Origin of the sequence: Janthinobacterium sp. GMG1 (genome assembly GCF_034427795.1) — a bacterium.
Taxonomy (GTDB): domain Bacteria; phylum Pseudomonadota; class Gammaproteobacteria; order Burkholderiales; family Burkholderiaceae_D; genus Janthinobacterium.
In genome coordinates, this window is record NZ_JAXQNT010000013.1 from 1 (window position 1) to 113856 (window position 113856).

Below are 113856 nucleotides of genomic sequence, written 5' to 3' on the forward strand. Positions count from 1 at the left end.
GCCCCCGTAGAAGCAAGGCTTTTCCGGGGTATTTGCGGCCAACTGCTACAATTTCGCCCCCTCAGCGCAAATCCGCGTCCATACATAGAAGATTCACCATGAAACAACAAGCTCAAGGATCAGGCCTGACCCTGAAACGGGCTGGCTTTACCACTGGCTTCGGCGTGCTCGCCGCCACCCTCGGTTCCGCAGTCGGTCTCGGCAACATCTGGAAGTTCCCCTACCTGACGGGCGCGAATGGCGGCGCCGGCTTCCTGCTCATCTATCTGCTCGCTACCTTATTAGTGGGACTGCCCGTGATGATCGCGGAAATCACCTTGGGGCGCCGGGCCAAGGTCAACCCCATTTCCACCATGAAACAGCTGGCACCGAAGGGCAAGCCCTGGTGGCTGGTCGGCGTGATCGGCATGGTGGCCGCCTTCCTGATCGTCGCGTTCTACTCGGAAGTGGTCGGCTGGGTGTTTGCGTATATCGCCAAGGCCATCGATGGCTCCATCCTCAGCAGCGACAAGCGCGTGACGGAAGCGGCCTTCGCTTCGCTGATCAGCAATCCCCTGCAATCGCTATTCTGGCAATGGGGTGTGCTGCTGTTTATCGGCGGCATCTTGATGCTGGGCGTGACCAAGGGCATCGAGGCGATCGCCAAGAAACTCATGCCGCTGCTGTTCCTGCTGCTGCTCCTGCTGTGCGCGGTCAGCCTGTCGCTCGACAAAGCGGGCGAAGGACTGGCTTTTCTGTTCCGTCCTGATTTTTCCAAGCTGACAGCCTCCGTCGTGCTGACGGCCATGGGCCTGGCCTTCTTTAAATTGTCCGTTGGCATGGGCACGATGATGACCTACGGCAGCTATTTCCGCGACGACCAGAATATCCCCGTGACAACCCTGCGCGTGATGGCGGCCGACCTCGGCGTCTCCATGCTGGCCGGCATCGCCATCTTCCCCGCCGTGTTCACGTTTGGTTTCGCCCCCAGCGCGGGACCGTCGCTGGTGTTCATCACGATTCCCGCCGTGTTCTCGCAAATTCCCATGGGACAAGCGCTGATGGTGGTGTTCTTCATCCTGGCCGCCGTCGCCGCTACCGGGGCGATGCTGTCCCTGATGGAAGTGCCCGTAGTGATTTTCCATGAACGCTTTGGCTGGACCCGCACCAGGGCTACCGTCGTGACCATGCTGCTGCTGGCAGTGCTCGGTTCCGTCTGCGCGCTGAGTAACAGCACCCTGGCAGACTTCAAGCTGTTTAATTTGAATATGTTTGATCTGTTCGACTTCGTCTCGTCGAATATCTTCCTTCCGGTTGGCGGGATCGCGATTGCCTTGTTTACCGGCTGGGCCTGGGGCAAGCAGCATTTCATCGATGCGATCAGCAATCACGGCCAGCTGCAGAACAGAAAACTGGCGCATGTGCTGCTGTTCCTGCTGCGCTTTGTCTCGCCCGTATTGATCCTGATCGTGATGCTGAAAGGCCTGAAGGCCTTCTAATCAGAGTACCCGGGTGTAGGTCTGGCGCACCAGCACCCGGTCGCCGCAATCAAAATGCCACCATTCGCTGTTGATGCCGAAAAAGCCCGCCTGGAACATGGCGTCGCGCAACAATCGGCGATGTTCCACGTGCTGCTGCGTAATTTCTCCCTTTTCCAGCAAAATCAGCTCCAGCGCCGGGTGCGAGCGCTCACTCAAGTCGTCAAACCCCGTGCCCATGTCCAGTTCCTGCCCGTCCGGGCCGACGATGGTGATGTCGAGCGCCATGCCGAACGAATGGATCGAGCCGCGCGACGGCTCGGCGATGTAGCCGAGCAACTCCGTTCCCTGCAGCGCGTCCCACAGTTGCTGCTGCACCCGCTGCGGACGCAGGGCATCGAGCACCAATAGATGATGATCGGGCCGCCGCGCGGCCAGCCAGGCCACGGCCTGTTCCAGTGCTGCGGCCGCGTCGCGGTGCAACCAGGCGCAATCGATGGGGCTGTATAAGTCGCGGCCGACGAAATTGTCGGGCGTGGCATAGCGCAAGTCAACGGCGATGCCGGCGATGCTGCTCAGGTGGCGAAATTGCGGATCGCTGCTCACCGCTTCCAATTGCAAACTTGCAACAGACATCAGACTCCTCTTTCCAGGCAATTACGCGCCGCCACGCCGATGCTGTCGGCCAGGCGCCGCGCGCCATGCGACAGCGGCGAGTGGCTCGCCGTCAATAAATACAGTTGGATGGGGATCGTGGGCGCCCAAGGACGGCGCTGCAGCCGCTCGGGCGAGCCGGACGCGGCCGTAAACGGGTCGACCACGGCCATGCCGGCGCCCGCTTCCACCAGGGAACGCGCGATTTGATAAGTCTGCACCACGGTGGAAAACACGGGGTGGATATCCTGCGCTTCGCAGGCGGCAACGACCAGTTCGCCCAGTGGATCGTTGTCAGCATGGCCGATCAGCTCGCCATTCAGGCCATGCGCCGTCAACGGGGTGCCGCAATCGGCCGCGCGCCAGGTGCCGGCCGGGGCGATCACCGTCATGACGCCCTGCGCGATCGGTTCGGCCACGATGCCCGGATGGCGCGGGTCTTGCAGCGACACGGCCAGGTCCGCTTCACCGAGGCGCAAGGTATTGACGATCTCGCCCGTATGGTGGGTAGCCAACTGGCAACGCGTGTGGGGAAAGTCGCGCCGCCACTCCGTCATGGCAAACGGCAAGACGCTGATGGCAATCGTCGGCGTGGAAACCAAACGGATGGTTTCCACCGCGTGGCCCTTCAGGCTGGCCGCCAGGCGGCGGATACCCAATAAGTCGCGGTTGAGCTTTTCCGTCTCGACAAACAAGCGGTGCGCCTCGGGCTTCGGGTACAACTTGCCCCGTACGCGCTCGAACAGCGGCATGCCGAGTTGCAACTCGCAATGCTGCAAGACCTTGGTTACGGCCGGTTGCGAGATATGCAGCACCTGGGCGGCGCCGCTGATGGTGCCAACTTGCATGATGGCGTGAAACACTTCGATATGACGCAGCCGCATGAGCTATTCCTTTACCTTGCCGTGGCCGCCTGGGCCGTCAACGTTCAGCATATAAGAAAAAGTCATGGGCTGGAACGGCCATGCTACTTTGCAACAACAGCTGGGGCCGCTGGGGCTGGCGTCGTCAGCACTTCCAGCAGGGCCGCCGTTTCGCCATCAGGCGTGCCGTCGAACAAGGTGTTGCGGTATTTCATCTGGAAGGCGATCAGCACATTGCGCGTCGCTTCATCAAACACACCCGTATTCGGCGTCGCATAGCCGTGCTGGGCCAGCTTTTTCTGGAACCAGACGGCATCCGGCACTTGCTGCTCAAAAATGATTCGCTGCGCGGCCACGCGGTTCGTATCGGGCCAGACGATCAGGCCCGCATCGGCCAGCTGGCGCCATGGGAACAGCGGACCCGGATCCTGCTTGCGCTGCGGGGCGATTTCGTTATGACCGAGGATATTTTCCGGTGCGATGTTGTAACGGGCCTGTATATCTTTCAGCAGCGGAATCAGCTCATCGATCTGCGCCTGCGGGAAGGGATACCAGAGGCGGCCTTCCGGCGTGTCCTTGTAGCCGGGATTGACGATCTCGATGCCGATCGAGCTGACATTCAACTGTGTATAAGTCTTCCAGTTACTCACACCCGCGTGATTGGCCTGACGCGATTCGTCGACCAGCACGTAAAACTTCGGCTTGTCCGTGTCCGTCAGCAAATAATGGCTGCTGACCACTTGTTCCGTCAGGATCTTGATCGAGCGGGGCAGGTCGCTGACAGTGTAATGGATGACGATGAATTTCACGCGCGGGCTCTGGCTGCGCGCCGTCAGGCTATGGTCGAGGTGCGGCGCGGGCGTGGTACAGGCGGAGAGCAGGGCCACCAGCAGGGCGAGGGCGATTTTTTTCATGAAAGATCCATGTTCGGGTTAATAAAATAGTCAGTTCTTGCCAGTACGCTGGCTGGCTGCCCGGGCTGCCAGCTTGGCCGCAGCCTCATGCGCACGAGCAACTTTTTGCTCCATCATCAACGATACCGGCAAAGCAGCGCGCATGGCAACCGCAATGGCCGGGTGCAACTGCGCCGCGCGGCCCGCCAGCACCACGGGACGGGGACCGTAGCGCGTCGTCAGGGCCAGCGCCAGACGCGCCAGTTCCTGTCCCGCGCGCTGCAAGATGTCCAGCGCCAGCGGGTCGGTATCCGCACTGGCGGCCACGGCCAGCGCCAGCCGGCCGATGGCGCCCCGGTCCTGACCATACATGAAGGCGCGCGACAATGACCAGTCGCTGCCGCCCAGTTGCGCAAATACGGCCCCGGCCATGGGAGACCCTTGCCAGCTGCCGGGCGCCTCGTCTTCGCGGCGCCAGATGTGGCGCAAGGCTTCGCGCGCGATCCAGTAACCGCCGCCGCCATCGTCGAGCAACACGCCGCGCCCGCCTGCGCGGTGAAACACGCCATCCGCATCGATCCAGGCGGCAATCGAACCCGTGCCAGCGTAGACCAGATAACCTTCGCCTGGTTCAAAACTGTCGCGATAGGCAATGTCGATATCGTTGCCCAAGCGGACATCAACGGCTTCCAGCGCCAGCAACTCCGCCAGCATGTACGCCAGCACCACATCATCGCCGCCAAAGCCAGTCAAGCCCGCCACCACGGCACGCGGTTGGCCGATGGCCAGCACAGCCTGAGACAGTTTCGCAAACGTGGCGTGCACGGCTGCGCGGCCCGCATCGCTGCTCATTTGCAAGGCAGACAAGCCTTCCACGGCCCCCTCGGCCACGATGGCGCCATCGGCGGTGGCCAGCGCCCAGCGCGTCTGCGTGCCGCCCGCGTCGATGCCCAGCCCGAGCACGGCAGTGTCAGTATTAATTGCAGGGAAGGAAATCATGGCATGAGTGTAAAGCCAAGCGGAGCTTGCAGGCATGAAAGCTTGCGCATGTTTCATGCCTGCAGGTTATGGATTGCCGGTGAGCCGGCAAAGTTACTTGGCGGGGGCCGTAAACGGTTCGCGCACGGTGACGCGGGGGCTTTCATTGCCGAGACGGTCCACGGCGCTGACCACCACCGCGTTGACTTTACCGGTGGCATCGTCGACCAGGGTCAGTTCGCCCTGCACGCCCGTGACGACCGTGAAGCGCCAGTCTTCGCCATAGCGGGCCCAGACGGCGTATTGCGCCACGGGTTTGCCCCCGCCCGACGTCAACTTGACATTCAGGCTGGTGGAATCGCGGCGCAGAGCCAGCACAGGCGTGCCCGGTGCTTCCTTGCCCAGCCACGGTGTGGCGGGAATCAGGGCAGGGCTTTGATACACGGTCGCCTTGAGTTGCTCGCTGACACCCTTGCGGTTCTGCATCAGGGGCACCATGCTGAAATGCACTTGTCCATTCGCGCCGGGCCGCGTGCGCGTCACTTCGATCTGCTTGATGATCTCTTGCGGCGTGAAGGATTTGGCGGAATTGTCGATGCGGCTCGTGTACAGGCCTGGCCACACGTGGCGGCCATACGGATTCTGCGCCAGCCAGTAATCGAGCAGCACGCCAAACGCTTGCGGCGCCTGCGCCACGGGCCAGTACAACTGCGGCGACAGGTAATCGAGCCAGCCCTTGGCCAGCCACAATTCCGCATCCGCATACAATTTATCGTACTGGCTGAAGCCGACGATGCCGGCAGGGCGGCGGTCCGGACGACCGATGCCGAAGGGGCTGATGCCAAAACGCACCCAGCTCTTTTCGCGGTGGATGCCTGTATACAAGGCTTCGATCAGCTGGTTGACGTTCTGGCGGCGCCAGGAAGGGCGATCCAGCTGGCCGCCAGCCAGCAGATATTGCTGCCAGGACGGTTCATCGGGGAAAGGCAATTCGCGCTTGGCGCCGCCATTGCCCGCGTCCAGTGCGGCTGTTTCCGCACCGGCACCGGCGCCGGGCGCGTCGATCGGGTATGGATAAAAGTAATCGTCGATGTGTACGCCATCAATGTCGTAGCGGCGCACCACGTCGAGCACCACGTCTGTCGTATGTTTCGAGGCGGCGGCGTCGCCCGGATCCATCCACAGGTAGCGGCCGTACTGCTTGACGGATGCCGGGTTGGTGGACGCGAAACTGTCGCGCGCCAGCGGCGACTTGGCCGTCGCGTGACGGGCACGGTAGGGATTGAACCAGGCATGCAATTCCAGGCCGCGCGCATGCGCCTGCGCTACCCAGAAGGCCAGCGGGTCATACATCGGTAATGGCGGCTGGCCTTGCTTGCCGGTCAGGTATTCCGACCACGGTTCCAGTTGCGACGGATAAATCGTGTCGGCGCTAGGGCGCACTTGCAGCACAATCGCGTTCAGATTCAAGGACTTGGCGCGGTCGAGAATGGCGATCGCCTCAGCTTGCTGCTTAGCGACAGGCAAATTGCTGCGGCTGGGCCAGTCGATATTGGCGACCGTCGACACCCAGGCGGCGCGGAACTCGCGCGGCGCCGGCGGCGGCACTTCGCCCGTGATGTGCTGCACGGGCGGCACGGCCGGCAAACCCGCTTCGCCCGGCGTCACTGCGGACGGCAGCTTGGTGCTGGTACAGCTGCTGAGCAAAGTGGCGGTGGCCAGCGCGGCCAATACGCCGGCGCTGGCGCCCAGGCGTTTTTTGAAAGTAGACAACAAAACAATTCCTTGCAGTGGTGAAGCGCAGGTCTATCGGTGCGGGCATTTTACTGTGCGCCCGCCATCCATGCGGGCGCACGGTTCAAAAGAATCAGGCCTCGGCCTTCTTGCCGAATTCCGGATCGATCTTGACCAGCGCGGCCATGATGAAAGCAGGAATGGTGGCGATGCAAACCCAGATGAAGAAATGCTGGTAGCCGAGCATTTGCTGTATCCAGCCGCTGGCCATGCCCGGCAACATCATGCCCAGGGCCATGAAGCCCGTGCAAATGGCGTAATGGGCCGTTTTATGCGCGCCATCGGAGACCATGATCATGTACAACATGTACGAAGCGAAACCGAAACCATAGCCAAATTGCTCCAGCGCAATACCCCCGGCGATCACATAGATGCTGCTGGGCAAGGCGCTGGCCAGGTAAACAAAGACCAGGTCGGGCAAGTGGACGGACAGCACCATGATCCATAAACAGCGTTTCAAGCCGAAGCGGGAAATGATGAATCCGCCCAGCAAGCCGCCCAGCGTCAGGGCGATCACGCCGATAGTGCCGTAAACGAGGCCCACCTGTTCCGTGCTCAGGCCCAGGCCGCCCTTGGCGACAGGGTCTAGCAGGAAGGGTGCCGCCAGCTTCAACAGTTGCGCTTCGCCGAGGCGGAACAGCAGCAAAAAGCCCAGGATGACGAAAATATCCTTCTTCTTGAAGAAGGAAGCAAAGGTGGCGACGAATTCCTGCAACGGAGAAACACCGGCGCCCTGGATGCTGGGGCGGTCATCCTTCGGCTTGGGCAAGACAAAATAGTGGTACAGGAAGAGGGCGATGAACAGTCCTGCCAGAATGGCGAACACGACGGACCAGGCCAGTTGCACATTGCCCGTCGCATGCGTCAGATAGCCGGCCAGATACACGAGGCCGCCCTGGCCCGCGATCATCGCCAGGCGATAGAAAGTGCTGCGTACGCCGACAAAGGCCGCCTGCTGGTGCTCTTCCAGTCCCAGCATGTAAAAGCCGTCGGCGGCGATGTCATGCGTGGCGGAACTGAAGGCCATCAGCCAGAAGATGGCCAGGCTGATCTGGAAAAAGTGGGGCAAGGACGTCGTCAGGGCCACCAGCGCCAGCGCGGCGCCGATCACCAGCTGCAAGCCGACGATCCAGAAGCGCTTGGTGCGGTACATGTCGATAAAGGGCGACCACAGGGGCTTGATGACCCAGGGCAAGTACAACCAGCTGGTATACAGCGCGATATCCGTATTGCTGAAACCATAATTCTTGTACATGATCACGGACAAGGTCATGACCACTACATAGGGAATGCCCTGGCCGAAATACAGGGAAGGGATCCACAGCCACGGCTTGTTCGTGCGCACCGGGGCGGTTTGTTTCACTAGCTCCATACATCCTTCTTTGTCTCCCAGACAGAAGAATGCCGCGCCATCGGATCACGCCGCCAGTGCCGCCCGCACACTGCCGTCCGCGCCGGCCAACAATGCCTGTGCCTGGTTTGTGTTGATTTTTTTGATCAAGGCAACAATCGCCACCTTGACGTGAAATTGGCATTGCTCCAGCACGGTCCTGGCCTGCACTTCGCTGGCACCGGTGGCATGCATGGTCAGACGCACCGCCCGCCAGATCAGCTTGGCGTTGGTCGGCTTCAAGTCTACCATCAAGTTTCCGTAAGTTTTATGCAAACCCACCATCAGCGCGCTGGAAATCGTATTCAGGGTGATTTTTTGCGCCGTGCCCGCCTTCAGACGGGTGCTGCCAGAAATGACTTCCATACCCGTGTCGAGCACGATACCGCATTGCGCCTCGTGTGCCACGGGGGCATCCACATTGTTGGCGATGCCTATCGTCAAGGCGCCCGCCTTGCGCGCGGCCAGCAAGGCGCCCAGCACATACGGCGTGGCACCGGAGGCGGCCAGCAGGATCACCACATCATTGACCTGCGGCTGCAGGGCCAGCAAATCCTTCTCACCTTGCGATAAATCATCTTCGGCCCCTTCGACTGCCGTAAACATCGCGCCCGCGCCGCCGGCCAGGATGGCGACGGCCCGCTCGGGCGGCCAGGAAAACGTAGGATTCAATTCAACGCTGTCGAGCACGCCCAAGCGGCCGGACGTGCCCGCGCCCACGTACAGCAGGCGTCCGCCGGCCGCGATGCGGGGCAGGGCGGCCGTGATGGCGGCAGCGATGTCGGGCGACGCCAGCCGCACGGCTTCGACGGCCCAGAACTGGTCATCGACCAGCGCCGCCACCAGTTGCTCCACCGGATACAAGTCCAGGTCCGGATGCCGCCGGCTCGGGGTTTCAGTTTTCAACATGATTTCAGAACATGGTTGAACGTGAAACCAGTTTAATACCAACGGGCGAGATCAACCATGAAAGGATGGCGCACGGGCATAACGGGCGTTTATGGCTGGCGCAGGAGCGTGGCGTACTACTTGTACTTCGATACGCCCCCGTTTGTGTCTATACTTCCGTTCGACGCCAACATCCACGACAAGCCCCATGATCGCTCGCCAATTGCTGTTCCTGTTTAGCGCCCTGGGCGCCATCAACGGCATTTTCCTGGCCGTCTATTTTTTCAGCCGTCGGCCTCGCTGCCTGGCCGACTGCATGCTCGGTGCATTGCTGCTTGCCGTCGGGGTGCGCACCGCCAAATCCGCCTTCCTCTACTTCAACCCGGCGATCGCCATCGAATTCCGCCAGCTGGGCCTGTCGGCTTGCCTGCTGATCGGTCCCCTGACCTATCTCTATGTGCACTCTTTCATCGCCGGGCGCGCGCAACTGCCTGCCAGCCAGCAATGGCGCTGGCATCTCGGCCTGTCCCTCCTGATCATTGGCATAGGCGTTGCCTTTCCGTATTCCGCATATCGTTCCGTGTGGGACCTGTCGAGTCATGCCATTCATGTGTTCTGGCTAGGCTACCTGCTGGCGGCCGCCAGCTTGCTCTGGCAAAGCCGCCATGCATGGCTGAACGACGGACAGCGGATGGCGACCAGCAGCGTGCTCCTGCTGAGCGTCTTTGCCGGCAGCGGTGTCATGCTGGCGGCGTACGCGAGCACGCCGTTCACGTCCTATATTGTCGGCGCCTTGTCGTTCACCTTCTCGCTGCATGTGGCGGTCATGGTCTTTCTGCTGAGAAAAGAAACCTCGACGCCTGCCGATCTGAGGCAGAAATACCAGCATAGCCGCCTGACGCACGAAGATGGGCTTGCCGTGCTCGCTGCGCTGGAACAACAGATGAGCGGGCAACAATCCTATCTGAATCCGAACCTGACCCTGGCCCAACTGGCCAAGCGGGCGGGATGCACGCAGGCGCAGGTATCGCAGGTGCTCAATGACAAGCTGAGCAAGAGCTTCACTACCTACGTCAACGAATACCGTATCGCCGAAGCGAAACAGGTATTGACGGACGAACCGCAACTGAACATGGATATCGTTGCCGAGCGCTGCGGGTTCAATTCCAGTTCCACCTTCTACTCGACCTTCAAGAAAGTTGCTGGGCAAACACCCGCCAGCTTCCGCGCCCAATCGAGCCAGGCGACCAGGGCCATTTCCGCGTAAAACCACTCCGGAATCGCCATTCCGGAGTCTGAAATCCTGTTTGGCGACATCAATTCCCCTGCATTTCGATAACTTATCGACCAACAACGATCTGCAATAGTCGTTGCTCCGATAAACGCAGTTCTTCATTCAGGGTAAAGTCATGATTCAGTTTTTATTGCGAACGGTACTCGCCTGTTGCTTGCTAAGCATCACCGCCGTCGGCACCGCCGCAACCGCAGACCAGGACGAAAATGCCATCCGGGAAACCGTGGGCTTGTATCTGCATGGCACCAGCTTCAACGTACAGGACGAAATCAACCAGGCCTTCCTCGCGAATTCCCGCCTTTACCTCGACGGCAAAAACGATACGGAATGGGAGTTGAGCGGTCCGGAATACGCCAAACTCTTTACCGAGGAGAAAAAAGGGCAATTCAATGGGCGCCACGGACGGCTGATCAAAGTGGATGTCAGCGGCAAGGTGGCCACGGCCAAGGCCGAGATCCACATTCCCCAGCAAGGGGTCCGTTACGTGGATGTCTTTCTTTTGAAAAAGATCGCCGGCAACTGGAAGATCATCAGCAAGTCGGCCCATCGCGAGCCAGCAGCTCCGCGCCACGCACGCAAGGTGCTGCTGGTGGTGTCGAATGTGCATCAATATCCGGGCACAAAAATTAATGCAGGCAATAATTTCCCCGAACTGGCCTATACCTATGATGCCTTTCGCAAAGCAGGGTACGCGGTCGACTTCGTCAGTCCCGAGGGGGGCGCCATTCCCCTGGAAATGATCGTCACGTCGGACGCGCTGCTCAAGAAGTACCTGTACGACAGTGATTTCATGTGGGCACTGGCCCATACCAGGCCCGTCGCCGAGGTCAAGGCAGACGAGTACGCGGGCATGGCTTTCGTCGGCGGCGGCGCGGCCATCGTCGGCATCCCGGAAAACAAGCCGCTGCAGGACATCGCCTTGCGTATCTACGAACAACAAGGCGGAGTGATCGCGGCCATCTGCCATGGCACCGAGGGCATCAAGAACCTGAAGCTCAGTGACGGTACTTTCCTGATCCAGGGCAAGACGCTCACCTCGTTCCCCGATGCGTATCTCAACAAGGAATCGCCGGTCTACAAGGCCTATCCCTTTTCGGCGGAAGCCAGCATCAAGCGCCATGGCGGCATTTTTAGGCACGGTGCCAACGGCAAGAGTCACGTCGAAGTCGATGGCCGGCTGGTGACCGGCATGAGCTGGGAGTCGTCCGTCGGCGTGGCGGAATCCATGATCCGCCTGCTCGAACAGTAGATTTATGGAGCGCGGCGCATTTCCGCCACAAAATCGTAATGATCGCTGCGGCAATACGAATGCGTCAGTTCCACCGCTTCGCCCGACTCCAGGTAGGCGATGCGCGTGATGAACAGCACGGCCTGGCCATCGGGGATGCCCAGTTGCTTGGCCAGCACATCCGTCGCATTCATGGCGCGGATGTGCTGCAAGGCGCGCACGGGGGACTTCTTGATGCTGCTCAAGTATTCATACAGCGAGTCACCCATGGCGGCCGGGTCCGGCACCACGCTGAAGGGCAGCACGCTCACTTCATACGCCATCACGACGTCGTCAGCCAGGCGCAGGCGCTCGAGGCGCGCCACTTTCGTGTTCTGCGCCAAGCCCAGGCTCAGCTGCTCATCGCTGCTGGCGATGACGACTTCGCGCTTGAGCCAGCGCGAGCCGGGGCGGTAGCCGCGCTGCTGCAGCTGCTCGGAAAAGCTCGACAGGTTCGACAGCGGCTGCTCGATGCGCGGGGCAATATAGTTGCCCGAACCGCGGCGGCGCACGACGAGACCTTGCTCTACGAGCTGGTCGATGGCCTTGCGGGCAGTCACGCGCGATACGTCAAGCAGTTCGGACAGGGTACGTTCAGATGGCAGGGCCTGGTCTACCTGGTAGCGGCCGTTGCGTACGTCATCGCTCAGCTTGCGGGCGATCTGCATATATAAAGGCGAATTGTCATTTAAATCGACCTTGAGTTCTACGCTGGTCTGGCTCATACAGTTCTCCTTGTCCTCCTAGTGTAATAGCGATGGCGCTTGCGCGTAGCCCGTCCACCCATGAATAAATGGAAAATGGCCATAAATAACGGTTATACACTTAAAAAAACAATGTTTTACCGTACGTATAGCTTTGCATTATAGATAAATAAGCAATTTTCATTAGCGTAGTCAACCATCCCGCCCTATGCTGGTGGCGCCTCCACCACATCGCAAAACAGGGAAACATGCACAATAAAATGACGGGCTTACTGGGCTTGCTGCTGCTGGGCACGACCTGGAGCGCGCTGGCCGCCCCGCCCGGCGGCGGCAAGGACCATCAGCGCGCGCTCGATGCCACGCTGGCCGCCATCGTCGATGATGCGGCCCACCCGCTGGCCAGCCTGTCCGTGCTGGCCATCCGCCAGGGCAAGGTGTCGTATCAGCAACAATTTGGCTACCGGCATATCGGCGCCACGCCGGCGGACAGCTTGCCCGTGACGCCGGCCACCCTGTTCCGCATCGCTTCCGTATCAAAGATGATGACCACCGTGGGCCTGATGCGGCTGGTCGAGCAGGGCAAGCTGAGCCTGGACCAGGACGTGGGCATCTATCTGGGCTTTTCCCTGCGCAACCCGCACTTTCCCCAGCAAGCCGTCACCCTGCGCAGCCTGCTCAGCCACACTTCCTCGCTGCGCGATGCGGGCGGCTATGCCTGGGGACCGGAACGCAGCTTGCGCGACGTGTTTACGGCCGGCGGCGATACGATGTGGGATACGGCCGCGGCGCCGGGCCGCTACTTTATGTATTCCAACCTGAACTGGGGCGTGATCGGCACGGTGATGGAAAAAGTCACGGGCGAGCGCTTCGACTTGCTGATGCGGCGTCTGCTGCTCGATCCCCTCGATGTGCGCGGCGGCTACAACCCGGCGGCCTTTCCGGCGGAAGAGGTCGCCAATACGGCCACCCTGTACCGCAAGCGCACGCTGGAGACGGAAGTGTGGCAGCCGCAAGGGCCGTGGATCGCCCAGGCCGACGATTTTTACACACATCCACCGGCCAACATGGCCAGCTATGTGATCGGCAGCAACGCCACCGTCTTCAGTCCCACGGGCGGCTTGCGCATTTCCGCCGCGGGAGTGGGCAAGGTCATGCAAATGCTGCTCGACGGCGGCCGCTACCAGAATCAACAACTGTTGCAACCGGCCAGCATCGCGCTGATGTTTGGCCGCCAATGGCAACTGGCACCCAATGCCCACAATGGCGACAGCGAGCGGGGCCTGTACCGCGCCTGGGGCCTGGGCAACCAGCAGTTCGATGCAGTGGCGGGGCAGGGCAACGGCCTGGTCGAGGGCGCCAGTTTCGCGGCCGTGGGACACCTGGGCGACGCGTATGGCCTCGTGTCCGCCTTCGTGCTCGATTTCAAGAACAGGAACGGCATGGTGATGCTGGTGGGCGGCACGGGCAGCGATCCCGAACACTATCCTGGCGCCTATTCCGCCATGGGACGCAGCGAGGAATTGATACTCACCGCGCTCTACCGTGGTGCGATAGATAACAATCAGTCCTTGCATTGAAATGGTGCATTCCTGAAAGTTATGGCTGCACCATGATGTTTCATTGGCTGCCTTGGCGGCCAGCCTCTAAGCTCTTCCCGAATGCTTCCGCACCATGGGAGCGCAACGCAGCGAGGCAACATGCAGCAACAAGTCATCATCATCGGCGGCGGCGTCGTCGGTCTGACATCGGCCTGGTGGCTGGCCGAGGCCGGCTACAAGGTCACGGTACTGGAACGTAATGAACAGGTGGCGATCGCCGCCAGCTACCGCAATGGCGGCCAGCTCAGCTATCGTTATGTGGCGCCCCTGGCGGACGCGGGCGTACCCTTCAAGGCCCTGCAATGGCTGCTGCAGAAAGATGGTCCGCTGCGCTTCCGTCCCGAGGCCGACTGGCGCCAATGGCGCTGGATGGCCAGTTTCCTGCGCAATTGCAATGCCGCCAGCAACGCCCGCACGACGGCCAAGCTGCTGGAATTAGGCGAACTGAGCCGCGCCGGCATGGCGCAGCTGGAACTGACCGTGCCGCCCGAAGCGTATGCCTGGCGCGATGCAGGCAAACTCATCGTCTACCGTTCGCCCGCCATCTTTCAACGGGCCGTGGCGCGGCCCGAATCGGAAGAAGCGCGCCTCGTCCTGTCGCCGACGGAGGCGGTACAGCGCGAACCGGCGCTGGCCGCCCTGCAGAATTCATTGGCAGGCGGCATCTTTACGCAAGGCGAGGCGGTGGCCGATTGCCACGCCTTTTGCCTGGCCCTGGAAGCGCGCCTGCTGCAGCACCCGAATTGTTCGCTCATATTAAAAGGCGAGGCGCGCCGCCTCGTCACGCACAAGGGCAGGGTCACGGGCGTCGACACCAGCCTGGGCCTATTGCAGGCAGATCACTATGTGCTGGCGGCCGGCATCCAGAGCCGCGACCTGGCCGCCACGGCAGGCATCTACCTGCCCCTGTACCCGCTGAAAGGCTACAGTCTGACGGCGCCCATCCGCGCGCAAGACCGGGCGCCCGAGATCAGCATCACGGATTTTGAGCGCAAGGTGCTGTATGCGCGCATTGGTGGCGATCTGCGCGTGGCCGCCATGGTCGACATGGTGGGCGCCGACAACAGCATCGACTGGAACCGCATCGCCGGCCTGACGCGGCTGGCGCGCGAAGCCATGCCGCACGGCGCCGATTACGACCAGGCCACGGCCTGGGCCGGTTTGCGTCCCGCCACGCCGAACAGCGCGCCTCTGGTGGGTGCCAGCAAATATGCGAACTTGTGGCTCAACGTGGGCCACGGCCCGCTGGGCTTCACCTTTGCCGCCGGCACGGCGCGCATCCTGGCCGACCTCATGGCCGGCAAGGCGCCGCCGTTCGCGCTGGACTTCCTCAGTCCGAAAAAATAGCTGGCCAAGGCGGCGCGCACGCGCCGCTGCCGATATGGCGGATAATTGCGGAACTTTCCTGTTCCCCTATCCGTCAGCGCATGCCCACACCCTCGACATCTGCCGCCTGCCCCTGTGGCGGCGCCTCCTACGCCAGTTGCTGCGGCCCGTATATCGCGGGCGACGCCTTGCCACCCACGGCCGAAGCCCTGATGCGTTCGCGCTACACGGCGTTCACCTTGCGCGACGAGCCGTATCTGCTTGCCACCTGGCATGCCAGCACCCGTCCCGCTGACGCTTTATTTGCCGAAGAAGAAAAAGTCCACTGGCTGGGACTTGAGGTAAAATCTGCTTTACGTTTACGTCAACGTAAAGCAGTATCAGCAGATCAAGCCGAAGAGATACACCGCGATAGCGTGGAATTCGTAGCCCGCTACAAGGTCAACGGCCGCGCGCACCGCCTGCATGAAGTGAGTCGCTTCGTGCGCGAAGCCGGTGACCGTGGCATGCGCTGGTTTTATCTCGACGGCAGTTTTCCCGAATAGCGCGACCCGAGAGACCGGGCGATCATAAAAAGGAACCGCAATGCCGCACATCGAAAGCAAACTCAATCCGCGCAGTGAAGATTTCAAGGCCAATGCCGCGGCCATGCAAGCCATCGTCGACGATTTGCGCGACAAAGTGGAAAAGATCGCGGCCGGCGGCGGCGAGGCGGCGGCCGCCAAGCACCTGGCGCGCGGAAAACTGCTGCCGCGCGACCGCGTGCAGATGCTGCTCGATCCCGGCACGCCCTTCCTCGAGTTTTCCCAGATGGCGGCCTACGCCATGTACCAGGACGCCAAAGGGGTCGATGCGGCGCCCGCCGCCGGCATCATCACCGGCATCGGCAGGGTCTCGGGCCAGGAATGCGTCATCGTGTGTAACGACGCTACCGTCAAGGGTGGCACGTATTACCCGATGACGGTCAAAAAGCACTTGCGCGCCCAGGAAATCGCCGACCAGAACAACCTGCCGTGCATCTACCTGGTCGACTCGGGCGGCGCCAACCTGCCGAATCAGGACGACGTCTTCCCCGACCGCGACCATTTCGGCCGCATCTTCTACAACCAGGCGAATCTGTCGGCCAAGGGCATCCCGCAAATCGCCGTCGTGATGGGTTCTTGCACGGCCGGCGGCGCCTACGTGCCGGCCATGAGCGATGAATCGATCATCGTCAAGGAGCAGGGCACGATTTTCCTCGGCGGCCCGCCGCTGGTGAAAGCGGCGACAGGTGAAGTGGTGACGGCGGAAGACCTGGGCGGCGGCGACGTGCATACGCGCTTGTCCGGCGTGGTCGACCACCTGGCGCAAAACGATCTGCATGCGCTGTCGCTGGCGCGCACCATCGTCTCGAACCTGAACCGTAAAAAACCGCAGCAGATGGACTTGCGCGCATCCGTTGAGCCGAAATACCCGACGCAGGAACTGTACGGCGTCATCCCCGTCGATACGCGCAAGCCGTTCGACGTACGTGAAGTGATCGCGCGCATCGTCGACGGCAGCGATTTCGACGAATTCAAGGCCCGCTACGGCACCACCCTGATCTGCGGCTTTGCGCACATCTATGGCGTAAAAGTCGGCATCATCGCCAATAACGGCATCTTGTTCTCCGAATCGGCCCTGAAAGGCACGCATTTCATCGAATTGTGCTGCCAGCGCAAGATCCCGCTCGTCTTCCTGCAAAATATCACGGGCTTCATGGTGGGCCGCAAGTACGAAAACGAAGGCATTGCCCGCAATGGCGCCAAGATGGTGACCGCCGTGGCCACGGCCGCCGTGCCGAAATTCACCGTCATCATCGGCGGCAGCTTCGGCGCCGGCAACTACGGCATGTGCGGCCGCGCGTTTTCACCGCGGTTCATGTGGATGTGGCCGAATGCGCGCATTTCCGTCATGGGCGGCGACCAGGCCGCTTCCGTGCTGGCCACCGTCAAGCGCGACGGCATCGAAGGCAAGGGTGGCGCATGGAGCGCGGACGAGGAAGCCGCCTTCAAGCAGCCGATCAAGGACCAATACGAACACCAGGGCCACCCGTATTACGCCACCGCGCGCCTGTGGGATGATGGCGTGATCGACCCGGCCGACACCCGCATGGTGCTGGGCCTGGGCCTGTCCGCCGCCTTGAACGCGGAAATCCCGGACACGAAGTTCGGCGTATTCCGCATGTAAGGGGGAGAAGACCATGGAATTTGAAACCTTAAAGCTGGTCATCGAGGGCAATGTCGCCACCGTGACCCTGAACCGTCCCGACGTGCGCAATGCCTTCAACGAGACGACGATCGCCGAACTGGCGCGCGCCTTCGAGGGTCTTGGGCGCAGCGACATGGTGCGCGCCATCGTGCTGGCGGCAAATGGCGCGGCCTTTTGCGCCGGTGCGGACCTGAACTGGATGAAGAAGATGGCAGGTTACACGCATGCCGAAAACCAGGCCGACGCGCTGCAGCTGGCGCAGATGCTGCGCACGATTTACCTGTGTCCGAAACCCGTGGTGGCGAAGGTCCAGGGCGACTGCTATGCGGGCGGCATGGGCCTCGTCGCCGCATGCGATATCATTCTGGTTGCGGAAGACGTGCATTTCTGCCTGAGCGAAGTGCGGCTGGGACTGATCCCGGCCACTATTTCACCGTATGTCATCAAGGCCATGGGCGAAAACGCGGCACGCCGCTATTTCCTGACCGCGGAGCGATTCTCCGCCCAGGAAGCGCTGCGCGTCGGCTTTGCCCACGAGGTAGTCGAGGCAAGCGCGCTGGACGCGAAAACGGCGGAGGTGCTGAAAGCGCTGACGGGCAACAGCCCGCACGCCGTGGCGCAAGCGAAAATGCTGGTGCGCGAGATCGTCGGCCAGCCGGTCAACGATGCGCTGCTGGCGGACACCGCCGAGCGCATCGCGCAGATCCGCGCCTCGGAGCAGGGCCGCGAAGGCGTGCAATCGTTCCTCGACAAGCGCAAGCCGAGCTGGCTTATGGGTTAGCGCATGGATTAAGAATATCATTGGAGCAGTTTTGAAAGCAGAAAAACAATCGGGCTGGGTCGAACGCAGTCTGCGCAGCGTGTGGCATCCGTGCACGCAAATGCAGCACCACGAGACTGTACCGCTCATCCCCGTCAGCCATGGCCGCGGCGCCTGGCTGTACGACCACGAAGGCCGACGCTACCTGGACGCCATCAGCTCCTGGTGGGTGAACCTGTTCGGCCATGCAAATCCGCGCATCAATGCGGAACTCAAGGACCAGCTGGACCGCCTGGAACACGCGATGCTGGCCGGCTTCACGCATGAACCGGTGATCGAACTGTCGGAAAAGCTCTCTGCGCTCACCGGCGGCGTGCTTGGCCACAGCTTTTACGCATCCGACGGGGCGTCGGCCGTGGAAATCGCCCTGAAAATGAGTTTTCACGCCTGGCGCAACAGCGGCAAGAGTGAAAAGCAGGAATTCGTCTGCCTGAAGGGCAGCTACCACGGCGAAACCATCGGCGCCCTGGCCGTCACCGACGTCGCGCTGTTCAAGGATGCCTATGGCCCCCTGCTGCGTGCCACGCAAACGGTGATGTCGCCCGACTTCCGCCAGACGCAGGAAGGCGAAACCGCTGAAGATGTGGCGCGCCGCGCCGCCTTTGAAGTGGAACAGCTGTTCCAGGAAAAAGCGGACAAAATCGCCGCCATCATCATCGAGCCGCTGGTGCAGTGCGCCACCGGCATGGCCATGCACGACCCGCTGTACCTGTCGTTGGTGCGCGCCCTGTGCGACCGTTATCAAGTCCATTTGATCCTCGATGAAATCGCCGTCGGCTGCGGCCGCACGGGCACCTTCTTCGCGTGCGAACAGGCCGGCATCTGGCCCGATTTCGTCTGCCTGTCGAAAGGCATCAGCGGCGGTTATTTGCCGTTATCGCTGGTGATGACGCGCGAAGATATCTATCAAGCCTTCTACAGCACCGACGTGCGCCGCGGCTTTTTGCATTCGCACTCGTACACGGGCAATCCGCTGGCCTGCCGCGCGGCGCTGGCCACCCTGTCGATCTTCGAGGAAGACGATGTGCTGGCGGCCAACCGGGGGCGCGCCGAGAAAATCACGCGCGCCCTGGCGCCGCTGGCGCAGCACGAGCGCGTAAAACACTTCCGCCAGCAGGGCATGATCTGGGCCTTCGATGCGGTGGACGCGACACCCGATTTTTCGCGCCGTTTCTTCAGCACGGCGCTGGAACATGAACTGCTGATGCGCCCCATCGGCTCCACCGTCTACCTGATGCCGCCGTACATCCTCGACGACGCCGAAATCGCGGGCCTGGGCCAGCAGACGCTGGCCGTCTTCAACAAAGTGATCGGAGCCTGAGATGGAACTGATCGCGCGCTTGAAGCAGCAGTTGCAGGGGCTGGAAGAGCGCAGCCTGATCCGCCGCCGCCGCACCGTCGACACGCCGTGCGCACCGCGCCTGACGGTCGATGGCCGCGCCATGCTGGCCTTTTGCAGCAATGACTACCTGGGCCTGGCGTCGCATCCGCGCATCGTCGCCGCGCTGAAAGAGGGCGCCGACCTGTATGGCGCAGGCAGCGGCGCTTCGCACCTGATCAGCGGCCATAGCCGCGCCCACGCGCAGCTGGAAGAGCGCCTGGCAGATTTCGTGGGCGCCAACCTGGAACAGGCGCGCGCCCTGTATTTTTGCACCGGTTACATGGCCAACCTGGCCGTGCTGACCGCCCTGTCGGCGGGCGATGCGGACACCGAGATTTTTTCGGAAGCGCTGAATCACGCTTCGCTGATCGATGGCACGCGCCTGGCGCGCGTGAAAACGCGCGTGTATCCGCATGCCGACCTCGATGCCCTGGCGGCCCTGCTGGCGGCCAGCACGGCGAAAACCAAGATCGTCGTCACCGACAGCGTCTTCAGCATGGATGGCGACCTGGCACCGCTGCCCGCGCTGCTGGCCCTGTGCGAACAATACGGCGCCTGGCTGGTGGTTGACGACGCGCACGGCTTCGGCGCGCTGGGAACCAATGGCCGCGGCGCGCTGGAACACTTCGACCTGCATTCACCCTACCTCGTATACGTGGGCACCCTGGGCAAGTCGGCCGGCGTGGGCGGCGCCTTTGTTTGCGCGCACGAAGCCGTGATCGACACCCTGATCCAGAAGGCGCGCCCCTACATCTTCACGACGGCCGCCGCGCCCGCGCTCGCGCATGCGCTCCTGGCCAGCCTGGAAATCATCGCCGGGGACGAAGGAAAACAACGTCGCATGCACCTGGCCGCGCTGGTGGCGCAATGGAACGAGGGCTTGCTGCTGCAGCACTGGCAAGCCTTGCCGTCCGTGACCGCCATCCAGCCCGTCATCATTGGCGAGAATGCCGACATGCTGGACATCGCCGCCCACCTTTACCAGCAGGGCCTGTGGGTCGGCGCTATCCGCCCGCCCACCGTGCCAGCCGGGTCGGCGCGCCTGCGCGTGACTCTGTCAGCCGGCCACACGGCGCAGGAGGTGGCCCAATTGATCAACGCAGTCAACACCCTGGAAAGGAATCGCCATGAGCCTTGATGACCCTATCGTGGCGGAAGTGCTGGCGGACCTGGCGCCGGCCGTGCAGCCGGCGCCGGTCACTGCCGGCCTGCCCTCGCGCTTTGCCTGTTTCGTCACCGGCACCGACACGGAAATCGGCAAGACCTTGACGTCGTCGGCCCTGCTGCACGCGCTCGTTGCGCGCGGCGTGCGTGCCTGCGGCATGAAGCCGGTCGCCGCCGGCGCCGAGATGCGCGACGGTGAACTGCATAATGAAGACGCCGACAGCCTGATCGCCGCCGGCAACGTCACCATGCTGCGCAGCCTGACGACACCCTACATGCTGAAGGAGCCGGCGGCGCCGCATATCGCCGCCGCGCTCGAAGGCGTGAGCATCGAATCGGTGCCGATCCTGGCCGCCTACCTGGAAATCGCCGCCGCCTCGGACGCCGTGGTGGTCGAAGGCGTGGGCGGTTTCCGCGTGCCGCTGTCGCCCGGCTTTGATTCGGCCGACCTGGCGCAGCAGCTCGATTTGCCCGTGATCCTCGTGGTCGGCATGCGCCTGGGCTGCATCAGCCAGGCCTTGCTGACGCTGGAAGCCATCGAAGCGCGCGGCTTGACGGTGATCGGCTGGGTGGCCAACACCCTGGAAGTGGAAATGCGCTTCCTCGACGAAAATATCGATGCGCTGATCGAGCGCATCCCGGCGCCACTGCTGGGCAAGGTACCGCGCCTGGCGCAACCGGGCGCGCAAGCGGCAGCGGCGTATCTCGATTTCACCGGCTTGCCGAACTGGCCGGCGCAGCATCCCAACACTTAATGTAGCTAAAAAATAGAAACGAAGGAATCACCATGTCTTTAGTCCAAGAAGCAGCAAAAACCGTCGAACTGCACCGTCCTGCGGCGCGCATCACCCTGCCGGAAGCGGCCACCTGGCCCATCGCCGATGTGCTGGCCCTGTTTGACCTGCCTTTCAATGACCTGATGTTCAAGGCCCAGCAAACCCACCGCATCAACTTCCCCGATGGCGATGTGGAACTGGCGACCCTGCTATCGATCAAGACGGGCGGCTGCGAGGAAGACTGCGGCTACTGCCCGCAAGCGGCCCGCTACGACACGGGTGTGGAAGCGAAAAAAATCCTCGACATCGACACGGTGCTCGACGCGGCCCGCCAGGCAAAAGCCAACGGCGCCACGCGCTTCTGCATGGGCGCCGCCTGGCGCGGCCCGAAGGACCGCGACATGGAAAAAGTCGAAGAGATGGTGAGCAAGGTCAAGGCGCTGGGCCTGGAAACATGCGCTACTTTGGGCATGCTGGAAGAAGGACAAGCAGACCGCCTGAAAAACGCGGGCCTGGACTTCTACAACCATAACCTCGATACGGCTCCCGAGTTCTACGACAACGTCATCTCGACGCGCGAATACCAGGACCGCCTCGATACTTTGGGCCGCGTGCGCGAAGCGGGCTTGAAAGTGTGCTGCGGCGGCATCGTCGGCATGGGTGAAACGCGCTTGCAACGCGCGGGCCTGATCGCCCAGCTGGCCAATTTGAATCCGTATCCGGAATCGGTGCCCGTGAACCACCTGGTGCAGGTGGAAGGCACGCCTTTGTTTGGACTGGAAGCGCTGGATCCATTCGAATTCGTGCGCACGATTGCCGTCGCACGCATCACCATGCCGAAAGCGCGCGTGCGTTTGTCGGCGGGCCGCCGCCAGATGGGCGAAGCCGTGCAAGCCATGTGCTTCCTGGCTGGCGCCAACTCCATCTTCTACGGCGACAAGCTGCTCACCACCGACAACCCGGAAGCGGAAGACGACCGCATCTTGCTCGGTAAGCTGGGCTTGCAGACGCGCGGCGCCATGCTCGAATCGGTACAGAAAGAGAAGTGCGGCTGCTGATCCAGCCCATCGGAATGCGCTCCACCAGGGCGCATTCCTCCCAGCGACACCTCAGATAAAAAACTTCCAGCCACGAGCTGCAAAGAGAGAGACCATGTTCACTAAAATCCTGATCGCCAACCGCGGCGAAATCGCTTGCCGTGTCGCCGCTACCGCGCGCCGCATGGGCATCCAGACCGTCGCCGTGTATTCAGAAGCGGATGCCAACGCCAAGCACGTCGCCGTGTGCGACGAAGCGGTGCTGATCGGCCCCGCGCCGGCCAAGGAAAGCTATCTGTGCGGCGACAAGATCATCGCCGTGGCGCTGGCCACTGGTGCCCAGGCGATCCACCCCGGCTATGGCTTCCTCTCCGAGAACGCCGACTTCGCCGACGCCTGCGCCACTGCGGGCCTGGTCTTCATCGGCCCGCCGGCGTCCGCCATGCGCGCCATGGGCTCCAAGTCGGCCGCCAAGTCGCTGATGGAAAAAGCAAATGTGCCGCTGGTGCCCGGCTACCACGGCGAAGAACAGGATGCGGATTTCCTGCACGGCCAAGCCGACAAGATCGGCTACCCCGTGCTGCTGAAGGCGTCGGCCGGCGGCGGCGGCAAGGGCATGCGCGTCATCGAGCATTCCGATGATTTCAAGGCCGCGCTGGCCTCGTGCAAGCGCGAAGCGATCAGCTCTTTCGGCGACGACAAGGTGCTGGCCGAAAAATACCTGTCGCGTCCGCGGCATATCGAAATCCAGGTGTTCGCCGACACCCTGGGCAACTGCATCTACCTGTTCGAGCGCGACTGCTCGGTGCAGCGCCGCCATCAAAAGGTGCTGGAAGAAGCGCCGGCACCGGGTATGCCGCTTGACCGCCGCGCGGCCATGGGCGAAGCGGCCGTCGCCGCTGCCAAGGCAGTCGGCTATGTCGGTGCGGGCACGGTCGAATTCATCGCCAACCAGGATGGTTCGTTCTACTTCATGGAAATGAACACGCGCCTGCAGGTCGAGCATCCGGTGACGGAAATGATCACTGGCACCGACCTGGTGGAATGGCAGTTGCGCGTCGCCTTTGGCGAGCCGCTGCCGAAAAAACAGAGCGAACTGGCGATCCACGGCCACGCCATCGAGGCGCGCATCTATGCGGAAAATCCGGAGAAGGGCTTCCTGCCGTCGATCGGCACCCTGCGCCACATGCAGTCGCCATCGGCCGTCACGTTCGAACTGGGTGGCACGCTGGTTCCGGCCACCGTGCGCATCGATTCGGGCGTGCGCGAGGGCGATGCGATTTCACCCTTCTACGACCCGATGATCGCCAAGCTGATCGTCTGGGGCGCGGACCGCCGCGAAGCGCTGGCACGCATGGCGCAGGCGCTGGCCGACTACCAGATCGTGGGACTGGCCAGCAATATCGCCTTCTTGAAACGCCTGGTCGAAGGCCAGGCGTTTGCCAGCGCAGACCTCGATACGGGTTTGATCGAGCGCAATCACGACACGCTGTTCCCCGCCCTGCAGGCGGCGCCCGACACAGCCCTGGCGCTGGCGTCCGTCGCCCTGCTGCTGGAAGAAAAAGCGGCCGCCGAAGCGCAATCGCTGCAGCGCGCCGACCCGTGGGGCAATGCCCTGGGCTGGCGTCTGAACAGCACCCTGGGACGCAGCCTGTCGTTCGCCGATGAATTCACCTCGGCCGGCGAGGGCAAGGCCTATGCGGCGCGCGTTGCCTACAAGACGGATGGCTGGCTGTTCAACGGCCAGCCCTTGAGCCTGACGGCGCACCAAGGCAACGAGCTGCACATCAAGCTCGGTGAGCGTGCCGTGCACGGCACGGTGCTGCGCGACGGCGAACAGTTCCACGTGTTTACCGGCGGCTTGCACCATACCCTGCATTACAGCGACCCGATGGCGCATGCAGGCGAAGTGGAAGCAGAAGGCGGCCGCCTGACGGCGCCGATGCCGGGCAAGGTCGTCGCCGTGCTGGTGAACAAAGGCCAGGACGTCAAGAAGGGCGAGCCTCTGGTCATCATGGAAGCGATGAAGATGGAGCACACGATCGCCGCGCCGCACGACGGCCTGGTGGAAGACGTGCTGTATGCGGTCGGCGACCAGGTGGCCGACGGCGCGCCGCTGCTGGCCTTCAAGGCTGCCGCATAAGGCAGCCACGATGCGCATCCTGTTACAACGTTCGGACGGCAAGGAAGCAGCGTGGATCAGCGACTTCCGCGACTTGCTGCCCGAGGCCGACATTATCTTCTGGCGCGACGGCGAAGCGCTCGCGCCATGCGACTACGCCGTCGTATGGCAGCCGCCGGCGGCCATGCTGCCCGCATTGCGCGAAGTCAAGGCCATCTTCAACACGGGCGCCGGCGTCGACGCGCTGTTGAAATTTGGCGAGGCGCTGCCGGCCCAGGTGCCGCTGGTGCGTCTGGACGACGCGGGCATGGGCGTGCAGATGGCCGAATATGTGAGCCACGCCGTGCTGCGCCACTTCCGCCGCTTCGACGACTACGAGGCGCAGGGCCGCGCCGGCACCTGGCAGCCGCTGCCTGCCTTCGACAAGGCGGATTTCCCCGTCGGTGTGCTGGGCATCGGGGTGCTGGGCACCCGCGTGCTGCAAGCGCTGGCGCAGTTCGAATTCCCGCTGCGCGGCTGGAGCCGCAGCCACAAGCACGTCGATGGCGTCGAATGCTTTGCAGGCGAGGAGGGGCTGGAAGCATTCTTGCGCGGCACGCGCGTGCTGGTGTGCATGCTGCCGCTCACGCCGGACACGCATAACCTGCTCGACCGCGCGCGCCTGTCGATGCTGCTGCCGGGTGCCTACGTCATCAACGTGGCGCGCGGCGCGCATCTGGCCGAACCGGATTTATTGACCCTGATCCGTTCCGGGCATATCGCCGGGGCGACACTCGACGTGTTCCGCAACGAGCCGCTGCCGCAGCAGCACCCGTTCTGGCAAGAACCCCGCATCACCATCACGCCGCATATTTCGGCCGCCACCCTGCGTCGCGAAAGCGTGGCGCAGATCGCCGCCAAGATGCGCCGCCTGCAAGCCGGAGACTCTGTCGCCGGCATCGTCAACCGTTTGCAAGGATATTGAAATGAATGCTCAAGCCAGTTTGCCCAAGCAGGTCAAGATCGTCGAAGTGGGTCCGCGCGACGGCCTGCAAAACGAGAAGGAAACCATCAGCGCCGCCGTCAAGATCGAGCTGGTCGACCGCCTGACCCTGGCCGGCTTCGCCAACATCGAGGCGGCGTCGTTCGTGTCGCCGAAATGGGTGCCGCAGATGGCCACCAGCGCGGAAGTGATGGACAAAATCGCGCGCCGCGCTGGCACGATTTATTCGGCACTGACGCCGAACATGCAGGGTTTCGATGCCGCGCTGGCGGCGAAGGCCGATGAAGTGGTGATCTTCGGCTCCGCGTCGGAGGCATTCTCGCAAAAGAACATCAACTGCTCGATCGCCGAATCGATCGCCCGCTTCGAAGGCGTGGCCAAGGCGGCCAAGGAACACGGCCTGCGCCTGCGCGGCAGCATCAGTTGCGCCTTCGGCTGCCCCTACCAGGGCGACGTGCCGCTCGATGCCGTGGCCGACGTGGTGGGCCGCATGCGCGACCTCGGTTGCGACGAAATCGACATCGCCGACACCATCGGCGTGGCTACGCCGCGCAAGACGCAAGCGGTGATGCAGCGCGCCATCGCGGCTTTCCACGTGGGCGGCCTGTCCGGCCACTTCCACGACACCTACGGCCAGGCGCTGGCGAATATCTACGCCAGCCTGGAAACGGGCATCGCAATCTATCACTCGTCCGTCTCGGGCCTGGGCGGCTGCCCGTACGCCAAGGGCGCCACCGGCAACGTGGCCACCGAAGACGTGCTGTACATGATGCAAGGGCTGGGGATTGCCACCGGCATCGACCTGGACCTGGTGGTGGACGCGGGGCAGTTCATCTCGCAGCAGCTGGGACGCAAGGGATCTAGCCGCGCCGGCAATGCCATTGCGGCGAAGCGCCTGGGATAAATGAAAAGGGGCTGCGGCCCCTTTTTGCTGCCGGCCTCGCGCCGCAGGCGCTACAGACGAAAAAAAACCCAAGAGCCTGAACTCTTGGGTTTTTTTCTGCAAATTTGGTCGGAGTACAAGGATTCGAACCTTGGACCCCCTGGTCCCAAACCAGGTGCGCTACCGGGCTGCGCCACACTCCGAAGACCAAGATAATACAGGCCGTATCGACTTCGGTCAAGGGTCAGGTGAAACTCTATGTAAATTATTTACGGGCGGCACTGGAACCCATGTATTTTTCAAAACGATTGAAGTGTGCGACACTGGCTTGGCAAGTTTTCCCGATCAGACATGAAGGCGACGACGGCAATGGAGTTCAGGATAGAAAGAAACGACGGCGGCCGGCCCATGCCGAGCCGCCGCGGCATCGTGCTGGGCATCGCCGTGTCCTTGCTGCTGCATGGCGCCTTGATCACTCTGTGGCGCCATGTGCAGCCGGCCGTGCGGATGGACACGGCCCCGCGCGTGGAATCGATCGCCGTGTGGATACGTCCGCTGGCCGCCAAACCTCCCCCGCCGCCCGTCGAAGTCGTCAAACCGAAACGCGAACCCAAGCCCATCAGCAAGCCAAAACTCGCCACTGCCCGGGAAACGCCGGCGGCGACCACACCGCCAGCATCCAGCCCGCAAGCCATCGCGGTCGTCCCGGCATCACCGGCCACGCCGGTGGCCAGTGCCGATACATTCAGGCAAGAAACCCCGGAAACACCGAAATTCGACATGGACGCGGCCAGGAAGACGGCGCGCAAGATGGCGGGCGAGCGCGATCCCGCCAAGGCGGGCACGGCCGTGGGGCAAATCCCCGACAAGCCGCTGCAAACGGAAACCCAGCTGGCGCGCGACATCGCACAAGGCAAGCGCGGCGATTGCCGCACCGCCTATTCAGGCGCGGGCTTGCTGGCGCCCGTGCTGATGTTGCTCGACAAGAAGGATAGCGGCTGCAAATGGTGACAATTTAACAACCGACCTATTTGGGACAGGCCGCAATCAAATTATTCCTGCCCCTTCAACTGCAACGCCCGCTCATACAGGGCGTTTTTCTTGCGCCCCGTGATTTGCGCCGTCAAGTTCGCCGCCTGCTTGACGCTGCATTCGGCCAGCAAGATGTTCAGGATGCGTTCCGCTTCCACGTCTTCCGCGTCCTGCGCTTCCGTCGCGCCTTCCAGCAGGACGACAAATTCGCCCTTTTCGCGGTGTGCATCGGCGCGTATCCACGCCTCCGCCTCGGACAGGGGACAGCGGTGGATTTCTTCGAACAGTTTCGTCAGTTCGCGCGCGAACACCACCTGGCGCGTCGGTTCGAACGCTTCCACCAGGGCCGTGGCGCAATCGAGGATGCGGTGCGGCGCTTCATAGAACACCATCGTCGCCGTCACGCCGCGCAAGCTGTGCAGCATGTTTTCGCGCTGCTTGGCCTTGGCTGGCAGGAAACCGACAAAGTAAAACTGGTCATTCAACAAGCCGCTGGCGGAAATGGCGGTGATCGCCGCCGACGGGCCAGGCAGGGGCAGCACACGCAAGCCGGCCGCGCGCACGGCGTCAACGATGCGCGCGCCGGGGTCGGACACGGCAGGCGTGCCGGCGTCGGAAACAAGCGCGATGCGCTCGCCGGCGTGCAGGCGGGCGATCAGGGTCTGCGCCACTTCGCGTTCATTATGTTGATGCGCCGCAATCAAAGGCTTGTTCAAGCCAAAGCGCGTCAGCAGGTGCGCCGTGTTGCGCGTATCTTCACAGGCGACGGCATCGGCAAGGCTCAGCAGATGCAGCGCGCGCAGGCTGATATCGGTCACATTGCCGATCGGCGTGGCCACTATATACAATGTTGCGATAGGATAGACCTGGTGCGCCGCCTCTGTCATGATGGGCAGGCTGGCGATGGAACTGATTTCTTGTACGGTCATTTTGGAGGTTAAATGCTTGCTAATAGTGTGAAGTTACTGCTTGTTTGTGCCGCGACCGGCATGCTGAGCGCTTGCAGCACGCCTTGCGACGCGCCCGGGCAATTGTGCGCGCCTATTGAATCTAACACAAGGGCGCTGCCGCCTCCGAAGCCGCTGCCACCGCCCGTGCCGCCCAAGCCGCCCGCGCCCGAACCGGTGACGTTTGCCGTGGCCGTGCCCGATATTACCGCGTACGACGGCAGCGGCGCGCCGCTGGCGCCCATCACAAGCAAGCCAGCGACGGGCACGCCGCAGGACATGCCGGCCGCTACGGCGCCGGCGCCGTCCGACGGCAATGTCCACCACATCGGCCTGCTGCTGCCGCTGCGCTCGGCTTCCCTGGGACCGGCCGCCGAACTGCTGCGCGCCGGCTTCATGGCCGCGTACGAGCGCGACCGCAGCGGCTTTGAAGTGACGGTGATCGATACGGGCGACGGCAGCAGCGACGTCCTGAACAAGTTTGCGCAAGCGCAAGAAGAACAGGACATCGTCGTGGGACCTTTGTCGCGCTCGGCCGTGACGGCCGTGGCGAACAGCGATCTGGTGCGTAAACCCACGATCGCCCTGAACCACCCGGACAACCGCGGCGAGGCGCGCCTGCCGGCCAAGCTGCTGGTGATGGGCCTGTCGATCGAGGCGGAAGCGCGCCAGGTCGCCGCCTGGGCCGCCAGCGAACAGCCTGGCGCCAGTGCGCTGGTCCTGTCGGCCGGTTCGCCCTCGCAGCGCCGCATCAGCGCCGCCTTCAAGCAGGAATGGCTGCGCCAGGGCGGCAAGATCGAAACGATGGACTTGACGGCAACGAATGGCTACCTGAGCGATGCCGAGCTGGTGCAGCTGCGCGCGCGCCTGGCCGCCACGCCGCCGGGCCTGCTGTTTGCCGCGCTCGACGCCGACCAGGCGCGCCAGCTGCGCGTGGCCATCGGCAGCGATTTGCCCCTGTATGGCACCTCATCCTTGAATCCCGGCACGGGACGCGGCGCCAGCGGCCCCGAGCTCGACGGTGCGCGCCTGCTGGACTTGCCATGGCAAGTCCAGCGCGACCATCCGCAAGTGATGGTGTATCCACAGCCCGAGCAGCCAGCCGAACGCCGGCTGACGGCCGACATGGAACGCCTGTACGCGCTGGGCATCGATGCCTTCCGCGTGGCGCGCGAAGTGGCGCTGCGGCCGAACGCGCCATTTACCCTCGATGGCGTGACGGGCCGCCTGGCCGTGCGCTTTGAGGAGAATCAAAGCGTGTTCGAACGCACGGAACAGGCCGCCACCTACCAGCAGGGCGTGCTGGGCACCTGGCCGCCGGCCGCGCGCACGCCTGTCTCTGTGCCGCCGGCCCAATAAGGACATGCCATGCCACCCCTGCCTTTCCAGAATAAACAGGCACGGGGACGGCAAGGGGAAGACGATGCGCTCGCGTATCTGCTGCTGCAAGGCTTGGTACTGCTGCAACGCAACTATTTGTGCAAGGGTGGGGAACTCGACCTGATCATGCGCGATGGCGCCTCGGTCGTCTTCGTGGAAGTGCGGCTACGCAGCAGTGCCACCTTCGGCGGCGCCCTGGCCAGCATCACGCCAGCCAAGCAGCGGCGCATGGTGGTGGCCGCGCAAACCTGGCTGCTGGGGCAGAAAACGCTGCCGCCATGCCGCTTCGACGCGCTGGCCATCGATGGCGGACGCATCAGCTGGCTGAAGAACATCCTCGATATGTAAGCATTTTTAACAGTGCTTGTCCGCCATGCCGCGCGCCTGCACTATAATCGGCAGACTATGAATAATCAACGCATCCTCTCGCACTTCCACGAAAGTGCCGAACTCAAGATCCAGGCCGCCACCGTACTGGCGCAACCGATTGCGCAGGCGATCGACCTGATGTTTTATGCATTGTCCAACGGCAACAAGATCCTCGCCTGCGGCAACGGCGGTTCCGCCGCCGACTGCCAGCATTTCGCAGCCGAGCTGGTCGGGCGCTTCGAACGCGAGCGCTTTCCGCTGCCGGCCCTGGCGCTGACGACGGATACGTCGATCCTGACGGCCGTGGCGAACGACTACAGCTACCGCGAGATTTTCTCGAAGCAGGTGCAGGCCTTCGGCCAGGCCGGCGACATCCTGCTGGCCATCTCCACGTCGGGCAATTCGGCCAACGTGATGGCAGCCGTGGAAGCGGCGCTCGAGCGCGAAATGCGCGTCGTGGCGCTGACGGGCAAGGACGGCGGCGCCATCGGCAAGATGCTGACGGACGCCGACGTGCATATCTGCGTACCGGCCGAGCGCACGGCGCGCATCCAGGAAGTCCACCTGACCACCATACATTGCATCTGCGACGGCATCGATGTCGCTCTATTCGGAGGAGACGTGAATGACTAAATTCGGTACTGGCCCAGGCTGGAAACGCGTACAACGCCCGCTGGCCACCGCACTGCTGTGCGGCGCCATGCTCACCTCGCTCACCGGCTGCATCGAACTGATGGTCGGCGGCGCGGTGATGGGCGGCGTTGCCGCAGCGGACCGCCGCACCCTGGGCGCCCAGACCGAAGACAAGTCGATCGCCCTGAAAGGCGAGTCGCGCATCCCCTCCATCACCGGCGACGTGGGCCACGTCAACGTCACCAGCTTCAACCGCCGCGTCCTGCTGACGGGCGAAGTGCGCGACGAAGCGATGAAAAATGCCGTCGAGCGCGAAGTGCGCAATATCGAGGGCGTGGAATCGGTGGCCAATGAATTGATCATCGCCGGTCCGGCCAGCTACACTTCGCGCTCGAACGACGCGCTGATCACCACCAAGGTCAAGGCCAGCCTGGTCGACATGAAAACCATCTCGGCGGCTTCGTTCAAGGTCGTCACGGAAAACGCCACCGTCTTCCTGATGGGCAGAGTCACCCAGCGCGAAGGCACGGTCGCGGCCGACGTGGCGCGCGGCGTGGGCGGCGTGCAGAAAGTGGTCAAGCTGTTCGACTACATTTCGGAAGCGGAACTGAAGCAATTGCAGCCCGACCCGCCGCAGCAGCGCACGACGAACACCGTCAGCGACACGGTGCAGCAGTAAGCGCCTCCTCCGTTTGACCTACGGCTTTGATGCGGCGATACGGATATAATGGCCGCATCGTCGCGCTTTTCAAATGAAAACCATGTCAACTACGCCATCCGCAAGCAAGTCCTGGGTCAAGCCAGCCCTGATCGCCGTCTTCGTGGCGGGCGTGGCGGCAGCCGGCTATCTGTCGCTGAATGACAAGCAAAGCGCGCCGGACGTGACCTTCCACGGCATCCATGGCGAGAAAATCACCTCAAACAGCTTGCGCGGCAAGGTCGTGATGGTCAATTTCTGGGCCACCTCGTGCACCACCTGCGTGGCGGAAATGCCGGAGATGGTCGATACCTACAACAAGTACAAGGGGCAGGGACTGGAATTCGTGGCCGTAGCCATGAAGTACGATCCGGCCAACTACGTGCTGAACTTCGCCGAAACGCGCCAGCTGCCGTTCAAGGTGGCGCTCGACGTGACGGGCGAAGCGGCCAAGGCCTACGGCGACGTGGCCCTCACGCCCACCACCTTCGTGCTCGACAAGCAGGGCAAGATCCTCAAGCGCTACGTGGGCAAGCCGGAATTCGCCGAACTGCACAAGCTGCTGGAATCGGCCATCGCAGGATAGCACGGTACAAAACCCTGTTGCCAAGCGTTGTCAATCTGTTATAACCTTCCCAGGCGTGATCCCATTCACCTTGTGAAGGCCAGCCGTGTCCCTAGCCGCTCAATCGCTCGACCCGCAGCAACTCAAAACCTGGCTGCTCGCCGCCGGCAATAAGGACGCCACCGCGTTCCGTCAGCTATATCACTCCACCTCATCGAAACTGTTTGGCTTCGCGCTGCGTATATTGCATAAGCAAGAGCTCGCTGAAGAAGCCTTGCAAGAGGGGTTCGTCGCCATCTGGAACAACGCCGCCACTTACCAGAGCCATCTGGCGGCGCCGATGACCTGGATGGCCACCATCGTGCGCAACAAGGCGTTCGATGTGCTGCGGCGCAGCGACGATACCGTGGAAATCGATGCCGAACAGTTTGATAGCGAAGTCATGAATGCACTCCGAGACCCCCAGGCCACGCCGATCGAGTCACTGCAACTGAGCGGTGACGCCAAGGCGCTGGCGTTTTGCATGTCGGCCCTGGAAGGGCTGCACCGGCAGGTGGTCGCCCTGGCCTTCTATCATGACCTGTCGCACAGCGAAGTGGCGCAGCAGATGTCGCTGCCGATCGGCACCGTGAAGACGTGGATACGCCGCAGCCTGGAACGGCTGCGCACGTGCCTGGCGAAACGGGAGGCATCATGAATATCCGCGGCAATGACGTGCTGCGCCAGAAACTGGCGTCCGAATACGTGCTGGGCACGCTGAAAGGGGGCGCGCGGCGCCGTTTCGAAGGCTGGCTGCACAATGACGCCGATTTGCGCAATATCACGGCCGAATGGCGCCAGCGCCTGGAACCGATGGCCGAATTCGCCACACCCGTGGCCCCGCCCAAGCGCGTGTGGCAGCAGATCGAGCAGCGCCTGCACCTGAAGCCGCAGGGCGGCTGGTCTGTGTTCCGCGATTCGCTGTCGTTCTGGCGTGGTCTGGGCATGGCGTCGAGCGCCATCGCCGCGCTGCTGGTGATCGTCGTGGCCACGCGCGTGATGGACGCGCCGCAGATCAGCTATGTGGCCAGCCTGACGGACGAGAAGGCGCAAACGGCCCTGCTGCTGACGGCCGACAGCCGCCACGGCGCGCTCGAGGTGCGCATGGTGGGCAACGCGCCCGTGCCTGCTAACCGCGACCTGGAATTGTGGGCCGTGCCGAAGAGCGGCAACCCGCGCTCCCTCGGCTTGCTCGCCGACAAAGGCAATGTGAAACTGGCCCTGTCCCAGCGCGCCATCGGCAGCGACGTGGCCTTGCTGGCCGTTACCCTGGAGCCGAAAGGCGGTTCGCCGGATCCGAACGGACCGACGGGACCGATTCTCTACAAGGGTAACTGGGTGAAGATTTAAGCTTGTTTGGGATATAAAATCATCTGCGTGCAGCGGAACAGGGCAATCGTCTTGCCCGTTTCCTTGCTTTTCACCACGGCATCCCACACTTGCGTGTTGCGGCCCTTGTGCTCGACCTTGGCCGTGCAGGTAAGCGTGCCTTCGCGGGCCGTGCCCAGGTGGTTCGATTTCAATTCGATGGTCGTAAAATTGCTGGCGCCTTCGGGCAGGTTGACGATGCAGCCATAGCCGGACGCCGTGTCGGCCAGGGTCACCACGCTGCCCGCGTGCAGGTAGCCATTCGGCGCCAGCAAGTGCGGCAGCACGGGCAATTCCGCCGTCAGCTGGCCATCGCCCACTTCCGTGATGACGATGCCCAGGTGGCCGGGCAGGCGGCCGGTGCCGCGTTCATTCAACATTGCTACGGTGATGTCGGGATTGCTCATGCTGGTCCTTGTGCGGGTGAATCCGTGATACGCCGGAAAATACTATGATGATAGCAACTTTCCCCGCATCGGTTTGGCGGCCGCTTATTTCCGGCGACGCCGCCGTTTCCACCACACCAAACTGCCCGTCAGCAGGAACAGCAAGGGCATCAAACCGAAGACGGTAATGAAGGCGCGCCCGGCCACGCCAAACGCCTGGCCCGAATGCAGGGGAAATTGCCAGCCCAGGAATACATCGCCGGCCGGCGCCCGCAAGGGATCGCGTATGCGCAAGGGCAAGCCGCTGCGCGCGTCCAGGGTGATGCGCGTGGCGCCGTCGCCGTGGGCGATCTCGCCAGGCTGGCGCACGCGCACGTCATACGGCTGATCCGTTTTCGCCGGCAGCACGATGCGCGACACGCGCGCCTGCGGATACAGCAGCTGCGCGGCTGCCATGGCCTGGCCCGCATCAAGCACGGCGCCATCCTGGCCCACATTTTTCAATTTTGCCGTATCCGGCACCGTCGACACGAGTTCCACCAGCGGCACGATCAATTGCGGCAAATTGAAATAGATGCCGGAAAAGGCAAGCACGGCCAGCACCGGCGCGGCAAAGAAGCCGGCCGCCTTGTGAAACGTGTAATGAAAACGGGGCCAGGAACCGCAATGCGACACCGTCAGGGCGCGCTTGATCGCCATCCACTGCAGGCGCGGCCACCACAGATAGATGCCGCTCAAGGCCATCAGCAGCAGCATCACGCCCGAGATACCGGTAATGGTCTTGCCCACTTCGCCGGACAAACCATAGCGGTGCAAATGAAACATGCCCGACATCAACAGCGGGCGCGTGAGGCCGAAACGCCCCCAGTCGCGCTCGCCTTTGACTTGCAAGGTGTAGGGGTCGACCATCACCTGGCGCACGATGGCCTGGCTGAAGGCCGACGGTTTGCCAGCCTGGCGGTACGAGGCCACGTACACGTCGCGCGCATCGGCGGGCGGATTGAGCTGCGAGGGCTTGCCGTAGGCGGGATCGGCCGCGAGAGCGTCCACCACCGCTTGCACCGTGCGCGGCGTCACCTCAAATACCTGGCCGGGCGCAGGCGTGCTCGCCTGCAACAAGGTCGGATTCAGATACGCGTCGAGCTCCGGCATCCAGGCGATGGCGGACCCCGTCAAGCCCAGCAAAACAAACAGAGCGCCAAACCACAGGCCCGCATACAGGTGCAACTTGGTGAACAACCATGGGATCGGGCGTGGGGACATGGACACTTTGGGAAATTTGGGCTGCGAAACGATAGCATGAAAGCCCGGCAGTGAAAATCATGCGTGGTCAGAAAGCGGGAAACCAAGCAACACGCTCATGGCAGCGTTGGAATGAGGTAAAAACGAGCGTTTCGGCACCATCAGCGAGCACATCGGCATCGCGGGTAAATGTTGCACGGCATACACTTTCCCCTATACTGATCGAAAGGAAAACCATGACCACTTCCCGCCTCCTCGCCGCCACCTTGGGTCTCGCTCTGCACCTGGGCGCCCAGGCCGCCGATTTCACGGTATCGAGCAGCGATATCGCTCCTGGCCAGACCCTGGCGCCCGCGCAAGTGTTCCAGGGCTTCGGCTGCACGGGCGGCAACCTGTCGCCGCAATTGTCGTGGAGCAATGCCCCGGCCGGCACCAACAGCTACGCCGTCACCCTGTACGACCCGGACGCGCCCACGGGCAGCGGCTGGTGGCACTGGAGCGTGTTCAATGTGCCGACCAGCACCACGTCCTTGCCTGCGGGAACGACAACGTCCACCTTGCCGGCCGGCGCCGTGCAAGGGCGCAACGATTACGGCGACAGCGCCTACGGCGGCGCCTGCCCGCCACCGGGCGACAAGGCCCACCGCTACCAGATCACGGTCTGGGCCTTGAGCGTGGACAAGCTGCCACTGGACCAGCACGCCAGCGGCGCCATGCTCGGCTACATGCTCAACGCCAACGCGCTGGGCAAGGCACAGCTGACGGGACTGTATGGCCGATGAGATGGACGCGGTGGCCCTGAGCGAGCTGCGCATCGCCCACGGCACCATCGAGGCGCGCCGCGCGCAAACCCTGCGCCGCGTGCCCGTCTTCCAGAGCGCGCTGTGCCGCGTGCGGCAGGGCACCAAGCTGTTGGAATGGGGCGCTCGCCAGGCGCGCGCCGGCGCGCACGACGTGGTGCTGATGCCGGCGGGACAGGAATTGGGCGTGGCCAACCTGCCCGGCGCGCAAGGCTACCGGGCTGAAGTGCTGAGTTTTTCACCGGCCCTGATCGCCCGTTTCCGCGCGCGCCATGGCAGCCTCGTCGATGCCCAGCTGCGCCAGGCGACCACGGCCAGCCTGTGCGTGCCGCTCGACATGCACGCGGCGCTGGCCTGGGAGCAACTGATGGCCAGCCTGGCGAGTAGCGCGCCGCCCGCGCTGCTGGCGCACCAGGCCGAAGGCTTGCTGCTGGCCCTGGCCCTGGGCGGCCATTGCGGCCCCTTGCTGCTGGACCGCCGCGATCCACTGGCCGCGCGCGTGCAGCAAGTGCTGTTGCTGGACCCTGCCGCCGACTGGAGCGTGGCCAAGGTGGCTGCCCAGCTGCATGTGGGCGCGTCCACCCTGCGCCGCCAGCTGGCCCTGGAACAGCGCCATTTCCGCACCATCCTGGAAGACGTGCGCCTGGGACTGGCCTTGCAGGAATTGCAATCCGGCATCTTACCCATCGGCGACATCGCGGCCGCCTGCGGCTACGCCTCGCCCTCGCGCTTCGCGGCCCGTTTCCGCCAGCACTACGGCTTGTCGCCGCGCGAACTGCGCGCCACCCTGTAAGCTCGCTCTAGCGCAAATGAATTGCAACAAGCGCTGACAGCGGAGCGATTTTCTTGCTACTATGCGCCCATGTCTTCCCGCCAGCCCACCCGCAAGCTTGCTCATCACGGTGCCGCCGCCCTCGCGCGCACGCAGTGGCGGCTGTGCGTGGCACTGTTCACTGCGCTGGCCCTCGTGTTCCTGCTGTCGACGGCCGCCTCGCACCTGCACAAGACGACCCTCGACGCGGAAGAGTGCGCGCTGTGCGCCACCGTCATCGACAAGGTGGCCGATCTCGCCGTGCCGCCGGCCATCGTCGAGCCGCCCGCCCAGTTATTGCCATACCGCCTGCTGGCCCTGGCGCCCGCACCCCTGGCGCCCGTTGCCGCCCTCATCCTGCCGCCCGTGCGCGGCCCGCCTGCCGCCTCCCTGTAGTTCCCACGCTGTTTTTATCCTTTTCAGGCTGCCCCTTGCCGCATATTGATGCGCGCCGGGCCGCCTGGCGTTGACACTTTGAGGTTTATCATGCAACACACACCACGCCTGAGCGCGCTGTCGCTCGCCCTTGCCAGCCTGTTCAGTTTTTCCGCCCACGCCGCCGGGCCTGCCGAAGCCAGTACTGATGCCGCCCCGCAAGACATGCAAAAGGTCGAAGTCACGTCCGCCCATTTGAAAAGCGCACGCATCGAGCTGTCGCCGAAAGTCGGCACCACCATCTACAGCATCGACAGCCACATGGTCGACATGCTGGGCCAAGGCGACAACACGCCGTTCAATGAAGTGCTGCTGCGCCTGCCGGGCGTGTCGCAGGATTCGAAGGGTTCCGGCGCCCTGCACGTGCGCGACGACCATGCCAATGTGCAATACCGCATCAATGGCGTGCAATTGCCAGAAAGCATCACCGGCTTCGGCCAGTCGATCGACACGCGCTTGATCGACAAGACGGATTTCATGACGGGCGCCTTGCCGGCCCAGTTCGGCCTGCGCACGGCGGGCATCGTCGATATTGAAACGAAAGAGGGCGGCATGACGCCTGGCGGGCGCATCGGCATCATGGTCGGCAGCCACGACCACGTGGAGCCGAGTGCCGAATTTTTCGGCAGCGTCGGCAAATTCAATTACTACCTGTCCGGCAGCTACCTGGGCAATTCGCTGGGTGTGGAAAACCCGCAAGACACGCGCAGCGCCCTGCACGACAAGACGCGCCAGAACAAATCGTTCGGCAGCCTGTCGTATTTCCTTGATGACAACACCCGCCTGGGCGCCATGTTCGGCACGTATAACGGCCGCTTCCAGATCCCGAACAATCCGGACCAGGCGCCCGCTTTCAGCCTGAATGGCCACAGCGATGCGCAGACGGGCACGTCCACGTTACCGTCGTCGCTGCTGAATGAAAACCAGCGCGAAGTGAATCGCTTCCTCGTGCTGTCGCTGCAAAAAAGCCTGGGCGACGTCAATTACCAGGTGTCGGCCTTCCACCAGTACTCGGAACTGCATTTCACGCCCGACGCCATCGGCGACCTGATCTACAACGGCGTCGCCTCGGACTCGCGCCGCGCCAACAGCGCTTCCGGCGCCCAGTTCGATATCAGCTACAAGCTGCACCCGGACCACACCGTGCGCGCGGGCCTGGCCTACACGCGCCAGAAGACGACGAGCGACAACACGGTGGCCGTCTTCCCGAGTATTGATGGGGCGCAAACCTCCACCACGCCGATCACGGTGCTGGACAACAGCGGCAAGACGGGCACCCTGGCCAGTGTTTACCTGCAGGATGAATGGCATATCAGCAAACCCTTGACCCTGAACTATGGCGCCCGCTTCGACAAGGTCTCGGCCTACACGAGCGAGCAACAATGGAGCCCGCGCGTCAACCTGGCGTACCAGCTGGCGCCGGGCACGGCCCTCCACGCCGGCTATTCGCGCTACTTCACGCCGCCGCCGCAGGAACTGGCGGCGCAAGGCAGCATCGACCTGTACGCGAACACGACAAACGCGCCGGAAATCGGCCAGTCCGACAACGTCAAGGCCGAGCGCACGCACTACTATGACGTCGGCATCAGCCATCAGGTGAATGCGAAACTGACCGTGACGGCCGATGTGTACTATAAAAAGATCAACAACTTGCTGGATGAAGGCCAGTTCGGCCAGGCGCTGATCTTGACGCCGTTCAACTATGCGGATGGCTACGCCAAGGGCCTGGAATTGTCCGCCATCTACAGCGAGAAAAACTGGGGCCTGTTCCTCAACGCCAGCACGCAAAAGGCGCAGGGCCGCAACATCAATTCGGGGCAAGCCCTGTTTGGCGCCGATGAGTTGAACTACATCAGCAAGAACTATGTCTACCTCGATCATGACCAGAAATACACGCTGTCGGGCGGCGGCCATTATCACTTTGGCGATTCTCAAGTAAGCGCTGACTTCCTCTACGGCAGCGGCCTGCGCTTGACACCGGATGGCGGCGCACCGAATTCCGGCCATTTGCCCGGCTACTTCACCGTCAACACGGCGCTCACGCACACGTGGAAAAACACGCCGGTCGGCAAGGTCGAGGGACGGCTGGCCCTGATCAACCTGTTCGACAAGTCGTACCTGCTGCGCGACGGTTCCGGCGTGGGCGTGGGGGCACCGCAGTATGGCGCCCGCCGCAGCTTCTATGCAGGCCTCTCAACCAGCTTTTAACCGTTACGCGCGAAGACAGCGGCAGGGAGCAACGCCTGCCGCTGTCGGTTGCCGTCAGGAATCAGCCATCACCCCAGGCGATGGGCGCCTGGCCATGCGCCTGCAGATACGCATTCGCCTGGCTGAATGGCTTGCTGCCAAAGAAACCTTTACTGGCCGACAAGGGAGACGGGTGCGGCGCCGCCAGCACCAGGTGCTTGCCGGGATCGATCAGGGTGCGCTTGGCTTGCGCGTAGCCGCCCCACAGGATGAACACGAGGTGTTCTCGCTCGGCGGACAGGTGGCCGATGGCGCTGTCCGTCAATTTCTCCCATCCCTTGGCCGCGTGCGAACCGGCCGCCCCGGCGCGCACCGTCAGCACGCTGTTGAGCAGGAACACGCCTTGCCCGGCCCAATCGGACAAATCCGTGCGCGTGCGCTCGATACCCACGTCGCTGCGTAATTCCTTGAAGATGTTCTGCAGGCTAGGCTGCGGTGGCGTGCCTTCGGGAATCGAAAAGCACAGCCCCATGGCCGCACCGGGCGTGTGATACGGGTCTTGCCCCAGGATCACGACTTTCACCTGCCCGAACGGCGTCAGGTCGAATGCCCGGAAAATGAGTTTACCGGGAGGACAACCCGGTCCCGCCGCATACTCTTGCTTCACGAAGGCGGCCAGGCGTTCCCAGTAGGGCTGGGCAAACTCGCCCTCCAGCCGCGCCTTCCACGATGCGTCGATGCGTACGTCCATGGCTCCTCCGTCAATCATGTTTTTAAAGCATCATCGATCAGTATAGCGGCGTCACGTCCGGTACCGCGTTACGGTACGGCTAGGCAAAATTTATTTATCGTCGTAGTGATAACGGCACGCGGCCACATAGATGCAGCCCGCGTCGGGCAGGTACACGAGCCGGTGCTGGCGGTCGATGCGGCGCGACCAGAAACCCGTCAGATCGCCTTTCAGCGGTTCCGGCTTGCCCGTGCCCTTGAAGGGGTCGGCCAGGCATTCATCGAGCAAGTCATTGATTTTTTGCAGGATTTTCAGATCGCTCTCTTGCCAGAACAGATAATCTTCCCAGGCATGATCGGTCCAGGCCAGCACGGCGCTGCGCGCCTGCTGCTTGTTCTCAGTCTTCCTGTTTTTCATGCTGCGCCAATAATTCTCGTGGCTGCGCCTTGCCCGCCTTGATCTGCGCCACGGACGCCATCAGGCGACTGGCATTCTTGGCCGTGCCCAGCAAATACAGGGTTTCCTCGATACTGTTGTAGTCCGACAAGGACAGCATCACCACGTGCTCGCCATTCACGCGCGTGATCACCGTGGGGGTATGGTCATTGCAGACGTCGTCCATCACGCTTTTCAGGCCCGCGCGCGCCTCGCTGAAAGTCAGGATATTCATGCCGTGCCACCGCTCCCTTGAAAGTACATGCCAATAATTGTACAGGATGTTGTACATCACCTCAATTAGGCAAAAAAAACCGCCCGGCTAAAGCGGACGGTTTTTGATACAACTCAAGTGCTTAGAAATTCAGCGCCGATTCCACGCCGGCGCTGTGCGCCTGTTCATCCGCATGGTACGAGCTGCGCACCATGGCGCCCACGGCGGCGTGGGTGAAGCCCATTTTATACGCTTCTTCCTCGAACATTTTGAAGACGTCCGGGTGCACGTAACGGCGCACGGGCAGGTGGCTGTTCGATGGCGCCAGGTATTGGCCGATGGTCAGCATGTCGATATCATGCTCGCGCATGTCGCGCATCACTTGCAGGATTTCCTCGTCCGTCTCGCCCAGGCCCACCATGATGCCGGACTTGGTCTTCACGTCCGGGTACATGGCCTTGAAATCCTTCAACAGCTTCAGCGAGTGCATGTAGTCGGAGCCGGGACGGGCTTCCTTGTACAGACGCGGCGCCGTTTCCAGGTTGTGGTTCATGACGTCAGGCAAGCCATCCTTGAACAGGTTCAGGGCTTTTTCCAGGCGGCCACGGAAGTCGGGCACCAGCACTTCGATGCGGGTGTTCGGCGACAGGGCGCGCGTTTGCTGGATGCACTCGACGAAGTGGCCGGCGCCGCCGTCGCGCAAGTCATCGCGGTCGACGGAGGTGATGACGACGTAGTTCAAACGCAGCTTGGCGATGGTTTTCGACAAGTTGGCCGGCTCTTCCTTGTCCAGCGGATCAGGACGGCCATGGCCGACGTCGCAGAACGGGCAGCGGCGCGTGCACTTGTCACCCATGATCATGAAGGTGGCCGTGCCCTTGCCGAAGCATTCGCCAATGTTCGGGCAGCTGGCTTCCTCGCACACCGTGACGAGCTTGTTTTCGCGCAGGATGTCCTTGATTTCATAGAAACGGGTCGAAGCCGAGGCGGCCTTGACGCGGATCCAGTCCGGCTTTTTCAGGCGCTCGACTTGCTCGATCGGAATGATCTTGATCGGGATGCGCGACGTCTTGCTGGCGCCTTTTTGCTTTTCGCTCGGGTTGTACGCTGGAGCGGCAGTAGCGGCGGGGGCGGTGCTGGAAATGGTCTCAGAAGTCATGGCTGCAAGCCCTTGACGGGCATGTTGGTTTGTTTGCTCAGGCATCCGCTGCCTGAGGCGCGCCTGCGGCGCTGTTTACTTCGCTTACATCGAGTAATACGGTCAATTCCTGGGCCAGGGCCCGCTGCACTTCTGCCAGCGGCGCCGAAACGCCCATGCTGCGCATGTCCACCGTCTTCAGACCGGAATAGCCGCAAGGGTTAATCCAGGAAAACGGGGCCAGGTCCATCGCCACGTTGAGCGACACGCCATGGTAGGTGCAGCCGTTGCCGCGCACTTTCAAGCCCAGCGCGGCGATCTTCGCACCCTTGCTTGGTCCGCCGGCAATATAGATGCCAGGCGCGCCATCGATGCGCTCGCCAGCGAGATTATACGCCGCCAGCACGTTGATGATGGCTTGCTCGATTTTATGCACGAACTGGCGCGCATACAGCTTGCCGCCCGGCTTGTTGCGGCGCAAGTCCATCAGCAGGTAAATCACCACCTGGCCGGGACCGTGGAACGTCACTTCGCCGCCCCGGTCCGTCTGCACCACGGGAACATTCTCGGCGCCGGCCAGCAAATGGCCGCGGTCGGCCGCCAGGCCCAAAGTAAATACGGGCGGATGCTCGACGATCCACAGTTCGTCGCGCGTGTCGGTCGTGCGCGCGTCGGTAAAGGCGCGCATGGCGGCAAAGGTCGGCTCGTAATCGACGCGGCCCAGCTCGCGGATCAGCGCCGTTTCGGTGCGGGTGGTGGTCATGACAGATTCTGTAATCAGCTGCCGGCGCCCTGGGGACGCTGCGGCGAAGCCGTGATTATAAGCCAGGCCGCCATTTCATTCCGGGCCGGACTCTGGCAACCACAGCAATCTGCCCAATTTTTGTGCAGCATGGCGTATCTGGGCCCCATTCAGGGCCGTATAGCCGAGCAGCACGGCCGGCGCCAATTTTGCGCTGTGACAAAAATCGCCGAGCGGCTGCAGCGCCAGCCCCTCTTGCGCGGCGCGCGCGCAAAACGCCCGCTCGTCGCTGTCCGGCGGCAGCCACAGCACGCAATGAAAGCCCGCCTGCTGGCCGGAAATGGCGTAGCGGCCGGGGGCCGTCTGCTCGAGGCAGGCCAGCAGCAGGTCGCGCCGCTCCTTGTAGGCCAGCCGCGCCTGACGCAAATGGCGCACGAAGGCGCCATCCTCCATCCAGGCGGCCAGCGCCAGCTGCTCAGTCACCCCGACGGACCTGCCCGTCAACTGCAGCATGCGCAGCAACGGCGGGCGCAAGGCGGGTGGCAGCACCATGAAACCCACGCGCAGGCCGGCAAACAGCGTCTTGTTGAAACTGCCACAGTAAATCACGCGCTGGTACTGGTCCAGCGCCTTCAGGGCCGCCAGCGGCGCGCTCTGGTAATTGAATTCGCTGTCGTAATCGTCTTCCACCACCCAGGCGCCGCTGTCATTCGCCCACTCCAATAACGCCAGGCGGCGCGTGACGGACATGGTCACACCCAGCGGCGACTGGTGCGCCGGCGTCACATACGCGAGGCGGGCATCCGCGTGGGCGGCCAGGGCGGCGCAATCGATGCCCTCGGCATCAACGGCAATGTCGACCGGCACGGCGCCAGCGAGGGCGAACAGGGCGCGCGCGGCCGGATAGCCGGGTTCTTCCAGGCAGACTTTATCGCCATCGCGCACGATGCTGCGCGCCAGCAAGTCGATTGCGTGGCGGATGCCGGTCGTGACGACGATGTCTTGCGGGTCGCAGCGGATGCCGCGGTACTTGGCGAGGAAATCGGCGATCTGCTGACGCAGCTGGGGCAGGCCGGCCGGATCGGCGCTGCACAGCTGCTCCGGCGTGGCGGCGGCCAGCGCCCGCGTGGCGCACTTGGACCAGGCCGCCATGGGAAACAGGCTGGCGTCGGCGCGCCGCGCGACAAACGGCAAGCCGTCGCGCACGCCCGTATCGGACACGGGAACGGGCTCGGAAAATGGCCCGGCCGGGGTGGCATCTGCCAATCCTGCCATCAAGAAGCGTTCCGGCACGACGGCGCACACGCGCGTGCCGGAACCGGGCACGCGCGTCACGTAGGCTTCCGCGTGCAGTCGGTCGAACACGGTTTCGATGGTGCCGCGCGACAACTCCCACCGTTCCGCCAGGGTGCGGCTGGATGGCAAGCGGCTGCCCGCCGGCAGCATCTTCGTCAGGATGGCCGAGCGCAGCGCTTCATACGCGCCATCCTGCTTGTTGACGCCCTCCTTGTCGAGCCAGCTGGTGGGACGAGGCAAGTCCAGGGCGTGCGGTGATTTTCCTCGCGGCATAATAATCGTCCAAGTGGTCCAATGAATTTTCTGATGACTGGCACTTCGCATTACACCACAAACATCCTACTCTCACCGTTCTGGTGCGTCTGCCATTTCTTGCATATCGAAAAACATGAATCAACGAACAACACTTCCCCTGTGGGCCTGGGGCGGCATCGTGCTGCTGCTGGTCTGCCTGTCGCGCATCAGCATCGACATTTATCTGCCGTCGCTGCCGGCCATGGCCGATGCCCTGCATGCCAGCGATGCCCAGTTGCAACTGACCCTGAGCCTGTTCATGGCCGGCTCGGCCGCCTCGATGCTCGCTTGCGGGCCGCTGGCCGACCGCTACGGACGCCGTCCCGTGCTGCTGGCCGGCACGGCCATTTATGTACTCGCCAGCATCGTTTGCAGCGTGACTTCCGACGTGCACGTGCTGATCGCCGCACGCGTGCTGCAGGCGTTCGGCGGCTGCAGCGGCACCATCATCGGCCGGGTCATGGTGCGCGACCGCTTCGATCCCGCCACGCAGGCACGCATGCTGGGGAAAATATCGATGGTGATGGGTTTGTCGCCGATCCTGGCGCCGCTGGCCGGCAGCGTGCTCGACGCGGCGTTCGGCTGGCGCGCCGTGTTTGGCGTGCTGTGTGCGCTGGGCGCGCTGTCGCTGGGGTTGATCGCCGCCTGGGTGCCGGAAACCAAGCCGGCCAGCGTCGTGCCACAAGGTAATACTTTGGCGCTGTACCGCCGCCTGCTGGGCGACGCGTATTTCCTGCGCTATGCGCTGGCCATCGGCTGCGTGTATTGCACGTATTTCCCCTTCATCGCGGAATCATCCGTGCTGCTGCAAAGGGGCATGCACCTGTCGCCGCATGCATATGCGCTGGTGTTCGCGCTGACGGTCAGCGGCTATATCGCGGGATCGAGCCTGTTTCGCGCACTGGGGCCGCGCCTGGGCGCCGATCATATGCTGGGCGTGGCGGTGCTGCTGAATGTAACGGGCGCGGCCAGCCTGTTGCTGGCGGGTACGTTGGCGCCGCAGCACGTGGCGTCGCTGGTGGCGCCGATGCTGCTGGTGATGGTGTCGGTGGGCATGGCCATTCCCGCCTGCCAGCTGGCCGTGCTGCAGCCGTATGGCGACCAGGCGGGCAGCGCCTCGGGCCTGTTCTTCTTCGTGCAGATGGCCATTACGGCCGCCTGCGGCGCCGTCATCGCCGCCATCACGGACGGCAGCGAAAAGCCGCTGCTGTGGGTGACGGCGGCGGCCAGTGGCGCCTTTGCCGCCGTCTGGCTGCTCACGAAGAGCCGGGCCAGCGTGGCGGCAGCCAGCCTTACATGACGATCTTCACCATCGGGTGGCCCGACAGCGCCATGTACAGGGCGTCGAGCTGCTCGCGGCTGATGGCGCGCACGGTGACGGTCAGGCCCGTGTAATTGCCCTTGCCCGATGGACGCTCTTCCATGCGGCCCGCGTGGAAGGTCGGATCGTGGCTGATCACCAGTTCCAGCATGGTCGGCGCGAAGTCGACATGCGTCGGGCCCATGATCTTGATGGGAAAATCGCTCGGGTATTCGATCAGCGATTCGCTGGGAGGAATGATGTGTTCGCTGGGAGGGATGGTTTGCATGGGAATTCCAATCAGTGCCGGTCAGTGCCAAAGGCGTATTGTAGCCAACTTTGGCAGCGCCTGCGCCCCTTGCCATGGCGCCAGGGGCGCGGAAAAAAAAAGCCAGCTTTGTAAGCTGGCGAAAACTATTTCGTTTGGACAAAATAGCCGGAAAATCGGTGCTGTCAGCCGTGAAGGCATTGCGCTGTCTTGCAATGACGTCACTGTAGACAAAACACCGCGGCTTGACCGCTGAAATGTGACGAACTGTCGGTTTGGCGGCTTGAACGTCGATAATCCATGACCGGACGGACAGGCGGCCAGCGCCAGCGGCCCGTTCAGCGTTCCAATTCCTGCATCCGGCCACCGCGGCCGGGAGCGCCGCGCTCATTGGCCCTGTCGTTGGCCCTGTCATTGACCCTTTCTTGATTCCTGGCGCGCGCGGCTGGAGCCGGCATCGGCGGCGCTGCGGGCCGCGGCTGGGCCACCGGCGGCGGGGCAGGCATGGCCGGCAGCGGTGCCGTTTGCAGCACTTCGCGGCGGGGGCCACGTTCTGCGCGATCCGGGCGCGGCGCATCAAAGGGACGCTCGGCGCGGGGCCGGTGCTCGCCACGCCAAGCGGGATGCGCCACCTGATCTTGCACGGGTGGCAAGGCCGGCATCGCCGGTATCAGGGGCTGTTGCGGCTGGGGCGGCTGTGCCGGCACGGGCGGCCGGTTCGGCTGCATGGGACGCGGCGCCAGGTGCGTCTGGCCATCGTCCGTCTGCAGGCGACCGGGGCGGTTGACCCAATCGCGCCGGAACTCCCTGTCGCCGCGCGACGCATCGGAAGGGCGCTGCCAGTTGCCCGCCGGCGCAGGCGGCGTGCTCAAGGGCATGCTTTGCAGCACGGGCGCCGGCATGATGGTGCGGTTGCGGTGTTCGCGCTCACCAGCCACGGGACGGCGCCCCTCGGCCACGCGGTTGAGGCGGCGTTCATACTCTGCGCTGGCGCGGTAGCCGGGCACGTAACGGTCGTGCGGCGACAGGGGAAACCAGCCCACGTCGGGACGCTGGCCGCGGTTCATCCCGTGATTGCCGCCAACCCAGCCCACCAGGGCCGGCGCCCAGGGCACGCGGCCGCGCTCGCGGCCCGGCGCCCAGCCCCAGCGCTGGCCCAGCATTACCCAGCGGCCGTAATGCGAGGGCGCATAGCCCCAGGGTGCATTGTCGACCCAGGTCCAGCCCCATGGCGCGATCCACGTCCAGCGCCCGTCGCTGTACGGCGCCCAGCCGGCCGGCACCGTGCTGGGCAGCCACAGGGGGCCGTATTCCGCATCGTCCTGCCAGGCGCCGTAGCGGTCCAGCTCTTCATACCCTGTCGTATCGTCCGTGACATAGCGCAAGGCCGGCGCGGCGGCGGGCAAGGCTTCGGGCCAATTGTCGAAGGCGATCCGCTGCAAGGCGCCCGTGCGCAATTCTTCGTCCGTCAGTTCGGCGCGCTTGCCGGCACGCAAGGTCACGCTGCCCGTCGCGCCATCCACGTCGGCCGCCCCGTCGAGCACGCTGACGACGCTGGTGCCGGGCTGGCGCCCCGCCTCGATGCGCACCCAGCCCGGCTGGGTCAGGATCACGCGGGCCTGGGCCGTGGTCAGCTCGAAGCCGCGCAGCGCGTCGGGATTGCGCACGCGCACGCTGACCGTGCCATAGCTGAGGTGCAATTTGAAACTGTCGTCATCGAGTTCGCTCACTTCCAGCTCGGAATCGCCATCGAGGCGCACGGCGGCCGCGCCCACGCGCAATTCCGCCAGCGCGCCGCGCATGGTGCTCAAGCGGTTATCCGTCGTGACGGGCCAGTTCAGCAGGGCATTTTGCGCCTCGCCATCGCCGGCGCGCACCAGCACCTGCCCTTCGACGGTGGAAATGCGCCCCACGCGGGTGGGCGGATCTTCGGCCAGGGCCAGGGAGCACGCCGACGACAGCAACACGGCGCACACGGTATTGAGGAAGGGGAAAGACAGGATCGGACGCATGGCAGCGCTCCAGGCAGGACTTACAAGGATGACATGCCCGATTACATCCGCATTGGGCGGGCATCGCAAGCGGGCTTACAAATGTTTGCAACTTGATCTGCCTCAGGACGCCGCCTGGCCACCGCGCTTGACGAAGAACAATGCCGTGCCGACGGCCATCAGCAAGCCGCCAAAGAAGCGGTTCTGCTTTTTCACGGCCTTGGCATCGCGGAAAAAACGCTGCATCGAGGAAGCCAGGAAGGCGTAACTGTGCATGACGATCTGGTCGATCGTGCACATGGTGACGGCCAGGATCAGCAATTGCGGCAGCAGGGGCGAAGTTGGACTGATGAATTGCGGCAATACCGCCACCATGAAAATGATGCCCTTCGGATTCGTCACATTGGTGAGAAAGCCCGTCAGCACGCGCCGGCCCATGGGCGGCACCACGGCGTCGGCGTGCAGCTCACCCGCCACCGCCACCTTGGCGCGCCACTGCGACAGGCCCAGGTAGATCAGATACAGGGCGCCCACCGTCTTGACGATATTGAACGCCACTTCGGAAGCCAGCAGCAAGGAGCCCACGCCGGCGCCGGCGATGCCCAGCACCACCAGCAGCCCCAGCTGCAGGCCGAGAATCGTGGCGCTGGCCTTCTTCACCCCGTACGACAGGCCGTGCGACATCGACAGCACGGCGCCCGAGCCGGGCGAGACGGCGATGATGGAGGCGGCGATGACAAAGGTGATCCAGGTGGCAAAGGACATGCGGTTTCCATAAAAATGATGGTGATGAGCAATTTTAACCCGCTCAGTGCGGCCTTGCCGGCCATCCCTGGGGTAAGATCGCAGTCACGCCTTAGCCACATCGTTCCTTGCCGTACAACTAAGAATAACATCATGAAAAACAACACTTTCCTCGCTCCAATATTCCCTGCCACCACCGTGGGAGCGCGCTGAGATGGCCGGCTCCAGCCTGCTGGCCCTGCTCGACGACATCGCCAGCATCCTCGATGACGTTTCCCTGATGACCAAGGTAGCCGCCAAGAAGACGGCCGGCGTGCTCGGTGACGACCTGGCCCTGAACGCGCAGCAAGTGGCCGGCGTGCGCGCCGAGCGCGAACTGCCCGTGGTGTGGGCCGTCGCCGTCGGTTCGCTGAAGAACAAGGCCATCCTCGTGCCCGCCGCGCTGGCCATCAGCGCGTTTGCGCCGTGGGCCATCACGCCGCTCTTGATGGTAGGAGGCGCCTACCTGTGCTTCGAGGGTTTTGAGAAGATCGCGCATAAGTATTTGCACCCGGACGACAGCCACAAGGCCGAGCTGGCGCAGGCGCTGCGCGACCCGCAGGTCGACCTCGTCGCGCTGGAAAAAGACAAGATCAAGGGCGCCATCCGCACCGATTTCATCTTGTCGGCGGAAATCATCGTCATCGCCCTGGGCACGGTGGCCGCGGCCACCTTCGCCGAGCAGGTGGCCGTCGTCGTCGGCATCGCCCTGCTCATGACGGTGGGCGTGTATGGCCTGGTGGCCGGCATCGTCAAGCTCGATGATGCGGGCTTTTACCTGGCCGCGCGCAAGGGTGCGGGCGCGCTGATGGATGGCGTGCGTGGCTTTGGCCGCATGCTCGTGTCGGCGGCGCCGAAACTGATGAAATTTCTGTCCGTGGTGGGCACCCTGGCCATGTTCATGGTCGGCGGCGGCATCCTGACGCACGGCTGGCCATGGGCCAGCGGCATGCTGCACCATGTGGAAGCCGCCGTCGGCGGCGTGGCCGGCATCGGCCCCGTGCTGGCCGCCGTCACGCCCAGCCTGATCAACGCGGTGGCAGGCCTCATCGCCGGTGGCCTGGTGCTGGCCGGCGTCACGGCCGTGTCGGCTTTGTTGCGCATGATCAAGCCAAGCAAATAGACTTTCTGGTCTGATGGGGCGGCAGGCGCATCCGTGTCTGCCGCCCCGGCCATGCCGGCGGCGCCCGCTACCCATGGAGACCCTATGCATGCTTCCCCTGCCCCACGCCCCAGCAGCGCCTTTATCGGCGCCTCCTGGGCGGCATTGCTGATCGGCATCGTCACCTACCTGTCCGGCCTGTGGAACGCCGGCATGGCCCTCAACGAGAAGGGCTATTACTTCACCATCCTCATGTATGGCCTGTTCGCCGCCATCTCGCTGCAAAAATCCGTACGCGACCGTAACGAAGGCATCGCCGTGACGGGGATATACTTTGGCCTGTGCTGGATTTCCGTGCTGCTGGCCTTGCTGTTATTGACTGTGGGCCTGTGGAACGCTAATCTGCAAAATAGCGAGAAAGGGTTTTATGCGATGGCATTCCTGCTGAGCCTGTTTGCAGCCGTGGCAGTGCAAAAGAATGTGCGCGACGTGGCACGGGCCGCGCCAGCCACCTCTGCCGAGGCGCCGGGAACTTAAACACCAGCGGGGCATCTATTCCTGTATCCATGTCGGGAGAGGATGATGAGCGACCAGCAGAAACGTTTGCAAATGGCACTGGAGGCGGCGCACATGGCGATCTGGGATTCGCGCATCGTCGCTGGCCAGGTCATCGACGGCACGGTCAGCTGGTCGGCCAAGGGCGCCACCTTGCTGGGCCTGGAAGAGCGGGCGCTGACGCAGCCATTCCGCAGCTTTCTCGACTGCGTGCACGCCGGCGACCGCGACAAGGTGATCAAAGTGCTGCAGGACGGCGTGCGCCGGCGTGGCGGCTACGCCCTGCAATACCGCGTCGTCTGGCCCGATGGCAGCGAACACTGGCTGGCGGCCAAGGCGCACATCTTCATGGATGCCGGCGGCCAGCCCGAACGCACCCTGGGCATCATCTGGGATATCACCGAGCACATGGCGCGCGAACTGATGATCGCCGAACGCAAGGAACTGGCCGAAGTGACGCTCAGTTCCATCGGCGACGGCGTCATCACCACCGATCCGTTCGGCAAGACGCGCTACCTGAACCGGGTGGCCGAGCAATTGACGGGCTGGAGCAACGAGCTGGCCCAGGGCCTGGATATCTGGGAAACCCTGAACCTCGTCGATGAACACACGGGAGAGCCGCTCGAACACGTGGCCATCAAATGCTTGCGCCAGCGCCAGGCCATCGGCATTTCCACGCACGCGCAGCTGGTCACGCGCGACGGGCGGCGCATCGCTGTGGAAGAATCCGCCGCGCCCATCTGGTCGCGCAATGGCGACATCCTCGGCGCCGTCGTCGTGTTCCGCGACGTCAGCCACGAGCGCAAGCTGAGCCAGCAATTGTCGTGGCACGCCACGCACGACACCCTGACAGGCCTGATCAACCGGCGCGAATTCGAGCACTTGGTGGCTGGCGCCCTGCACACGGCCAAGCAGGATGGCCACGTGCATGCGCTGCTGTACCTGGACCTGGACCAGTTCAAGGTCATCAACGATACCTGCGGCCATGGCGCCGGCGACGTGCTGCTGCAGCTGCTGGCGAAGATGCTGCAGGCACAAATGCGCGACAGCGACATCCTGGCGCGCCTGGGCGGCGACGAACTGGGCGTGCTGCTGCCGCACTGTCCGCTCGACCACGCGCGCGTCATCGGCGAACAGCTGCGCCAGTCCATCCGCGATTTCCGTTTCGCCTGGGATAGCCGCAGCTTCGAGCTGGGCGTGAGCATCGGCATGGTGGAAATCAGCCAGGACAGCAAGTCCATGAGCGAGCTGCTGAGCGCGGCCGACCAGGCTTGCTACCTGGCCAAGGAGCAGGGCCGCAACCGCATCCATATCTACCAGGAGTCCGACGTCATGCTGGCCCAGCGGCATGGCGAAATGCTGTGGATCTCGCGCCTGAACGAAGCGTTCGCCCACGATTATTTCCGCCTGTACGCCATGCCCATCGTGCACCTGCACGACAGCCAGGAACACCACGACGAAGTGCTGATCCGCATCCGCAACAGCAAGGGCGATTTGATACTGCCCGGCGCCTTCATCCCGGCTGCAGAACGCTACGACATGATGCTGTCCATCGACCGCTGGGTCATCCGTGCCGTCTGTGCGCATATCGAGAGCGTGCGCGACAGCCTGCCGCCTTTGGCCGCGCTGGCGGAAAGCCGGCGCCGCGCACCGGCCCTGTATTCCGTCAACCTGTCGGGCATGTCGCTGGCCGATGCCGGCTTGCACGATTACATCACCGAGCAGTTCGTGCAGTTCGCCATCGCGCCCGAGCAGATCTGCTTTGAAATCACGGAAACGGCCGTCATCGCCAACCTGCCCAAGGCGCAAGTGTTCATGCGCCAGCTCAAGGCCCTGGGCTGCCGCTTCTCGCTCGATGACTTCGGCAGCGGCTTTTCCTCGTTCGGCTACCTGAAAGCGCTGCCCGTCGACTATCTCAAGATCGACGGCGTTTTCGTGCGCGACATCGCCACCAACGCCATCAACCGCGCCATGGTCAAGGCCATCAACGAAGTGGGGCACGTGATGGGCCTCAAAACAGTGGCCGAATACGTGGAAGACGCGGCCACCCTGGCCGTCATCCGCGAACTGGGCATCGACTACGCGCAAGGCTACGCCGTGGGCAACCTGCGGCCGCTGACGGCGGGCGTGGATTAGCCGCCAGCGGCAACCAGTATCTTTAAAGCAATGCCGCATTGCTATCGCTAAATGCGTGCAAGCACGACCAATCTTGAGGATTTTGATCTACATCAATAAATTTGCGCAGGCGACTCCTTACACTGATCTCCATTCTTGCAATCGTGCAAGTCTTACTCACCAATTGCCTATTTAACTGATCAGGAAGCCGCGACCATGCGACAAAATTTGCCAGTGACTAACCGTGAAGTCCTCGTCCTGGACGATCAGGCCATCGTGTCGAAAACGGATATGAACGGCAATATCGTCTATGTGAACCCCTACTTCAGCCAGGTCAGCGGCTTCAGCGAGGCCGAGCTGCTCGGTTCGCCCCAGAACATCGTGCGCCACCCGGACATGCCGGCCGAAGCGTTTGCCGACCTGTGGACCTCGATCCAGGCCGGCACGCCATGGACGGGCCTGGTCAAGAACCGCTGCAAGAACGGCGATTTTTACTGGGTGCGCGCCAACGTCACACCCATCCGCGAAGCGGGCAAGACCATCGGCTACATGTCCGTGCGCGTGAAAGCGGACAAGGACCAGGTCAAGGCAGCCGAAGAAGCCTATGCGGCCATCCGCAACAAGGAAGGCGGCAACATCGTCATCAAGAACGGGCAAATCGTGCGCCCTGGTCTGGCACACCTGCTGCATAACCTGACGCACATGTCGCTCAACCTGCGCATCTGGGCCGCCACCTCCATCGTCAACTGTTTGCAATTGCTGGTGTGCGTCATCAGCCTGTTCGCCAGCGGCGGCAAGATCACCAATTACGCCATCTTCGGCGCCACCCTGTTCGGCTTCCTGATCAACGTTTTCCTCTGGTACACCTTGCGCATGTCCGTGCTCAAGCCGCTGGGCAAGGCCCTGAACGGCGCACGGGCGATTGCCGCCGGCGACCTGTCGGGCAGTTTTGAAACGGAAAGCACGGATGAAGTGGGGCAATTGCTGCGCGCGCTGCAACAGATGAACAGCAATCTGATCGCCACCATCCGCGACGTGCGCATCAACGTGGAAACCATGGCCGTGGCCACCAAGCAAATCGCCGTCGGCAATATGGACCTGTCGGGCCGCACGGAATCGCAGGCCGCCAGCCTGGAAGAGACGGCCTCGAGCATCGAGGAATTCTCGTCGACCGTGAAACAGAATGCGGACAACTCGGTGCAAGCAAATGAACTGGCCGTGGCCGCCTCGAAAGTGGCCGTACAGGGCGGCGAGATCGTTGCCGAAGTGATCACCACCATGGACGAGATCAACACCTCGTCGAAGAAAATCGTCGACATCATCGCCTTGATCGAAGGCATCGCCTTCCAGACCAACATCCTGGCCCTGAATGCGGCCGTGGAAGCGGCGCGCGCCGGCGAGCAGGGCAGGGGCTTCGCCGTCGTGGCAGGCGAAGTACGCAACCTGGCGCAGCGCTCGTCCGTGGCGGCCAAGGATATCAAGCAACTCATTGAAATTTCCGTCGGCAAGGTGGGCGCCGGCATGCTGCAGGTGAACCGCGCCGGCGCCACCATGGAGCAGGTGGTCAGCTCCGTCAAGCAGGTGACGGCCATCATGCAGGAAATTTCCATCGCTTCGCGCGAACAGAGCATCGGCGTCGACCAGGTCAACCAGGCCATCGCCCACATGGACCAGGTGACGCAGCAGAACGCGGCCCTGGTGGAAGAAGCCGCCGCGGCCGCCACACGCCTGGCGGAAGAAGCTGCCAGCCTGTCGCAAGCCGTAAGCCTGTTCAATTTCGGCAAGATGCCGCCACCGCGCCGCGTCGCCATGCCTGGCGGCAAGTCGGGCGCCGCAGGCGCCGCGAACGCCGGCAAACCCGCCATGAAACGCCTGGCCGCCTAAACCTTTCAAGACTTTACACACATCATGCCTACACTACTCAGCAGTGCTTCCGCCGACCTGGACGCCGTCGTCGAATTCGACCCGGTCATCATCGGCAAGATGAGCCAGTCCGGCCCCCGCTACACGTCCTACCCGACCGCCGACCGTTTCAATGCGGAATTTGGCTACGGCAACTTCCTCGAAGCGCTGGCCGCCCTGCGCATGCGCGGCGGCCGCCGTCCGCTGTCGCTGTACGTGCACGTGCCGTTCTGCGACACCCTGTGCTACTACTGCGCCTGCAACAAGATCATCACGAAAGACCGCAGCAAGGCGGCCACCTATCTCAGCTATTTAAAACAGGAAATCGCCATGCAGGGCAAGCTGTTTGCCGGCATGAACCAAATCGAGCAATTGCACTTCGGCGGCGGCACACCGACTTACCTGAGCGAAAAGCAGATGGATGAACTGATGGCGCATTTGCGCCAGCATTTCGAGTTTGCTTCCGATGAAGACGGCGAATATTCGATCGAGATCGACCCGCGCACCGTCTCGCGCGAGCGCGTGTTTTCGCTGCGCGCGCAAGGTTTTAATCGCATCAGCCTGGGCGTGCAGGATTTCGATGCCGACGTGCAAAAGGCCGTCAACCGCATCCAGCCGGAAGCGGAAACGGTGGCCATCATGCAGGCGGCGCGCGACGCCGGTTTCCGCTCGATCAGCATCGACCTGATCTATGGCTTGCCGAAACAGAACCTGGAAACGATGACGGAAACCCTGCGCAAGGTGATCAACGCCAGCCCCGACCGCATCGCCCTGTACCACTACGCGCACATGCCGCATTTGTTCAAGCCGCAGCGCCGCATCCTCGACGCCGACATGCCCGACAGCGCCACCAAGCTGGCCATGCTGGGCCTGTGCATCGCGCGCCTGACGGCCGCCGGCTATGTCTACATCGGCATGGACCATTTCGCCAAGCCGACGGACGATCTGGCCGTGGCACAGCGCCAGGGCCGTTTGCACCGCAACTTCCAGGGCTATTCGACGCGCGCGGAGGCGGACCTGATCGCCTGCGGCGTATCGGCCATCAGTTCCGTCGGCGCCGTCTACAGCCAGAATGAAAAGACGCTGGACGCATACTACGAAAAACTCGACGAAGGCGTGCTGCCGATCGCGCGCGGCATCAAGCTCGATACGGACGATTTATTGCGCCGTATCATCATCCAGATGCTGATGTGCAATTTCGAATTGTCGATCGCCACCATCGAGCAAGCGCACCCCGTGAAATTCCGCAGCTATTTCGCCGCCGAACTGGACAAGCTGCGCGAACTGGCGCGCGACGGTTTGCTCGTCATCGAGGAAGACTGGCTGACGGTGACGCCGAAAGGGCGCTTGTTGATCCGCAATATCTGCATGGTCTTCGACCGCTACCTGACCCTGGCGCGCGCCAACACGGCGCCGGACGCGGTGCAGCCGCTGCGCTACTCGAAAACGGTGTAGCGCAGCGCGATGAATGCCCTCAGCCTCGTGCCCATGTTCCTGGTCGGTCTGGCCGGCAGCGTGCACTGTATCGGCATGTGCGGCGGCATCGTCGGCGCCCTGTCGCTGGGCGGCGGCGCAGCGGCGGCGCCCACGCGTCCCGTGATCGCCATCGCCGTGGCGCGCCCGGCATTGCAGACAAGCTTGCAGACGAATGTGCTGCGCGTGCTGGCCTACAACGGCGGGCGCATACTCAGCTACATGCTGGCCGGCGCCATGGCCGGCAGCCTGGCGGGCGCGGGCATGCTGCACCTGGCGTCACTGCAAGTGGCCGGCTACTGGCTGGCCAACCTGATGCTCGTCGCCCTGGGCCTGTACCTGATGGATGCCTGGCGCGGCCTGGCGCATCTGGAAGCGGCCGGCAACGTCGTCTGGCGCCGCGTGCGGCCCCTGTTGAAACCGCTGATGCCGATGGATACGCCGTTAAAAGCGCTGGCCGTGGGCGGGCTGTGGGGCTGGGTGCCGTGCGGCATGGTCTACAGCGCGCTGCTGACGGCCATGCTGCAAGGCTCGGCGCTGAACGGCGCGGCCACGATGGCCGCCTTCGGCCTGGGCACCCTGCCCACCCTGCTGGGCATGGGCTTGCTGGGTACGCGGCTGCGCGCGCAGATGCAGCGCCGTCCCGTGCGCATCGCCAGCGGCTTGCTGGTGCTGGGCTTTGGCCTGCTGGGCCTGCTGCGCGCCGCGCATGGCGTGTCGCTGGGCTGGCTCGACGCCCTGTGCGTCACGGGCCATCCATGAAAAGACGCATGAAAACAAACCTATGAATGCTGTTTTACAACCCTCCGCCTGCTTCCATTGCGGCTTGCCCGTCCCGAGCGGTTCCAGCTGGAACGTCACCATCGACGACGTGCCGCGCGCCATGTGCTGCCCCGGCTGCGAAGCGGTGGCGCAAACCATCGTCGACATCGGCCAGAGCGCATACTACCGCGACCGCGACGAATATGCCGTCAACGCGGCTGATGCGACCATGGTGCCGCCCGAGCTGCGCCTGTACAGCAATGATGACGCGCAATTCGCGCGCGACGCCAGCAGCTGCGAAGCGACCCTGTCCGTCGAAGGCATCCGCTGCGCCGCCTGCGTCTGGCTGATCGAGCGCCAGCTGACGCGTCTGCCCGGCGTACAGGCGGCCAGCCTGAACGTCGCCACGGAGCGCCTGTACGTGCGCTGGAGCCGCGCCGAATGCGAACCGGGCGACATCCTGCAAGCCGTGCGGCAAGTCGGCTACACGGCCTATCCGTATGATGCCGTGCGCCATGGCGAGCGCCTGCAAAAGGCCAGCAAGACCCTGGGCCGCCAGCTGTTCGTGGCCGGTCTGTCGATGATGCAGGTCATGATGTACGTGGCGCCCGCCTACCTGGCCGAGGATGGCACCCTGGATGACAATATGGCCAGCCTGATGCGCTGGGCCAGTTTGCTGCTCACCTTGCCCGCCATCTGTTACTCCGCCATGCCCTTCTTCCAGGGCGCCTGGGCCAGCTTGCGCGCGCGCACCCTGGGCATGGACGTGCCCGTGGCGCTGGGCATCCTGGCAGCCTTCTTCGGCAGCGTGGTGGCGACCTTTACGGGCCGCGGCGAGGTGTATTACGACTCGGCCACGATGTTTATCTTCCTGCTGCTGTGCAGCCGCTATTTCGAGCTGCAGGCGCGCCGCAAGGCCGCCTCGGCCCTTGAGCTCCTGCAGCACGCCTTGCCCGCCTCCGCCTCGCTGATGGCGGGCTTCCCGGACCACCGCGCCACCACCCTGGTGCCGGCCGGCAGCCTGACCGTCGGTGACATCATCCTGGTCAAACCGGGCGAGGCGATCGCCGCCGACAGCGTCATCGTCGAGGGGAGCAGTGCGCTGGACCTGTCGCTGCTGACGGGCGAAAGCGCGGCGCAGCGCAGGAAAATGGGCGAACAGGTGCCGGGCGGGGCGATCAACGCCAGTGCGGCGCTCATCTTGCGCGTATTGAAACCGGCGCGCGAAAGCACCCTGTCCGATTTATTGAAACTGATCGAGCGGGCCGGCAGCGGCAAGCCGCAGATCGCGCAGTGGGCCGACAAGGTCGCCGCCTGGTTCGTGCTGGGCCTGCTGCTGTTTGCCATCGCCGTGTTCGCCTTCTGGAGCTGGCATGACCCAGCCCAAGCCTGGCCCGTGGCCATTGCCGTGCTGGTCGTGTCGTGCCCGTGTGCGCTTTCTCTGGCCACACCGACGGCGCTGGCGGCCGCCACCGACAGCCTGTTGCGGCGCGGCGTGCTGATCGTCCAGCCACACGTACTGGAAACCTTGCACCGCGCCACCCACATCGTCTTCGACAAGACGGGCACCCTGACCCTGGGCCGGCCCGTGCTGCGGCAAATCGAGGGACTCGGCAGCATGGGCGAGGACGCGTGCCTGCAGGTGGCCGCCGCGCTGGAAGCGGGCAGCGCCCATCCGCTGGCGCAGGCGATACTGGCAGCAGCCAAGGAACAGCCACGCACGCACGCGGAACAGTTGCAGGAAGTACAGGGCCAGGGCCTCGAAGGCAGCGTCGATGGTGTGCGCTACCGCCTGGGCAATGCGGCCTTTGTCGCCGCCATCGCCGGCCCGCCGCTGGGCGATACGGCCGTCGGCATGCAGGGCATGACGCCGCTGTACCTGGGCACGCAGGGGCGCTGGCTGACGCGCTTCCTGCTCAGTGACGCACTGCGCCCGGAAGCGCGCGAAGTGGTCGCGTATTTCCACCGGCGCGGCAAGCAAGTCGTGCTGCTCAGTGGCGACCAGGAAGCGCTGACGCAAAGCGTGGCGACGGAACTGGGCATCAACACGGCCTGCGGCGAATGCCTGCCCGATGAAAAGCTCGATTTCGTGCAGCAACTGCAGGCCACGGGCGCCGTGGTGGCGATGGTGGGCGACGGCATCAACGACGCCGCCGTGCTGAGCGGCGCCGACGTGTCCTTCGCCATGGGTTCCGGCGCCGCGCTGGCGCAGGCCCATGCGGACACGGTGCTGCTGTCGAGCCAACTGGTTTCCGTGCTCGACACGGCGAAAACGGCGGCGCGCAGCATGCGCATCATCCGCGAAAACCTCGCTTGGGCAACCCTGTACAATCTGACGGCCATCCCGGCCGCCGCGCTGGGTTTTTTGAACCCCTGGCTGTCCGGCGTCGGCATGGCTGCCAGCTCGGCCGTCGTCATCGCCAACGCCCTGCGCCTGCGGAAAGTCTAATGGAAGCTCTTTACCTCCTGATCCCCTTGAGCGTCGTGGTCGTCTTCATCGCCCTGTGGGTGTATTTCACGGCGTCCGACAGCGGCCAGTTCGACGACCTCGTCGGACCGGGCCTGCGCGTGTTGCAGGACGACGATACGATGGCCAAGCCGCCGACGCCCGGCGAACCGCATCCCTGACCCCACCAGCCCGGCTGGCGTCCCGCACGCCATGCCGGCGCGTCTGCCCCTCATCCCTCCTGATTGCAGGGATCTTGCATGGCTTTTTTGACGGGAATTTGATCGAGATATCACTTTATTTCGATGCCAGTTCGCTACGCTTATTTCATCCGGGGAATTTTGATCCACATCAAAGTTTTTTCGCGGTCAAACACTTACTCTCTGGCCACCATCATAAATAGTAATTCCAGGGAGAGTCTTTGTGGATCAATCGCTGAACTATAACTACAAGATCGTGAAGCAATTCGCGGTCGCTACTGTGGTATGGGGCATCATCGGCATGCTGGTTGGCGTTATCATCGCCGCTCAGCTGGCCTGGCCTGCCCTGAACCTCGATATACCATGGCTGACATACGGACGCTTGCGTCCGCTGCACACGAATGCGGTGATTTTCGCCTTCGGCATCTGCGGCCTGTTCGCTACCTCGTACTACGTTGTCCAACGCACCTGCCAGGTGCGCCTGTTTTCCGACAAACTGGCCGCCTTCACCTTCTGGGGCTGGCAAGCGGTGATCCTGTGCGCCGTCGTCACCCTGCCCATGGGCATGACACGCGGCAAGGAATACGCGGAACTGGAATGGCCTATCGCCATCCTCATCGCCATCGTCTGGATCGCCTACGCCATCGTGTTCTTCGGCACCCTGATCAAGCGCAAGGTAAAACACATCTACGTGGCCAACTGGTTCTTCGGTGCCTACATCCTGGCCGTGACGATTTTGCACGTGGTCAATGGCGCCGTCATGCCAGCCTCGTTCACCAAGTCGTATTCCGCGTATGCGGGCGTGCAGGACGCCATGATCCAGTGGTGGTACGGCCATAATGCGGTGGGTTTCATCCTGACCGCCGGCTACCTGGGCATGGTTTACTACTTCATCCCGAAACAGGCCGAGCGCCCCGTGTACTCGTACCGTTTGTCGATCGTCCACTTCTGGGCGCTGATCTTCACCTACATGTGGGCGGGCCCGCATCACCTGCACTACACGGCATTGCCTGACTGGACGCAATCGATCGGCATGGTCTTCTCGCTGGTCCTGCTGGCACCAAGCTGGGGCGGCATGATCAACGGCATCATGACCCTGTCGGGCGCCTGGCACAAGCTGCGCACCGATCCGATCCTGAAATTCATGATCGTCTCGCTGTCGTTCTACGGCATCGCCACCTTCGAAGGTCCGATGATGTCGATCAAGACCATCAACTCGCTGTCGCACTACACCGACTGGACCGTTGCCCACGTGCATGCGGGCGCTCTGGGCTGGGTGGGCTTCATCACCATGGGTTCGATCTACTATCTGCTGCCACGCCTGGCGGGCCGCACGCAGATGCACAGCACGCGCCTGGTCGACGTGCACTTCTGGGTGGCCACCATCGGCATCGTGCTGTACATCGCCGCCATGTGGATCGCCGGCGTGATGCAGGGTCTGATGTGGCGCGCGGTCAATCCGGACGGCACCCTGACCTACACCTTTGTCGAGAGCGTGAAAGCGACGTATCCGTACTACGTGGTGCGCGTGGCCGGTGGCCTGCTGTACCTGTCGGGTATGTGCATCATGGGCTACAACACCTGGATGACCTTGCGCGGCAGCAAACTCCCCGTCGCCCGCATTCCGGAACTGAACGCGGCGCACGCCTGATAGGAGCATAAGCAAATGAAATTTTCACATGCATGGATTGAGAGAAACCCCTGGCTGCTGATCGCCCTGGTCACGGTAGTGATCAGCATCGGCGGCGCCGTCGAGATCGTTCCCCTGTTCTTCCAGAAGAGCACGACGGAGCCGGTCGCCGGCCTGAAGCCGTATTCGCCGCTGCGCCTGGCGGGCCGCGACATTTACGTGCGCGAAGGCTGCTACAACTGCCACTCGCAGATGGTGCGTCCGCTGCGCGCGGAAACGGAACGCTATGGCCACTATTCGGTCGCTGGCGAATTCGTCTACGACCATCCGTTCCAGTGGGGTTCCAAGCGCACGGGGCCCGACCTGGCCCGCGTGGGCGCGCGCTACAGCGACGAATGGCACCGCACGCACTTGAACAACCCGCGCGACGTGGTGCCCGAGTCGAACATGCCGTCCTACCCCTGGCTGGCGAAGACCAAGCTGGTGCCTGACGAAATCATGCCGAAGATGCGCGCCCTGCAACGCCTGGGCCAGCCGTACAGCGATGCAGAAATCACCGCCGGCCCCGCGCAGCTGCAGGACAAGACGGAAGAAGACGCCCTGGTCGCCTATCTGCAAGGCCTCGGTACATTAATCAAAACAAGGAATTAGCATGGCAATCGAAAACCTGTTTGACAGCGCCAGCAGCGTCATGACGGTGGTTTCCTTTACGACGTTCGTGGGCATCCTGTGGTGGACGTTCAGCCGCAGCAACAGCGACTTCGACGCGGCGGCACGCCTGCCGTTCGCCGACGACGCGCTCGATTATCCGGCTGAGGCCGAGATGAACCTGGCGAAGGAGCATCACCATGGCTGACTTTACCAATGGCTTCTGGAATATCTACATCATCGTGCTGTCTCTGCTGGGCATCATCGGCTGCGGCGTGCTGCTGTACTCGCAGTCGAAAATCAAAGTGGTCGAGGGCGCCCCTGCCGATGGCACCACGGGCCACGTCTGGGACGAGGACTTGAAGGAACTCAACACGCCGATGCCGCGCTGGTGGATGTGGTTGTTCTACATCACCATCGTCTTCGCGCTGGCGTACCTGTTCCTGTATCCGGGCCTGGGCAACTATGCCGGCAGCCTGGGCTGGAAATCGACGGGCCAGTACGAGGAAGAGCTGAAGAAGGCGGAAGCCGACTACGGTCCCCTGTTCAACAAGTACCTGAGCCAGGACTTGAAGACGGTGGCGGCCGATCCGCAGGCACTGGCCATCGGCCAGCGCCTGTTCCTGACCTACTGCGCGCAATGCCACGGTTCGGATGCGCGCGGCAACAAGGGCTTCCCCAACCTGACGGACAAGGACTGGCTGTATGGCGGCGAACCCGACATCATCAAGACCACCATCCTGCACGGCCGCAATGGGCAGATGCCACCGATGGGCGCCGCCCTCGGCTCCGAAAAGGATGTCGAGAACGTGGCCCATTATGTGCTGAGCCTGTCCGGCTCGACCTCGGATCCCGTCAAGTCGGTGCTGGGCAAGGCCAAATTTGGCGCCTGCATGGCCTGTCATGGCGCCGATGCCAAGGGTAACCAGATGCTCGGCGCGCCGAACCTGACGGACAAGACCTGGCTGTACGGCGGCAGCGCCGATACCATCATGGAAACCGTACGCAAGGGACGCAACAACACCATGCCGGCCTTCAGTGATTTCCTCGGCGAATCCAAGGTACACGTGCTGTCGGCGTATGTCTGGAGCCTGTCGAATCCGCAGGCACCCGCAAAGTAAAAATGGAACCTCAAGTCATCAAGATGTATGCGGCCCGCGAGCAAATCTACCCTCGCGAGGCCAAAGGACGCTACGCTACCTGGCGATGGGTATGCGTATGGCTTACCCAGCTCGCGTTCTACGGCTTGCCGTGGTTGACCTGGAATGGCAGGCAAGCCCTGCTGTTCGATTTGACCACGCGCAAGTTCTACATTTTCGGCGTCGTGCTGTGGCCCCAGGATTTCATCTATCTGGCGGCCCTGCTGATCATCTGTGCGTATTTGTTGTTCCTCGTCACGGCCATTGCCGGGCGGGTGTGGTGCGGGTTCTCTTGCCCGCAAACGGTATACACGGAAATTTTCCTGTGGGTCGAACGCCACATCGAGGGCACGCGCAGCGCGCGCATGGCCCTCGACAAGCAGGGCCCCTCCGTGCGCAAGGCGTTCAAGAAGACGGCCAAGCACCTGGCATGGGGCGCCATCGCCCTGTGGACGGGCTTTACCTTTGTCGGCTACTTCACGCCGATCAAGGAACTGGCGCAGTCGGTGACCACCCTGAACTTCGGTCCCTGGGAATGGTTCTGGGTCTTGTTCTACAGCCTGGCAACCTACGGCAACGCGGGCTGGCTGCGCGAGCAGGTGTGCAAATACATGTGCCCCTACGCGCGCTTTCAGAGCGCCATGTTCGACCAGGACACCCTGATCATCACCTATGATGCCAAGCGCGGCGAACCACGCGGCGCCATGAGCAAGAAGGCCGGCAACAACGACAAGCTGGGCGATTGCATCGACTGTACCCTGTGCGTGCAGGTGTGTCCGACCGGTATCGATATCCGCAACGGCCTGCAGTATGAATGCATCGGTTGCGCCGCTTGCGTCGATGCCTGCAACAGCGTGATGGACAAGGTTGACCGGCCACGGGGACTGGTACGCTACAGTACCGACCATGCGATGGAAAACAACTTCAATTCGAAGCAGATACGCCAGCGCGCCATGCGCCCGCGCGTCCTGATCTACACTTCCATCCTGGCCCTGATCATCATCGCCGTATGTACGTCGCTGGCCCTGCGCACGCCCCTGAAAATGGACGTGATCCGCGACCGCGGTTCGATGGGACGCGAAGTGGAAGACGGCATGATTGAAAACGTCTACCGTCTGCAGATCATGAACACGTCGGAGCAAACCCAGCATTTCAAGATCAGCGCTTCCGGCCTGCCGGGCCTGACCTTGCTGACGCGCGAAGAAGTGACCTTGCAGCCGACGGAAACGCTGGGTTGGCCGATCCGCCTGCGCGTGCCGCACGGCGTGGGAGAGAAGGGTTCGAACAAGATTGCGATCGAATTGCACTCGCTGGACAACCCGTCGCTGCATGTGCGTGAAAGCGCGGTATTCATCGTGCCACGTTAACAAGGAAAGGCGGAAGGGGACCGGGTGCCCTCGCCGCCGCCACGAAGTTGCAGGAAGGCCGGTCCCCATGCGGGGACTGGCTGATTAAACAGGAGAAATATCATGTCCGACAGTCTGAAACTGCAAGCCCCCGTTGCACCGTGGTACAAGCATCGCTGGCCATGGCTGCTGATGATCGGCCCCGGCCTGTCCGTGGTCGTCGGCAGCTTCATGGGCTATATCGCGTTTACGCAGCCCGATGCGCTGGTGGTGGGCGATTATTACAAGCAGGGCAAGGCGATCAACCAGGATTTGAAGCGCGACACGATCGCCAGCGACCTGGCCATGGATACGAGCCTGTCGTATGACGTGGCGCAAGCACGCCTGACCGGTTCCGTGCACAGCTTCGGCAAGGCTTACCAGGGTCCGCTGCAGCTGCACCTGGCGCATGCGACCCTGCCGGAAAAGGATATCAAGGTGCTGGTGCAGCCCGATGCGGCCGGCAATTTTTCCGTGGCGCTGCCGATGCTCGAGCGCAGCCGCTGGCAAGTGCTGGTGGAAAACGACAAACGCGAGTGGCGCCTGTCCGGCATCTGGACCTGGCCGCTGCAACGCAGCATCGCGCTGCATGCGGACGAAGAGCTGTAAGCCTTATTTGCAGATGTCGGTTCCGGCCGTAATGGCCTTCAGCTTGGCCGGCTGCAATATCTCGATCTCGCGGTTCGACACGCGCAGCCAGCCTTCCTTCTTGAATTTGGATAGCAGGCGGCTGACGCTCTCGATGGTCAGGCCCAGGTAGTTGCCGATTTCCTCGCGCGACATGCGCAGCTGGAAATTGCTGCCCGAATAGCCGCGCGCTTCATAGCGCGACGCCAGGTTGACGATGAAGGCGGCAAACCGCTGCGTCGCCTGCATATTGCCCAGCAACAGCATCACGCTTTGCTCGCGCGTGATTTCCTGGCTCATCATGCGGTGGAAATGGCGCAGCAGGGTCGGCATATTGCCCAGCAATTGTTCCAGGCTGGAAAACGGGATTTCACACACTTCGCTGTCTTCCAGCGCCACTGCATTACAGTGGTGGCGGTCGGCGCTGATGGCATCCATGCCCAGCAGTTCGCCCGCCATCTGGAAACCCGTCACCTGCTCTTCGCCACCGGGATTGATCTGGTACGTCTTGAAGTGCCCCAGGCGGATCGCATACAGGTTCTGGAACGAGTCACCGATGCGGAACAGCGAGGCGCCGCGCACGATCTTGCGGCGGCGGCCGATGATCTGGTCCAGCCTGTCCATGTCGCCCACATCGAGGCCCATCGGCAGGCACAATTGATGCATGCTGCAGGTCGAGCATCGCGCACGCAACGCCTCCACGTTCACGGTGGGCAAGGTGGGAGTGAGTAGCGCTTCAGTCATGTCGGTACCTTTTAGAAAATGCAACAACAAGTTTACTGCATACAGCTGCATACAGGGTTGCCGTATACCAATTTCACCGTAATTTCGGCGAATAAACGACGTCCAGCCTTTAATTATATGGCAACATCGTCAAAAGCCCGTACGGGGCGGGCAATTTGCGCGGTGGCGCTTGCCAAGCTGGGGTATTGATAGGAAAATTCCTGACAGCATTATCTGCCGCCTGTGCCGCCCGGTACTGAAAAGGAAATCATGAAGCCTCTCGGCATCAAAGCAAAAGTCGCGCTGGCCACCAGCCTGACCTCGATCGCCATGATCGCGCTGGTCACCATGATCCAGGTGCAGCACATGCGCGACGACTTCACCCGAGTACTGCTGAGCCAGCAATCGTCCCTGATCACCCGCACCGCTGCCGAGCTCGACGACAAGCTGGGCATGCTGCTGCAGATCGTCACCCTGACGGCCCGGCAACAGCCGCCGGAATTGATCGCCCGGCCCGCCCAATTGCGCGAATACTATTCGCGCCGCTCGATGCTGGTGCTGTTCGATGACGTGCTGGTGCTCGACGCGCAGGGCGCCATCGTGGCCGACATGCCGGAAGTGGCGGGGCGCGCCGGCATCAACGTTGCCGAGCGCGAGTATTTCCAGACCGTCCTGCGCACGCGCCAGCCCATGATCACCGAACCGATGCTTGGTAAATCGAGCGGCATGCCCATCGTGCAGATGGTGGCGCCCGTGCTGGCCGCCGATGGCCGGGTGGCCGGCGTGGTGATCGGCGTGCTGCGCCTGTACAAGGACAACCTGCTGGGCCGCCTGCGCTCGGAAAAGATCGGCAAGAGCGGCTATTACTTCATCCTCACGCGCGGCGCCGTGCCGCGCTATGTGCTGCACCCCGATACGAGCCGCTTGCTGCAACCGCGCAAGCCGAACGCCAACCTGACGACGACCCAGTTGCTGAAGGAAGATGGCGAAGGCAGCATGGTCAGCACCAACAGCCGCGGCATCACGGCCGTCAACAGCTTCAAGCGCCTGAAATCCGTGAACTGGCTGCTGGCCGCCTCGCTGCCCGTCGAGGATGCCTTTGAACCGTTCGATGGCGTGCTGTACCGGCTGGTGCTGTGGAGCATCCTCGCTTCGCTGCTGGCCGCTGCCGTTCTGGGCTGGGTCACCGTGCGCCTGCTGTCGCCGCTGGTGCGCCTGCGCGACACCTTGCTGGCCCTGCGCACCAGCGGCAGCCGCTTCACCCCCGTGCCGGTACAGCAGCGCGACGAGATCGGCGAACTGACGGAAGCGTTCAACGGCCTGATGAGCGAACGCGACCGCCTGCAGCAGGAACTCGAAGCGCGCGCGGCGGAGCTGGAACAGGAACGCGACCGCGCCGAAGCGGCCAACCGCGCGAAGAGCGATTTCGTGGCCAACATGAGCCATGAAATCCGCACGCCCCTCAATGCCGTGCTGGGCATGGTGTATTTGCTGGGCAATACCAGGCTCGATACGGAACAACGCAAGTATCTGACCATGGTGCGCGTGGCGGGCCAGTCGCTGCTGGGCATCCTCAACGACGTGCTCGACTATTCGAAGATCGAGGCGCGCCGCATGGAATTGTCGCCTGTCGAATTCGACCTCGACGAAGTCATGAATACCCTGGCCACGACGATGACGATGAATGCGGGCGAAAAGGAACTGGAACTGGCCATCGCCGTCGAACCCGACGTACCGCGGCGCCTCGTCGGCGACGCCCAGCGCCTGCAGCAAATCCTCGTCAACCTGGCCGGCAACGCCATCAAGTTCACGGAGAGCGGCGAAGTGGTGGTGGCCGTCAGCCTGGCCGAGAGCGAGAGCGGCCGCGCCTGGCTGCGCTTCGAAGTGCGCGACACGGGCATCGGCATGACGGAACTGCAGCAACAACAGCTGTTTTCCGCGTTTTCCCAGGGCGACCAGAGCATCACGCGGCGCTTCGGCGGCACGGGCCTGGGCCTGGCCATCAGCAAGCAGCTGATCCACATGATGGGCGGCGACATCGCCGTCGCCAGCAGCGAAGGCAAGGGCAGCCGCTTCTGGTTCAGCGTGCCCTTCGAGATGCTGGCGCAACCGGCCGAAACGCGGCGCACGCCCGCGCTGGGCCAGCTGCGCCTGCTGGTGGCCGACGATAACCGCACCACGCGCGAACTGATCGTCAAGCTGATCGAGGCGTGGGGCTGGCTGGCCGACGAAGTGGACTCCGGCTTTGCCGCCATCGAACTGTACCGCGAACGCCTGGCGCAGCAGCAACCATACGACGTGGTGCTGGCCGACTGGCACATGCCCGTCATGGACGGCCTGGCCACAGCCAAGGCCATCCGCCAGGCGGCCAGCGGCCAGCGCCAGCCCATCGTGGTGATGGTCAACGCCTTCGCCCGCAACCACCTGGAGGAAATTTCCAGCGCGGCCGAGGCCGACGTTGTGCTGATGAAGCCGATCACGGGCTCCAGCCTGTTCGATGCCCTGCACCAGGCGCTGATTACCAAGAACGACGGCGGCGAGCCACGCATGCTGCACCAGCCGCTGGGCACGGAACTGGCCGGCGTGCATTTCCTGCTGGTGGAAGACAATCATTTGAACCAGGCCGTGGCGCGCGGCATCCTCGAACACATGGGCGCCACCCTGGACGTGGTGGGCGACGGCTTGCAAGCCGTGGAACGGCTGCGCACGGAAGCGTTGCGCTACGACATCGTGCTGATGGACATGCAGATGCCCGTCATGGACGGTTTCAGCGCCACCCACATCATCCGCACGGAACTGCGCCTGAACCTGCCCGTGATCGCCATGACGGCCGGCGTGCTGGCGTCCGAGCGCGAGCGCTGCATGACGGCCGGCATCAGCGACTTCATCGCCAAGCCCGTGGTGGTGGAAGAGATGATGGAAGTCATCCTGCGCCACCTGCCCAAGCGCCCGCAAGTGCAGACGGCCGAGCCGGCACGCGTCGCCGATGAGGAAGTGTTTTCCATGGCGCCGCTGATGCGCGTGATGGGGCGCGATGCGAAGGGGCGCGGCGTGCTGCGGCGCATGGTGGAAGACGCGCTGAACAAGGGCATGACGCCCGTGCGCGACGCCGAAACAGCGTTGCAGGCGGGCCGCCACAGCGACGTGGCGCGCATCCTGCACAGCGTGCGCGGCTCCGTCGGCACCCTGGGCACGAAACGCCTGATCCGCGCCGCCTTCGCCACCGAGGAAGCCATCGATGCGGGCCGTCTGGACGAGGTGCCGGCGCTGCTGGCGCACACGGCGCAGGAACTGGAACTGGCGCTGGCGGCGGCAGCGGATTGGTTGTCCAGGCTGAAGGATTAGCACCCAAACGCCTAAGAAAACCGTAGCGAGCGGCAGTGAGTTGTGGCTAAGAAGCGCAACCGTGCTAGAGCACGGTGAGCATCGCAGGCCGCAAATCGCGACGCGCAGTAGATTTGCTTTGGCGTTTTATGCGGGCACGCCCAGAATCACGCTGGACGCCTTGAACATCGCCGTCACATTGCTGCCCGGTTCGATGCCCAGATCGGTGCTGCTCTGATTCGTGATGATGGCGGCGATCGTGCCGCCGCGCGGCAGGTCCAGCACCACTTCCGTGTTGACGGCGCCCGTCTGCACGCGCGTCACCACCCCGGCCAGCTGGTTGCGCGCGGAAAAGCGCGCGCCATGGCTGTCCGTCACAAGGATGATCGACGAAGCCTTGATCAGCGCGAACGCTTCCGCGCCCGGCACCAGGCCCAGGCTGGCGCTGCTGCCCTGCGTGACGATGGCCACGATATGCTGTCCGCCCGGCAATTCCAGCGTGACTTCGTCGTTGACGGCGCCCTGTTTCAGTTCGGCCACCTTGCCCAGGAATTGATTGCGTGCCGTGGTTTTCATGGCCATTCTCCGTATGAGTAAAAGGTCGTCGGCGATGCCTTCCGCCTGGCTGCCCAGCTGGCGCAGGTAACGGGCATGCTCGCGCTCGATGATGCGGAAATTGTCGACCAGCTGGCGTCCCCGTGGCGTCAGCCGCGTGCCGCCGCCGCCCTTGCCGCCCGTCAGGCGCTCGACCAGCGGTTCGCCAGCCAGGTTGTTCATCGCGTCGATGGCATCCCAGGCCGCCTTGTAGCTCATCTTCACAAGCTTGGCCGCCTGCGTGATGGAGCCGCACTCGGCGATGGCACCCAGCAATTCCACCCGGCCGGCGCCGCCCAGGTTTTCTCCGCCCACCGTCATCCATACCGAGCCTTGCAGGCCGATGGCCGCTGATTTATCCAATGCGTTCACCCAATGCCATGTGTTCTTCCCTGTTATCGATCTGCCCGTCGCGCAAGTACAGCACATGCTCGCCCAGGATGCGCGCATCTTCCGGATCATGTGTGATCAGGATCATGGGCACGTCCAGGCGCTGCTGCCACTGGCTCAGTTCCAGCCGCATTTTGACACGCAGGGCCGGATCGAGGGCGGCAAACGGCTCGTCGAGCAGCAGCGCAGCCGGCTCGGCCACGAGCGCCCTCGCCAGCGCCACCCTTTGGCGCTGGCCACCGGACAACTCGTCGGGGAACTGCTGCGCCAGTTCCTGCAAGTGGAATGCGTCCAGCCAATGCTCGACCTTCTGCAATTTTTCGCGCGCGCGCGGGTTGAACCAGCCGCGGCTCAGGCCAAAACCCACGTTCTGGCGCACCGTCAGGTGCGGGAACAGCGCGTAATCCTGGAACAGATAGGCGACATTGCGCTGCTGCGGCGGCAAATTGATGCCGGCGGCGGAGTCGAACAGGGTGCGCCCGTTCAGGCGGATATGTCCTGCATCCGGTGTAAACAGTCCGGCAATGGCTTTCAGGGTCATGCTCTTGCCGGCGCCGGACGGGCCATACATGGCGATGCGCTGGCTGCTGGAGGTGCATTGCACCTGCAGGTCGAAGCGGCGTTTGCCGGAGCGCAAGGTGGCGCGGAGGTCGAGGTCGAGTTGCATAGGCATCATCATAGGCGTCATTTGTGCGCGATGCGCCCGGGTGCCAGGCGGCCAGCCGACAACAGCACCACGATGCAGACAACAGAGATAATCAGGACCAGCGTATTGGCCACTTCATCCTGACCCGCCTGCACGGCTTCAAACACGGCCACCGACAGGGTCTGCGTCTTGCCGGGGATGCTGCCGGCCACCATCAGGGTGGCGCCGAACTCGCCCAGCGCGCGTACAAAACCCAGCAGCACGCCGGCGAGGATGCCGCGCCAGGCCAGCGGTAACGTGACGCGGAAAAAGATCGCCATTTCCGAAATGCCCAGCACGCGGGCCGCCTGCTCCAGCTGGCCGTCGACGGCCTCGAAGGCGGCGCGGGCGGGCTTGAAGACGAGGGGAAAGGCGACCACGGTGGAGGCGATCACGGCGCCCTGCCACGTAAAGATGAGGTTGATGCCGAAGTTATCCTGCAGCCAGATGCCCAGCGTGCCGCGCCGGCCCAGCAGCACCAGCAGGTAATAGCCGAGCACGGTGGGCGGCATCACCATCGGCAGGGTCAACAGGGCGTCGAGCAGTTCGCGCCCGGGAAAACGCGTGCGCGCCAGCAGGTAGCCCGTACCGATGCCAAGCAACAAATTGAGCGCCGTGGCCCATGCCGCTACCTTGAGCGACAGGGCCAGCGCGGTCCAGGCGATATCCATGCAGGTGCGTACCTAAATTATGGCTTTTTGAAACCGTACTTGGCGAGAATGGCTTGTGCCGGCGCCGTCTGCAGGTAGCTGACGAAGCGCTTCGCTTCGGCGGCATTGCCGCTGCCCTTGATGGTGGCGATCGGGTACAGCACGGGCGCGTCCAATGGCACCTCCAGCACCACGTTGACCTTGTCTTTCATGATGGCCGCGTCGGTGGCGTAGACAAAGCCCGCATCGACTTCGCCGCGCGCCACGTAGTCGAGCGACTGGCGCACGTTCTGCGTGCCGATGGCCTTGGCTTGCACGGCATCCCACAGCTTCGCCTTCTTCAGCGCGCCTTCGGAGTAGCGGCCGACGGGCACGCTGGCCGGGTTGGCGATGGCCACGCGCGTCACATCTTTATGCGTCAGGTCCGTCAAGCTCTTGATGCCCAGCTTACTATCGTGCGGCACGATCAGCACCAGGCTGTTGCCGACGAAATCCATGCGGTCAGCCGGCAAGACGAAGCCCTGTTTTTGCGCCGCATCCATGGTTTCCTGGTCGGCTGAGGCAAACACGTCCACGGGCGCGCCCTTGACGATCTGTTGCAGCAGCACGCCCGAGGCAGCGAAGTTCAGGGATACCTTGCTGCCTGGATACTGCGCCTCGTAGCTTTGCGCCGCATCCTTGAACGCATTCGTCAGGCTGGCCGCGGCCGACACCACCACTTCGCCGGCAAGGGCGGAGGTGGCGGCGGTGGCCAGCAGAGCGGTGCCAAGCAGGCGGGCGAGGGAGGTGAGGCGCATGATCGTATCCTTGTAAAGTGAACGGTGAACAAGGAGCGTAATATACACTTATATATAGCGTTCTGCCATTGCATGGGTCAAGACAATGCCAATGGCATTGACAGATGCAGATGGCCGGACTATTTTTAAGAATAGAAGAATATCCACTACTTTCCAGGGTTAAACGATGGGATACGCAGCGGTACTGCTTGGCCCCTCGATGCTCCTGGCGGTCATTCTTCTGGCACTGCTCATCGAGAAGCGCCATCCCCTGCAGCAACAGCCTTCGGGTGCGTCACGCTTCAATCTGGCGTATATGGTCATCTATGCCGCCAGCGGCGCCATGCTTGCCCCGCTCACGGCCATCGTCACGGTGCAGCTTGTCAATGCAGCCGGTGGCGGGCTCATCGATCTCGACGCATCCGGCTCGATGCTGGCGCCGGCATTCATCGTGTATGCCCTCAGCATGGATTTTCTGGAATACGCCTTTCATCGCGTGCAACACCGCGTACCCGCCATGTGGGCCATGCATTCCTTCCATCACAGCGATACGGCCATGAATGCCAGCACCACGACCAGGCACTATTGGGCCGAAGCGGGCATCAAGGCACTGAGTATCTATCTGCTTGCGGGGATCTTGTTCAAGACCAACATGGTGATTTTAGGAATGTACGGAATCCTGGGCTTGTATCATGTTTTTCCGCATATGAATGTCCGGGTCGGCTTTGGCCGTTACTGGATGTTGTTCAATTCACCGCAGTACCATCGCGTTCATCATTCGGCGCAAGCTGAACATTTCAACCGTAATTTCGCCGGGCTGTTCCCCGTCTTCGACCGGTTGTTCGGCACCCACCATATTCCCCGCGCGGAAGAGTATCCGCCGACGGGTCTGGACACGGGCAAGGCGCCGGGAACCTTGCTTGACGCGCTGACGTGGCCAGTGCGCAGCAAGGCCCCGTCCGCGCCCTAGACGCGCGCCACCGCCGCCTCGTCGCGCCGCGCATACCGTTGCGCGATCACGGCGCAGATCATCAGCTGAATCTGGTGGAACAGCATTAGCGGCAAGATCACCATGCCCAGCGAACGCGTGGAAAACAACACCTTGGCCATGGGCACGCCGCTGGCCAGGCTTTTCTTCGAGGCGCAAAAGACGATGGCGATTTCATCTTCCTTGTTGAACCCCAGGCGGCGGCTGACAAAAGTGGAAATACCCAGCACCAGCGCCAGCAGCAGCAGGCTGATCAGCCCCAGGGCCACCAGCGTTTCCACCGAAATCGTATGCCACAGGCCTTCGCTGACGGCTTCGCTGAAGGCCGTGTAGACCACCAGCAAGATCGAACCCTGGTCGACGTATTTCAAGGTGGCTTTATGGCGGTCGACCCAGCGGCCGATCCAGCGGCGCAGGAACTGGCCGGCCAGGAAGGGCAGCAGCAGCTGCATGACAATCGACAATACCGCGTCCACCGACGACTTGCTTTCCGCGCCCTTGGCCACCAGCAAGCCCACCAGGATGGGGGCGAGGAAAATGCCGATGAAGTTCGAGGCCGAGGCGCTGCAGATGGCGGCCGGCACGTTGCCGCGCGCCATGGCCGTCATGGCGATCGACGATTGCACGGTCGATGGCAAGGCGCACAGGAATAAGATGCCCATGTACAGGTCGGGCGTGAGGAAGGTCAGCGCCAGCGGACGCAAGGCCAGGCCCAGCAGCGGAAACAGGACAAAGGTGCTGGCCAGCACCAGCAAGTGCAGGCGCCAGTGCATGGCGCCGGCCACCACGGCTTCGCGCGACAGCTTGGCGCCGTGCAGGAAGAACAGGGCGCCGATGGCCACCGTGGTGATGTTGCCGAAGACCACGGCCGTCTGGCCCGTGCAAGGCAGGAAAGTGGCCAGCGCCACGGTGACGAGCAGGGCGAGGGTGAAGTTATCGGGTTGCAGATTGCGCAGCAGGGCGCGTGGAGAGAAAGAAGACATGCGTGGACCTGGTAGCGGCGCAGGACAGCGCCAGTGCCTGGCATTCTACCTGCTTGCTTGGCGGCATGCCGGGAAGATGCATGCCGCCCTGTTCGCTGCTTTAAACAATACCGCTGCTGCTCGCCCCTGCCTTCGGTGGACGCGCGACGCCACGCGCTTCGCGGTAACCGCTGCTGCGGTAGCAGGCGACCGGATCGATGGCCGCGCCCGAACGCAGGCGCGCCATGGCCAAAATCGCGCTGACATCGGTACGGAATGCCTGCTTCAAGGCCTGCGCGGACGCATGCACGTCATTGCTTTCCTGCAGGTGGCGCAATCCGGCGCGGTCGACCAGCGCGGACTGGATAAAGGCGCGCTGTACCTCGACGGCGCTGCTCATCAGGCTTTCGATCGGGTCGGTCACATTGTGCGACTGGTCCAGCATGTAGGCGGGGTTAAAGGTGCTGCCTTCGCGCTCGGCCGCATCGGCCAGTTCATTGAATACCAGGAACAACTGGAACGGGTTGATGCTGCCCGAATCGAGGTCGTCGTCGCCGTATTTGCTGTCGTTGAAGTGGAAGCCGCCCAACTTGCCGAACTGCGCCAGGCGCGCGACGATCATTTCAATATTCGTGTTTGGCGCATGGTGGCCCAGGTCGACCAGGCATTTGGCTTTCGGGCCCAGGGTGGTGGCGCAGGCAAAGCTGGTGCCCCAGTCGGCGATGGTGGTGGCGTAGAAGGCCGGCTCGAACAGCTTGTGTTCGATGAAGATATTCCAGTCGGCAGGCAGGGCGCCGTAGATATCGCGCATGCTGTCCAGGTAGCGCTCCAGCGCACCACGCAGATTGTGTTGGCCGGGGAAGTTGGCGCCGTCGCCGACCCACACCGTCAGCGCTTTCGAACCGAGCGCGCGGCCCAGTGCTATGCATTCGATGTTGTGCTCGACCGCCTGCGCGCGCACGCTGGCGCTTTGCGAGGTCAGACTGCCGTGCTTGTAGGTGTGCTCCTGGCCCAGCTGGTCCTGGAAGGTGTTCGAATTGACGGCGTCAAAGCCCAGGCCATAGCCTTCGGCGACTTCACGCAGGGCTGCCGTGTCGCTCACTTTGTCCCATGGAAAATGCGGCGAGACGGCGGGCGTGGCTTGCGTCAGTTGATGGATGACGGCGCAGTCTTCCAGCTTTTCAAATATATTGCGCGGTTCGCCCACGCCGGGGAAACGGGCAAAGCGGGTGCCGCCGGTGCCGGCGCCCCAGGTTGGCACGGCCACGGCAAAGGTCTGCGCCAGCGCCGTCAGTTTTTCAATGTCCTGGCCGCGCCGTTCCAGCACGCCGGCCAGCGCCGCATAGTCGGCGTCGAGGTCGGACTGCAGCTTGGCATTGTGTTCGGCCACCAGGCCTTCGTTGATCATGGTGTTCATGCTTCGTCTCCTTGTGCACAGCGCGGCGCGTTGGCCGGCTGCTTTTTTATAGGACTTGATTATCGTGTAAATGCGGCCGCGTTGCCGGCATCGACATTGATGATATTGCCGGTACTCTTGGCGGCTTTTTCGCTGGACAGGAAATACACGGCTTCGGCGATGTCTTCCGGCAGCACGCTGCGTTTGAGCATGCTGCGCTGGCGGTAGAATTCCTCGATATCGTCCGAATCGATCTTGTTCGAGGCGGCCCGCTCTTCCTTCCACTTGCCATCCCAGATGCGCGAACCGCGGATCACGGCGTCGGGGTTGACGACATTGACGCGGATGCCGTGCGGCGCGCCTTCCAGCGCCAGGCAACGGGCCAGGTGAATCTCGGCCGCCTTGGCGGTGCAATAAGCCGAGGCGCCACCGGAGGCCACCAGGCCATTCTTGCTGGCCACATACACCATGCTGCCGCCCAACTGCTGCTGCTTCATGATGCGGAAGGCGGCGCGGCTGACCAGGAAGTAGCCGGTGACCAGAATCGACTGGTTGCGCTCCCACATTTCCAGGGTCGTGTCTTCCACAGGCGCCGACGAGGCGATACCCGCGTTCGACACCAGCAGGTCGACGCCGCCAAAGCGCAGCGCGGCCGCGTTCAGGATGGCCTCTACTTCATGCTCGGCCGTGATATTGGCGCGCACCGTGGCGATATTGTCGCGGCCCGCCACCTTCAGCAGCGCCTGCTCGGCTTCTTCGAGGGCGCCGCCATCGATATCTGTCAGCATCACGCACGCGCCTTCCTGCAGCAGCTGGCGCGCCACGGCCTGACCGATGCCGCCGGCGCCACCGGTTATCAGCGCGATGCGGCCAGCCAGGCTTTTCGGTTTCGGCATGCGCTGCAGCTTGGCTTCTTCCAGCAGCCAGTATTCGATATCGAAGGCTTCCTGTTCCGGCAGGCCGACATAGGTGTCGACGCCATTGGCGCCGCGCATCACGTTGATGGCGTTGACATAGAACTCGCCGGCGATGCGCGCCGTCGCCTTGTCCTTGGCGAACGACAGCATGCCCACGCCAGGGATCAGATAGATGATCGGGTTGGCGTCGCGCACGGCCGGGCTGTTGTCGTGCTTGCAGCGCGTATAGTAGGCGAGGTAGTCCGCGCGGTAGGCTGCCAGCGCATCGTCGAGGCCCGCCACCAGCTTGTCGAAGTCTGGGCTGGCGGGCTCGAAGTCGATCACGAACGGGCGGATCTTGGTGCGCAGGAAGTGGTCGGGGCAGGAAGTGCCGAGCGCGGCCAGCGGCAGCAAATCGTTGCTGCAAACAAAATCGAGCACATTGGCGCTGTCGTCGAAGTGGCCCAGCTTGTATTCGTCCTGGCTGATCTTGCCGCGCAGCAGGGGCATCAGCCGCTGCGCCAGCGCGGCGCGTTCTTCCGACGGCAGCGGTGCGACCTTGGCGCCGCCAAACGCCGGTTGTCTGGTATTGGCGGCCAGCCAGTCTTCGGCGCGCTTGATGATGGCCAGCGTGACTTCATAGCAGGACTTGGCCGTATCGCCCCAGGTAAACAGGCCGTGGCCTTCGAGGATGATGCCCTTCAGGTTCGGCTGCGCCTGCGATACGGCTTCCAATTTCAGGCCCAGGTCGTAGCCGGGGCGCTGCCATGGCAGCCAGCCCAGTTCGCCTTCAAAAATCTTTTGCGTCAAAGCCTTGCTGTTGGCGCAGGCGGCAATCGCGATCACCGCATCCGGATGCATATGGTCGACATGCTTGCGCGCGATATACGCATGCAGCGGGGTATCGATACTGGCCGCGCGCGGGTTCAGGTTGAAGGTGCAATGGGGCAAATAGGCCACCATTTCGTCTTCCAGCGCCAGGCCACGGTAGCGGCCTTTCAGGGCATTGAGCTTGTCCATATACAAGGTGGAAAAGCCATCGAGCTTGATGCTGCCCAGGTCGCCACCGGAGCCTTTGACCCACAGCACTTCGGCTTGGTCGCCCGTCAGCGGATCGGTCATGGTGATCTTGGCCGAGGTATTGCCGCCGCCAAAATTGGTGATGCGCATATCCGAACCGAGCAGGTTCGAGCGGTACAGCAGCAGTTCCGGTTCGCTCAAGGTTGCGGCGTGCGCGTCGTCCCACAGCGAGGCCATGGGCGCGGGCGATTTGGTGTCCATCGTGGCGGTCATACAGTGTCTCCATTATTGGTTATGTGTGCGATTGCCATGACCGCATCTGTGTGCGGAGCAGCTGGCGGCAGCAGCGCTCAGTAGAAATCAGCGGCCTGGCCATGTCAATCAACAAGCAATCAAAACGGTGAGAGAAACGCAAATAATCATCATGTTGATCGGAACCCCGATCAGCCATTTGCGCAATGGGCAAATAATCACCATGTTGATTGATTGATTGTTGACATGGACTGCTCAACTGCTTAGGCTGGCTCACCGATAAAGAAGTCGTCCCTGGCCATTGCGCACCGCGCCGCAGCCTCCAAGGAGATGACTCAAGAGGAGACAACGTGATCAATCACAAACGCCGCAAAGGGCTGTTGAAGTTACTCGCCGAACACACCACGGCGAGCGTCGATCAATTGGTCAACTGGCTCAATTCGTCGCCGGCCACGGTGCGGCGCGATATCGCCTGGCTGGCCGAGCGCAATCTGCTGGTGCGCACCCGTGGCGGAGCGGAAAGCCTGCCGCAAAAAAAACAGCGTACGTTTGCGCTGTCGGGCGAGACATTCCAGAACAATATCGACCGCTGCGCCGCGCAGAAACGCGCGATTGCCCGCCATGCCTGCGGCCTGTGCGCGGACGGTGACACCATCATCATCAATGGCGGCACCACCACCTATCGCATGGTGGAATTCTTGGTCGACAAGCGCCTGAAAATCCTCACCAATTCCTTCATGATGGCCGAGCGCCTGTTGATGACCAGCGAGAACGAAATCATCCTGCCAGGCGGCAAGGTCTATCGCGAGCAGAACGTCATTTTGAGCCCGTTCGACAACGACATCAGCCAGCACCATTACGCCGGGAAAATGTTCATGGGCGTGTACGGCCTGTCGATGCTGGGCCTGATGGAAGCGGACCCGATGCTGATCCAGGCCGAAAAGCGCCTGATCAGCCAGGCCGAGGAACTGATCGTGCTGGCCGACAGCAGCAAGTTCGCGCGCAAGGCCGGGCTAATCCTGTGCGGCCTGAACCGCGTGTCCTGCGTGATCACTGATACGGGCGCGTCCGATGCAGCCGTGCAGATGCTGGAGCAATCGGGCGTGAAAGTACTGGCGGTGGCGCCCGAGCAAGCCGCTGAAGCGAGTCTGCTGCAGACGGAAAAGGAATGGCAAGTCCACTAAAAAATAATAAGAACAAGATGGCAGGGGACATGGTGTCTACCGCCACATCAATAATAAAAGGAGACGTGGCATGAAAATGAACAAAATGATGGTGGCGGTCCTGAGCACCTGCATGATGGCCTGCCTGGCCACCGGTGCCCAGGCGGCGGAAAAAATGAAGATCGCGATGGTCGTGAAGAACCTCGGCAACGGCTTTTTTGACGCCGCCCACGAAGGCGCGAACGAAGCGGCCAAGCAACTGGGCGACGTGGAAATCATTTACACGGGCCCAACCACGGCCACCGCCGAAGGCCAGATCGAAATCATCAGTTCCCTGATCAGCCAGAAGGTCAAGGCCATCGTCATTTCCGCCAACGATGCCAATGCGCTGGTGCCGATCACCAAGAAAGCCATGCAGCGCGGCATCAAGGTCATTTCCTTTGACAGCGGCATCGCCAAGGACGGCCGCCTGATGCAATTGAATCCATCGAGCCCGGCCCTGATCGGCCAGAAGCAAATTGAAATGGCGTCTGACGCCATCGGCGGCGCCGGCGAGATCGCCATCCTGTCGGCCACCGCGCAAGCGACCAACCAGAATATCTGGATCGGCGAAATGAAGAAAACGCTGGCCCAGCCCGCGTATTCGAAAATCAAGCTGGTGTCGACCGTGTATGGCGACGACCAGTCCGACAAAAGCTACCGCGAAGCGATTGGTTTGCTGCGCAGCAACCCGAACCTGAAAGCCATCATCGCCCCGACTACGGTTGGCATCAATGCGGCCGGCAAGGCCGTGGTCGATGAAAAGCTGGTCGGCAAAGTGTATGTGACGGGCCTGGGCCTGCCATCGGAAATGGCCGGCCACGTGAAGAGCGGCGCCGTGAAAAGCTTTGCGATCTGGAATCCGATCGACCTGGGCTACGCCGCCACCTATGCCGCGCACCAGTTCGTGACCGGCAAGGCGACCGGCAAGGCCGGCGAATCGATTGCGGTCGGCCGCATGGGCAAGCTGACCGTCGACGCGGCAGGCGAAGCGGCGCTGGCACCACCGTTCACGTACGACAAGGATAACGTCGACAAGTTCTCGAAGATTTTCTAATACGTCGGCGGCTGTTGTCGGGTTACGCGTTCCGCTAACCCGACCTACGAAATCCTTAACTTGTGAATGGCTATGTCACAGAATCCCCCTATTTCGCAGGCCGAGGCGCCGGTATTGCGCCTGCAAGGCATCTGCAAGCATTTCCATGGCGTCACCGCGCTGAAAGACGTGGCGCTGACGGTGCGCGCCGGCGAAGTGATGGCGCTGATCGGCGAAAACGGCGCCGGCAAGTCGACCCTGGTCAAGACGCTGACCGGCATTTATCAACCGGACGCCGGCCATATCGAAGTGAACGGCCAGCGCGTGCTGTTTGCCAGCCCGCAAGACGCGATGGATGCCGGCATGACCGCCGTGCACCAGGAAACCGTGATGTTCGATGAACTGACGGTGGCCGAAAATATCTATATCGGCCGCCAGCCGCAGACCGGCTATCCGGCCCGCATCGACTGGGCGCTGATGGCCAGCCAGGCCGAAGCGATCTTCGCGCGGCTGGAAGTGCAGTTGCCGGTCTTGGCCAAGGTCAAGGACCTGAGCGTGGCGCAGCGTCACTTCGTCGAGATCGCCCGCGCCCTGTCGCAGGATGCGCGTGTGGTGATCATGGACGAGCCGACGGCCTCGCTGTCGCAGCGCGAAATCCACGAGCTGTACCGCATCATCGGCCAGCTGCGCGCGGCCGGCACGGCGGTCATTTTCATCTCGCACAAATTCGATGAAATCTTTGCCGTCGCCGACAGCTATACGGTGCTGCGCGACGGCCATTTTGTCGCTGCCGGTTTGCTGGCCGAAATCACCGAACCGCAGCTGGTGTCGCTGATGGTGGGCCGCGCGATCCACCAGGTATTTCCCAAGGTCGAGGTGCCACTGGGAGCGACCCTGCTGGAAGTGTCGCAGTTCTGTCATCCGACCGAATTTCGCGATATTCATTTTTCGGTGCAGCAAGGTGAGATCGTCGGCTTCTATGGCCTGGTGGGCGCCGGCCGCTCCGAGGTGATGCAGGCGCTGTTCGGCCTCACGCAAGGCGTGACGGGCACGGTCAAGATTGCCGGCAAGGAAGTGGCGATCCGCAGCGCCAGCGACGCCATCAAGCACGGCATCGCCTATGTGCCGGAAGACCGTCAGCACCAGGGCGCGCACCTGTCGCTGTCGATCGTACAGAACATTACCTTGCCGATTCTGGATGGTATCGGTTTTTTTCTCCGCAGCAAGCGTTCGCGTGAAACCGCGATTGCGCGCCAGTTCAGCGAACAGCTGGAACTGAAAGCCAGCCATTTTACGCAAATGGTGTCGGAACTGTCCGGTGGCAACCAGCAAAAAGTGGTGCTGGCCAAATGGCTGGCCACCAAGCCGAAAGTCATTATTCTCGATGAACCCACCAAGGGCATCGATATCGGCTCGAAAGCGGCCGTGCACCGCTTTATCAGCGAGCTGGTGACGCAGGGCCTGTCGGTAATTTTGGTGTCGTCGGAATTGCCGGAAGTACTGGGCATGGCCGACCGCGTGGTGGTGATGCACCAGGGACATATCAATTGCGTGTTGCCGCGTGCCCAGGCGACACCGGAAAAAGTGGTTGCCGCCGCCTCCGGCAGCGCGTACTCGAACGAGGAACTCACATGCACTACCTGAAACAACGCGAAGTCCAGCTGGCGCTGCTGATCGTGCTGCTGGCCGGCGCCGTGGGCCTGCGCGCCCCCGTCTTCCTGACCCCGGGCAGCCTGGGCAACCTGCTGACCGACAGCACTTTATTGATCATGCTGGCGCTGACGCAAATGTTCGTCATCGTCACGCGCGGCATCGATCTGTCGGTGGCCTCGAACCTGGCCTTGTCGGGCATGATGGCGGCGCTGCTGGCCGTCAACTATCCCGACCTGCCCTTGGCGCTGGTGATGCTGGTGGCAGTGCTGATCGGCCTGCTGCTAGGCCTGGTCAATGGCTATCTGATCGGCTACCTGGACCTGCCGCCCATCGTGGTGACGTTGGGCACCATGAGCGTGTACCGCGGCCTGGTGTTCGTGCTGTCCGGCGGCGCCTGGGTCTCGTCGCACCAGATGCCGGCCAACTTTATCGCCTTTCCATTGAGTCATTTGTTTGGCGTGACGCACCTGGTGTGGATCGCGGCCGCCGCCATTCTCGCCACCTGGCTGCTGGCGCGGTATACGCGCTTCGGGCGCGACCTGTATGCAATCGGCAACCAGCCGCTGGCGGCGCGCTATGTCGGCATCTCGACGGCACGGCGCCTGTTCTGGACGTATGGCCTGTCAGGCATGATGGCGGGCCTGTGCGGCTATCTGTGGGTGGCCCGTTACGCGGTCGCGTATTCGGAAATTGCCTACGGTTTTGAATTTACCGTGATCGCCGCCTGCGTGATCGGCGGCATCAGCATCGCCGGCGGCGCCGGCACCGTGGCCGGCGCCGTGCTCGGCGCGCTGTTCCTGTCGGTGATCAACAACGCCTTGCCGATCATCAAAGTGTCACCGTTCTGGCAAAGCGCGCTGACGGGCATCGTGATCCTGACAGCCGTCCTGATCAATGCACGCGGCAACAAGAAAGCCGGGCGCCAGATCCTGCCGCTGGCCATGCTACAACCCTCATCAAGGAGCGCCGCGTGAACGCGATCTCGACTTCCCTGCACCAGCCTGACGCGGCCAAAACGTCATCCGACAAGGCACCCGGTTCGCGCTACACCATCCTCGACCGCAAGGCGCCGCGACTGTCGCATTACCTGGCGCACTGGGAAGCGCTGCTGGCGCTGCTGCTGGTCGCGGTATTCATCGGCAACAGCGTGTTCCTGCCGAACTTTTTCGACACCTATAATCTCGCCGACAGCACCTTCAATTTCAGCGAAAAAGCGCTGATTGCATTGCCGATGGCCTTGCTGATCATCTGCCGCGAAATCGATATTTCCGTCTCGGGCACCCTGGCGCTGTCATCGGTGGCGATGGGCTTTGCGCACCACCACGGCGTGCCGCCCGAAGGCCTGCTGTTCGTGGCGCTGGCCATGGGCGCCGTCTGCGGCAGCCTGAACGGCGTGCTGGTGACGCGCTTTGCCTTGCCGTCCATCGTCGTGACGATCGGCACGGTGGCGCTGTTTCGCGGCCTGGCCAGCGTGATCCTGGGCGACCAGGCCTACACCGGTTACCCGCAACTGCTGATCGACTGGGGCCAGGGCTATTTCTTCGACATCATTCCGCGCCCCTTTGTGATCCTGCTGGCATTCGCCGTGCTGTTTGCGGTGCTGCTGCATGCGACGAGCTGGGGTCGGCGCATCTTTGCCATCGGCAGCAATCCGATGGCGGCGCGTTTCTCGGGCGTGGCGGTGGACCGCTACCGCTTTGCCCTGTTCGTGCTGACGGGCGCCATGGCCGGTCTGGCCGCCTGGTTGCTGACCGGACGCATCGGCAGCACGCGGCCGAATATCGCCATGGGCTGGGAACTGGAAGTGATCACCATGGTCATCCTCGGCGGCGTCAGCATCGCCGGCGGCAAGGGCAGCATCGGCGGCGTGATGCTGGCCGTGTTGCTGCTGGGCATGGTCACCTATGGCCTTGCGCTGCTGAATATTCCTGGCGTGATCATGACGATCGTGGTCGGCATCTTGTTGCTGATTACGATCGCCCTGCCGCGCCTGTTGACCCGCACATCGACGAAAAAATAATCATGGAACAAATTGCTTTCAAGATGCAACTGAAACCCGGCAATGCCGCAGAATATCAACGCCGCCACGATACCATATGGCCCGAGCTGGCGGCCTTGCTGCACGAGTCCGGCGTGCGCGACTACAGCATCTTTCTCGATGAAGCGACGGGTGCGCTGTTCGCCGTGCTGCGCCGCATGGACGGCCACGCGATGGAGTCGCTGCCGCAGCATCCGGTGATGCGCCGCTGGTGGGATTACATGGCCGACCTGATGGACACGCAGAGCGATGCCTCGCCCGTCGTCGTGCCGCTGGCACCCGTGTTTCACCTCGCCTAAGGACTGCCGTGACCATCGACGCCACCGTTGTACTCGATATCGGCAAGACCAATGCCAAGCTGACCTTGCTGGATGCCGCCGGCGCCATCCTGGCCGAACAGCGCTGCCCGAACAACATCATTCAAACAGGACTGTATCCGCACCACGATACGGAGCGCCTGTGGCACTGGCTGCAAACCACCCTGGCCGCGTTTTCACGCCTGGCCCGCATCAGCGCCATCGTGCCCGTCACCCATGGCGCCACGGCGGCGCTGGTCGACGATACGGGCCTGGTGCTGCCCATCCTCGACTATGAGTCGACCTTGCCGCAGGCGCTGGCGGCCGAGTACGCGGCGCTCAGGCCAGCCTTTGGCGACGGCCTGTCGCCGCAACTGCCGTGCGGCCTGAACCTGGGCTTACAGCTGTACTGGCTGGCCAAAACGTATCCGCAGGAATTCGCCCGCGCGCGCCATATCCTGACCTACCCGCAATACTGGGCCTGGAGACTGTGCGGCGTGGCGGCCAGCGAAGTGACGTCACTCGGTTGCCATACGGATTTATGGCAACCGCAGCTGGGCACCTTTTCCTCGCTGGTGCATCGCATGGAATGGACGCAGCTGTTTCCGCCGCTGCAAGCGGCATGGACGGCGCTGGGGCCGGTGCGAGCCAACCCAGCGCTGCCCGATTGCCAGGTACTGTGCGGCATCCATGACAGCAATGCTTCGCTGCTGCGCTATCTGGAGACGGAGGCGAACGACCAGCCGCGCACGATATTGTCGACCGGTACCTGGGCGATTGCCGCCGCGTTTGGCGCGCGACTGGACCGGCTCGATGAAACGGCCGACATGCTGGCCAATGTCAACGCGCTTGGGCAACCCGTGGCCTGCATGCGCTTTATGGGCGGACGCGAGTTTTCGGTGCTGGCAGGAGGATCTCCGCAAGTATGCGATGTGGCCGATATCGAACGGTTGGTGCGGCAGGGCAGCCTCGCGCTGCCGTGTTTTGCCGAGTCCGGCGGGCCGTTCGTCGGGCAGGCGGGACGCATCGTGGGGCCGGCGCCACAGACGGCGCAGGAATACTACGCGCTGGCCACCCTGTATTGCGCGTTGATGAGCGACTATTGCCTCGATGCCCTGGGCGCCGGCGGGCCGGTGATGGTGGAAGGCAGCTTTACCGACAACCCGCATTTCGCCTCCGTGCTGGCAGCGCTGCGGCCAGGCCAGGACGTGGCCGTATCGCAGGACGCCAGCGGCACCACCTGCGGCGGCTGGATGTTGCACCGCTGGGGCGAGGTGCCGGCGCTGGAGTCGACGGTGATGGCGGCGCTGGCCTTGGACGGCCTGACTGCTTATCGAGAACAATGGCGGGCACTCGCAACCGAACCGGCCTTGAAAATACGGGCGTAAACGAAAAATGCCCTGTCCGCAGACAGGGCAACCCGGAGTAAAGTACAGCGCGAGGGGGATTAGCCGGCGGCTTTGACTTTCAGCTCGTTCTTGATTTCTTTCACGCCGCTCACGGAAGCGACGATCTGCACGACGCGGTCACCCGCTTCGGCGCTCGGCACGTCGCCCGACAGGACGACCACGCCTTGCTGGGTTGCTACCTTGACTGGCAGGGCAGCGGCTTGCGCATCGGCGCTCAGGGCGGCCTTGGCCGAGGAAGTGATGGTTTCATCAGGGACGGCAGCGGCGGCGTTGGCGGCCACGACGGTGTCAGCAGGAGCTTGTGCTTTTGGTGCGGAGTCAGCGGCATGCGAAGCGGTGATCGAGGCGCCCGACAGTACGATAGCGGCAACCAGGGTATTGAACAGTTTCGATGTTTGCATGGTAGTTCCTCTCAATGAAGTTAAAAGCTTCTTACTTGGATAAAGCAACACTTTGAAGCGTCACATCTACCCATACAGCAAGCACCGTGCCAGCTTTTAAATTACATTCAAAATCAACGACTTACATGCAAACGCAATTTTTCCAGCGCATTTCGCAGCGATCTGGCCCGAAAAACGGGGGGTTTTGTCGCCTGACAGCGACAGCTTATGGCAACAATATCAATGTTTTAAAATAAGTCGTTGATTATTAAGGTTTTATTTTTGTCGCTATTCAGCGACAGGGTCGCCATCCGTGCGGAACAGGGCCGGCGTCAGCTCGTATTTCTGTAATAAACGGTAGAACTCCGTGCGGTTGCGGTCGGCCAGGCGGGCCGCATCGGCCACGTTGCCATCCGTCAGGCGCAGCAATTGGATCAGGTAGTCGCGCTCGAAGCGCTGCTTGGCTTCGTTGTAGCTGAGTGCTTCCAGCGACGGCACGCGCAGGGCCCGCTGCACCAGGGACAGGGGCACCAGCGGTGCCGTGGCCAGCGCACACACTTGCTCGACCACATTGACCAGCTGGCGCACATTGCCGGGCCATGGCGCCGCCACCAGGGCCGTGAGGGCGTCGGGCGCGAAGCCATTCAACGGTTTCTGGTACTTGGCCGCCAGCTTCTGCAGGAAATGGTTCGCCAGCAGGGCGATATCTTCGCGGCGCTCGGCCAGCGGCGGCAGGGTCAAGGTCACCACGTTCAGGCGGTAATACAGGTCTTCGCGGAACTGGCCTTCCGCCATGGCCACGTCCAGGTCGCGGTGCGTGGCGGACAGCAAGCGCACGTCGACCGGACGCGTCTGGTCGGCGCCGACGGGGCGCACGGCCCGCTCCTGCAGCACGCGCAGCAGTTTCACCTGCAGCGGCAGCGGCATGTCGCCGATCTCGTCCAAAAACAGGGTGCCGCCATCGGCCGCCTGAAATAGCCCTTCGCGGTTGCCGACGGCGCCCGTAAACGAACCTTTCACGTGGCCGAACAATTCCGATTCCAGCAACTGCTCGGGAATGGCGCCGCAGTTGACGGCGATGAACGGCGCCTTGGCGCGGCGGCTGGCGTTGTGCAGCGCGCGCGCCAGCAACTCCTTGCCCGTGCCGCTGGGGCCGCGTATCAAAATGCTGGCATCGGATCCGGCCACCAGCTTGGCTTCGGCCAGCAACTCGGCCATCTGCGAACTACGGCTGATCAACTCGGCACGCCAGCTCTCGTCGCCCGATGCTGGAGCCGGCATGACGGTGGACAAGTTGATGGCATACGCCACTTTTTCCATGAGCAGCTTGCCATCGAACGGTTTCGTCAGATACGCAAACGCGCCGCGCGCCGTCGCGTCGACGGCGTCGGGGATGGTGCCGTGGGCCGTCAGCAAGATGACGGGCAGGGCTGCATGCTGGCGGCGGATTTCATCGAATAGGGCCAGGCCGTCGCGGCCCGGCAATTGCACGTCGGTAATGACCAGGGCCGGCAGCTCCACGGCCAGGCGCGCCAGTGCCGCTTCCGCGCTGCCCACGGCCGTCACGCGATAGTTGCCCGCTTTCAAGCGGATGGTCAGCAGGCGCAGCAGGTCGGGGTCGTCGTCGACCAATAAGATGTGGGCGTGCTCGCTCATTTCGGCGCTCCCGCGGCAGGACGCACGGACAGGCTGCGCTCGATGTTTTTCAGCGCCTCGAGTTTTTCATTGAGCAAGTCGATGCGGCGCTGGGCGTCGCGCAACTGCGTGTTGAGCTTGTCGATGCTCTCGTCCTGGCGGCGCAGTTCCGCGTATTGGCTGCCCAGCAATTGCGCCAGCGGCGCCAGCAGTTGCGCGTCCTTGCCCGTGGCCGTGGCCAGCGGTTCCAGCAACGCTTGCGCGCGGGCCAGGTCGCCGGGACCGCGCAAGGCCGCTTGCAGCATGGCGCGGCGCAGCGTGTTGTGCGGCGCGTGATCGGCTTTCGCCAGGTCCAGCTGCGCCTTCACCAGTTCCGACGGCGTCATCAGGCGCAAGGCGCCTTGATATGCGAGCAATTCCGTCAGCTGGGGGTCCGTCACCACCACCACGCGCGGCGGCGTTTGCACCAGCACGGGCGTCTGGATAGGGGGCTTGGCGGCGCAAGCGCCCAAGAGCAGCGCGCAGGCGGCCATGGCGGCCAGGGGAATTCTCGTCATCATAAGGGCAGTTCTATCCGAAAATGCGCGCCGGCGGAGCGCGGTAAAAGAGTGACGCTGCCATCGTGGGCGGCGATATATTCACGCACGATGGACAGGCCAATGCCATTGCCGTTGCGCGCGCCGGCCGCCTGGCGCACGCCCTGGTAAAACGGCTCGAAGATGCGCGCGGCATCCTCGGGCGCCACGCCGGCACCTTCGTCGATGCAATCGATGCGTACACGGCCGCCTTCGCAAGACAGGGTGAAACGCACGGTGCCGCCTTCCGGACTGAAGCGCACGGCATTCGACAGCAGGTTCGCCAGGGCCGTCGCCAGCTTGTCGCGATCGGCCTGCACGATCAGGGATTCTCCCTGCACCTCGACCGTCAAACGGCGCGCCAGCCATTGCAGACGCTGCCCGGCCACCACATCTTGCAGCAAGACCAGCAAATCGACCTTGTTGTGCGCCAGGTGCTGGGCGTCAAAAGCGGCGGTATTGTAGCGCAGCAAGTCCTCGATCTGGGTTTGCAGGGACGCCGTGTTTTGCTGCAGGATGCCGGCGATTTCGCGCTGGCTGTCGCTGAGCTTGCCCGCCACCTCGTCTTCCAGCAAGGCCACGCCTTCGCGCAGGGCCGCCAGCGGGGTTTTCAGCTCGTGCGAAATGTGGCGCAGAAAACGTTCCTTGTCGGCATCGAGGTCGGCCAGGCGCTGGCGCAGCCAGTCGAGCTGCTGGCCCAGGCGGCGCGTGTCGGCCGGTCCGCCGACGACGATGGGCTGGTCGTAGCGCTTGTCGCCCAGGCGCTCGATGGCCGTCTCGATGCGGCGTAGCGGGCGCGACAACAGAAAGCCGAAGCAGGTGGCCAGCACGGCCGCCAGCAGCACGGCGCCACCGACCAGCACGCCCAGCACGCGGCGCTGGCGTTCCAGCTCGGCCAGCAGGGCGTCGTTGCGGCTGCCGATTTCCGTCTTGCTTTCGCGCGCCAGGCTGTCATTGATCTGCGTCATGCGGGCAAACGCGCGGTACACGACGGCATGGCCATCGCGCTTGCGGCGCTTACCCGCCTGCAAGACTTCCCACGCCGCTTGCGCCTGCACCGTCCATTCGTCAGCCAGCTGGGAAGCGAACTCGGGCGTGGCCCGGTTCAGCACTTGCAGCGCCGCCGTCGCTTCATCGCGGGCGGCCGCGTAGCGCTCGCGGAAGACGGGATCGTCGAGCACGAGGAATTGGCGCGCGCTGCGCTCCATGGCCAGGGTGCGCTCGGACAGCCGCTGCGACTGTTCCGTCAGGGCAATCGCCTGCGCCGCCGTCTCGCGCCCCAGCCGCGCCAGGTGCTCCAGGGTCAGCAGGGCTTGCACGGAGGTGGCCGTCAAAATGCCCGTCGTCAAAATGAAGGCGGCAAATAACAGTTGGCGAAAGGAAAGTCGGGACAAGGTAGGCGCCTTCGGTTCAGTCTGGACAGTAAAAGGCGCATGGTACGCTAAGCCTCCATCGCGGGGCGCCACCCGTCAAAAAATAGCTGATCTGGCAACGTTGTTGCTTTTGCGGCCGGCAAGCAAGCCACGGCGGCGGCGCGCAGATACTCCTAGTACAATAGGGAAAAGCTTCATACAGGCATCAAAGTGGCCCCGGCCCTGGCATTACGCCACTTTGCCCCCACATGTGATGCAGCCCCACCGACACTCCGAATCACCTACCGCAGAGATCCCATACCGCATGAGCACATTTGAAAAAGTCAGCAGCAACTTCATTCCAGTCTTGCAGGCAACCATCGAGCAATATGTCGAGCCAGCAACGGGCATGCGTCATATCCACATGCATACCGAGCAGGCTGAGATGGTGTTCCTGGTGGCCTTTCCCACTGTGCCGGAAGTGAGCGACGGGCGCGCCCACATCCTGGAACACCTGGCCTTGTGCGGCTCGTCCCGCTACCCGGTGCGCGACCCCTTCTTTTCGATGCTGCGCCGCTCGACGGCCACCTTCATGAATGCGATGACCTATCCGGACCGCACCGTGTATCCGTTCGCCAGCACCGACCGCAAGGATTTCTTCAACCTGCTCGACGTGTACCTGGACGCGGCTTTCTTCCCGAACCTCGATTACCTGAACTTCCGCCAGGAAGGCTGGCGCCATGCGTTCGAAGGCGACAAACTGGTGTACCAGGGCATCGTCTTCAATGAAATGAAGGGCGCTTTCAACAGCCCCATGCGCGCGCTCGACAGCGGCATCGCCAGCACCTTGCTCAAGGGCACGACCTACGAAGTGGAATCGGGCGGCGATCCGCTGGTAATCCCGGAACTGACGCATGACATGCTGAAAGAATTCCACGCCAGCCATTACCACCCGTCGCAAGCCGTGATCATGACCGCCGGCAATATCGAAGCGTCGGCCGTGCAAGAACAAGTGGCCGAACGCGTGCTGTCCAAGCTCAGCGGTTTCTCCGAACGCCGCCTGCCGCAGCTGGCCCCCGCCTGGACGGCGCCGCAGGAAAACATCGTGAAGATTCCGTCGCAGGAAGCGCGCGACGATGAATTCGGCCTGCAATTCGCCTGGCTGATGGGCGAGTCGAGCGACCCCATCGCCTACTACCACGCGCATTTGCTGTCGCACGGCTTGCTGGGCGAATCGTCGGCGCCCGTCATGCGCGCCATGGAATCGGCCGGCTATGGCCGCCCATCGGACATGAATGGCCGCGACGCGGGCATCCGCCAGATGGTGTTCCACATCGGCATGGAAGGTTTAACCAAAGAACAGATCGCCGATGCGCACCAGCGCATCTGGACGGCCCTGGAAAAGACGGCGGAAGAGGGCATTCCCGCCGCCGTGCTGCACGCGGCCTTGCGTGACATCAAATACAGCCAGCGCGAAATCAGCAGCGGCCGCATGCCTTACGGCCTGGGCCGCTTGCTGCACGCCTTGCCGCTGGCCATGTATGGCGGCGACGTCATGGACGCCTTCGACAATGCGGCCATCCTGGAAACGCTGGAACAGCAGATCGAAGACCCGGCCTTCTTCAAGCAGCTTGTGCGCGAACTGATCGCCAACCCGACCCGCCTGACGACGCACGTGGTGCCCGACAGCGCCTACTTCACGGACCGCGCGGCCCAGGAAGACGCCAAGCTGGCGGCCCTGCAAGCGCGCCTGACGGATGCCGAGCGCGAGCACATCGTGGCCGAGTCCGCCGCGCTGGAAGCGCATCAGCAACTGCCATCGAATTCGGAAGTGCTGCCGCGCATCCGCCCTGGCGACGTCAGCGCGCTGCCGCGTCCGGCATTGCCGATTCCCCCTGCCGTCAACGGCGCCGTGGCGTTCAGCATCGCCTCGAACGGCATCAGCTATGCCAACGTACTGTACGACGTGTCGGGCTTGCCGGAAGCGTCGTGGCCATGGCTGCGCCTGTACACGGACCTGGCGCCGGAACTGGGCGTGGGCGACATGTCGTTCGACGACGCCAGCGCCTGGCGCCAGAGCATGGTCCCATCGTTCCACATCGGCCTGGAAGCCATTCCCCGCCCACAACAGGCGATGCGCGTGGAATTGTCGTTCTCGGCCAGCGGCTTGCGCGAAGAACACGCGGCCATCGCCGCCGTGCTGTCGGCCTGGATCGCCAAACCCCGCTTCGATGAAGAAGAGCGCCTGGCCTTCCTGATCGAAAGCCTGGTGCAAGACAAACTCTCCAGCCTGGCCGAGTCCGGCAACCGCTACGCCATGCTGGCCTCGGCGGCTCCCCTGTCGCCGACGCGCCGCTTCGACGACATCGTCGGCGGCCCGGCGGCACTGCCGTTCTACCGCCGTTTGCAGCAGCTGAGCAAGACGTCGGCAGGCTTGCAGGAAATCGCGCGCGAGCTCGACACCCTGCACGCGCACATCATCGCCCAGCAGCCAACCGTGCTGTGCGCGGGCCTGGAGCAGGATGGCATCGCCCTGGCTCGCTTGCTGGCATTGCCGGTAGCCAGCACGGATGCCACGACGCCTGGCGACACGGCAGCGCCAGCAGCCTTGCCGCTGGCCAACACGGCCCTGCATGCGACGAGCCAGATCAACCATTGCTTCGTTTCCTGGGCCGTACCCGGCGTACACAATCCGGACGCCTCGGCCCTGGCCGTGGCCGCTGAACTGATGACCAACCAGGTGCTGCATACGGCCCTGCGCGAAAAAGGCGGCGCGTATGGCGGCAGCGCCAGCTATGCGGCCGGCGCCGGCACGTTTACCTTGAGTTCCTACCGCGACCCGCGCCTGGCCGGCACGTTTGCCGACTTCGGCACGACGCTGGATCAAATCCTCGACGGCGATTTTTCGCAAGAGCAGGTGGAAGAAGCCATCATCTGCGTCATCAAGGGCCTTGACAAGCCGCACTCGCCATACGCGGAAGCGCTGACGGCGTGGAACATGCAGCAGCGCGGCACGACGGAAGCCGTGCGCCAGCAGTTCCGCACCGGCGTATTGACCTGCACCCTGGCGCAGATCAAGGACGTCACGCGCACCTGGCTGAAAAACGGCCAGCCGAGCCGCGCCGCGTTTGCGGGCAACACGACGCAAGACCTGGCCGGGCTGGAAGTGGTGGATTTGCTGGCGCTGGCTTCTTAAACGGCCGTTACGACGCGGTAGCCATCACTTGGGTACCGCGTCAGGTTCCATGAACATCAGTTCCCACTGATGCCCATCGGGATCCTGAAAACTGTGGCCATACATGAAGCCGAAATCCATCGGCTCCTTGTAGATGCTGCCGCCCGCCTGGACGGCCTTCGCCACCAGCGCATCGACTTCGCCGCGGCTCTCGGCCGACAGGCACACGAGCACTTCCGTCGCCACGGTGGTGTCGCACAGCTGCTTGGGCGTAAATTGCTGGAATTTTTCGTGCGTCAACAGCATCACGAAGATGTCGTCGGCAACGATCATGCATGTTGCCGTTTCATCGGTGAAATGGGCATTGAAACTGAAGCCCAGCGCCGTGAAAAACGCCACGGAGCGTTCCAGCGACTGGACAGGCAGATTGACAAATATTTTGCGGGCCATCATGTCTCCTTGAGGTGAGATGAAAAATGCTGCCCGCCGATTCTACACCGGCTTGTTACGTGCCAGCGCGTCCCACGGTCTTGGCCGCGTAGCCGAAATAACGGCTGAACGCGGCGCTGAAATTGGACGGATGGCGATAGCCCGTTTGCCAGCCCGCCTGCGCCACCTGACATCCATTTTCCAGCAGTAACTTTGCCCGCTGCATGCGCAGCGCCAGCAGGGTGCGCTGCGGACTGTCGTGGTAGCGGTAGCGCCACCCCTGCTTGAGCTTGAACAAGCTCAGCCCCGCTTGCGCACACAGGTAATCGAGCGTCAGGTCTTGCGCCATCTGCTCCTGCATCAGCGCGTGGACGCGTTCCAGTTTGGCGATATCAGTCTCGGACCAGCGCGGCAAGGCAGCGGGTGCGGGCGCCGGACGCAGCGCCCGCAACTGTTCCGCCAGGATACTGAGCACGCCGATATGCACGGCCAGCGGATCCGTCGCGCGCAGCAGCGAGCGCGCGTGCAGAGCGCTGCTGCGCGTCGTGGCCGCATGCGCCAGCTGGCGCGCACCACCGTTCGGTAACAATGAAGTCAGGCCTTCCGGCCAGTAGCGCGCCAGCGCGTCTTCGCCGACCAGCACGCGCAATTGCACCGCCCGTTGATCCGCCTCGAAACGGCGCTCGCCGCTGACGTGGTGAAACGCCGTCACCGTCGTATGGCCGCCCTGGAAACGCAATTGCCCGCCATCGCGCGTCGTGTAACCGGACGCGCCTTCCAGGCCGATGGTAATGACCATGCCGCCCGCATCGTCATGCTGCGATGGCTCGACGAGGGCAAGGCGCGGGCGGTAATCGGAATGCACGAGCAGCAAGCCCTGGTCGACCTGGCGCTGGTCCGCGCGGCACGCGCCCATTCCGGGGTCCAGCTGGCGCCGCGTCCAGCCTGCCGCTTCCCTGTCCTGTTCCCTCATCGCTCCCCCTGTTTTCCACGCGCCGTCGCGCATACGAAATGCGCCGCGTCGCATACAAATGCAAATGATAATTATTCTCATTGTTGCATAAAATAGGCTTTCTTGCCTACCTCGCCGAAAGGAAATGCCATGCCGTTTACCACGCAACATGCCTTGCAACCCTACTGGGACCTGGCCGTCGCGCCCGTCCAGGCCGATGGGCTGGCCGCCGCCCTGGAACTGGGCATATTCGAGGTGCTGGCCACGCCGCACACGCCGGTGCAGCTGGCCGAAGCCCTGTCGCTGCACGCGCCGCACACGGCCCTGCTGCTGGAACTGCTCTGGAGCATGCAGGTGCTGGAACGCGATGGAGCCGCTGCGGATGCCGATACGCAGCGCTACCGCTGCACGGCCACCACCTTGCAGTATTTCTGCCGCAATTCTGTTGCCTTTTGCGGCGACGCCTGGCTGTACCGGCTGCATGCGCTGCGCCACTTCGCCACCCAGCTCAGTACGCTGGTGCGCGAAGGCGGCAAGGCCGCGCCCTACCGCACGGCAAATGGAGTCAACTGGGCCGTTGCCGCGCAGCAGCAGATCGGCCAGGAACAACGCGCCGTCACCATGCGCGCAGCCCTGTCCGTGATGCAACGGATCGCCCCGTTTGCAGACGGCAGCACGCCGCTGCGCCTGCTCGACCTGGGCGGCGGTCCGGGCTGGGTTGCCATTGCGCTAGCGCAAGCCCATGCGGGCTTGCATGGCTGCGTCTTCGACTGGCCGGAAACAGCGGCCGTGGCGGCCGCCAACATCGCCCATGCGCAACTCTCTGACCGCCTGGAGACGGTGGGCGGCGACCTGGACAGCGACGATATCGGCAGCGGTTACGACCTCATCTGGTGCTCGTCCGTGCTGCACTTCGTGCCCGACATGGCGGCGGCCTTGCGCAAGATCCATGCGGCCTTGAAACCGGGTGGCGTCTTCGTCTGCGTGCAGGCGGAAATCGCTCCGGCAGCCGTTGACGCGGCGCGCGTGCTGCCGTATTACTTGCCGATGCGCATGTTGGGCCGCACGGTAACGCGCCAGGGGGAATTGGCACAATTGCTGCGCGACACGGGCTGGCGGCAAGTGGAGCAGTACGGCGCCAGCGATTTCCCCATGGCGCCCGTGCAAGTGCTGATTGCGCGCACTTGAATGGCAGGCGTTTTACGCCGCATCTTGTTGCAGCGACTCGATGATCAGGCCGGCCAGCCGCTCGACGGGCGGCCTGGACACGCCGGAGGCGCGCAGCAATTCCAGCGACAACGGGGGCAGGGCGGGCAAGCCCGCCGCCACGTGATCGAGCGCGCACACGGTTGAGGGCAAGCCCAGGCTGGTGCGCACCGTCACGCCCAGCCCGGCGGCGGCCGCCGCCCACAGTCCCGCCAGGCTGGGGCTGGTAAACGCCGTGCGCCAGGCGATGCCGGCATGGTCCAGCGCCTGCGTGGCGCAGCGCTGGAACAGGCAGTCGCGGTCGAACGTAATGAGCGGTAAAGGTTCGCCCGATTCGGGCCGCCAGGCCAGGCTGGACGAGGCGATCCAGCGCATGGCCGGTTCGGCGATATGCTGGCGCTGCTGCGGCGGATACTCGGCCACATCGGCGATGCACGCGCCGCCCCACAGCAGGGCCAGGTCCAGCTGTCCCATGGCCAGCCCTTGCATCAAGGCCGTGTTGCGCGCCACGTGCGCTTCGATGCGCACTTTCGGATGCGCGCGGGCAAAGCGCCCCAGCACGTCCGGCAGCAAGGCTTCGCCAAAATCCTCCTGCAAACCGAGCCTGATCCAGCCTTCCAGTTCCGCGCCGCGCAAGGCGACGGCCGCCTCGTCGTTGAGTTCCAGCAGGCGGCGCGCATAGCCGAGCAGGACTTCGCCGGCCGGCGTCAGCGCCAGTCCCCGGCCATCCTTGCGGAACAGGGGCATGCCAGCCTGCTCCTCGAGTTTTTTCAGCTGCGCGCTGACGGCCGAGGTCGAGCGGCCCACCTTGTCGGCCGCGCGGGCAAAGCTGCCCAGCTCGATGCCAGCCACATAGCTGCGCAAAAAGGCGATGTCGAAATTCAGCAGGTTCATGGCATCAATACAATCGTCCTGTTTTATGGGATGGTGACTAGTAAATTATCTGATATTCAGAACGATCGTACTGCGCAACACTGTCAGGGTCAACCACTTTCCCCTCCCTGCCATGACCATCAACTGCCCTGCCGTTTCCCTTCCTGTCACTGCGCCCGCACTGGGCGATGCCCACCGCTGGAAAGTGCTGGCCGTCGGCGTGGCGGCCAACGCCAGCTTTTCCGCCGCCGCCAACGGCATGCCCACCACGGCCATCTGGCTGCGCAGCGGCTATCACCTGAGCAATACGCAACTGGGGGTGGCGCTGGGCGCCATGGGCCTGGGCGTGGCCCTGACCGAATTGCCATGGGGCATGGCTACCGACCGCTGGGGCGACCGGCCCGTGCTGCTGACCGGCTTGCTGGGCACCATGCTCGCGCTGTTGACCTTGCTGCTGTGGATCACGCCGGCTGACGGTTCCGTGCCGCCCTTATGGGCGCTGGCGGCCGGGCTGGCGCTGGTCGGCGTGCTGGGCGGCAGCGTGAATGGCGCCAGCGGCCGCGCCGTGATGCGCTGGTTTGGCGCCGGCGAACGCGGTTTCGCCATGAGCATCCGTCAGACAGCCGTGCCCATGGGCGGCGGCCTCGGCGCCCTCGTCCTGCCCAGCCTGGCATCGCGCTACGGCTTCATGCCCGTGTTTGGCGCCCTGGCCATCGCATGCGGCCTGTCGGCGTTTTTTACGTGGCGCTGGATGCATGAGCCCGACTTGTCTGCCGAGGCCGCCACGGGGCCGCACAACGCGTCCACGGGCCTATCTGCAGTGAAGCAGCCGCTGCCATTAAAAAACCGTAAAGTCTGGCGCATGGTGGCCGCCATCGGCTTGCTGTGCGTGCCGCAGTTTGCCGTGCTCAGCTACGCCACCGTCTTCCTGCATGACCATGGCCACCTGGGCCTGGCAGCCATCACGGCCGTGATGGTGGCCCTGCAGGCGGGCGCCATGGTGATGCGCATCTGGAGCGGGCGCCATACGGACCGCCACGCGAACCGGCCGGCCTACCTGCGCGGCTCGGCCCTGGTAGCGCTGGCCTCGTTCATTTTGCTGGGATGCATCGCCTGGCTGCAGGCACCGGGCTGGCTGTTGATGGCCGCCGTGGTGCTCGCCGGCATCGCCGTGTCCGCCTGGCATGGCGTGGCCTACACGGAGCTGGCCACGGAAGCGGGCGGCGCCAACGCGGGCACGGCCCTGGGCATGGCGAACACGGCCGTATATGCGGGCCTGTTCCTCACGCCGATTGCCATCCCGCATTTGCTGGCGGCCAGCAACTGGTCCGTCGTGTGGTGGCTGGCGGGGCTGGTGGCGCTTGCTACCCGCCCCCTGTTTCCGAAAGACTAGGGCAGCGCCCTGATCCGATACACGCAGCGCATGGCGTTGGCCAGCACATGCTGCTCGCGCACGATGCTGGCGTGCGGTCCCACCACTTCCTGGAACAGCTGCAGTTCCGAGCGGCAAAAGCCCTGGCAAGTGCGTGCGGCGGCGCAAATGGGGCAGTGGTCTTCGATCAGCAGCCAGTCGTCGCCGTCCGCTTCCACGCGCGCCATATAGCCCTCTTCATCGCGCACGGCCGCCAGTTGCTGCAAGCGCGTGGGCAAATCCGGCGCCGAGCACGCCAGCGCATACGCGCTACGGCTTTCCTCTTCGCGCTGGGTGATCAATTTATCGAGTCCCGCCTCGCCGAACAGCTGGCGCACGGATCCGATCAGCTTGATCGTCAGCTGCGCATGCGTGTCGGGAAAACGCGCATTGCCCGTTTCCGTCAAGACCCAGTTCTGGCGCGGCCGGCCAGCGCCTGCCTGCGCTTCCTGGCGTCCCTCGATGAGGCCCGCCGCCACCAGCTTTTGCACTTGCTGGCGCGCCGCCTCGCCCGTCATGTCCAGGGTCTTGGCCAGGGTCGCCGTGGAGACGGGTCCCTTGGTCTTGATGAAATACAGGATGCGCTCCGTCGTTTGCGGCGCTTCGCTATTATCCAAACGTTTACTTGTGTAATTCATTTCGCTCAACTATCATGGGGCCAGTTAACCAACTAATTGCTTGCATAATAGGCCGGTAGCTCCCTGCTGTCGAGGAGTTTCCACGTCCGCGTGCCGGCAAGACACTTTCTTGGACTGGATTTTCCATGCAGCTGCAGCACTCCATCTGGCTGTTTCACGCCATTCTCGCCACCGGCCTGGCCACCTGGCTGACCCTGGCCTCCCTCAACAATCTGCATGCCTTCCACGGCTCCGTCTGGGCCATCGGCAACACCATGCGCATGGATCCATTGCGCCAGGACCCGACCATCCAGACCCCGCTGCTGCGCCGCGCGCTCACGTCCTTGACCCTGCACCGGCTGTCGCTGGGGGTGGTGCTGGCCTTGCAGCTGCTGGCGGCCATTGCCGCCTGGACGGGCGTGACGCTGTTCTTTGGCGCCTCCCTGACGGCGGCGCTGCCCTGGCTGAACCTGGCCTTGTGCGCCATGGCCGCCTTTTTGCTGCTGATGCACCTGGGCGGCCTGTGGTTCGGCTACTGGATCGCGCAGGAAGGCTTGCAGACGACGCACCTGGTGCTGCTGCTGTGGACCATCGCGCTGTTTGTACTTTTCAACGCGCAGCGGACCTGATCAGCCTCCGCTGCGCCTCTTCTTCCCCGCTGTAAAAAGGACTTCATCATGCATACGAAACTCGTCGGCGCTTCCGCGCTGGCCATCACCCTTGCCGTCGCCGGCGCCGCGCTGTATCCGCGCGCGGACTCCCATGCGGCCGATGCCGCCGCCACTCCCGCCACCAAGGTGGCGCTGGTGCCCGTCGTGCTGGGCACGCAGGAACGCTACTTTGCCGGCGTGGGCGAACTGGAAGCGGCGCGCCAGGTGCAGGTGGCGGCCGAGACGGGCGGACGCGTCACGCAGATCCGCTTCGAGTCGGGGCAGACCGTGCCCGCCGGCGCCGTGCTGGTGCAACTGAATGACGCGCAGGAACAGGCAATGCTGCTGCGCCAGCGCGCACAGCTGAAAAACGCGGAAAGCAGCCATGCCCGCACGGTGCAGATGGTGAAGGAAAAGGCGGCCACGCAGGAGCAATTGGATAGCGCCCTGGCCGCGCGCGACGCAGCCCTGGGCGACGTGCGCCAGACGGAAGCGCTGATCGAGCAAAAGACCATCCGCGCGCCGTTCGCCGGGCAGCTGGGCATCCGCAAGGTGCACGCGGGCCAGTACCTGAACGCGGCCGACACGGTGGCCAGCCTGATCGACACGAAGTCGCTGATGGTGAACTTCGCCCTCGATGAACAGAGCAGCGCGAAGCTGGCGCCAGGCCAGGCCGTGCAAGTGCTGGTGGACGCCTATCCCGATGACATCTTCACGGCGAAAATCAACGCCATCGACCCGCTGATCGCCCGCTCGCGCATGGTGCAGGTACAGGCTGCATTGAGCAATCCCCGCGGCGCGCTGAAAGCGGGCATGTATGCGAATGTGCGCGTGGCGCGCGTGGCAGGCCAGCAACTGACGGTGCCGGAAACGGCGGTGACCTACAGCGCGTATGGCGACACCGTGTTCGTCGCGCAGCAGGAAGGAAAACAGCCGCTCACCGTCAAGCGCGTGGGCGTGAAACTGGGCGAGCGGGCAGGGGGCCGCGTGGCCATCATCGACGGCTTGCGCGAAGGCCAGCGGGTGGTCGCCTCGGGCCAGCTGAAACTGGCCGACGGCATGGCCGTGCAAGCCGTGGCCAATACCCTGGACGAGGCCAAGCGCGCCGCGCCCAAGGCCGGCTCGTAAGGGAAGGCCACCACCATGAAATTTACCGATTTATTCGTACGCCGCCCCGTGCTGGCGCTGGTGATCAGCACCTTGATTCTGATGCTGGGCGTGATCGCCCTCCTGCAGCTGCCGATCCGCCAGTATCCGATGCTCGAATCGTCCACCATCACGGTCAAAACCACGTATCCGGGCGCCTCGGCGGAACTGATGCAGGGTTTTGTCACGCAGCCGATCGCGCAAGCCGTCTCGTCGGTGGAAGGCATCGATTACCTGACCTCGTCGTCGGTGCAGGGCAGCAGCACGGTGACCGTGCGCATGGAACTGAACCGCGATTCCACGCAGGCGCTGACGGAAGTCATGGCCAAGGTCAACCAGGTGCGCTATAAATTGCCGGAGGGCGCGTTTGACCCCGTCATCGAGCGCTCGGCCGGCGACTCCTCGGCCGTCGCCTATGTCGGTTTTGCCAGCGAGAGCGTGTCCGCGCCCGCGTTGACGGACTATCTGGCGCGCGTGGTGCAACCGATGTTCGCCACCATCGATGGCGTGGCGAAAGTCGACGTGTACGGCGGCCAGCAACTGGCCATGCGTTTGTGGATCGACCCCGCGAAACTGGCGGCGCGCGGGCTGACGGCAGCCGACGTGGCCGACGCCGTGCGGCGCAATAACTACCAGGCGGCGCCCGGCAAGGTGAAGGGACAATTCGTCGTCTCGAACATCAGCGTCAACACGGATCTGACCAGCGTGGCGGAGTTCCGCGACATGGTCGTCAAGCAGGGCGGCGATGACAGCGCCACCCTCGTGCGTTTGAAAGACGTGGGCACGGTGGAACTGGGCGCGGCCGCCACGGAGACGAGCGGCATCATGGACGGCGTGCCGGCCGTGTATCTGGGCCTGTCGCCCACGCCCGGCGGCAACCCGCTGGTGATCGTCGACGGCATCAGGAAGCTGCTGCCCGAGATCCAGAAAACCCTGCCGCCCGGCGTGAAAGTCGAGCTGGCGTTCGAGACGGCGCGCTTCATCCAGTCGTCCATCGACGAAGTGGCGCATACGCTGCTCGAAGCGCTGCTCATCGTCGTCATCGTCATCTACCTGTGCATGGGTTCCCTGCGCTCCGTGCTGATACCCGTCGTGACCATCCCGCTGTCGATGCTGGGCGCGGCGGCGCTGATGCTGGCCTTCGGCTTCAGCATCAATTTACTGACCTTGCTGGCGATGGTGCTGGCCGTGGGCCTGGTGGTCGATGACGCCATCGTCGTGGTGGAAAATGTGCACCGGCATATCGAGGAAGGCAAGACGCCCGTGGCAGCCGCCCTGGTGGGCGCGCGCGAAGTGGCCGGCCCCGTGATCGCCATGACGATCACCCTGGCCGCCGTGTATGCGCCCATCGGCATGATGGGGGGACTCACGGGCGCGCTGTTCAAGGAGTTCGCGCTGACGCTGGCGGGCGCCGTGGTGGTGTCGGGCGTGGTGGCGCTGACCTTGTCGCCCGTGATGAGCTCCTTGCTGCTGCAGCCCAAACAATCGGAAGGGCGCATGGCGCGCGCCGCCGAGCATTTCTTCGAGGGTCTCACCAGCCGCTATGCGCGCCTGCTGGACCGCTCCCTGCACCACCGCTGGCTCAGTGCCGGTTTCGCCGCGCTGGTGATGGTCAGTTTGCCGTTTTTATACCTGCTGCCGCAGCGCGAACTGGCGCCGGCGGAAGACCAGGCCAGCGTGCTGACGGCGATCAAGGCGCCGCAGCATGCCAATCTCGATTACGTCGAACGCTTCTCGTACAAGCTCGATGACATCTATAAAAACGTGCCGGAGACGGCGTCGCGCTGGATCATCAATGGCGGCGAAGGCCCGGCATCGAGCATCGGCGGCATCAACCTGACGCCGTGGGCCGAACGCTCGCGCAATGCGGCCGTCATCCAGGCCGAATTGCAGCACGCCGTGGGCGACGTGGAAGGCACCAGCATCTTCGCCTTCCAGCTGGCGCCCTTGCCGGGATCGAGCGGCGGCTTGCCCGTGCAGATGGTGCTGCGCAGCGCACAGGATTACGCCACCCTGTTCCGCACCATGGAAGACGTCAAGCAGCGCGCGCGCGATAGCGGCCTGTTTGCCGTCGTCGACAGCGACCTCGATTACAACAACCCGGTGGTAAAAGTGCGCGTGGACCGCTCGAAGGCGAACAGCCTGGGCATCCGCATGCAGGACATCGCCGAATCGCTGGCCGTGCTGGTGGGTGAAAATTATCTGAACCGCTTCGGCATGGATGGCCGCGCCTACGACGTCATCGCGCAAAGCCCGCGCGAACAGAGACTCACGGCGCAAGCCCTGACGCAGCAATACGTGCGCGCCGACGACGGCAGCCTGCTGCCCCTGTCCGCCGTCGTCTCGGTGACGGAACAGATCGAGCCTAACATGCTGACCCAGTTCAACCAGCAGAATGCAGCCACCTTCCAGGGCGTGCCCGCGCCCGGCGTGACCCTGGGCGACGCCGTGGCGTTTCTCGATGGCGTCGCCAAGACCCTGCCACCGGGCTTCAGCTACGACTGGCAATCGGACGCGCGCCAGTTCGCCACGGAAGGCAATGCGCTGCTGCTGGCTTTCCTCGCGGCCGTCGTCGTCATCTACCTGGTACTGGCGGCCCAGTATGAGAGCCTGACGGACCCTTTGATCATCCTGATCACCGTGCCCCTGTCGATTTGCGGCGCGCTGATTCCGCTGGCCCTGGGCTACGCCACCGTCAATATCTACACGCAGATCGGTCTCGTGACCCTGATCGGCTTGATCAGCAAGCACGGCATCCTGATGGTGGAATTTGCCAACGAATTGCAGGTGCATGAACAGCTCGACCGCATCACGGCCATCCGCAAGGCGGCGCAGATCCGCTTGCGCCCGATTTTGATGACGACGGCCGCCATGGTGGTGGGCCTGGTGCCGCTGCTGTTCGCTTCCGGCGCGGGTGCCAACAGCCGCTTCGGCCTGGGCGTGGTGATCGTCTCGGGCATGTTGATCGGCACCTTCTTTACCCTGTTCGTGCTGCCCACCGTGTACACCTTTCTGGCCCGCCGCCACACGGCCGACCATGCCACGCCGCGCGCACGCGATCTGTCGCAGGCGCTGAAGGAATCCATATGAAAAATTACCGCTATCTAGCTTCCCTTTTTGCTGCCCTTTTCCCCATGCTGGCTGGCTGCGCCATCAGCCCCGCCTACGTCACGCCGGGCACGCCCGCCATCCATTTGGCCAGCCCACAGCAAGCGCAATTCGCACCCGACGCGAGTACCGTCAGCGAGGCCGCCTGGTGGACATTTTTCGACGATGCGCGCCTGTCGCAACTGATCGCCAGCGCGCTCGAACACAACCTTGATATCGCGCAGGCGCAAGCCAATTTGCTGGCCGCACGCGCCATCTTCGACGAACGCCGGCTCGATGAACTGCCCGCCGTCACAGGCCAGGCAGGATGGCAGCGCAAGGTGCAACAGGACATGCCAGACAGGCGTGCCGCCAGTACCAGCACGCGCGTGGGCTTCGATGCGCAATGGGAAATCGACCTGTTCGGCCGCCTCGCGCATATTTCCCGCTCGGCGCAGGCACGCGCCGACGCGGCGCAGGCCGATTTGCGGCAAGTGCAACTGACGATCGCCGCCGACGTGGCGCGCAATTATTACGAGGCCCTGGGCTACCAGCAAAACCTGGCGCTGACGCAGGCGCAGGTGCAAAGCTGGCGCGACACCGTCGCCCTGATCGACGCGCGCATCCGCGCTGGCAGCGGCTTGCCGGAAGAGCGCTACAACGCGCTGGCCAACCTGGCGCGCAGCGAGGCGATGCTGCCGCCCTTGCAGGCTGGCTTGCGCCAGGCGCAGTACCGGCTCGACGTCTTGAGCGGACAAGCACCAGGCGCCATCGCGCTGGCCACCACGCCGCGCCAGCAGGCGCCGCTGGCGGGCCAGCTTCCCTTGGGCGACGTGAACCGCCTGATCAAGCAGCGCCCCGACGTGGTACACGCCGAGCGCCTGCTGGCCGCCTCCAGCGAAGACGTGGGCGCCGCCACGGCCGACCTGTATCCGCGCCTCAGTCTCGGTGGTTTCCTTGGCTTTTTCGCCCTGCGCGGCAGCGGCGTGTTCGACGGCGGCGCGCGCGCGGTCGAGGTGGCGCCATCCGTCAGCTATCCCGCCTTCCGCCTGGGCAGCGTCAAGGCGCGCTTGCGCGGCACGCAGGCCGAAGCGCAGGGCGCGCTGGCGCGCTATGCGCAAGCCATCCTGGTCGCGCAGGAAGACGTGGAAAACGCCATCACGCAACTGGCGGAAAACCAGACGCGATTGGCCTCATTGCTGCAGTCGGCGCGCCACGGCAACGCGGCCCTCGGCATCGCCAGCACGCGCTATGCGGGTGGCTCCGGCAGCTACCAGGCCGTGCTGGAAAACCAGCGCGCCTTGTACGATATCCGGCGCGAAGCGCTCCTGGCGGAAACGGCGTCCTACATCGATGCGATTGCCCTGTACAAGGCGCTGGGATGGGGGCAAACTATGTAGCATTTTCATGCATGAGGAGATGCGATGTTCACGCAAGGCAGCTGGCTCAATCCACCGGAAAACTGGTCCGCCGACGGCGCGCAATTGCGCGTGACGACGGATGCCAGTACGGATTTCTGGCGCAAGACTCAATATGGGTTTATCCGCGACAGCGGCCATTTTTTCGGCACGCAAATCGATGGCGATTTTACGGCGCAGTTGCACGTGGCGGCGCAGTATTCTGCGTTGTACGACCAGGCCGGTTTGATGGTGCGCATCGACGAACAAAACTGGATCAAATGCGGCGTCGAATTTTCCGACGGCCAGCTGTTGTTGAGCAGCGTATTGACCTTGGACAAATCGGATTGGGCCGTCAGCATCGCGCCCGCCATGCCGGACGGTTTCTGGCTGCGTGTGACGGTGGCGCAAGGCGTGATCCGGGTGCAGTATTCGACCGATGGCCTTCGCTGGCCGCTGCTGCGCCTGGCGCCGTTTCCCGTCGCCGCGCGCTACCTGGCGGGCCCCATGTGCTGCACACCGGAACGTGGTGGCCTGGAAGTGGCTTTTTCGCAGTTTTCCATCGCTCCGGCGCAGCAAAAAGACTTGCATGATTTAAGTTAAATTAAACCACCCACGTCTCGTGCAAATGGCGCCACAACAGGCTACCATCCGGTGTTTTGTCATACACGACGGTCGACAGCCGCTCGGTGTTTTCTGCGCCCGGCAGTGACTGGCATTCGCGGTAGGACACGATGGCGCCAGCCGTGCTTTCCTGGATCATTACCAGGTCCGTGATGCGCATGACGAGGCCCGGGCGGCTGCCGGCGGCGGCGCAAAAAAACGCCGCCAATCCGGCGCCATCGAGCTGCTTGCCACCGGGTGACACCATCGTGAAACCGGGCGAAAACCGCGCCAGCAAATCAGCGCAATGTTCCGGCGCCGTGGCTTCGCCAGAGAGCCACTCGCGGATCAGCACATGCGTGGATAAAACGTCGTCAAAATACGGGTTCGTCGCAGTCATTTTTTGCTTGCTCCATGGTTTAGTAAAAGGTCGAGAACGGCGCGGTTGTCGATACGCAGGCACAGTGCCAGCGGCAGTACGCACGAGGCGGCGGCGAGGGCAAAGCACCAGTGAAATACCTGCGCCGCACGCAGGTGCTGGGCAGGGTCATCGAGCGATGCGATGCCCTGCGTCGCCAGCAAGCCATTGAGCAGTACGCTGAGCAGCGCCACGCCCAGGCAAAAGCCCAGTTGGCGGTTGATATTCCACACGGCGCTGGCCTGGCTCAATTGTCCATCCGGCGTGCGCAAGAATGCCGTGCTTTGCGCCGTGCTGCTGCACAAACCACCGCCAAAGCCCATCACGGCATACGCACCGGCCAGCCAGAATAACTGGCCCGCCGCATCCACGCGCAGCAGCATCAGCATGCCCGTCGCCTGCAGCAGCGCACCAAAGATAAACAGCGGTTGCGGACCCACGCGGCGATAGCTTTTGCCGGTCAGCGAAATGGCCGCAAACGAGGCCAGCGCCCACGGCAGCATCAGCGCGCCCGCCGTCGATGCGGACATGCCCAGCACGCCCTGCAGATACAGCATGGCCAGCAGGCTCACGCCCATGAAGACACCGGGCACCAGCAGATACATCAGCATGGCAATGCGCAGCAGCGGCTCACTGGCCAGGCGCAGGTTCAGCAGCGGCGTGGATTTGCGCAGCGCGCCGCGCACATAGCCCCAGGCGCAGGCGGCGCCCAGCGCCAGCACGGCGGCGCCGGCCGGCACGTCGCCCGGCGTGCCCAGCATGGTCAGGCCCAGCAACAGCAGCAAAATCGCCGTGCTGCCCGCCAGCAGGCCGCCCACGTCGAGACGGGGCACGGCCGCGCGTGGCGGGTCGGCGCGCAGCCAGCAGGCGGCCAGCAGCAGCGCCAGCGCGGCAAATGGCACGTTCAGGTAAAAAATCCAGCGCCACGACAGGCTGTCGACGATGACGCCACCCAGCGCGGGCGACAGGGCGGGCGCCAGCAAGCCCACCAGCATGATGACGGAGGACAGGCCAGGGCGCTCGGCAGGCTGATACAGCTGGTAGGTCATGCTTTGCCCCAGCGGAATGAGCAAGCCGCCGCCCAGGCCCTGCACGCAGCGCCAGGCGATCAGCGCCTCGATCGATGGCGCCAGGCCGGCGCCGATGCTGGCGCATAAAAAAGTTAGCAACGATGCCATGAACACGGTTTTGCTGCCATAATAGGCAGCCAGCCAGGCGCTGGCGGGGATGACGATGGTCAGGCCGAGGATGTAGGCGGTGCTGATCCAGGCCAGCTGCGCCACCGAAGCGTGCAGGGCATGGCCGATGTCGGGATAGGCGACGCTGGTGATGAACATGTTGATCAGGTCGACGAAAAACCCCAGCAGATAGATGGCCGCCACCTTTTTGCGATAGTCCATGGTGCTCCGAATGGCAAACGGCCAGCTTAAGCGCTCAGCGTCATTTGCGTAACGGGCCAGCCCCGATTACACTGTCAAACAAATTTTGACAAACCTCTACAACCCGCATGCCTCCTCATTCTTATTTATGATCAGTCTTGACCGTTTGGGTATTTTCATCGCCATCGTCGACGCCGGTTCGCTGACGGCGGCCGCCGTCGTGCTGGGCCAGAGCAAGGCCGTCGTCAGTTTTAACTTGAAACAGCTGGAGGCGGAGCTGGGCGTGTCGCTGCTGACGCGCAGCACGCGCAGCCTGGCGCTGACCGACGTGGGGCGGCGCTTTTACGAGGATTGCCAGCGCGTGCTGAGCGAAGCGCAAGGCGCCATCGAGACGGCGCGCCAGGGCCACCTGGGCTTGCGCGGCACCTTGCGCCTGACCACCACCGTCGAGTACGGCAGCCGCACGGTGATCCCCGCGCTGATCGCCTTTGCCGCCGCCCATCCGCAGCTGCAGATCCAGCATTCGTCGTCGTCCTCGCATGAAGACCTGATCTCGGGCCGCTACGACCTGGCCATCCGCATGGGTTCCCTCACCGATTCGAGCTACCGCGCCGCGCTGATCGAGCCGTATGCGATCTGGCCCGTCGCCTCGCCCGCCTACCTGGCCAGCCTGCCCGGCCGGGACATCGCCACCTTGGACGACTTGCAGCGCGCGCGCTGGCTGGCGCACAGCCGCCTGACCACGCCGCTGCGCTGGGACGTGCACACGCCGGACGGCCCCGCCGCCTTTGCCGTGCAGGACGACGCCGCCATCCATTCCGACTCCGCCTCGGCCCTGCTGGGCTTTGCCCTGGGCGGCTGCGGCGTGGCCCTGCTGCCGCAATGGCAGGTGGAGGCGGAAGTGCGCGCGGGACGCCTGCGCCGCCTGCTGCCCGACGTCGCCTTCCCGCAGCAGGGCGTGTATGCCGTGTATCCGAACACGCAGCACATCGCGGAAAAGGTGCGCGCCTTTATCGACTTTTTGCGCGCGTTCGTGGGCACGCCGGATTGAAATTTCACTTCGTCAATATTTGATCACTACAACGGTTTCCAAGGGGCAAACGGGCGCCCCTTTCGTTTTGCACGGCCTACACTGGAAGGACGTTGTTCACCGATTGGAGACCATCATGGCACATACATTGGCAGCAGTTTTCGCCGTCCGCGATATGGCCGAGCGCGCCCGGCACGACCTGATCACGGCGGGATTTCCCGGCGCCAACATCCGCCTGCACGATGCGGGCAGTGACGAATTTTCCGCCACGGAAAACATCCGCCGCGACGACAGCGACAGCCTGCTCGACAATATCAAGCATTTCTTTACGGACCTGTTCGGCAGCCACGCCGATCGCCACATCTATGCGGAAGCCGTGCGGCGCGGGCATGTCGTGCTGACACTGGAAGGCGCAAGCGACGCCGATATCCAGCGCGCCACCGACATCGTCGAGCGCTATGCGCCGCTCGACATCGATGCGCACGCCGAGCACTGGCGCGCCGGCGGCTGGCAAGGCGCGCCGCACGACGACAGCGGGCGGCGCCAGGGCGCCAGCATGCTGTCAAGCGCGCCATCGCGGCAGGGCATGTCCGCCAGCAATATGAACGAGGCGCCAGGGTCGCAACAATTTGCCAGCGACATGGCGCCACCACCGTCCAGCGCGGGCGCCAACGCACGCCGCTACCCCAGCGCCGACAACTTGCCAGGCACCAGCTACGATGACGAGCAGTACTACCGTAGCCACTGGAGCGCCACCTATGTCGCCACCGGCGCGCGCTTCGAGGACTACGATCCCGCCTACCGCTATGGCCATTCGATGGCGAACAGCGACAGCTACCGGGGCCGCCCGTGGGACGACGTGGAAGCGGACCTGCGTTCCACGTGGGAGCATACGTATCCGCAATCGGCATGGGACAACTTCAAGGCGGCCGTCCGGCACGGCTGGGAACGCATCACGTCCTGATGCGCGAGGAGGGGGACAGCCCCCTCAGCGCCCCTCGTGCGTGAGCTTGAGGAAGTGGTTCAGGATGTGAAAATGGTCTTCGAAGAATTGCTCCTCCATGGCCGGCAGCGACGCCACGGGTACCCACTGCGCCAGCGCCGCATCGTCGGCCGCCGTCACGGCCGGCAACTGGCGCGTCTTCAAGTCAAAGTAATGCGCATGCGTGATGGTGCGCCCGCGCTGGCTGCGGTCCGGATGGTCGAACACGGCCACGCCGACCAGCGCCTCGACGAGGGTGGGCGCCAGCACGCCCAGCTGGGTTTCTTCCGCCAGTTCGCGCAAGGCGCCCTGCAGCAGGCGTTCGCGCGGCTCCAGGAAGCCGCCGGGCAGCGCCCACAGGCCCTTGCCAGGATAGCCGCCGCGGCGCACCAGCAGCACGTGGCCGCCCGTCTGCACCAGCGCGTCGACCGTAGTGAAGATGGGCGGATACGGCGCCGCGCGCCAGCGCGCCTTGTACGCTTCGATGGCGCGGTATTCCTGCACCAGCGGCGCGTACCACGGCAACAAGGTCCACGCCTTCACATACTGGCCGATGGCCGCCGGCAGCAGCTGCGCCACGGCGCTCAGCGACACGTCCACGTCTTGCGCCTCGAACAGCACGTTGCGAATCGCCGTCGCGCCGATGGGGGCACCGGGATCGATCTCCAGATTGAGCAGCTGCCAGTGCGGGAAGTGGTGCAGGTAATAACTGGTGGCATCCTTGAAACAGGCCACCAGGGCGACGCTCTGCGCCGCGGGCACGGCGCCCGTCACGGCGCGCCGCACGGCATCGGCCCACAGGCCATCGTCGTAGTAATCGCGCACGGCCACGTAATGCACGCGCGCGCGCTGCGCCTCGGGTAAGGTCGCGGCGATCATGGCGGCCCGTTCCTGCCACGTAAACGGGTTTTTCGGGCTGCGCGCATGGAAGGCGGAGCCGAGCACCACCACCACTTGCGCGGCCGTCGCCAGCGCCTTTTGCAGCAAGCCCGCATGGCCATTGTGAAAAGGCTGGAAGCGGCCGATCAGGATGGCCGCGTCGGCGGAATAGGATGGGGTCATGCGTCGTCTCCGGTGGGGTAGTGGGCGGCGATCGGCAATTGACGCCCGCTGCCAAAGGCGCGCGAACGCACGCGGATGATGGGCGCCGCCTGGCGCCGTTTGTACTCATTGCGGGCGACCATGCCGAGGATACGCGTGACGAGAGCCCGCCCCTCGTCCGTCTCGCGCAGCTGGTCGACCAGGGTCAACGCTTGCGCGCTTTCGGCCGCGGGCAAACCGCGTCCCTCGATATGCCATTTGAGGATTTCATCGAGCACGGGATATGGCGGCAAGCTATCCGTGTCGCGCTGGCCCGGCGCCAGTTCCGCCGACGGCGGTTTATCGAGCACGGCGACGGGAATCAGTTCGCGCCCGGCGCTGGCGTTGAGGTGGCGCGACAGGGCGAACACCTCCGTTTTATACAAGTCGCCGATCAGTCCCAGTCCCCCATTCGTGTCGCCATACAGGGTGCAGTAACCCACCGAGATTTCGCTCTTGTTGCCGGTGGTGAGCAGCAGGGCGCCGAAGGCATTCGAGTACTCCATCAATATCGTGCCGCGCACGCGCGCCTGCAGGTTTTCCAGCGGCAGCCCTTGCAGCTTGCCGTCGAAAGCTGCCGCATAGCCGGCTGCGTATTGCGCCACGATGTCGCGGATCGCATGCGTGTGCAGGGTGATGCCCAGGTTGGCGCACAGGGCGACGGAATCGGTGACGGAGCCGGCGCTGGAAAACACGGACGGCATGGTGATGCCCACGACGTTGTCGGCGCCCAGCGCCTCGACGGCCAGGGCCAGGGTCAGCGCCGAGTCGATGCCGCCCGAGCAGCCGACGACGACTTTCGTAAAGCGGCAGCGGCGCGCGTAGTCGCGCAAACCGAGCACGATCTGGCGCCGCGCAAACTCCACGGCAGGGATGCCTTCCGGGTCGGGCACGGGGAAAGGCTGACCATCGGGCCGCGTAAAACGGCCGCCGGCAAAGCGCAGCAACTGAAAATCTTCGACGAAGCGGGCCGCCTCGAATTGCACGCCCAAGGTCGGCGACATGGCGAACGAGGCGCCGTCGAACACGAGCTGGTCCTGGCCGCCCACCTGGTTGACGAAGAGCAAAGGCAAGTTCACGCGCGTGCAGGCGGTGCCAAACACGGCATGGCGCTGCGCCCGTTTGCCGATGTCGGACGGGCTGGCGTTGATGCTGACGACGAGGTCGGGCCGCGCCGCGTGCAGAGCGTCGAAGGGGTTGACGGCGTAGGCGCGGCCATCGTCGTTCCAGCCATCCTCGCAAATCATGAAGCCCACCTTGCAGCCAGCGATAGCGAGGGTGCAGGCGCCGGGCGGCCCCGGCTCGAAATGGCGACCCTCGTCAAAGATGCCGTAAGTGGGCAGCAGCTGCTTGTAGTATTCGGCCACGATGCGCCCGTCGCGGATGGCCAGCAAGGCGTTGTACAGGGGCTTGCCGACGCCGGGGTTCGGCCGCGCCGTGCCGATGACGGTGACCAGCGCCGGCCAGCGCGTGGACGCTTCCAGCAGCTGATTCAGCGCCTGCTGCATGTCGCGCAGGAAGGCGGCATCTTCGAACAGGTCGCCCGGGTAATACGCGCACAGCGACAATTCGGGGCACACGAGCAGGTCCGCGCCTTCCTCGCTGGCGCGCCCCATGCGCGCGATGATGGCGGCACAATTGGCGTCGAAGTCGCCCACGGTGGGATTCATCTGGGCGAGGGCGATGGTCAGCATGGCGATCCTTCATTGGTTACGCTTGAAACCACTATCCTGCCTGAAATTTTACTGAGCGTACTGATGCAATCGTGCAAGCCAGCCGATCCTGCCGCTACAAGGTCTTGAGCCAGGCCCGCAAGCGCGTGCGCGCATTCGCATACGGCGACGCCGTATTGAACTGGATCATGCGCCCCATCGTGTAATGCGTGTACCAGGGCTGGCCATACAATTGCGCGTCGTCATGGCTTTCGATCAGCGCCAGCAACTGCTTCTTCGCCTGTGCCAGGCGCTGCAGCAAGTCGTCCATGCTGAGTTCAGCATAGTCCGCATAGAAGCGCTGCGCCAATTTCCCCAGAGCGTTCCACGTGAAACCTTCAGCGGGAAAGGCGATGTCCTCGATGCGTTTGCCGTCACGCAGCTGAGCGTGCCAGTGCAAGACCAGCTCATTCCAGCCCACCAGATAGGCGAGCAGGTCGCACACGCTCATGCGCGTGCCCGCCACTTGTCCTTCCAGCACGGGTTCCCGCGCCAGCGCCGGTGGAACGCGCGCCAGCTCCTGTATCAACTTCGCATACGTGCTGTTGATGGCGTCGAGCAGTTCCTGCTTGCTGTCGGGAATAGCCATCACGCCGCCTTCACGACCGGCAAGCCGGCCGTCTGCCAGTCGTCGTAACCGCTGCCGAGGCGACGCGCATGCAAGCCGTGCTGGCGCAGGGCCGCCACCGCCTGCACGGACAGCACGCAATACGGGCCGCGGCAATACGCGGCGATCTCGGCGTGCGCGGGCAATTCGCCCAAGCGACGCTGCAAGTCATCAAAAGGAATATTGATCGCACCGGGCAAGTGGCCGGCGGCAAATTCCTGCGCGGGCCGCACGTCGAGCACGGTGATGCTGGCCTCGCGCATGCGCTCCAGCAACTCATCGCCCGTGATCGCTTCCACATGGTCGCCCCGTCCCAGCGCCTGCAACTCGCTGCGCTGGTGCTGCGCATACACGTCCAGCGCGGCCAGCAGTTGCATGATGGGACCGCTGCCGAGCCGGTACAGCACGCGCTTGCCGTCGCGCCGCGCCAGCACGAAACCGGCGCGCCGCAACTGCTGCAAATGCTGCGAGGTATTCGCCACGGACAGGCCCGTCAACTCCACCAGCTGCTCCACTGCATACTCGCCGTGCACGATCTGCTCGAGCAGGCGCAAACGCGGCGCGCTGCCTAAAATATGGGCAAACCCGGCGGAACCGGTCAGCAATTCGATATCAGCATTTTTCATTGACACGATGCTAGCACCCTTATAACATTCAAGCAATCAATTGAATGTTAGGAACGGTAATGCAAATACTCTGGCTCGATGCGCTGGCGATCGGCGTGGGCGCGACGGCGGTGATGGATGTGTGGGCGGTGGCCTTGAAACGCTACTGGTGCATCCCCTCGCTGAACTTTGCGATGGTGGGGCGCTGGCTCGGTCATTTGCCGCGCGGCACCTTCATCCACGCCAACATCGCCCAGGCGGCGCCCGTGCGCGATGAAGCCATCCTGGGCTGGACGGCCCATTACGTCATCGGCGTGCTGTTTGCGGCCATGCTGCTGGCGCTGGTGGGGCAGGAGTGGGTGCAAGGGCCGACCTTCGCGCCGGCGCTGCTGGCGGGCCTGGTGAGCGTGGCCGCGCCGTTTTGCATCTTGCAACCGGGCATGGGCGCCGGTCTGGCCGCCAGCAAGACGCCGCACCCAAACGCCGCCCGCCTGCGCAGCCTGATGGCCCACACGGCGTTCGGCATCGGCCTGTACCTGGCGGCCCTGCTGTGGTCGACTATCCGCTGATCAGCTCGTCAGCGGCGGCACGGGTGCCGGTGCGGCTGCCACCGCTGACATGGCCGGCGCCTCGGGCTGCGCCGGCACAGTGCTCAGCACCATCGTGCTGGGCTTGGCAATCGCGATGTGCGCCTCGTCCAGGCGCTTGAGCAGCTCGAACAGCAGGGCGCTGCGGATGCCCGACGTCAGGCGCGGCGACGAGGCATAACCGGTGGCGTTGAACAGCAACAAGCCATTGTCGATGCCGTCGAGCTGCACGTTGGGCGCCGGCGTGTCGAGCACGTCGGGATTGTCGACAAAGGTGGACAGGATCAGCGCGCGCGCCGCTTGCGCATCCGTGCCCAGCGGCAATGGCAGCTTGACCTGCACCAGGCCCAGCGGATTGGCCAGGGTGACGTTGCGCACCGTCTTGGTAATGAATTCCGAGTTCGGCACGATCACCGTCGAGCGGTCGCCCAATTGAATTTCCGTGGCGCGCACATTGATGCGGCGAATGTCGCCTTCCACGCCGCCCAGCGAGACCCAGTCGCCCACCTTCACAGGTCGCTCGGCCAGAAGGATCAGGCCGGAAACAAAGTTCTGCACCACGGCCTGCAAGCCAAAACCGATACCCACCGACAAGGCCGACGCCACCCATGCGATGCGTTCCAGGCCGATGCCAGCCGCCGACAGGGCCAGCGCCACGGCCAGCACGCCGCCGATGTAGCCGAACAGGGTGATGAACGACACTTGCATGCCCGTGTCGAGATTGGTGGTCGGCAAATAGCTGTTTTGCAACCAGCGCTTGAACAAGCCCAGCGCGACAAAGCCGACGAGCAGCACCAGCAGGGCCTGGATCAGCGCGGCAGGGCGGATCGCCACCTCGCCGATAGCCAGGCCATCCTGCAGCTTGCCGACACGCTGGAACAGCTCGCCCGGACCTTCGCCGAACGGTGCCAGCAGCAGCATCAGGGCCAGCAGCACGACGATGGCGCGGCCAATGCCCGACAGCAGCACGGCCGCCTGGTCGCGCGCCTTGGGCGTGGCCAGCACAGGATGGGCCGCGTCCGGCGGCGGCGGCGTGGACGCCAGCAGCATGCAGATATCGTCCACCAGCACCGTCAGCAAATACGTGCTGCACAGCACGACGATGACCCAGG

Annotated in this window: 105 protein-coding genes and 1 tRNA gene (1 of these 106 only partly in view); 62 read left to right on the forward strand and 44 right to left on the reverse strand. The window is 63.5% G+C overall.

The window, feature by feature from the left end:
- The first annotated feature begins 98 nt into the window (after nt 1–98).
- The gene (locus SJI03_RS25105; RefSeq protein WP_322429009.1) at nt 99–1478 is read left to right on the forward strand and encodes a sodium-dependent transporter; all 1380 of its coding nucleotides are present in this window, start codon (nt 99–101) and stop codon (nt 1476–1478) included.
- On the opposite strand, the gene SJI03_RS25110 is transcribed toward SJI03_RS25105, so the two are convergent.
- From SJI03_RS25110 to SJI03_RS25140, 7 genes are all read right to left on the reverse strand, one after another.
- Nucleotides 1479–2093 (reverse strand): M15 family metallopeptidase, encoded by a 615-nt coding sequence (locus SJI03_RS25110; protein ID WP_322429010.1) that lies wholly within the window; start codon nt 2091–2093, stop codon nt 1479–1481.
- Nucleotides 2093–2995, reverse strand: a complete 903-nt coding sequence (locus SJI03_RS25115; protein WP_099377586.1) for a LysR family transcriptional regulator — start codon at nt 2993–2995, stop codon at nt 2093–2095. Before SJI03_RS25115 ends, SJI03_RS25110 begins: the two co-directional genes overlap by 1 nt.
- Before the next feature lie 83 nt (nt 2996–3078).
- Nucleotides 3079–3888 (reverse strand): N-acetylmuramoyl-L-alanine amidase, encoded by an 810-nt coding sequence (locus SJI03_RS25120; protein WP_322429011.1) that lies wholly within the window; start codon nt 3886–3888, stop codon nt 3079–3081.
- Between the two features lie 30 nt (nt 3889–3918).
- Nucleotides 3919–4866: an N-acetylglucosamine kinase gene (locus SJI03_RS25125; RefSeq protein ID WP_322429012.1), complete on the reverse strand. Its 948-nt coding sequence runs from the start codon at nt 4864–4866 to the stop codon at nt 3919–3921.
- 93 nt (nt 4867–4959) lie between these two features.
- Complete coding sequence (locus tag SJI03_RS25130; protein ID WP_322429013.1) at nt 4960–6621, reverse strand: glycoside hydrolase family 10 protein; 1662 nt, start codon at nt 6619–6621, stop codon at nt 4960–4962.
- Nucleotides 6622–6712: 91 nt separating this feature from the next.
- Nucleotides 6713–8011: an MFS transporter gene (locus tag SJI03_RS25135; protein ID WP_322429014.1), complete on the reverse strand. Its 1299-nt coding sequence runs from the start codon at nt 8009–8011 to the stop codon at nt 6713–6715.
- Between the two features lie 45 nt (nt 8012–8056).
- Nucleotides 8057–8938: an N-acetylmuramic acid 6-phosphate etherase gene (locus SJI03_RS25140; RefSeq protein WP_322429015.1), complete on the reverse strand. Its 882-nt coding sequence runs from the start codon at nt 8936–8938 to the stop codon at nt 8057–8059.
- 187 nt (nt 8939–9125) lie between these two features.
- On the opposite strand from SJI03_RS25140, the gene SJI03_RS25145 reads away from it, so the two are divergent.
- Nucleotides 9126–10184: a helix-turn-helix transcriptional regulator gene (locus tag SJI03_RS25145; RefSeq protein WP_322429016.1), complete on the forward strand. Its 1059-nt coding sequence runs from the start codon at nt 9126–9128 to the stop codon at nt 10182–10184.
- Between the two features lie 142 nt (nt 10185–10326).
- Nucleotides 10327–11460 carry a nuclear transport factor 2 family protein gene (locus SJI03_RS25150; protein ID WP_322429017.1) on the forward strand — a complete coding sequence of 378 codons (1134 nt, stop codon included), beginning with the start codon at nt 10327–10329 and terminating at the stop codon, nt 11458–11460.
- Between the two features lie 2 nt (nt 11461–11462).
- On the opposite strand, the gene SJI03_RS25155 is transcribed toward SJI03_RS25150, so the two are convergent.
- The gene (locus SJI03_RS25155; protein ID WP_099377594.1) at nt 11463–12203 is read right to left on the reverse strand and encodes a GntR family transcriptional regulator; all 741 of its coding nucleotides are present in this window, start codon (nt 12201–12203) and stop codon (nt 11463–11465) included.
- A 239-nt stretch (nt 12204–12442) separates the two neighbouring features.
- Here SJI03_RS25155 and SJI03_RS25160 point away from each other — a divergent pair, with 239 nt between their 5' ends.
- The 12 genes from SJI03_RS25160 to SJI03_RS25215 all read left to right on the forward strand — a co-directional run bounded on the left by SJI03_RS25160 (nt 12443) and on the right by SJI03_RS25215 (nt 26521).
- Entirely contained in the window at nt 12443–13759 is a 1317-nt protein-coding gene (locus SJI03_RS25160) for a serine hydrolase (RefSeq protein ID WP_322429018.1), read from the forward strand.
- A gap of 81 nt (nt 13760–13840) precedes the next feature.
- Nucleotides 13841–15127, forward strand: a complete 1287-nt coding sequence (locus SJI03_RS25165; protein ID WP_322429019.1) for a D-amino acid dehydrogenase — start codon at nt 13841–13843, stop codon at nt 15125–15127.
- Nucleotides 15128–15207: 80 nt separating this feature from the next.
- Complete coding sequence (locus SJI03_RS25170; protein ID WP_322429020.1) at nt 15208–15651, forward strand: YchJ family protein; 444 nt, start codon at nt 15208–15210, stop codon at nt 15649–15651.
- A gap of 40 nt (nt 15652–15691) precedes the next feature.
- Complete coding sequence (locus SJI03_RS25175) at nt 15692–17314, forward strand: carboxyl transferase domain-containing protein (RefSeq protein ID WP_099377598.1); 1623 nt, start codon at nt 15692–15694, stop codon at nt 17312–17314.
- Nucleotides 17315–17327: 13 nt separating this feature from the next.
- Nucleotides 17328–18116, forward strand: a complete 789-nt coding sequence (locus tag SJI03_RS25180; RefSeq protein ID WP_322429021.1) for an enoyl-CoA hydratase/isomerase family protein — start codon at nt 17328–17330, stop codon at nt 18114–18116.
- 31 nt (nt 18117–18147) lie between these two features.
- Complete coding sequence (gene bioA, locus SJI03_RS25185) at nt 18148–19476, forward strand: adenosylmethionine--8-amino-7-oxononanoate transaminase (RefSeq protein WP_322429022.1); 1329 nt, start codon at nt 18148–18150, stop codon at nt 19474–19476.
- Between the two features lies 1 nt (nt 19477).
- Nucleotides 19478–20674 carry an 8-amino-7-oxononanoate synthase gene (gene bioF, locus SJI03_RS25190; protein WP_322429023.1) on the forward strand — a complete coding sequence of 399 codons (1197 nt, stop codon included), beginning with the start codon at nt 19478–19480 and terminating at the stop codon, nt 20672–20674.
- Nucleotides 20664–21455, forward strand: coding sequence for a dethiobiotin synthase (gene bioD, locus SJI03_RS25195; protein ID WP_322429024.1), 792 nt, complete (start codon nt 20664–20666; stop codon nt 21453–21455). Before bioF ends, bioD begins: the two co-directional genes overlap by 11 nt.
- Before the next feature lie 32 nt (nt 21456–21487).
- Nucleotides 21488–22534, forward strand: a complete 1047-nt coding sequence (bioB, locus tag SJI03_RS25200; RefSeq protein ID WP_322429025.1) for a biotin synthase BioB — start codon at nt 21488–21490, stop codon at nt 22532–22534.
- A 94-nt stretch (nt 22535–22628) separates the two neighbouring features.
- Nucleotides 22629–24656 (forward strand): acetyl/propionyl/methylcrotonyl-CoA carboxylase subunit alpha, encoded by a 2028-nt coding sequence (locus SJI03_RS25205; protein ID WP_322429026.1) that lies wholly within the window; start codon nt 22629–22631, stop codon nt 24654–24656.
- Between the two features lie 10 nt (nt 24657–24666).
- Nucleotides 24667–25599: a glyoxylate/hydroxypyruvate reductase A gene (locus SJI03_RS25210; protein ID WP_322429027.1), complete on the forward strand. Its 933-nt coding sequence runs from the start codon at nt 24667–24669 to the stop codon at nt 25597–25599.
- A gap of 1 nt (nt 25600) precedes the next feature.
- Complete coding sequence (locus tag SJI03_RS25215; RefSeq protein WP_322429028.1) at nt 25601–26521, forward strand: hydroxymethylglutaryl-CoA lyase; 921 nt, start codon at nt 25601–25603, stop codon at nt 26519–26521.
- Between the two features lie 105 nt (nt 26522–26626).
- Here SJI03_RS25215 and SJI03_RS25220 read toward each other — a convergent pair.
- Nucleotides 26627–26703: transfer RNA gene (locus SJI03_RS25220), tRNA-Pro, on the reverse strand.
- A 205-nt stretch (nt 26704–26908) separates the two neighbouring features.
- Here SJI03_RS25220 and SJI03_RS25225 point away from each other — a divergent pair.
- The gene (locus SJI03_RS25225; protein WP_322429029.1) at nt 26909–27511 is read left to right on the forward strand and encodes a hypothetical protein; all 603 of its coding nucleotides are present in this window, start codon (nt 26909–26911) and stop codon (nt 27509–27511) included.
- Nucleotides 27512–27552: 41 nt separating this feature from the next.
- Here the strand turns inward: SJI03_RS25225 and rsmI are convergent, their stop codons facing one another.
- Nucleotides 27553–28461 carry a 16S rRNA (cytidine(1402)-2'-O)-methyltransferase gene (gene rsmI, locus SJI03_RS25230; RefSeq protein WP_034782777.1) on the reverse strand — a complete coding sequence of 303 codons (909 nt, stop codon included), beginning with the start codon at nt 28459–28461 and terminating at the stop codon, nt 27553–27555.
- A 165-nt stretch (nt 28462–28626) separates the two neighbouring features.
- Here rsmI and SJI03_RS25235 point away from each other — a divergent pair, with 165 nt between their 5' ends.
- The 7 genes from SJI03_RS25235 to SJI03_RS25265 all read left to right on the forward strand — a co-directional run bounded on the left by SJI03_RS25235 (nt 28627) and on the right by SJI03_RS25265 (nt 33512).
- Nucleotides 28627–29838: a penicillin-binding protein activator gene (locus SJI03_RS25235; protein WP_322429030.1), complete on the forward strand. Its 1212-nt coding sequence runs from the start codon at nt 28627–28629 to the stop codon at nt 29836–29838.
- 9 nt (nt 29839–29847) lie between these two features.
- Nucleotides 29848–30207, forward strand: coding sequence for a YraN family protein (locus SJI03_RS25240; protein WP_322429031.1), 360 nt, complete (start codon nt 29848–29850; stop codon nt 30205–30207).
- Between the two features lie 57 nt (nt 30208–30264).
- On the forward strand, nt 30265–30861 hold the full coding sequence (locus SJI03_RS25245) for a phosphoheptose isomerase (RefSeq protein WP_034752465.1): 597 nt from the start codon (nt 30265–30267) through the stop codon (nt 30859–30861).
- Nucleotides 30854–31540, forward strand: coding sequence for a BON domain-containing protein (locus SJI03_RS25250; protein ID WP_051959223.1), 687 nt, complete (start codon nt 30854–30856; stop codon nt 31538–31540). The genes SJI03_RS25245 and SJI03_RS25250 overlap by 8 nt, the downstream gene beginning before the upstream one ends.
- An 82-nt stretch (nt 31541–31622) precedes the next feature.
- Nucleotides 31623–32144, forward strand: a complete 522-nt coding sequence (locus tag SJI03_RS25255; protein ID WP_322429032.1) for a TlpA disulfide reductase family protein — start codon at nt 31623–31625, stop codon at nt 32142–32144.
- Nucleotides 32145–32229: 85 nt separating this feature from the next.
- Nucleotides 32230–32820, forward strand: a complete 591-nt coding sequence (locus SJI03_RS25260) for a sigma-70 family RNA polymerase sigma factor (RefSeq protein ID WP_099377611.1) — start codon at nt 32230–32232, stop codon at nt 32818–32820.
- Nucleotides 32817–33512: an anti-sigma factor domain-containing protein gene (locus SJI03_RS25265; protein ID WP_322429033.1), complete on the forward strand. Its 696-nt coding sequence runs from the start codon at nt 32817–32819 to the stop codon at nt 33510–33512. The genes SJI03_RS25260 and SJI03_RS25265 overlap by 4 nt, the downstream gene beginning before the upstream one ends.
- Here SJI03_RS25265 and SJI03_RS25270 read toward each other — a convergent pair.
- Complete coding sequence (locus tag SJI03_RS25270) at nt 33509–33937, reverse strand: PaaI family thioesterase (protein ID WP_322429034.1); 429 nt, start codon at nt 33935–33937, stop codon at nt 33509–33511. The genes SJI03_RS25265 and SJI03_RS25270 overlap by 4 nt on opposite strands.
- 84 nt (nt 33938–34021) lie before the next feature.
- Nucleotides 34022–35179, reverse strand: coding sequence for a PepSY-associated TM helix domain-containing protein (locus SJI03_RS25275; protein WP_322429035.1), 1158 nt, complete (start codon nt 35177–35179; stop codon nt 34022–34024).
- A 215-nt stretch (nt 35180–35394) separates the two neighbouring features.
- Here SJI03_RS25275 and SJI03_RS25280 point away from each other — a divergent pair, with 215 nt between their 5' ends.
- From SJI03_RS25280 to SJI03_RS25295, 4 genes are all read left to right on the forward strand, one after another.
- On the forward strand, nt 35395–35940 hold the full coding sequence (locus tag SJI03_RS25280; protein WP_322429036.1) for a YbhB/YbcL family Raf kinase inhibitor-like protein: 546 nt from the start codon (nt 35395–35397) through the stop codon (nt 35938–35940).
- Nucleotides 35930–36751, forward strand: coding sequence for a helix-turn-helix transcriptional regulator (locus SJI03_RS25285; RefSeq protein ID WP_322429037.1), 822 nt, complete (start codon nt 35930–35932; stop codon nt 36749–36751). The genes SJI03_RS25280 and SJI03_RS25285 overlap by 11 nt, the downstream gene beginning before the upstream one ends.
- Before the next feature lie 147 nt (nt 36752–36898).
- Nucleotides 36899–37165 (forward strand): hypothetical protein, encoded by a 267-nt coding sequence (locus SJI03_RS25290; RefSeq protein WP_322429038.1) that lies wholly within the window; start codon nt 36899–36901, stop codon nt 37163–37165.
- 90 nt (nt 37166–37255) lie between these two features.
- Nucleotides 37256–39412 (forward strand): TonB-dependent receptor, encoded by a 2157-nt coding sequence (locus tag SJI03_RS25295; protein WP_322429039.1) that lies wholly within the window; start codon nt 37256–37258, stop codon nt 39410–39412.
- Between the two features lie 61 nt (nt 39413–39473).
- Here SJI03_RS25295 and ung read toward each other — a convergent pair whose 3' ends face one another.
- From ung to SJI03_RS25325, 6 genes are all read right to left on the reverse strand, one after another.
- Nucleotides 39474–40142 (reverse strand): uracil-DNA glycosylase, encoded by a 669-nt coding sequence (gene ung, locus SJI03_RS25300; RefSeq protein WP_322429040.1) that lies wholly within the window; start codon nt 40140–40142, stop codon nt 39474–39476.
- Nucleotides 40143–40232: 90 nt separating this feature from the next.
- Nucleotides 40233–40538, reverse strand: coding sequence for a Txe/YoeB family addiction module toxin (locus SJI03_RS25305; protein WP_099377619.1), 306 nt, complete (start codon nt 40536–40538; stop codon nt 40233–40235).
- A complete protein-coding gene (locus SJI03_RS25310; protein ID WP_099377620.1) occupies nt 40519–40791 on the reverse strand; it encodes a type II toxin-antitoxin system Phd/YefM family antitoxin in 273 nt (90 codons plus the stop codon). Before SJI03_RS25310 ends, SJI03_RS25305 begins: the two co-directional genes overlap by 20 nt.
- A 121-nt stretch (nt 40792–40912) precedes the next feature.
- On the reverse strand, nt 40913–41929 hold the full coding sequence (gene lipA / locus SJI03_RS25315; RefSeq protein ID WP_034782748.1) for a lipoyl synthase: 1017 nt from the start codon (nt 41927–41929) through the stop codon (nt 40913–40915).
- A gap of 37 nt (nt 41930–41966) precedes the next feature.
- Nucleotides 41967–42671 carry a lipoyl(octanoyl) transferase LipB gene (gene lipB, locus SJI03_RS25320; protein WP_035823263.1) on the reverse strand — a complete coding sequence of 235 codons (705 nt, stop codon included), beginning with the start codon at nt 42669–42671 and terminating at the stop codon, nt 41967–41969.
- 75 nt (nt 42672–42746) lie between these two features.
- Nucleotides 42747–44219, reverse strand: a complete 1473-nt coding sequence (locus tag SJI03_RS25325; protein WP_322429041.1) for a PLP-dependent aminotransferase family protein — start codon at nt 44217–44219, stop codon at nt 42747–42749.
- 115 nt (nt 44220–44334) lie between these two features.
- Between SJI03_RS25325 and SJI03_RS25330 the strand changes: the two genes are divergently transcribed.
- Nucleotides 44335–45540 carry a multidrug effflux MFS transporter gene (locus SJI03_RS25330; protein WP_322429042.1) on the forward strand — a complete coding sequence of 402 codons (1206 nt, stop codon included), beginning with the start codon at nt 44335–44337 and terminating at the stop codon, nt 45538–45540.
- Here SJI03_RS25330 and SJI03_RS25335 read toward each other — a convergent pair.
- The 3 genes from SJI03_RS25335 to SJI03_RS25345 form a co-directional block, all read right to left on the reverse strand.
- Entirely contained in the window at nt 45533–45829 is a 297-nt protein-coding gene (locus SJI03_RS25335; protein ID WP_099377623.1) for a DUF493 family protein, read from the reverse strand. The two genes, SJI03_RS25330 and SJI03_RS25335, sit on opposite strands and share 8 nt — an antisense overlap.
- A 317-nt stretch (nt 45830–46146) precedes the next feature.
- Entirely contained in the window at nt 46147–47820 is a 1674-nt protein-coding gene (locus SJI03_RS25340; RefSeq protein WP_322429043.1) for a DUF6600 domain-containing protein, read from the reverse strand.
- 102 nt (nt 47821–47922) lie between these two features.
- Entirely contained in the window at nt 47923–48564 is a 642-nt protein-coding gene (locus tag SJI03_RS25345; protein ID WP_099377625.1) for a LysE family transporter, read from the reverse strand.
- 193 nt (nt 48565–48757) lie between these two features.
- Here SJI03_RS25345 and SJI03_RS25350 point away from each other — a divergent pair, with 193 nt between their 5' ends.
- The 14 genes from SJI03_RS25350 to SJI03_RS25415 all read left to right on the forward strand — a co-directional run bounded on the left by SJI03_RS25350 (nt 48758) and on the right by SJI03_RS25415 (nt 64548).
- Nucleotides 48758–49705 (forward strand): DUF808 domain-containing protein, encoded by a 948-nt coding sequence (locus SJI03_RS25350; protein WP_099377626.1) that lies wholly within the window; start codon nt 48758–48760, stop codon nt 49703–49705.
- 84 nt (nt 49706–49789) lie between these two features.
- Nucleotides 49790–50221, forward strand: a complete 432-nt coding sequence (gene yiaA, locus SJI03_RS25355; RefSeq protein WP_322429044.1) for an inner membrane protein YiaA — start codon at nt 49790–49792, stop codon at nt 50219–50221.
- 45 nt (nt 50222–50266) lie between these two features.
- Entirely contained in the window at nt 50267–52375 is a 2109-nt protein-coding gene (locus SJI03_RS25360; protein WP_322429045.1) for an EAL domain-containing protein, read from the forward strand.
- A gap of 195 nt (nt 52376–52570) precedes the next feature.
- The gene (locus tag SJI03_RS25365) at nt 52571–54238 is read left to right on the forward strand and encodes a PAS domain-containing methyl-accepting chemotaxis protein (RefSeq protein WP_099377629.1); all 1668 of its coding nucleotides are present in this window, start codon (nt 52571–52573) and stop codon (nt 54236–54238) included.
- Between the two features lie 24 nt (nt 54239–54262).
- Nucleotides 54263–55711, forward strand: coding sequence for an oxygen-independent coproporphyrinogen III oxidase (gene hemN / locus SJI03_RS25370; protein WP_099377630.1), 1449 nt, complete (start codon nt 54263–54265; stop codon nt 55709–55711).
- Nucleotides 55712–55720: 9 nt separating this feature from the next.
- Nucleotides 55721–56491 carry a sulfite exporter TauE/SafE family protein gene (locus tag SJI03_RS25375; protein ID WP_099377631.1) on the forward strand — a complete coding sequence of 257 codons (771 nt, stop codon included), beginning with the start codon at nt 55721–55723 and terminating at the stop codon, nt 56489–56491.
- 22 nt (nt 56492–56513) lie between these two features.
- Nucleotides 56514–58940, forward strand: coding sequence for a heavy metal translocating P-type ATPase (locus SJI03_RS25380; protein WP_322429046.1), 2427 nt, complete (start codon nt 56514–56516; stop codon nt 58938–58940).
- Complete coding sequence (gene ccoS, locus SJI03_RS25385) at nt 58940–59119, forward strand: cbb3-type cytochrome oxidase assembly protein CcoS (protein WP_322429047.1); 180 nt, start codon at nt 58940–58942, stop codon at nt 59117–59119. The genes SJI03_RS25380 and ccoS overlap by 1 nt, the downstream gene beginning before the upstream one ends.
- 241 nt (nt 59120–59360) lie before the next feature.
- Nucleotides 59361–60788, forward strand: a complete 1428-nt coding sequence (gene ccoN / locus SJI03_RS25390) for a cytochrome-c oxidase, cbb3-type subunit I (RefSeq protein ID WP_035823294.1) — start codon at nt 59361–59363, stop codon at nt 60786–60788.
- A gap of 15 nt (nt 60789–60803) precedes the next feature.
- Nucleotides 60804–61418, forward strand: coding sequence for a cytochrome-c oxidase, cbb3-type subunit II (gene ccoO, locus SJI03_RS25395; protein ID WP_322429048.1), 615 nt, complete (start codon nt 60804–60806; stop codon nt 61416–61418).
- A gap of 1 nt (nt 61419) precedes the next feature.
- On the forward strand, nt 61420–61623 hold the full coding sequence (locus SJI03_RS25400) for a cbb3-type cytochrome oxidase subunit 3 (protein ID WP_035823305.1): 204 nt from the start codon (nt 61420–61422) through the stop codon (nt 61621–61623).
- Nucleotides 61616–62536 (forward strand): cytochrome-c oxidase, cbb3-type subunit III, encoded by a 921-nt coding sequence (gene ccoP, locus SJI03_RS25405; protein WP_322429049.1) that lies wholly within the window; start codon nt 61616–61618, stop codon nt 62534–62536. Before SJI03_RS25400 ends, ccoP begins: the two co-directional genes overlap by 8 nt.
- Before the next feature lie 2 nt (nt 62537–62538).
- Nucleotides 62539–63921, forward strand: a complete 1383-nt coding sequence (ccoG, locus tag SJI03_RS25410) for a cytochrome c oxidase accessory protein CcoG (RefSeq protein WP_322429050.1) — start codon at nt 62539–62541, stop codon at nt 63919–63921.
- A 102-nt stretch (nt 63922–64023) separates the two neighbouring features.
- Nucleotides 64024–64548: a FixH family protein gene (locus SJI03_RS25415; RefSeq protein WP_322429051.1), complete on the forward strand. Its 525-nt coding sequence runs from the start codon at nt 64024–64026 to the stop codon at nt 64546–64548.
- 3 nt (nt 64549–64551) lie between these two features.
- Here SJI03_RS25415 and fnr read toward each other — a convergent pair whose 3' ends face one another.
- The gene (fnr, locus tag SJI03_RS25420) at nt 64552–65310 is read right to left on the reverse strand and encodes a fumarate/nitrate reduction transcriptional regulator Fnr (RefSeq protein ID WP_070257924.1); all 759 of its coding nucleotides are present in this window, start codon (nt 65308–65310) and stop codon (nt 64552–64554) included.
- 249 nt (nt 65311–65559) lie between these two features.
- On the opposite strand from fnr, the gene SJI03_RS25425 reads away from it, so the two are divergent.
- Entirely contained in the window at nt 65560–68634 is a 3075-nt protein-coding gene (locus tag SJI03_RS25425; protein ID WP_322429052.1) for a response regulator, read from the forward strand.
- A gap of 126 nt (nt 68635–68760) precedes the next feature.
- Here the strand turns inward: SJI03_RS25425 and SJI03_RS25430 are convergent, their stop codons facing one another.
- The 4 genes from SJI03_RS25430 to modA are packed head-to-tail and all read right to left on the reverse strand — an operon-like array spanning nt 68761 to nt 71729.
- Entirely contained in the window at nt 68761–69528 is a 768-nt protein-coding gene (locus SJI03_RS25430; protein ID WP_322429097.1) for a TOBE domain-containing protein, read from the reverse strand.
- Between the two features lie 34 nt (nt 69529–69562).
- Nucleotides 69563–70264: a sulfate/molybdate ABC transporter ATP-binding protein gene (locus SJI03_RS25435; RefSeq protein WP_099377898.1), complete on the reverse strand. Its 702-nt coding sequence runs from the start codon at nt 70262–70264 to the stop codon at nt 69563–69565.
- 17 nt (nt 70265–70281) lie between these two features.
- Nucleotides 70282–70953 (reverse strand): molybdate ABC transporter permease subunit, encoded by a 672-nt coding sequence (gene modB / locus SJI03_RS25440; protein ID WP_099377639.1) that lies wholly within the window; start codon nt 70951–70953, stop codon nt 70282–70284.
- 17 nt (nt 70954–70970) lie between these two features.
- Nucleotides 70971–71729, reverse strand: a complete 759-nt coding sequence (gene modA, locus SJI03_RS25445) for a molybdate ABC transporter substrate-binding protein (RefSeq protein WP_099377640.1) — start codon at nt 71727–71729, stop codon at nt 70971–70973.
- Between the two features lie 199 nt (nt 71730–71928).
- Between modA and SJI03_RS25450 the strand changes: the two genes are divergently transcribed.
- Nucleotides 71929–72678 carry a sterol desaturase family protein gene (locus SJI03_RS25450; RefSeq protein WP_322429053.1) on the forward strand — a complete coding sequence of 250 codons (750 nt, stop codon included), beginning with the start codon at nt 71929–71931 and terminating at the stop codon, nt 72676–72678.
- Here SJI03_RS25450 and SJI03_RS25455 read toward each other — a convergent pair.
- The 3 genes from SJI03_RS25455 to SJI03_RS25465 form a co-directional block, all read right to left on the reverse strand.
- Nucleotides 72675–73679 (reverse strand): bile acid:sodium symporter family protein, encoded by a 1005-nt coding sequence (locus SJI03_RS25455; protein ID WP_322429054.1) that lies wholly within the window; start codon nt 73677–73679, stop codon nt 72675–72677. The genes SJI03_RS25450 and SJI03_RS25455 overlap by 4 nt on opposite strands.
- A 100-nt stretch (nt 73680–73779) precedes the next feature.
- Nucleotides 73780–75075, reverse strand: a complete 1296-nt coding sequence (gene rhaI, locus SJI03_RS25460; protein ID WP_099377643.1) for an L-rhamnose catabolism isomerase — start codon at nt 75073–75075, stop codon at nt 73780–73782.
- A gap of 59 nt (nt 75076–75134) precedes the next feature.
- Nucleotides 75135–77243 (reverse strand): bifunctional rhamnulose-1-phosphate aldolase/short-chain dehydrogenase, encoded by a 2109-nt coding sequence (locus tag SJI03_RS25465; RefSeq protein WP_080753378.1) that lies wholly within the window; start codon nt 77241–77243, stop codon nt 75135–75137.
- A gap of 329 nt (nt 77244–77572) precedes the next feature.
- On the opposite strand from SJI03_RS25465, the gene SJI03_RS25470 reads away from it, so the two are divergent.
- The 7 genes from SJI03_RS25470 to SJI03_RS25500 all read left to right on the forward strand — a co-directional run bounded on the left by SJI03_RS25470 (nt 77573) and on the right by SJI03_RS25500 (nt 84835).
- On the forward strand, nt 77573–78406 hold the full coding sequence (locus tag SJI03_RS25470; protein WP_099377644.1) for a DeoR/GlpR family DNA-binding transcription regulator: 834 nt from the start codon (nt 77573–77575) through the stop codon (nt 78404–78406).
- An 88-nt stretch (nt 78407–78494) separates the two neighbouring features.
- A complete protein-coding gene (gene rhaS / locus SJI03_RS25475; RefSeq protein ID WP_416208788.1) occupies nt 78495–79481 on the forward strand; it encodes a rhamnose ABC transporter substrate-binding protein in 987 nt (328 codons plus the stop codon).
- Nucleotides 79482–79553: 72 nt separating this feature from the next.
- Nucleotides 79554–81104 (forward strand): sugar ABC transporter ATP-binding protein, encoded by a 1551-nt coding sequence (locus SJI03_RS25480; RefSeq protein ID WP_322429055.1) that lies wholly within the window; start codon nt 79554–79556, stop codon nt 81102–81104.
- Nucleotides 81092–82087 carry an ABC transporter permease gene (locus SJI03_RS25485; protein ID WP_322429056.1) on the forward strand — a complete coding sequence of 332 codons (996 nt, stop codon included), beginning with the start codon at nt 81092–81094 and terminating at the stop codon, nt 82085–82087. The genes SJI03_RS25480 and SJI03_RS25485 overlap by 13 nt, the downstream gene beginning before the upstream one ends.
- Nucleotides 82084–83133 carry an ABC transporter permease gene (locus SJI03_RS25490; RefSeq protein WP_416208787.1) on the forward strand — a complete coding sequence of 350 codons (1050 nt, stop codon included), beginning with the start codon at nt 82084–82086 and terminating at the stop codon, nt 83131–83133. Before SJI03_RS25485 ends, SJI03_RS25490 begins: the two co-directional genes overlap by 4 nt.
- Nucleotides 83134–83135: 2 nt before the next feature.
- Complete coding sequence (gene rhaM, locus SJI03_RS25495) at nt 83136–83450, forward strand: L-rhamnose mutarotase (RefSeq protein WP_099377648.1); 315 nt, start codon at nt 83136–83138, stop codon at nt 83448–83450.
- Between the two features lie 8 nt (nt 83451–83458).
- Nucleotides 83459–84835, forward strand: coding sequence for an FGGY-family carbohydrate kinase (locus tag SJI03_RS25500; protein WP_322429057.1), 1377 nt, complete (start codon nt 83459–83461; stop codon nt 84833–84835).
- 59 nt (nt 84836–84894) lie between these two features.
- On the opposite strand, the gene SJI03_RS25505 is transcribed toward SJI03_RS25500, so the two are convergent.
- From SJI03_RS25505 to SJI03_RS25520, 4 genes are all read right to left on the reverse strand, one after another.
- Nucleotides 84895–85257: a BON domain-containing protein gene (locus tag SJI03_RS25505; RefSeq protein ID WP_034752546.1), complete on the reverse strand. Its 363-nt coding sequence runs from the start codon at nt 85255–85257 to the stop codon at nt 84895–84897.
- 267 nt (nt 85258–85524) lie between these two features.
- Nucleotides 85525–86892: a sigma 54-interacting transcriptional regulator gene (locus SJI03_RS25510; RefSeq protein ID WP_322429058.1), complete on the reverse strand. Its 1368-nt coding sequence runs from the start codon at nt 86890–86892 to the stop codon at nt 85525–85527.
- Nucleotides 86889–87431: a hypothetical protein gene (locus SJI03_RS25515; protein ID WP_322429059.1), complete on the reverse strand. Its 543-nt coding sequence runs from the start codon at nt 87429–87431 to the stop codon at nt 86889–86891. Before SJI03_RS25515 ends, SJI03_RS25510 begins: the two co-directional genes overlap by 4 nt.
- Nucleotides 87428–88840: a HAMP domain-containing sensor histidine kinase gene (locus SJI03_RS25520; RefSeq protein WP_322429060.1), complete on the reverse strand. Its 1413-nt coding sequence runs from the start codon at nt 88838–88840 to the stop codon at nt 87428–87430. Before SJI03_RS25520 ends, SJI03_RS25515 begins: the two co-directional genes overlap by 4 nt.
- Before the next feature lie 283 nt (nt 88841–89123).
- Here SJI03_RS25520 and SJI03_RS25525 point away from each other — a divergent pair, with 283 nt between their 5' ends.
- Nucleotides 89124–91994 carry an insulinase family protein gene (locus SJI03_RS25525; RefSeq protein WP_322429061.1) on the forward strand — a complete coding sequence of 957 codons (2871 nt, stop codon included), beginning with the start codon at nt 89124–89126 and terminating at the stop codon, nt 91992–91994.
- A gap of 24 nt (nt 91995–92018) precedes the next feature.
- Here SJI03_RS25525 and SJI03_RS25530 read toward each other — a convergent pair whose 3' ends face one another.
- A complete protein-coding gene (locus SJI03_RS25530; RefSeq protein ID WP_322429062.1) occupies nt 92019–92423 on the reverse strand; it encodes a VOC family protein in 405 nt (134 codons plus the stop codon).
- A 55-nt stretch (nt 92424–92478) separates the two neighbouring features.
- Nucleotides 92479–93375 carry an AraC family transcriptional regulator gene (locus SJI03_RS25535; RefSeq protein WP_322429063.1) on the reverse strand — a complete coding sequence of 299 codons (897 nt, stop codon included), beginning with the start codon at nt 93373–93375 and terminating at the stop codon, nt 92479–92481.
- A 129-nt stretch (nt 93376–93504) separates the two neighbouring features.
- Between SJI03_RS25535 and SJI03_RS25540 the strand changes: the two genes are divergently transcribed.
- Entirely contained in the window at nt 93505–94542 is a 1038-nt protein-coding gene (locus SJI03_RS25540) for a methyltransferase domain-containing protein (RefSeq protein ID WP_322429064.1), read from the forward strand.
- Between the two features lie 12 nt (nt 94543–94554).
- Here SJI03_RS25540 and SJI03_RS25545 read toward each other — a convergent pair whose 3' ends face one another.
- Nucleotides 94555–95454, reverse strand: coding sequence for a LysR substrate-binding domain-containing protein (locus tag SJI03_RS25545; protein WP_322429065.1), 900 nt, complete (start codon nt 95452–95454; stop codon nt 94555–94557).
- A gap of 112 nt (nt 95455–95566) precedes the next feature.
- Between SJI03_RS25545 and SJI03_RS25550 the strand changes: the two genes are divergently transcribed.
- Nucleotides 95567–96826: an MFS transporter gene (locus SJI03_RS25550; protein ID WP_322429066.1), complete on the forward strand. Its 1260-nt coding sequence runs from the start codon at nt 95567–95569 to the stop codon at nt 96824–96826.
- On the opposite strand, the gene SJI03_RS25555 is transcribed toward SJI03_RS25550, so the two are convergent.
- A complete protein-coding gene (locus tag SJI03_RS25555) occupies nt 96823–97482 on the reverse strand; it encodes a helix-turn-helix transcriptional regulator (protein WP_322429067.1) in 660 nt (219 codons plus the stop codon). The two genes, SJI03_RS25550 and SJI03_RS25555, sit on opposite strands and share 4 nt — an antisense overlap.
- 125 nt (nt 97483–97607) lie before the next feature.
- Between SJI03_RS25555 and SJI03_RS25560 the strand changes: the two genes are divergently transcribed.
- From SJI03_RS25560 to SJI03_RS25580, 5 genes are read left to right on the forward strand one after another with little or no spacing between them, the layout of a single operon-like run.
- A complete protein-coding gene (locus SJI03_RS25560; RefSeq protein WP_322429068.1) occupies nt 97608–98090 on the forward strand; it encodes a DUF2165 family protein in 483 nt (160 codons plus the stop codon).
- Between the two features lie 48 nt (nt 98091–98138).
- Nucleotides 98139–99239, forward strand: coding sequence for an efflux RND transporter periplasmic adaptor subunit (locus SJI03_RS25565; RefSeq protein ID WP_322429069.1), 1101 nt, complete (start codon nt 98139–98141; stop codon nt 99237–99239).
- Nucleotides 99240–99254: 15 nt separating this feature from the next.
- The gene (locus SJI03_RS25570; protein WP_322429070.1) at nt 99255–102347 is read left to right on the forward strand and encodes a MexW/MexI family multidrug efflux RND transporter permease subunit; all 3093 of its coding nucleotides are present in this window, start codon (nt 99255–99257) and stop codon (nt 102345–102347) included.
- The gene (locus tag SJI03_RS25575; protein ID WP_322429071.1) at nt 102344–103744 is read left to right on the forward strand and encodes a TolC family protein; all 1401 of its coding nucleotides are present in this window, start codon (nt 102344–102346) and stop codon (nt 103742–103744) included. Before SJI03_RS25570 ends, SJI03_RS25575 begins: the two co-directional genes overlap by 4 nt.
- Before the next feature lie 24 nt (nt 103745–103768).
- Complete coding sequence (locus SJI03_RS25580) at nt 103769–104344, forward strand: DUF1349 domain-containing protein (protein WP_322429072.1); 576 nt, start codon at nt 103769–103771, stop codon at nt 104342–104344.
- Nucleotide 104345: 1 nt separating this feature from the next.
- Here the strand turns inward: SJI03_RS25580 and SJI03_RS25585 are convergent, their stop codons facing one another.
- Entirely contained in the window at nt 104346–104744 is a 399-nt protein-coding gene (locus SJI03_RS25585; RefSeq protein ID WP_322429073.1) for a DUF4440 domain-containing protein, read from the reverse strand.
- Nucleotides 104741–106162, reverse strand: coding sequence for an MFS transporter (locus SJI03_RS25590; RefSeq protein ID WP_322429074.1), 1422 nt, complete (start codon nt 106160–106162; stop codon nt 104741–104743). Before SJI03_RS25590 ends, SJI03_RS25585 begins: the two co-directional genes overlap by 4 nt.
- A gap of 127 nt (nt 106163–106289) precedes the next feature.
- Between SJI03_RS25590 and SJI03_RS25595 the strand changes: the two genes are divergently transcribed.
- Entirely contained in the window at nt 106290–107192 is a 903-nt protein-coding gene (locus tag SJI03_RS25595; protein ID WP_322429075.1) for a LysR family transcriptional regulator, read from the forward strand.
- A 115-nt stretch (nt 107193–107307) separates the two neighbouring features.
- A complete protein-coding gene (locus SJI03_RS25600) occupies nt 107308–108135 on the forward strand; it encodes a hypothetical protein (protein ID WP_322429076.1) in 828 nt (275 codons plus the stop codon).
- Nucleotides 108136–108159: 24 nt separating this feature from the next.
- Here the strand turns inward: SJI03_RS25600 and SJI03_RS25605 are convergent, their stop codons facing one another.
- The 4 genes from SJI03_RS25605 to SJI03_RS25620 all read right to left on the reverse strand — a co-directional run bounded on the left by SJI03_RS25605 (nt 108160) and on the right by SJI03_RS25620 (nt 112178).
- Nucleotides 108160–109215 (reverse strand): bifunctional nicotinamide-nucleotide adenylyltransferase/Nudix hydroxylase, encoded by a 1056-nt coding sequence (locus tag SJI03_RS25605; RefSeq protein WP_322429077.1) that lies wholly within the window; start codon nt 109213–109215, stop codon nt 108160–108162.
- Nucleotides 109212–110927: an NAD+ synthase gene (locus SJI03_RS25610; protein ID WP_322429078.1), complete on the reverse strand. Its 1716-nt coding sequence runs from the start codon at nt 110925–110927 to the stop codon at nt 109212–109214. The genes SJI03_RS25605 and SJI03_RS25610 overlap by 4 nt, the downstream gene beginning before the upstream one ends.
- Nucleotides 110928–111021: 94 nt before the next feature.
- Nucleotides 111022–111534 (reverse strand): ClbS/DfsB family four-helix bundle protein, encoded by a 513-nt coding sequence (locus SJI03_RS25615; RefSeq protein ID WP_322429079.1) that lies wholly within the window; start codon nt 111532–111534, stop codon nt 111022–111024.
- Complete coding sequence (locus SJI03_RS25620) at nt 111534–112178, reverse strand: metalloregulator ArsR/SmtB family transcription factor (RefSeq protein WP_322429080.1); 645 nt, start codon at nt 112176–112178, stop codon at nt 111534–111536. The genes SJI03_RS25615 and SJI03_RS25620 overlap by 1 nt, the downstream gene beginning before the upstream one ends.
- A 59-nt stretch (nt 112179–112237) precedes the next feature.
- Here SJI03_RS25620 and SJI03_RS25625 point away from each other — a divergent pair, with 59 nt between their 5' ends.
- The gene (locus SJI03_RS25625) at nt 112238–112726 is read left to right on the forward strand and encodes a DUF2938 domain-containing protein (protein ID WP_322429081.1); all 489 of its coding nucleotides are present in this window, start codon (nt 112238–112240) and stop codon (nt 112724–112726) included.
- Here the strand turns inward: SJI03_RS25625 and SJI03_RS25630 are convergent, their stop codons facing one another.
- On the reverse strand, nt 112727–113856 hold the final stretch of the coding sequence (locus SJI03_RS25630) for a DUF3772 domain-containing protein (RefSeq protein WP_322429082.1). The gene runs 1294 nt beyond the window's last position; only the last 1130 of its 2424 coding nucleotides appear in the window; the start codon falls outside the window, past its right edge — the gene reads right to left on this strand; it ends in the stop codon at nt 112727–112729.

Excerpts from the sequence above, each read along its gene's own strand:
- SJI03_RS25105 (WP_322429009.1), top strand. The coding sequence starts at position 99 with ATGAAACAACAAGCTCAAGGATCAGGCCTGACCCTGAAACGGGCTGGC.
- SJI03_RS25110 (WP_322429010.1), bottom strand. The coding sequence starts at position 2,093 with ATGTCTGTTGCAAGTTTGCAATTGGAAGCGGTGAGCAGCGATCCGCAA.
- SJI03_RS25115 (WP_099377586.1), bottom strand. The coding sequence starts at position 2,995 with ATGCGGCTGCGTCATATCGAAGTGTTTCACGCCATCATGCAAGTTGGC.
- SJI03_RS25120 (WP_322429011.1), bottom strand. The coding sequence starts at position 3,888 with ATGAAAAAAATCGCCCTCGCCCTGCTGGTGGCCCTGCTCTCCGCCTGT.
- SJI03_RS25125 (WP_322429012.1), bottom strand. The coding sequence starts at position 4,866 with ATGATTTCCTTCCCTGCAATTAATACTGACACTGCCGTGCTCGGGCTG.
- SJI03_RS25135 (WP_322429014.1), bottom strand. The coding sequence starts at position 8,011 with ATGGAGCTAGTGAAACAAACCGCCCCGGTGCGCACGAACAAGCCGTGG.
- SJI03_RS25140 (WP_322429015.1), bottom strand. The coding sequence starts at position 8,938 with ATGTTGAAAACTGAAACCCCGAGCCGGCGGCATCCGGACCTGGACTTG.
- SJI03_RS25145 (WP_322429016.1), top strand. The coding sequence starts at position 9,126 with ATGATCGCTCGCCAATTGCTGTTCCTGTTTAGCGCCCTGGGCGCCATC.
- SJI03_RS25150 (WP_322429017.1), top strand. The coding sequence starts at position 10,327 with ATGATTCAGTTTTTATTGCGAACGGTACTCGCCTGTTGCTTGCTAAGC.
- SJI03_RS25155 (WP_099377594.1), bottom strand. The coding sequence starts at position 12,203 with ATGAGCCAGACCAGCGTAGAACTCAAGGTCGATTTAAATGACAATTCG.
- SJI03_RS25160 (WP_322429018.1), top strand. The coding sequence starts at position 12,443 with ATGACGGGCTTACTGGGCTTGCTGCTGCTGGGCACGACCTGGAGCGCG.
- SJI03_RS25165 (WP_322429019.1), top strand. The coding sequence starts at position 13,841 with ATGCTTCCGCACCATGGGAGCGCAACGCAGCGAGGCAACATGCAGCAA.
- SJI03_RS25170 (WP_322429020.1), top strand. The coding sequence starts at position 15,208 with ATGCCCACACCCTCGACATCTGCCGCCTGCCCCTGTGGCGGCGCCTCC.
- SJI03_RS25175 (WP_099377598.1), top strand. The coding sequence starts at position 15,692 with ATGCCGCACATCGAAAGCAAACTCAATCCGCGCAGTGAAGATTTCAAG.
- SJI03_RS25180 (WP_322429021.1), top strand. The coding sequence starts at position 17,328 with ATGGAATTTGAAACCTTAAAGCTGGTCATCGAGGGCAATGTCGCCACC.
- bioF (WP_322429023.1), top strand. The coding sequence starts at position 19,478 with ATGGAACTGATCGCGCGCTTGAAGCAGCAGTTGCAGGGGCTGGAAGAG.
- bioD (WP_322429024.1), top strand. The coding sequence starts at position 20,664 with ATGAGCCTTGATGACCCTATCGTGGCGGAAGTGCTGGCGGACCTGGCG.
- bioB (WP_322429025.1), top strand. The coding sequence starts at position 21,488 with ATGTCTTTAGTCCAAGAAGCAGCAAAAACCGTCGAACTGCACCGTCCT.
- SJI03_RS25205 (WP_322429026.1), top strand. The coding sequence starts at position 22,629 with ATGTTCACTAAAATCCTGATCGCCAACCGCGGCGAAATCGCTTGCCGT.
- SJI03_RS25210 (WP_322429027.1), top strand. The coding sequence starts at position 24,667 with ATGCGCATCCTGTTACAACGTTCGGACGGCAAGGAAGCAGCGTGGATC.
- SJI03_RS25215 (WP_322429028.1), top strand. The coding sequence starts at position 25,601 with ATGAATGCTCAAGCCAGTTTGCCCAAGCAGGTCAAGATCGTCGAAGTG.
- SJI03_RS25225 (WP_322429029.1), top strand. The coding sequence starts at position 26,909 with ATGCCGAGCCGCCGCGGCATCGTGCTGGGCATCGCCGTGTCCTTGCTG.
- rsmI (WP_034782777.1), bottom strand. The coding sequence starts at position 28,461 with ATGACCGTACAAGAAATCAGTTCCATCGCCAGCCTGCCCATCATGACA.
- SJI03_RS25240 (WP_322429031.1), top strand. The coding sequence starts at position 29,848 with ATGCCACCCCTGCCTTTCCAGAATAAACAGGCACGGGGACGGCAAGGG.
- SJI03_RS25245 (WP_034752465.1), top strand. The coding sequence starts at position 30,265 with ATGAATAATCAACGCATCCTCTCGCACTTCCACGAAAGTGCCGAACTC.
- SJI03_RS25250 (WP_051959223.1), top strand. The coding sequence starts at position 30,854 with ATGACTAAATTCGGTACTGGCCCAGGCTGGAAACGCGTACAACGCCCG.
- SJI03_RS25255 (WP_322429032.1), top strand. The coding sequence starts at position 31,623 with ATGTCAACTACGCCATCCGCAAGCAAGTCCTGGGTCAAGCCAGCCCTG.
- SJI03_RS25265 (WP_322429033.1), top strand. The coding sequence starts at position 32,817 with ATGAATATCCGCGGCAATGACGTGCTGCGCCAGAAACTGGCGTCCGAA.
- SJI03_RS25270 (WP_322429034.1), bottom strand. The coding sequence starts at position 33,937 with ATGAGCAATCCCGACATCACCGTAGCAATGTTGAATGAACGCGGCACC.
- SJI03_RS25275 (WP_322429035.1), bottom strand. The coding sequence starts at position 35,179 with ATGTCCCCACGCCCGATCCCATGGTTGTTCACCAAGTTGCACCTGTAT.
- SJI03_RS25280 (WP_322429036.1), top strand. The coding sequence starts at position 35,395 with ATGACCACTTCCCGCCTCCTCGCCGCCACCTTGGGTCTCGCTCTGCAC.
- SJI03_RS25285 (WP_322429037.1), top strand. The coding sequence starts at position 35,930 with ATGGCCGATGAGATGGACGCGGTGGCCCTGAGCGAGCTGCGCATCGCC.
- SJI03_RS25295 (WP_322429039.1), top strand. The coding sequence starts at position 37,256 with ATGCAACACACACCACGCCTGAGCGCGCTGTCGCTCGCCCTTGCCAGC.
- ung (WP_322429040.1), bottom strand. The coding sequence starts at position 40,142 with ATGGACGTACGCATCGACGCATCGTGGAAGGCGCGGCTGGAGGGCGAG.
- SJI03_RS25305 (WP_099377619.1), bottom strand. The coding sequence starts at position 40,538 with ATGAAAAACAGGAAGACTGAGAACAAGCAGCAGGCGCGCAGCGCCGTG.
- SJI03_RS25310 (WP_099377620.1), bottom strand. The coding sequence starts at position 40,791 with ATGAATATCCTGACTTTCAGCGAGGCGCGCGCGGGCCTGAAAAGCGTG.
- lipA (WP_034782748.1), bottom strand. The coding sequence starts at position 41,929 with ATGACTTCTGAGACCATTTCCAGCACCGCCCCCGCCGCTACTGCCGCT.
- lipB (WP_035823263.1), bottom strand. The coding sequence starts at position 42,671 with ATGACCACCACCCGCACCGAAACGGCGCTGATCCGCGAGCTGGGCCGC.
- SJI03_RS25325 (WP_322429041.1), bottom strand. The coding sequence starts at position 44,219 with ATGCCGCGAGGAAAATCACCGCACGCCCTGGACTTGCCTCGTCCCACC.
- SJI03_RS25330 (WP_322429042.1), top strand. The coding sequence starts at position 44,335 with ATGAATCAACGAACAACACTTCCCCTGTGGGCCTGGGGCGGCATCGTG.
- SJI03_RS25335 (WP_099377623.1), bottom strand. The coding sequence starts at position 45,829 with ATGCAAACCATCCCTCCCAGCGAACACATCATTCCTCCCAGCGAATCG.
- SJI03_RS25340 (WP_322429043.1), bottom strand. The coding sequence starts at position 47,820 with ATGCGTCCGATCCTGTCTTTCCCCTTCCTCAATACCGTGTGCGCCGTG.
- SJI03_RS25345 (WP_099377625.1), bottom strand. The coding sequence starts at position 48,564 with ATGTCCTTTGCCACCTGGATCACCTTTGTCATCGCCGCCTCCATCATC.
- SJI03_RS25350 (WP_099377626.1), top strand. The coding sequence starts at position 48,758 with ATGGCCGGCTCCAGCCTGCTGGCCCTGCTCGACGACATCGCCAGCATC.
- yiaA (WP_322429044.1), top strand. The coding sequence starts at position 49,790 with ATGCATGCTTCCCCTGCCCCACGCCCCAGCAGCGCCTTTATCGGCGCC.
- SJI03_RS25360 (WP_322429045.1), top strand. The coding sequence starts at position 50,267 with ATGAGCGACCAGCAGAAACGTTTGCAAATGGCACTGGAGGCGGCGCAC.
- SJI03_RS25365 (WP_099377629.1), top strand. The coding sequence starts at position 52,571 with ATGCGACAAAATTTGCCAGTGACTAACCGTGAAGTCCTCGTCCTGGAC.
- hemN (WP_099377630.1), top strand. The coding sequence starts at position 54,263 with ATGCCTACACTACTCAGCAGTGCTTCCGCCGACCTGGACGCCGTCGTC.
- SJI03_RS25375 (WP_099377631.1), top strand. The coding sequence starts at position 55,721 with ATGAATGCCCTCAGCCTCGTGCCCATGTTCCTGGTCGGTCTGGCCGGC.
- SJI03_RS25380 (WP_322429046.1), top strand. The coding sequence starts at position 56,514 with ATGAATGCTGTTTTACAACCCTCCGCCTGCTTCCATTGCGGCTTGCCC.
- ccoS (WP_322429047.1), top strand. The coding sequence starts at position 58,940 with ATGGAAGCTCTTTACCTCCTGATCCCCTTGAGCGTCGTGGTCGTCTTC.
- ccoO (WP_322429048.1), top strand. The coding sequence starts at position 60,804 with ATGAAATTTTCACATGCATGGATTGAGAGAAACCCCTGGCTGCTGATC.
- SJI03_RS25400 (WP_035823305.1), top strand. The coding sequence starts at position 61,420 with ATGGCAATCGAAAACCTGTTTGACAGCGCCAGCAGCGTCATGACGGTG.
- ccoP (WP_322429049.1), top strand. The coding sequence starts at position 61,616 with ATGGCTGACTTTACCAATGGCTTCTGGAATATCTACATCATCGTGCTG.
- ccoG (WP_322429050.1), top strand. The coding sequence starts at position 62,539 with ATGGAACCTCAAGTCATCAAGATGTATGCGGCCCGCGAGCAAATCTAC.
- SJI03_RS25415 (WP_322429051.1), top strand. The coding sequence starts at position 64,024 with ATGTCCGACAGTCTGAAACTGCAAGCCCCCGTTGCACCGTGGTACAAG.
- fnr (WP_070257924.1), bottom strand. The coding sequence starts at position 65,310 with ATGACTGAAGCGCTACTCACTCCCACCTTGCCCACCGTGAACGTGGAG.
- SJI03_RS25425 (WP_322429052.1), top strand. The coding sequence starts at position 65,560 with ATGAAGCCTCTCGGCATCAAAGCAAAAGTCGCGCTGGCCACCAGCCTG.
- SJI03_RS25430 (WP_322429097.1), bottom strand. The coding sequence starts at position 69,528 with ATGACGGTGGGCGGAGAAAACCTGGGCGGCGCCGGCCGGGTGGAATTG.
- SJI03_RS25435 (WP_099377898.1), bottom strand. The coding sequence starts at position 70,264 with ATGCAACTCGACCTCGACCTCCGCGCCACCTTGCGCTCCGGCAAACGC.
- modB (WP_099377639.1), bottom strand. The coding sequence starts at position 70,953 with ATGGATATCGCCTGGACCGCGCTGGCCCTGTCGCTCAAGGTAGCGGCA.
- modA (WP_099377640.1), bottom strand. The coding sequence starts at position 71,729 with ATGCGCCTCACCTCCCTCGCCCGCCTGCTTGGCACCGCTCTGCTGGCC.
- SJI03_RS25450 (WP_322429053.1), top strand. The coding sequence starts at position 71,929 with ATGCTCCTGGCGGTCATTCTTCTGGCACTGCTCATCGAGAAGCGCCAT.
- SJI03_RS25455 (WP_322429054.1), bottom strand. The coding sequence starts at position 73,679 with ATGTCTTCTTTCTCTCCACGCGCCCTGCTGCGCAATCTGCAACCCGAT.
- rhaI (WP_099377643.1), bottom strand. The coding sequence starts at position 75,075 with ATGAACACCATGATCAACGAAGGCCTGGTGGCCGAACACAATGCCAAG.
- SJI03_RS25465 (WP_080753378.1), bottom strand. The coding sequence starts at position 77,243 with ATGACCGCCACGATGGACACCAAATCGCCCGCGCCCATGGCCTCGCTG.
- rhaS (WP_416208788.1), top strand. The coding sequence starts at position 78,495 with ATGGTGGCGGTCCTGAGCACCTGCATGATGGCCTGCCTGGCCACCGGT.
- SJI03_RS25480 (WP_322429055.1), top strand. The coding sequence starts at position 79,554 with ATGTCACAGAATCCCCCTATTTCGCAGGCCGAGGCGCCGGTATTGCGC.
- SJI03_RS25485 (WP_322429056.1), top strand. The coding sequence starts at position 81,092 with ATGCACTACCTGAAACAACGCGAAGTCCAGCTGGCGCTGCTGATCGTG.
- rhaM (WP_099377648.1), top strand. The coding sequence starts at position 83,136 with ATGGAACAAATTGCTTTCAAGATGCAACTGAAACCCGGCAATGCCGCA.
- SJI03_RS25505 (WP_034752546.1), bottom strand. The coding sequence starts at position 85,257 with ATGCAAACATCGAAACTGTTCAATACCCTGGTTGCCGCTATCGTACTG.
- SJI03_RS25510 (WP_322429058.1), bottom strand. The coding sequence starts at position 86,892 with ATGAGCGAGCACGCCCACATCTTATTGGTCGACGACGACCCCGACCTG.
- SJI03_RS25515 (WP_322429059.1), bottom strand. The coding sequence starts at position 87,431 with ATGATGACGAGAATTCCCCTGGCCGCCATGGCCGCCTGCGCGCTGCTC.
- SJI03_RS25525 (WP_322429061.1), top strand. The coding sequence starts at position 89,124 with ATGAGCACATTTGAAAAAGTCAGCAGCAACTTCATTCCAGTCTTGCAG.
- SJI03_RS25530 (WP_322429062.1), bottom strand. The coding sequence starts at position 92,423 with ATGGCCCGCAAAATATTTGTCAATCTGCCTGTCCAGTCGCTGGAACGC.
- SJI03_RS25535 (WP_322429063.1), bottom strand. The coding sequence starts at position 93,375 with ATGAGGGAACAGGACAGGGAAGCGGCAGGCTGGACGCGGCGCCAGCTG.
- SJI03_RS25540 (WP_322429064.1), top strand. The coding sequence starts at position 93,505 with ATGCCGTTTACCACGCAACATGCCTTGCAACCCTACTGGGACCTGGCC.
- SJI03_RS25545 (WP_322429065.1), bottom strand. The coding sequence starts at position 95,454 with ATGAACCTGCTGAATTTCGACATCGCCTTTTTGCGCAGCTATGTGGCT.
- SJI03_RS25550 (WP_322429066.1), top strand. The coding sequence starts at position 95,567 with ATGACCATCAACTGCCCTGCCGTTTCCCTTCCTGTCACTGCGCCCGCA.
- SJI03_RS25555 (WP_322429067.1), bottom strand. The coding sequence starts at position 97,482 with ATGAATTACACAAGTAAACGTTTGGATAATAGCGAAGCGCCGCAAACG.
- SJI03_RS25560 (WP_322429068.1), top strand. The coding sequence starts at position 97,608 with ATGCAGCTGCAGCACTCCATCTGGCTGTTTCACGCCATTCTCGCCACC.
- SJI03_RS25565 (WP_322429069.1), top strand. The coding sequence starts at position 98,139 with ATGCATACGAAACTCGTCGGCGCTTCCGCGCTGGCCATCACCCTTGCC.
- SJI03_RS25570 (WP_322429070.1), top strand. The coding sequence starts at position 99,255 with ATGAAATTTACCGATTTATTCGTACGCCGCCCCGTGCTGGCGCTGGTG.
- SJI03_RS25575 (WP_322429071.1), top strand. The coding sequence starts at position 102,344 with ATGAAAAATTACCGCTATCTAGCTTCCCTTTTTGCTGCCCTTTTCCCC.
- SJI03_RS25580 (WP_322429072.1), top strand. The coding sequence starts at position 103,769 with ATGTTCACGCAAGGCAGCTGGCTCAATCCACCGGAAAACTGGTCCGCC.
- SJI03_RS25585 (WP_322429073.1), bottom strand. The coding sequence starts at position 104,744 with ATGACTGCGACGAACCCGTATTTTGACGACGTTTTATCCACGCATGTG.
- SJI03_RS25590 (WP_322429074.1), bottom strand. The coding sequence starts at position 106,162 with ATGGACTATCGCAAAAAGGTGGCGGCCATCTATCTGCTGGGGTTTTTC.
- SJI03_RS25595 (WP_322429075.1), top strand. The coding sequence starts at position 106,290 with ATGATCAGTCTTGACCGTTTGGGTATTTTCATCGCCATCGTCGACGCC.
- SJI03_RS25600 (WP_322429076.1), top strand. The coding sequence starts at position 107,308 with ATGGCACATACATTGGCAGCAGTTTTCGCCGTCCGCGATATGGCCGAG.
- SJI03_RS25605 (WP_322429077.1), bottom strand. The coding sequence starts at position 109,215 with ATGACCCCATCCTATTCCGCCGACGCGGCCATCCTGATCGGCCGCTTC.
- SJI03_RS25610 (WP_322429078.1), bottom strand. The coding sequence starts at position 110,927 with ATGCTGACCATCGCCCTCGCCCAGATGAATCCCACCGTGGGCGACTTC.
- SJI03_RS25615 (WP_322429079.1), bottom strand. The coding sequence starts at position 111,534 with ATGGCTATTCCCGACAGCAAGCAGGAACTGCTCGACGCCATCAACAGC.
- SJI03_RS25620 (WP_322429080.1), bottom strand. The coding sequence starts at position 112,178 with ATGAAAAATGCTGATATCGAATTGCTGACCGGTTCCGCCGGGTTTGCC.
- SJI03_RS25625 (WP_322429081.1), top strand. The coding sequence starts at position 112,238 with ATGCAAATACTCTGGCTCGATGCGCTGGCGATCGGCGTGGGCGCGACG.